Genomic DNA, 115,343 nt, shown 5'->3' on the forward strand with positions numbered 1-115,343 from the left:
TGATTTTATTTCTTAACTCCCTGATAACACAATTTTTACAGCACAAACTTTTTTTACCATTTGTCAGGTTTTTCTGCACTGCATTGTACTTTTGATAGTTTGCCGGGCTTTTTCCGCACCGTTTTTATCAGGTTTTCAATCCCTGAGGCCCTTTTCTAAACAAATAAACCGTTTTTCAAAACTCAGTTTTATCGCTTTGTTATCGAAAAAACTCTTAAAAACAACTCCACTAGCCCCGATAGAAGCGGAAGTCCTTTTATTTTGGGGTTCAAAATAAAAGATTGGAGCGAATAGCGGGAAAAAGCTCCTTATTATTGGTTTCGAATTCAATCAGCCTCACAAACTTTTATTCTTATATAATAATAGTGAATTACACTGTGAATAAGAAGCACTGCGGTGCGTCTCTACCGAAAATTGGATTCGATCAGGATTTTATACATATATATATGTATAAAAATAAACCCGACAGATTTTAGAGAACTGTCGGGTTATTTATACTATATAAGGTATATTATTTTTTGAGTTCTTTTGCTTTTGTTTCCCAATGCTGCATTAGATTGTTATAATTTACCGGATTTGCAGGAGTTTGATTTAAAAGTCTGCCAGACTCAAATCCCCGAACCAAAATTGTTTCGATTAAATAATCTTCATTTATCGTATACGGTTTATATTCTTCCTTTAAACTTATATCAAATAAATTGGCAGTTGTGTTTGATACAAAGGCCTTAAAACCGCTTTTTAAATTCTTTATTAATTCGTAGGTTGTTTTTCCGGTTTGTCGGTGAACCAGTTTTACAAGAATCTGTCCTTGTTTACGGGATAATTTTTTTAGACGGTCTTCGAATTCATTATTAAGGTAATCTTCGACAATTTTAAAATATTTCTTTTTTTCGCGATTAGTTTTCAATCTTGCCATTCCATTATTCAGAGCTGTCAAACGTTCGGCTGCCAATCTTGCGTAAGGATATACTTTGTAGACTCTGTTTTGGAGAATCTGGAACTGCTTCATTTCTTCGGCACTCATCTTCTCTCCTTTTGAAATAATTATCTCAGGCAGCTGAATTGTATCATTCAGAATAGAATCCTGTTCTGTTAATATGTAACCCATTTCCTGATTTTCTTTTGGAGTAACCTGGGCCTGACCTGTAAATGCAATTAATAGTAAAAACAAAATACTTGTAAATCTCATAGAGTCTTAATTTAAATGTAAAATTATATATTTATACGCAACTCTAATACCAAATTTATAATTTAGCGAAAAAATTTTTTATGAGTACAAAATCTATCTTAAATGACACTTCTATCGCTTTTCTGGAAAGCTATCTAAATAATGCTTCGCCAACAGGTTATGAAAGCGAAGGACAAAAACTTTGGATGAATTATTTACAGCCTTATGTTGACACTTTTATTACAGACACATACGGGACAGCCGTTGGAGTGATTAATCCGGAGGCACCATTTAAAGTTGTAATTGAAGGTCACGCCGATGAAATTTCATGGTATGTAAATTATATTACTGATGACGGTTTGTTGTATGTAATTAGAAATGGTGGTTCAGATCATCAGATTGCACCTTCTAAGCGAGTTAATATTCATACTAAAAAAGGGATTGTAAAAGGTGTTTTTGGATGGCCGGCGATTCATACCCGCTTAAGAGATAAAGAGGAGATTCCAAAACTAAGCAATATATTTATTGATCTGGGCTGCGAAACCAAAGAACAGGTTGAAGCAATGGGAGTTCATGTAGGCTGTGTAATTACATATCCTGATGAATTTATGATTTTAAACGGCAATAAATTTGTTTGTCGCGCTATTGATAACAGAATGGGTGGTTTTATGATTGCCGAAGTTGCTCGTTTACTGCACGAAAATAAGCAATCACTGCCTTTTGGTCTATATATTGTAAACTCGGTTCAGGAAGAAATTGGTCTTCGTGGTGCAGAAATGATTGCCCATACCATTAAACCAAATGTCGCTATTGTAACTGATGTCTGCCACGATACCACTACTCCAATGATTGATAAAAAAGTAGAAGGTGATTTAAAAATGGGAAGAGGTCCTGTTATTGCCTATTCACCGGCAATTCAAAATAAACTTCGTGATTTAATTATTGATACTGCCCAAGAAAAGAAAATTCCGTTTCAGCGACATGCAACATCCAGAGCTACAGGAACAGATACTGATGCTTTTGCTTACAGTAACGGCGGCGTGGCATCGGCATTGATTTCGTTACCTTTGAGATATATGCATACTACCGTAGAAATGGTTCACAGGGAAGATGTTGAAAATGTGATTCAGCTTATTTATGAATCTTTGCTGAAAATTGAAAACAATCAGACGTTCTCTTATTTTAAATAACAAAGCATAAATTCGGTTGTTTTGACGGCCGAATTTATAAAAAAACAATCCATGAAAATTTTACTGCTCGAAGACGATTTTACTTTATCCAAAGAAATTTCCGCATTCTTTAAAAACAAAGAATTCGAGTGTATACCTTATTATGATGGTTCATTATTATTAAAAAAATACATTCCATACTATTACGATTTAATTATTCTTGACATTAATGTTCCTGGTAAAAATGGAATTGAGGTTTGCAAAGGTATTCGGGAAACCGACAAAAAAACGCCAATAATTATGCTGACGGCTTTTAGCGAAATTGAAGATAAACTTGCTTCTTTTGATAATGGTGCCGATGATTACCTGATTAAACCTTTTCATTTTGACGAATTATTTGCCCGAATTTTATCCTTATTAAGGAGAAAAGAAATTCCGCAGCAAACAGAAAAGAAAATTGTCATTGAAGATCTCGAAATTCTGGAAGAAGAAATGAAGGTTTTTCGCTCTGGCGGAGAAATCAAACTTACTCCAAAAGAGTTTAAACTGATTTTAATTTTGGCACATGCCAAAGGAAAAGTTTTATCTAAACAATTTATTGCCGAGAAACTTTGGGATTATCATATTGAAACTAATCAGAATACGATTGAAGTTTACATTAATTTCCTTCGAAAAAAAATTGATAAAGACCATGAAATAAAGCTTATTCGTACCAAAATTGGTTATGGATATTATTTAAGCAGTGAAGAATGACTTTAAAAAACAGAATATCACTTTTGGTAAGTTTACTTTTTACAATCCTTTTCGGATTGGCTTCTACTGTGATATTTGTTTTATATTCTAATTTTAGAAAAGAAGAATTTCGTGATCGATTAGAGATAAAAGCACTTTCGAACATTAAACTTTTAGTCAATGTTAAAGAAGTTGACGATCAGCTTCTGAAAATGATCGATCAAAATTCCATCAATAAATTGTATGATGAAAAGACTTTGGTTTTTGATTCTCATTTTAAACTCATCTACAGCAGTATAGATGATGCTAAAATTAATTGGTCTGTCGAAGATTTAAAATACCTTAAAAAGCATAAAACATTTTTTAAACAACAAGGCGATTATGAAGTTTATGGCGTTTTCTATGATACAAAAGACAAAGATTTTTATGCCTTAATTTCTGCAACTGATGATTACGGAAAAAGAAAACTGCTCTTTTTACGATATACTTTAATTGTATCCTATATTTTATTTACCTGTATCTGCTGGGTTTTAACTTCGTTTATGGTTAAAAAAGCAATGAATCCGCTGCGTTTGTTCCACCAAAAAATAAAAAACATAAACGAAAATAATCTTGATACCCGGATTGCTTCAAAAAGCAATAAGGATGAAATTGATCTGATTGCAAATGAATTTAATTTCATGATGGATCGAATCGAGATTTCCTATCAAAAACAAAAAGAGTTTACGGCTCACGCTTCACACGAACTTCGAACACCTTTATCAAGAATAACTTCTCAAATCGAGAATACGATTACAGACTCTTCTACTTCTGCTAAAGAAAAAACGTTCTTAACCACTATTCTATCAGATGTAAATCATTTAACGGAACTAATTAATTCGCTGCTAATATTATCCAAAATAGATAATAAAAATACAGAAGACAATGAGATTCAGAGAATGGATGAAGTTCTGTTTTCTGCTATTGAAAATTTAAAGAAGAGCTTTCCTGAATTTGTTATTTTATTTGAAATTGAAGAAAGTGACAATTTAGATACGGCATTAGAAGTAAAAGGTAACAAAAACCTTTTGGAAATCGCTTTAGTAAATGTTTTAAAAAATGCCTGCATTTATTCAGACAATAAACAAGCATTGGTAAAAATAAGCACGCTGAAAAATCAACTCGTAATTTCTGTTTTGAATACAGGAAAAACATTAAGCGAAGCTGAACAAAAGAATCTTTTTCAGCCTTTTATGCGAGGAAAAAATTCTAAAGGAAAATCTGGCTTTGGTTTAGGATTACGTATTGTACACCGAATTTTAACTCTTCATAAATCTTCCATAACTTACAGTATACCAAGTGATAAGGAAAATTTATTCCAAATATTCTTTCATTAATATTTTATTTTAAGCTAATTTTAAGGTAGATTTTAAGCACTCTTAAAGTCTGTTGATAGCATATTTGTACAAAATAAAATAGATACAATGAGAAAACTATTTGCATTCTTACTACTTGTACTGCTTAATCAGGTAGTTTTGGCTCAAAAAACAGTTACCCTTCAAGATTGTGAGAGCCAGTTTCTTAAAAACAATCTTTTTTTGCTCGCCTCTCATTATAATATTGATGCCGCAAAAGCAATGACCATTCAGGCTCGAATATGGGATAATCCGATGCTTACCTCAGAATTAAATGCTTACAACTCCGACAGGAATAAATTCCTTGATATTGGAAAAGAAGGACAAAAATCATTTGGCATCGAACAATTAATTTATTTGGGCGGCAAAAAACGTAATGAGGTAAAACTGGCTCAGACCAATGAGCAGCTAGCCGAACTTCAATTTAATGATTTACTGAGGACACTAAAATTACAATTGCGTCAGAGTTTTTATACGGTTTACTACAACACAAAAAGTTTAGAAATAACAGACAAACAGCTGGTTCATATTGAAGACTTAATTAACTCGTATACGATCCAGGTTCAAAAAGGAAATATTCCGTTAAGAGATGCCGTACGTCTGCAATCTTTATATCTGAATTTTAAAAATGAACGCATGGAAGTCGTGAACAGCAGTATTGAAGAACAAGCCAATTTAAAATTATTGCTGAATTCAACGGAAACTATTATTCCTGATGTTTCTAAAGATGATTTCAATAAATACTTAAAAATTATTCCTTTTGATTTAAAATCTTTTGAAGATGATGCCATCGCCAATCGTCCGGATTATTTGGCAAAACAAAAAGAAATTGAAGCAAATGAACTGAATCTAAAATGGCAGAAATCACTTTCTGTTCCAGATCTTACTTTGGGTGCAAACTACGATCAGCGAGGTGGTGCTTTTAATAAGGAATCGAATTTAACAATTGGAATTCCGCTTCCTCTCTGGAACAAAAATAAGGGAAACATTAAAAATGCCCAAGCTGTTTTAGCGCAATCCAAAATAGAAAAGCAAAATTTTGGTCTCCAGCTCGAAACAGAAATTACAGCTGCATGGAATAAATGGGAAGAATCCCGAAAAAACTATGCGGTTATTAAACCAACCGTAAATTCTGATTTTGAAGCTGTTTATAATGGAATCTTAACCAATTTTCAAAAGAGAAATATTAGTTTATTAGAATTTACAGATTTTATGGAAAGCTATAATCAGGCTAATATTCAGGTTAATGAATTGAAGAAAAAATTAGCCCTGTCAGGCGAAGAATTAAACAGCACCATCAACAAGGATTTATTTTAAAACTAAATAAAAATGAAACATACACTAATTATAGGAATTGCTGTTGTGAGTTTATCGCTTACAAGCTGCAAAAAAGAAGTAGAAAATCCTCAAACAAATACTTCTTTCGCCTTAAGCGATAGTATGCTAAAAACTACGACTACAGCTGCTGCCGAAAAACAAACTGTAAAAAACGAATTGAGTTTTTACGGAAAAATCACAGCTGATAATAATAAACTAATTGATGTATATCCTCTTGTTGGCGGAAATGTTATCAAAGTAAATGTCGAACTGGGAGATTATGTACATAAAGGACAGGTTTTAGCTACTATTAAAAGTACCGATGTTGCAGATTTTGAAAAACAATCCATTGATGCTAAAAGTGATTTGTTAGTGGCAAAAAACAATCTAAAAGTTGCTCAGGAATTATTTGACGGAAAATTAAATTCTGAAAGTGATGTTCTGCAGGCAAAATCGGAGGTTAATAAAGCACAATCGCAATTGAGCAAAATTCAGGAAACGTATAAAATCTATAATATTAAAGCGGGTTCTATTTACGAAGTAACGGCTCCTATAAGCGGTTTTATCATTCAAAAGAGTATTAATCAGGATATGCTTCTGCGTTCTGATCGTTCTGAAAACATTTTTGACATTGCTGAAATAAGTGAAGTCTGGGCAATGGCGAATATTAACGAAATTGATATTAATAAAATTAAACTTGGAATAGATGCCAGCGTAACCACACTAAGTTATCCTGATAAGGTTTTTAAAGGAAAAGTAGATAAAATCTTTAACGTGATTGATCCCGAAACCAAAGCGATGCAGGCGCGTATTAAACTTCAAAATCCCGGATTTTTATTAAAACCGGATATGAATGCCAATATAAAATTATCGTATGATGAAAACGAATCGATGATTGCCATACCAAGCAATGCCATTGTTTTTGATAAAAGTAAAAATTTCGTCATGATATTTAAAGATCGTCATAACATCGAAACCAGACAGGTTGAAGTTTACAGGGTTGTTGGCGAAACGACTTATATTTCAGGCGGTTTAAAGGAAAATGAAAAAGTCATTACCAATAATCAACTATTTATTTATCGCGCTTTAAACGATTAAGACATGAACAAATTCATACGAAATATAATTGCTTTTTCGCTTAAGAATAAAGCATTTACCTTTTTTTGGGTGGGAATATTGGCTGTTGCCGGTTTCATTTCCTTCAAAAATATGCCCATTGATGCTTTTCCGGACGTAACCAATACGCAAATCATTATCATTACACAATGGAACGGTAAAAGTGCTGAAGAAGTAGAACGTTTTGTGACCACTCCTATTGAGATCTCTATGAACTCGGTACAGAAAAAAACAAGCGTGCGCAGTATTACCATGTTTGGTTTATCTGTAATCAAAATTATTTTTGATGATGGTGTAGACGATACTTTTGCTCGTTTTCAGGTAAACAATTTACTTAAAAACGTTACACTTCCTGATGATGTCGAGCCAGATGTTCAGCCGCCTTACGGGCCAACAGGAGAAATTTTCAGATATATTGTAAAAAGTAACAGCCGCGACAGTCGTGAATTGTTAACTTACCAAAACTGGGTTATTGACAAACAATTGCGCGCCGTTCCCGGAGTTGCGGATTTGAACGTTTTTGGAGGGCAAACTAAAACTTATGAAGTTGGGGTTGATCCTGTAAAACTGGCCAAATACAATATTACGCCGCTGCAGGTCTATAATGCTATTGATGCAGGAAACTTAAATGTGGGCGGTGATATTATTGAAAAAAATGGCCAGGCATTCGTTGTTCGTGGAGTTGGGCTTTTAAAATCGATTCAGGATATTGAAAATATTATTGTAGATGATGCCGGCGGAAATCCAATTTTGGTAAAAAATGTCGCTTCTGTATATGAGAGTTCGATGCCAAGAGTGGGTCAAACCGGAATTGGAAAGAATGATGATGCCGTTGAAGGTATTGTGGTAATGCGTAAAGGCGAAAATGCTCAGGAAACTTTAGCATTGATTAAGGATAAAATAAAGGATTTAAATGAAAATGTACTTCCAAAAGACATTAAAATTGAAACCTTTTACGATCGGGATAATCTGATGAATTTTACTACCGAAACGGTAATGCATAATTTATTTGAAGGTATAATTCTGGTTACGTGTGTAGTATTTCTTTTCATGGCCGACTGGAGAACGACTTTTACGGTTTCAATCGTAATTCCGCTTTCTTTATTATTTGCATTTTTATGTTTGAAAATGATGGGAATGAGCGCCAACTTGTTAAGCTTAGGTGCAGTCGATTTTGGAATTATCATTGATGGTGCAGTTGTAATGGTGGAAGGATTATTTGTAGTACTTGATCACAGGGCGCATCAATTAGGAATGGCGGCTTATAATAAAATTGCGAAAGGGAGCATAATTAAAAAAACAGGAACAGAAATGGGTAAAGCTATTTTCTTCTCCAAATTAATTATAATTACAGCCTTACTGCCTATATTTTCATTTCAAAAAGTAGAAGGAAAAATGTTCTCGCCTTTGGCTTACACATTAGGTTTTGCTTTAATGGGAGCGTTAATATTTACTCTGACCCTGGTTCCCGTTTTATCACATATTCTGCTGAATAAAAACGTAAAAGAAAAAAATAATCCGTTTGTAAATTTCTGGGACAGAAATGTTGAAAAAGGTTTTGCGTGGACATTTAAGCATAAAGTAAAAACATTAGTTATTTCCGTAATTGTAATTGCGGCGACTTTTTTCTCAGCTTCATTTTTAGGAACTGAGTTTTTACCACAGTTAAATGAAGGTGCTTTGTGGGTTACGGCAGAATTACCAATGAGTACTTCGCTGCCGGAAAGTGTAAAAACTGCTGCAATGATCAGAAAAGATCTGGAAACTTTTCCCGAAGTAAAAAATGTGCTTTCGCAGACAGGACGAAGCAATGACGGAACAGATCCTAATGGTTTTGGATTTATTCAGCTTCAGGTTGACTTAAAACCTAAAGAGGAATGGAAACGAAAGATCAGCATGGATGAGCTAATTAATGAAATGGATGACAAATTAAAAGTCCATCAGGGAATTACCTATAATTATTCTCAGCCGGTAATTGATAATGTTGCCGAATCTGTAGCAGGATTTAAAGCTTCAAATGCCGTTAAAATTTATGGCGATGATTTAGATAAATTAGATGAATTATCGAATGAGGTTTTAGCAAAAATTAAAAATATTCCCGGTATTAAAGATGTCGGCATTCTTAGAAATGTTGGCCAGCCGGAAATAAGCGTAATTCTTGATCGGGAAAAAATGGCCGCTTACGGTGTAACTCTAAGTGATGCACAAGCCGTTTTAGAATTAGCATTTGGAGGAAAAACAGCTACTCAAAAATATGAAGATGAAAAGAAATTTGATGTCCGTGTACGTTTTTCAAAAGAATATCGTAAAGATGAAGAAGATTTAGCAGAACTGAAAGTGCCAACAATAAGCGGGGCAAAAATTCCGCTAAAAGAAATCTGTGATATTAAAACCATAACTGGTCCGGCATTTATATACAGAGATAATACAAAGCGTTTTATTGGAGTAAAATTCTCTGTCCGTGACCGTGATTTGGGAAGTACTATTGCAGAAGCACAATCAAAAGTTGCAGAAGTAAAAATGCCTCCGGGATATACAACAGGCTGGACCGGGGAATTTGAAAATCAGGTTCGTGCCAGCGCGCGTCTTGCTCAGGTTGTTCCTATCAGTTTAATTGGAATATTTGTGCTGTTATTTATTTTATTCGGAAATTTTAAAGATTCTCTGCTTGTTTTGGCAAACGTTCCTTTTGCAGTTATTGGCGGCATTATCGCTTTACATATAACAGGAATGAATTTCGGGATTTCTGCTGGAGTTGGTTTTATTGCACTACTCGGAATTTGTATTCAGAATGGAGTAATTCTGATTTCAGAGTTTCATCATAATCTCAAGGCAAAATTCTCACTCGAACAGTCTATTTTAATGGGAGTAAAAGCCAGAACACGTGCTGTAATCATGACTGCTTTGATGGCATCAATAGGTTTAATGCCGGCAGCAATTTCAACAGGAATTGGATCTGAGTCACAAAAACCTCTTGCGATTGTAATTATTGGAGGTTTAGTAACTGCAACCATTTTAACGCTATTGGTTTTTCCGATTCTATTTTGGATTTTCAATCGAAAAAATCATGTGCCGATAGAATAATTGGTTTTACAATAAAATTGATTTGGTTAGATTAATTTGGTTTAAAAAGAAAAAGCATCATTATTTAATGGTGCTTTTTTTGATTTTGAATAATACTAAATAAAAAACAGCCTTCCCGCTCAAAGAAGACTGTTTGTATACTAACTCAAACTTTTTAAAACTATTATTTTAAATCTTTCAAAAGAGCAATAGCTTCTGTTGCATTTGATAATTGTGCAAATTTTAAAGCTGTATATCCTTTTTCGTTTTTATCTGCCGGACGAGCACCTGCTGCCAATAAAACTTTAATAATTTCTGTTTTGTTGTAACGAGCAGCTGTCATTAATGGCGACATATCATCTGCTTTTTCGTTTACATTAACACCGTATTCAATAAATTTCTTAACTGTTTCGATATCTCCTTTACTTACTGCTACTACTAGAGGTGTTCCGTCATCATATACAGCTGATACTGCAACCTGATTTTTAACAACTGATGCGTTGTTTGCCATTGATACATTAGTAAATGCTACTAAAGCTAATCCTAAACAAATAATTGAATTTTTCATAATGATTGGGTTTGTTAAATTGATTGATAAATATTTGATTGATAATGATTTGAATTTAAATTCCTGACAAATGTAATCTAATTTCGGTACATTGTATTACAAAGTACCTTGTTTTAACTAATTCTTAACATTTACTTAATGAATTCTAAATATTGCCTTTCGAAAAATTAAAATTCTATACAAAAGACGCTGCAAATGTAGAAATGTTACACGAATTCAAATATTTTTTCAATTTAGACTGTAGATTTTTTACGAAAAATTAAAACCAATACCCTACCATTTTAACGATACAATATTATTATCTATAAAAAAGGCAGAAATTTTTCATTAAAACAAAATTTTTTGGCAAGATTCTGTAGATTTATCATTAAAATAAAAAACTTTTATGTTCGCAATAAAAAGAAAGAATAATCTTAAAATATAACGAAATAGTTTTTGCTTTTTAACATATCTAAAACATGATTTTATAATTTTTTCTTATAAATATCATTAAAATCATTTTCAAATAATGTAAACGGATCTTCAAAAAACTTAAGAAAATCAGGAACGCTAATTTGTCCCGGAAACGGTGCGTAGTAATGTGTTGGGCTTTTGGGATCATTACGCCATACTAATACGTAACAAAGTTCAATTCTTTCGCGTCGTAATGATTTTAATAAAATTTTTGTCCACCAATCAGGATTGGGAATAGATTCTAAACCGGTTTCTGTAAATGCGGCCAGTTTTTTCTTTTTAATAGCTGTATCCGAAATAATTTTGAGTTTCTTTATTCCTGCTTCTAAGTCATATTTTCCTTCACGTCCAAAATCTCCGTAATCATCCATTCCAAATAAATCGACACAATTATCTCCGGGATAACGTTCCAGATATTCTGATTCAGAATTGAATCGATTATCTGGCGAATAGGCATAAATAAAATTATGAACACCTAAAGTATCCCGTAAATAAGACACCGTAAACTGCCAGACATCAATAAAATCTTCTCTTGAAGTGTATTTTTTCCCCCACCAGAACCAGTCTCCGTCAAATTCATGAAATGGCCTGAAGATCATTGGAACTAATTTTCCATCTTTTGCTTTGACAGAATGAGCAAAATCGGCAATGGTTTTTAAAATTTCTTTATACTGTTCATGATGAGAACCGCCTTTTTTTATTAAAGCGACTGCCGGAGCAGAAATGGAGTCTTTCCAATAAAATCCACCGCCGGAAGCAGGATTATTAAAATGCCACGAAACAGTTGTGATGCCGCCGCGTTCATAAGTATCGATTACGTTTTTTCTGAGTGTTTCTTTTGTTTTTTGAATTTCTTCTTTGGGGTACCCAGAAAAACCACTAAAATCTATCCCTACAACTGCAGGATGTGAACCGGTTACCAGTTTTACATCAGATTTATTTTTTTCATTGGCCCATCCGTGTCCATATTCTAAAGCATGCTGATGTCCAAACAATATGTGTTTTTTGGAAATAGCTTTTAAATTATGGTATAAGATTTTCGTTTCCTTTGTTGCTTTTTTATCAATTTGTGCAAAAAGAAACTGCCCTGTCATCAGCAATAGAGATAACAAGGCAGTTTTTTTATTTGTAAAAATGTTCATGGTTTAAATAGTTAGTTTAAACCCGAAAATTACTATTTAGAAGCAAGGTATTGTAATACGTTTTTTTCAATACGTTGGTCAATATTGTCAATATCTGCTTTTACGAATTTTTCTCCTAAAATATTTTCATACAATTCAATATATCTTTCAGAAACTGATTCGATATAAGCATCTGTCATATCCGGAATCTGTTGTCCTTCTTGTCCCTGAAAGCCATTTTCGATCAGCCAGCGGCGAACAAATTCTTTAGAAAGCTGTTTTTGCTCCTCGCCTCTTTCTTGTCTTTCTGCATAACCGTCAGCGTAAAAATAACGGGAAGAATCCGGTGTATGAATTTCATCGATTAAAACTATAACACCATCTTTTGTTTTACCAAATTCGTATTTTGTATCTACTAAAATCAATCCGCGGGAAGCAGCGATTTCAGTACCTCTTTGAAATAAAGCGCGAGTATATTTTTCTAAAACCAAATAATCTTCTTCAGAAACAATTCCTTTAGATAAAATAGCTTCACGAGAAATATCTTCGTCATGAGAACCGTTATCTGCTTTTGTAGTTGGTGTAATAATAGGCTCCGGAAATTTATCATTTTCTTTTAAACCTTCTGCCATGGCTACGCCGCAAATTTCTTTTCTTCCTGCAGCATATTCTCGTGCAGCATGTCCTGAAAGATAACCACGAATAACCATTTCTACTTTAAAAGGCTCGCATAAATGTCCAACAGCAACGTTAGGATCTGGAGTTGCAATCAGCCAATTCGGAACAATATCTTCCGTTAATTCCATAAATTTTGTTGCAATCTGATTCAAAATCTGACCTTTATACGGAATTCCTTTTGGTAAAACCACATCAAATGCCGAAAGCCTGTCGGTTGCCACCATTACTAAAAGTTCGTCGTTAATATTGTAAACTTCTCTAACTTTTCCGCGGTAAACTGATTTCTGATTCGGGAAATTAAAATTTGTGGTTGTGATTGTATTACTCATTATTTTGTTGTGTTGTTTTTATGAATGCAAATTTAAAATTATTTCACAGAGTTTCATCATCAAAAGAAAGAGATAAATGAGAAATAAGATAAATTGTATTTCGTTTGCTAATAATTGCACGAATTTCCACAAATTTTTTGTTGACTCATGTAAACCTGATCTAACTAATAAATTTGTGGAAATTCATGAAATTCTCGGCAAAAAAAAATCTAAACTAATTCTTTGTCTAATATTTTTGAAGCAATATATCTTGCTACGCCATCTTCGGCATTTGTTTTAATAACTTCTAAATCGGGTAAAGTTTCTTTTAAAATTGCAGGAGCATTTCCCATAATTAAACCTTTTCCAGATGCAGATAACATTTGAACATCATTGAATCCATCTCCAAATGAAACTGCTTCTGATAATGTAAATCCTTCTTTTTCAAGAACTCTTTCAATTGCAACAGCTTTATCTATCGATTTATCCATAAATTCCAGACATGTTGGCAAACTGAAAGCGTGGTGTAAATGCTCTGAAGAATTAGCCAGAATATCATCTTTCAGTTTTACTAATTTTTCATGATTTTCGCATGAAAAGAAAATTTTAATAGCTCCAAAATCTTCCAGAGTTTTATAATCCACTAATTCCGGACGGTATTTTAATTCGGCCTGAAAAGCATTCAGTTTTTCGTTAATTCTGTTTGTCTGCCAAACATTTTCTTTAAATAAAACTACAGTAATTTCCGGATCAATCTCAACGTTTAAAGCCGCTTTTACAACGTCACTGTCCAGATTAAAAGAGAATAATTCTTCTTTTTGAGGAGAATGAATCCTGGCTCCGTTTGAACTCACTAAATAAACCGGAACTTCGAGCGTCTCAATAATTGCCATGGCATCAAGATGATGACGGCCTGTTGCTACAACTATAAGGTAATTTTGATTGTGAAGTTCCTGAAAAATTGATTTGGTATAATCTGAAATTCTGTGTGCAGTGTTGAGTAAAGTTCCATCAAGGTCACTTACTACAACTTTTATATTTTTAAGTTTTGTCATATTAATAATCAAATATTTATGATATGCAAATTTAAGGTTTTAAACTCGGAAGACCAAGGTTGTACATACCAAATCAAGTTTATTAAAGATATTTTTAAAGATTAGTGCATTTGAGAATATTATTTTAAAATACATTAAATAAAAACTAGCTATTATTATCAAATAAAAATCTTTTTAAATTTTAAAAAGTGTAACTTTATAAAATAAAAGAATTTTTCTATTCTTTTTCCACTAGATACTTCCAAAAACATTTTTCATCCTCTTTTTCAGCTGTTTAAAGCGACATCGAATATTTTCAAAACTTACTTCTTCTAAAATCTTCTGCAAGTAATTCTGTAATATTTAAACTAATAACTAAAAAAAGAAAACATGAAAAAAGTAATCATTTTAATCGCTGTAATTTTTGTCTTGATTCAGTTCTTCCGTCCAGAGAAAAACATTTCTGAAAAGGAAAATTTTAATTCCATCGAAAAACAACACGCAGTTCCCAAAAATGTTAGTCTGATCTTGAAAACAAGTTGTTATGATTGTCATTCCAATAATACTCATTATCCTTGGTATAACAATATTCAACCTTTAGCCTGGTGGTTAAATAAACATGTTGTTGAAGGAAAAAGAGAGCTGAATTTTGACGAGTTTAATAGATATTCTTCAGAAAAGAAAAAGAAAAAACTTACTGAAATAATCGATGAAATTGAAAAAAAAGATATGCCTCTTTATTCCTATACGATAATACACTCAAATGCCAAAATCTCGCTGGAACAACAAAAAGAAGTAAATAATTGGGCAAAAAAACTAAAAGACAGTTTGGATTTTAAGTAAAAAAAAAACTTTCTTTATAAAAATATTCGTTTTGTATCTGAAAAGATACAAAACGAATATAATAATGTCAAAACACATTTTACGATTTACATTTGACATTTCACAAAAATTAAACTTAATCGTGATTTTCAATTTGCTTATAAGCATCGATTACCTTTTTAACCAATCTGTGGCGTACAATATCTTTATCATCAAGATAAATAATTCCAATGCCTTCAATGTCTTTCAAAACCAAAATAGCTTCTTTAAGACCAGAAATAGTGCGTCGTGGTAAATCGACCTGACCAGGATCTCCCGTAATCATAAATTTGGCATTTTTTCCCATACGGGTCAAAAACATCTTCATTTGTGAATGCGTTGTATTCTGCGCTTCATCCAGGATTACAAAGGCGTTATCAAGAGTTCGTCCGCGCATAAATGCCAAAGGAGCGATCTGAATGATTCCTTTTAAAATATAATCTTCGAGTTTTTCGTTGGGTAACATATCTCGTAAAGCATCATAAAGCGGCTGCATGTAAGGATCCAGTTTTTCTTTCATATCTCCGGGCAAAAAACCAAGGTTCTCCCCTGCTTCAACTGCCGGACGTGTTAAAATAATCCTTTTTACTTCTTTGTCTTTAAGTGCTTTAACCGCCATTGCAACACCGGTATAAGTTTTTCCGGTTCCGGCTGGTCCAATTGCAAATACCATATCATTTTTTCTGATGGTATCTACCAGCAGCTGCTGGTTTGGTGTCATGGCTTTAATAATCTTACCGCCAACTCCGTGAACTAATATTTTATCATGATCGTAAGATTTTCTTTCTTCCTGACCATCACTCATAATTACACGTTCAATTACATTATCGTCAATGTTGTTGTATCTGGTAAAATGAAGCATAAGCCTCTGAAATCTCTTTTCGAATTCATCTAAAACTTCTTTTTCGCCAAAGGCTTTTAAAGTTGTCCCTCGCGCTACGATTTTAAGCTTCGGGTAATACTTTTTAATTATTTCAAGATGAGAATCCTGCGCGCCCCAAAAGTCTTTTGGAGCGATGTCTATTAGCTCGATAATTCTTTCGTTCAAATGAGATAAATTTAAATTAAAACTAAATTTGTTTTGTAAATCTATTGTTGTCGGGTATCTTTTTGAGTTTACAGTTTACAGTCGCAGTATACAGCAGCAGCTTATTTTAAGTCAAAAATTTATTCATTTATAAAAGTCTGAAAACAGAAACTGATAACTGAGACTATTAGAACAGTCACTTTATTTAAAAAACGCAAATTGTCTTTTCTTTCTTTCAATTTGCATTTACTATTACTAGATTTGCATTTCTCAAATTTAATAAAAATTCGAGTTAAATACTATCAATAGTTATAAACAAAATGATGTCAATAATTACCCTTACTACAGACTACGGCTTAAAAGACCACTTTGTTGGTTCGCTGAAGGGTAAAATCATTTCTGAACTTCCGGATGTAAAAATTATTGATATTTCGCATGATATTGATCCATTTAACACTGCCGAAGCAAGTTACATCATTGGAGCATCGTATTTGAGCTTTCCAAAAGGTACTGTTCACTTAATTGGAGTCGATATTGAACGCAATAAAGAAAACCAGCACATTGCCATGCAGTGGAACGATCATTTCTTTATTTGTGCCGATAACGGAATTTTAAGTATGCTTACGCAGAAGATTGTTCCGCAGAAAATTGTCGAAATCAATATTCACGATCGTTTTCCTGTAGAATTTACCGATTTGGATATTTTTATTCAGGTAGCCTGTCATATTGCAAAAGGCGGTTTGCTGAATGTTATTGGCAGAGAAATTCCTGCGATTAAAGAAGTAACAGAATTAAAGGCGGTCGTTGCTGCCGATGGAAATTCGTTAAAAGGCTACGTAATTTATATTGATCATTTTGGAAACGTTGTAACTAATATTTCTAAAAAACAATTCTTGGAAGTTTCGCGCGGACGCCCGTACGAAATCGTGATGCAGCCAAAAAGCATCAAAACGATTCTTCCTAATTATTCGGCTATTGCGACTTCAGATAAATATCCGATTAAAACCTATGAAGGCGAAAAACTGGCCATTTTTAATGATGCCGGATTTCTTGAAATCGCTATTTTCAGGAGTAATCCTTCAAAAGTGGGTTCTGCAAATAGTTTATTGGGATTGAATTATCGCGATGTGATTACGATTAAGTTTTTGTAGAAAAATAGCTCGCAGATTTTACAGATTAAACAGATTTACAATGATATTTATTTGTTTTTTAATTATATCCCAGAAAATTATTATCCAATTGTAAACATAGCTCGTGGTTTCAACCACGGGAACATAATGAATATAACAATGCGTATAACCATCCTTTTCCCACGGTTAAAACCGTGGGCTATATTTGAATTCCTTTACGACATCAAAATGAGAAAAAACATATATCTAGAATAATTAATTTTTTCTCAAAAAGAATAATCCTTTTTGGTATTTTTGCGCGCATATTGAGGTTTTTTAAATCTAAAATCAACAATCTAAAATACAAAATAAGAATATGTTTGTCCGAATTGTAAAAATGAGTTTTCATGAAGAAAAGATTCCTGATTTTCTTGAGAATTTTGAATCTGTAAAAGAGAAAATACGAAATGCAGAAGGAAACCGTTTTTTAGAATTGTATCAGGATAAAAATGACAAATGCATCTTTTTCACTTACAGTTATTGGGAAACCGAAGCGGATTTGGAAAATTACAGAAATTCTGAACTTTTTGATTCTGTCTGGACTTTCACAAAAAAGCTATTCAATGCAAAACCAGAAGCCTGGAGCGTGAATAAGCTGGTTTCTTTAGTTTAAAGTTTCAGGTTTCAAGTTATTGCTGAGACTGGAAATTGAAATTAATAAATCACTAATGACAGAAAAAATTAAATTATAAAAAAATTAAAAAAGTACAATGTTCCGCAAAGTAAAGTAACTTGAAACGTGAAACTTGAAACAATAAAAACAAAAAACTAAATGAAATCAATCATTTTAAGAGAAATAAAATCTTTTTTTGGTTCGCCAATCGGTTATTTGGTCATTGCGATATTCCTGATCAGCAACGGACTTTTTTTATGGGTTTTTAAAGGAGATTACAATATATTAGATACTGGTTATGCAGATTTAACTCCGTTTTTCACATTGGCACCCTGGATTTTGATTTTCCTGATTCCGGCTGTAACCATGAGAAGTTTCTCTGACGAAAGAAAACAAGGAACTCTTGAATTACTTTTAACCAAACCATTATCAGTCTGGCAGATTGTAAACGGGAAATTCTTTGGATCATTCTTACTGATCATTTTGGCAATTATTCCCACTTTTATTTATGTATGGGTAATTTCGGGCTTAGGATCACCGGAAGGTAATATTGATATGGGAAGCACAATTGGTTCTTATTTCGGATTATTGTTTTTAATTGCTTCTTATTCTGCCATTGGCATCTTCACTTCTACTCTGTCAGAAAATCAAATCGTTGCGTTTATTATTGCAGTATTTTTATGCTTCTTTTTTTATTTTGGTTTTGAAGGACTGGCTTCTTTAATTCCCGGAGAATCTAATATAATTTCAGCATTTGGAATGCAGGACCATTTTAAAAGTATGAGCCGAGGCGTAATTGATACCCGCGATGTAATTTACTTTTTAAGTATCAGCGTTTTGTTTTTATCTTTTACCGTTTATCAATTAAAATCTTTTAAAGCGTAATGAAAGCATCTAATAAATTAAATTTTAAAGCATTAGGCATTACAATTTTTATTTTAATTGTTTTAAATGTACTCGGAAGCTTATTTTTTCATCGTTTTGATTTAACGAAAGATAAACGCTATACTTTATCTGAAACCTCTTTACAAATCGTAAAACAGGTTAAAAATCCGTTATCGATCAAAATTTATATGCAGGGCGATCTTCCTGCAGATTTTAGACGTTTACAGCAGGAAACCAAACAATTACTGGAAGAATTTCAGGCGTATAACAGCAATATCGTTTTTGAATTCGTAAACCCGATGGAAAACGAAGATGAAAGCATGGAAATGGTAAAATCCCTTTATCAAAAAGGACTTACGCCGATAAACATAACAGTTGACGACAAAGGAAAACAATCTCAGGCAATGGTTTTTCCCTGGGCAGTTGCGGTTTATAACAATAAAGAGGTTAATATCCCTTTGTTGAAAAACATTATGGGGGCTTCGACTACGCAAAAAGTAATTGGTTCTATTCAGCATTTAGAATATTCGATTGCCGATGCTATTAATAAAGTTACAAAAGACAGACAAAAGAAAGTCGCTATCATTAAAGGAAATGGCGAATTGTCTGAAATTCATATTGGTAAGCTTTTAAGACAAATAAAAGAAAGCTATTACATAGGACCTTTTACTTTGGATTCTGTTGCCAAAGATCCAAATGGTACTCTGGATGCGCTAAAAAAATATGATTTAGCCATAATCTCAAAACCAACTGAAAAATTTTCAGATGAAGAAAAACAAGTTTTAGATCAGTTTATCATGAACGGAGGTAAAACTTTATGGCTTATTGATCAGGTAGCGGCAGATATGGACAGCTTATACAATCAGGCGGGTGCGACATTAGCTTATCCAAGAGATTTAAATTTAAACGATATGTTCTTCAAATACGGATTCAGAATTAATCCTGATTTAGTTAAAGATGAACAAGGAAGTCCAATAAAACTGGCAACCGGAGAACAAGGAAGTGCAACTCAATATCAGGATTTTATCTGGAAATTTGCGCCGCAGGTTTATCCTTCGAGCCAGCATCCGATTGTAAAAAATTTGGGCGGAATCAAATTTGATTTTGCAAGTCCGATTGATACTTTGAAAAACGGAATCAAAAACACGGTTTTACTGCAATCTTCTCAATATTCTAAACAAATTGGAACACCTTCTGAAGTTAATCTGAATATCGTAACCGAAAAAACTTCACCGCAGGATTATGTCAATAAAGGAAATTTAAATCTTTCTGTTTTACTGGAAGGAAGTTTTCATTCGGCATTTGAGAACCGCGTTCTGCCTTTTAAAGAAAGTTCTTTTGCAGCAAAAGGAAAACCAACCAAAATGATTGTTGTGGCTGATGGAGATATTGCAAGAAATCAATTAGATAAAAACATGATGCCTGTTGAACTGGGTTACGATCAAAGAACCGGAAACCTTTACGACAATAAAGATTTTATGATGAATTGTGTCAATTATCTTCTGGATGACACAGGACTTATTAACATTAGAAGCAAAGATGTTGAACTGCCTTTATTAGATAAAGAAAAAGTTTACGAAAATTATACCACAACGCAATTCATAACTATCGGGCTTCCAATTCTTATTTTATTGGTTTTTGGCTTAGTATTTACCTTTATCAGAAAAAGGAAATACAGCAGATAGATGTTAATAAAAAAATTGCGAAACTAAGAATGTTTACGATATATTTGTAATCCGTATGCTCAGCGCCTAAATGCTGAGGAATGCTTCAAAAAATAAAACAAAAGAGATGAAATTTATAGTATCGAGTTCGTACTTATTAAAACAATTACAAGTTTTAGGTAGTGTAATTAACAGTAACAATACGTTGCCAATTTTAGACAACTTTTTATTTGAACTAAACAATAATGAGTTAACTGTTTCGGCTTCAGATCTTGAAACGACAATGTCTGCTACATTATCAATCGATTCTAAAAGTAAAGGAAGTGTTGCTGTACCTGCAAAACTTTTACTGGAAATTCTTAAAACATTTCCGGAACAGCCTTTAACTTTTACAGTTGAGGACAACAATACTGTTGAAATAAGCTCTAATTCAGGAAAATATGCATTGGCTTATGCTGCCGGAGAAGAATTTCCAAAATCTGTAAATCTTGAAGATCCTTCTGTAACTCTTGTTCCTGCAGATGTTTTGGCAACTGCTGTAAGTAAAACTATTTTTGCTGCCGGAAACGATGATTTACGTCCGGTAATGTCTGGAGTTTTCTTCCAGTTCTCTCCGGAAGGTTTAACTTTTGTTGCTACAGATGCTCATAAACTGGTAAAATATGCACGTGCAGATGTAAAAGCATCTCAGGTTGCTGATTTTATTATGCCAAAGAAACCTTTAAATATTTTGAAAAGTATTTTAGGAAGTTCTGATGCTGAAGTAAAAATTGAATACAACGATTCAAATGCGACTTTCTCATTTGACAATTATATCTTAATGTGTCGTTTAATTGATGGAAAATACCCTAATTACGAAGCGGTAATTCCAAAAGAAAATCCAAACAAATTACTAATAGACCGTTCTTTATTTTTAAGTTCTGTTCGTCGTGTTGCGATTTTCTCAAACAAAACTACACACCAAATTCGTTTGAAAATTGCAGGGGCTGAATTAAATGTTTCTGCAGAAGATATTGATTACTCCAACAAAGCAGAAGAAAGATTGACTTGTGATTATCAGGGTGATGATTTACAAATTGGTTTTAACTCTCGTTTCCTGATCGAAATGCTTACAAACCTTCAGTCAGATGTAATCATGTTAGAAATGTCATTACCAAACAGAGCAGGGATTTTAACGCCTGCTGATGGTTTAGAAGAAGGTGAAACAGTAACAATGTTGGTAATGCCCGTAATGTTAAATAGTTAACATCAAAACTTCTTTTTGTTACAGGGATTTTTTTTAATTTCAAATTAAAGACATATCATTGTAAAAAAAAAAATATCGCTATTAACCAACCATTTTTTATACCTAGAAACCGCAATTCTTTTTTAAGAGTTGCGGTTTTTTAGTTTATAAAATTTGTTTCTGGTTTTCTTTGTTTCAAGTTTCAAACTTCAAACCTGAAACAAATTTCCGTAACTTTACAAAATGAAAATAGAAATTTGGTCGGACATCATGTGTCCGTTTTGTTATATCGGAAAAAGGCAATTGGAAGCGGCCTTAGAACAGTTTCCAAATAACGATTTTGAAATTGAGTGGAAAAGTTTTCAACTTGATCCAACCATTACACCACAATCAGGAAAAGACGTTTATACGTTCTTAGCCGAAAGAAAAGGCATGTCTCTTGAACAATCAAAAGAAATGCATAAGGGCGTTACAGAACGTGCTAAGAGTGTTGGTTTAGATTATAATTTTGACAAAACTGTTATTTCAAATTCTTTAGAAGCGCATAGAATTATTCAGCTGGCCAAGACTAAAAAATTAGGAGACCAAATGGAAGAAATCTTCTTCAAGGCTTATTTCACCGAAGGAAGAGATTTGAATGATGGACCAACGTTAATAGAATTAGCAGAGAAAGCCGGATTAAACAAAAACGATGTTATAGAAGTACTTGAAAGTGATCATTTATATCTGAAAGAAGTTCAAAATGATATTACCGAAGCACAGCAAATTGGTGTGCAGGGAGTTCCGTTTTTTGTTTTTGACCGAAAATATGCTGTTTCAGGAGCACAGCCTGTAGAAGCTTTTGTACAAACAATTCAGGAAGTTCAAAAATAATTTTAGCTTAAATAAATAAAAAAACGGATGAGCAATTTACTCATCCATTTTTTTAGTGCATTCAACAGCATTCTTCCTTTGAAGCTGAATAATAAAATCGATTATTTTGGCAGTTTAGAGAAGGAACAGAGCTTACTTATTATTCCTTCTCTTCAGAACCTATTTTTTCGTTATTAACTCAAAAAATAACTAAAAATATTTTCCTAACCACTGCCTTATAACTTATTTGAATTCATGTAGTTTGTTCTCCGTTTATCAGCAAAGAAATTTAAAAATAAGCCGGGCATGCTCAGTACCCGACTTATTTTAACTAACCAACCAATTTAAAAATTATTTGTCCCACCAGATTCTGGTTGTCATTAAATCTAAACCCTGACGCTGAATTGCCTCTTTATAATTAGCCGCATTTGTTAAAAGTTCCGACTGATCATAAATTAATCTTCGCGGAATAGTTCCCTGAGTTTCACCAGATGGATCATTTACCGGAACTAAAACCGGATAACCTGTTCTTCTGTATTCTGAAAAAGCCTCAAAACCGTTAAATAACAATACAATCCATTTTTGAGTAATGATCTGCTCAATTTTTTGTGCCTCAGTACCCGCAGATTTAAAAGGATAAGTTGTAATATAAGTGTTGTATTCTGCTGTTGTAACCGCCGGAACTTTATCTCCAAAAATCGTTAAAATATTCATCGCCGCTTTTACACCATTTTCATAATACATTTGCGCAGATCCGCCAACATTCCACCCTCTTACAGAAGCTTCTGCCAATAAAAACTGTACTTCTGCATATGACATAATTAATGTAGGAGCATCCAAACGTAAAACCGTTGAAGTATTTGGATCTGAGAAAAGTTTTTTATCTCCTCCCGGAAATTCTTTAGCATCATTAGCCAGACCTTGCTGATTTGCCGGATTATTATCTCCTGTCGCTTCTAATTTTGCATAAATCCTTAAACGGGGATCATTTGTATTTTTTAGCAGATCGATAAACGTTTTACTGAATTTTATATTCGATTCTCCTCCGTTCAAATCATTTCTAACCCATGAAGAAGTAATTGGATTTGTTTTTACACCCACAGGTCCTGCATCATGTTTTAATACAAGACTATCATCATTGGAGGCAAAAACACCTTTTGAATATGCTTTTTCTACAAACTCTTTTGCCTTAGCAGGATTTACTTTAGACAAACGCATTGCTACTCTCAACATTACCGAATTGGCCAATTTTTTCCATTTTGCCACATCACTTTGGTAATATAAATCGGCATTTCCTGCAAATGGTTTAGAAGCATCCAAAGCCGTTCCTGCTTCATCAAGTTCCTTTAAAAGATCATTGTAAATAGCTTCCTGAGTATCATATTTGGGAGAAAAAATATTTCCGTTATACCCTTTTACGGCTTCAAAATATGGTACTTCACCATACGTGTCTGTCAATTTCTGAAACATTAAAACTTTCATGATTCTGAGTGCCTGAATCATGTTTGAATTTTCAGGGGTATTATCCAGAACAGACAATAATTGATAAATTTGATTTAATCCTTTTCCGTATGATTCTCCAAAAAGAGCGGCAGAATATTCAGATGAATAAGTATATTTTGAACCAGAACCTCCTAAAGAAGAAAAATGCTGTACAATCTGGGCTGCATAAATGTTATTCCCTCTTGTATTGGAGAAATCCTGCCCGTCAACATAGATTTCAGCCAGCGTAAACATAGATTTTACAGCCGGATCTGTCAAAGCATTTGGATTCGTATTCATTTCTTCGAATCCTTTGTCGCACGAAGCCAGTGTCATTGCACTAACAATTGCGACACACAGTATTTTTATATATTTATTTTCCATTTTTTAAGATATTAGAATTTTACATTTAGCGCTACACCATAGTTTCTTGTCAAAGGCATAGAAGCTCTTTCCATTCCCTGTGCATTGCTGTTTGAGTAATTAGATTCCGGATCAATATTGGGCACTTTGTCATAAATTGTCCATAAGTTATGAGCAGAAAAAGCTAAACTAATGGATTGAAATGGCGTTTTTTCGATATAAGCTTTTGGAAAATTATAACTAAAAGAAATTGCTCTTAATTTCACAAAATCAGCATCATACACAAAGTTTGATGTTACATCACTATAACTTCTCCAATAATTGTATGCAGATACAGTAGTGTTTACAGGTGCACCGTTTACATCTGTACCACTTACCTTTATTCCGCCTTCACGACCAGGAAGTGTAATTTCTGATAATCCGTAACGGGTTCCTAACTGGTTTGTAGCAGAATAAATCTCGCCTCCAAATTTAGCATCGACGAAAACCGAAAGTGTGAAATTTTTATATGAAAAATCATTTGAAAGTCCCATCGAAGTTGGCGCAACACCTTGTCCTGCAATAATTAAATCTCCTCTCTGGAATCTTCCGTCTGAGCTTAACACGATATTTCCGTTTGCATCTCTAAGGTAATCGTAAGCTTTGATTACTCCAAAAGGCTGCCCCTTTTCCAAAACTACAGAAGCTCTTGCGTCTCTGTTTCCTTCGATTGATTTGGTATTAATTTTATCAGAAAGACTAACCACTTCACTTTCATTATAAGCAAAATTATAACCTATATTCCATGAAAATTTTTCTGTTTTTATTGCTTTCAGATTTATTGCGAACTCAATCCCTTTATTTAGTATTTCCCCAACATTAATTTTTGTTGTTTTAAATCCAGAGCCAATAGAAATATCCGCATCGGTAATATCCTTGGTTGTTTTTTTGCTGTAGAAAGTTAAATCAGTACTCAGTCTGTTATTAAAAAATGTGTTTTCAAAACCAAACTCAATAGTACTTACGTTATAAGGTTTTAAAAATTTGTTAGGAACCGTATCTCCGTTAATCCCCAAAATAGGCTGTCCCTGAGATTCTGTTTGTCCATCTGGAGCTATATAAGTCAGTATTAAGGCATAAGCTTCCGGCAATGCACCTCCTACGTTACCCCAGCCTGCTCTAATTTTTCCGTAAGACATCCATTCCGGTAATTTTATTATTTCAGAATAAACAAAACTTGTATTTACTGATGGATAAAAAGTTGTATTATCATCTACATATAAAGTTGAAAACCAATCCTGACGACCTGTTAAACTCAAAAACAAGAAATCTTTATATCCTAAATCGGCAGAATAAAAAAGAGAATTTACCTCACTTTTAGAGTATAATTTTTCTGTCTTGTCAGGCTGTGTATTGGCATAAAAATATTTGAACGGAACTATAAAATTGGTTCCTCTCATTTTTATACCACTATATCTGTTATCCTGACGGTTTGCTCCGATAAAAGCATCCAGAGTAAGATTTTTAACGATATCTCCTTTGTATCCTAAATAACCGGATGCATTAAATTCTGAACGGTTTTCTACTCTGTTTTCATAACTTCCTCCCGGAGAGTAGTTGATTCCGGTAGGTTCAATTTCAGTATATTCATAATTAATATCATCAACACCTACGACACCTTTTGCGTAAATTTTATCTGTAATATTATAAGTCACTTTTGCAGAACCAATAAAACGTTTTCTAAGATCACTATTTAACGGCTGGTCTGTCGCAAAGTAAGGATTGGTATGATAAACGTTTGAAGCAAAATAATCTTCTTCGCCGCCGTTTGCATCATACGGATTACTGATCCATCTTATGTCATTACTCGGAACCATAAAAGTGGTTGGAAAAGACGGATTTCGGGGTGAATCATTTAAATAAGGCCTGTTTTTACTTTTCTCAGAAATGTATTGAGCATTTGTCTCAATATTTATTTTTTTGTTTGGAGAAGAGTTTAAACTCAAATTGACATTATTTCTTCCGAAATTTGTTCCCGGCAAAATAGATTCATCTTTAGTATTTCCAAAAGACAATCTGAAATTTGTTGTTTCATTTCCACCAGAAATTGCCAGAGTGTTACTAAAAGAATATCCGGTTCTGTAGAAATTCTCAACATTGTTTTTTCCATAGGCTTTATACGGTCTTGTTACTCCGTCAATTGAGATAGCAGGCGTTCCGTCATATTTGTCACCCCATGCAAAATAGTAAGAATCCCTAAGTTCCTGCAGGTTTGTAAATCTTGTTGGCACATTTGTATTTACATCCGGAGCTCCTGCTCCATACTGATCCTGCCAGTGCAAAAGGCTTGCTGGTGTATTAAAAGTAGAATTTGTACTAAAATCTACGCCAATTCCTGTTCCGTTTTTACCTTTTTTCGTAGTAATTAAAATAACACCGTTTGATCCTCTGTATCCATAAAGAGCAGAAGCAGAACTCCCTTTTAAAACCGAAATTGAAGCAATGTCATCCGGATTAAAAGACGACATTCCGTCACCTTTATCGGCTCCTCCATACATTCCGGCATTTCCCTGCTGAGTGTTGTCAATCGGAATTCCGTCTACAACATACAACGGCTGGTTAAGTCCCGAAGCAGAAGTTGCACCACGAATTACAACACGGCTCGAACCGGATGGTCCTGTAACAGGTGCAGAAACGTTTACACCGGCAATTTTTCCCTGAAGTGCATTTCCTAAGTTAATTTCTTTATTTTTTGTCAGGTCCTCCCCTTTCAATTCTCCAACTGCATATCCTAAACTTTTCTTTTGTTTTTTAACTCCAAATGAAGTTACGACAACATCTTTTAATTCTTGTGTAGTTTCATTTAATACGGCTGAAACTCTGTTTTCATTTTCCTGAACAACTACTGATTTTGATTCAAATCCCATAGAAGAAATGTTCAAAGTCACTCTGCCTTCCGGAACATTCATTTTAAATCGCCCTTCGGCATCTGTAATTGCGCTAAATGGTTTTCCCTGAACTTCAACCGATGCGCCAACAATAGCTTTGTTTTCTGCATCTGCCACTATTCCTGTTATTAGTCGGTTTTGCGCCGCCGCACTCAGGCCGCATAACAATACCATTCCTAAAACTGCTAATATTCGTTTCATAAGCATTCTTTTTGGTTATTTGTTTTGATTTGATTTGTTTACTTGTTTTCTGTGTTAATTATTAATAAAAATTTGAACTATATAGTAATATGAGCTTTTCAATATTACATATTTTTATGTTAAAAACCTTATTATAATGATTACTCAAAGTCAGTAAAATAAGGGAATATTTAACTAAATCGTTTTAGTGATACAGATAAAAAAAACGTTGTTTAGTATCACGTTGTCATTCTAAAATTGATCTGCTTTAAACCGATTCTCTTATAATAAGCTTTCCTTTTTGCAGCACTTTTTGTATTTTACAATTCTCCAGATTTGTCATTTGATCCATTAATAGCTGAATAGATTTAACGGCAATCTCTTCTATTGGCTGTGCAATAACCGAAATTGTGGGCGTATGCAGTTTAAAACTATCATGGTCGTCAAAACTTATTACTGCAATATCGTCTGGAATTATATATTTTAAACTTCTAAAAGCCTGAAGCCCGGCAAGACCTAAATAATTGGCCAGAAAGAGAACTGCGTCAATATTTCGGTTTTCTGAAAAGAATTTAATAATAGAATCAATTCTGCTTTCTTCATTAGTATTATAATCCAGATATAACGAATATTCGTTGTTATAAATTCCGGCTTCTTTCAGTGCATCAGCATATCCTTTTTCCCGTAACTTCATCTGGATCATTCCGGATTTATTATTGACAACTGCTATATTTCTGCGCCCTTTGCTAATTAAAAACTGAGTAGCAGCATATGATCCCTCATAGTTATCCATAACAACATGACTCACTTTTTGATTAGCAAAATGCCTGTCGATTAAAACTACAGGTTTTTGCATTTTTAAAAGCATTGTGATTGTTTTTTCTAAATTTTTGGTTGGAGTTATAATAAAACCTTCAACGTTTGCCTGCAAAAGACTCTGCACCAGTTCTTCAGAGCGGTCATTGTTATCACTGGTACTGCAGTAAAAAACCCTGTAATCGATATTCCTGGCTTCGTCTTCAATAACACGCGCTAAATCAGCAAAGAACTGATTTGAAATATCTTCTACAATAAGTCCAATCGAGCGCGTTTTTCCGGTTCTCAGGCTGCTGGCAATCATACTGGGTTTGTATTGAAGCTTTTGAGCAACCTGCTGCACTTTTTTTATCACAGCCGGACTAATTGCCATTTTTTCACCTTTCCCATTAATTACAAAAGACACTGTAGAAATAGACACTTCTGCCTGGTTAGCAATATCTCTTATTGTAATCTTTTTCATCGGGCGTGTAAATTATTGTGGCATATTTTTATTACATCACAAATATATACAAATGAAACTTACAAAATCGTTTTAGTAAAATTTATTTTTAATAAATCGTTAATTTATTCCCAAAATAAAAAGAAATAATCAGCACATACAGGTTTTTTATCAGTTATTGTTATTTTGACTTTATTGCTATTTCTAGTTGTATCTGCTGATTTGATAAGTTTTTGATGTAGTAATTTGAGATTTGTAATGGTGATTTTTAAGAAAAATATCTCGTTCATACATTACAAAATGAAGTAAAAAGTGCCTAAAGAATAAATATTCCTCAGACACTTTTTTATTGAAACTTTATGTGAAAGTTTGAAGTTTAGATTGTGGAGTTTATTGCGAAGATTTCTCGTTCCTCTAAATGAAGATTGTGTCGAAAATATTGAGTAGTAAATTTGTAAAAGTTTTAAACTTTAACAAGATGTCAAAATCTACATTCTAAAATCTAAAATCCTAAATAACCCCCATTTTCTGCATCAAAAAAGTGGCGCTTTTGTTTTTACAAATTCCGCTGCGGAGTTTATAATCAAAATGAAGTTCGTTGTTTTGAATCTCAACTTCAAAACACTGATTCGTTAAAACATCCGGATATTCATTTGTTGTTAAACACACTTCAATATCATGTGTGGCAATCGCTCCAATAGCTTTTTTACTAATGACTTTTTTAACCACTTCGATAGTTCCGTTCCGCTTGTCATCAGAATTTGTTCCGCGTAAAATTTCATCCAATAAAACAAAAGCCGGACGTTCTTCTAAAGCATCCATAATCTGTTTTAACCTTTTAATTTCGGCAAAGAAATACGATTCACTATCCGCAAGCGAATCTGACAATCGCATTGAAACCAATACTTGAAGTGGATGAATAGTAGCTTTTGAAGCACAAACAGCTGAACCAATTCCGCCTAAAACCATATTGATTCCTAAACTTCTTAAAAAAGTACTTTTTCCGGACATATTTGATCCCGTCAAAATCATAAAAGATTGAGGATAAAAATGAGTGTCATTACCTACTCTGGTTTCGGGATTCAGCAATGGATGGCTTAAATTTTCGAAACTTATCTTATATCCTGAGTTGATTTCCGGAAAAACAAAATCAGGGTTATTATAACTCAGATTTGCCAAACTATTTAAAGCTTCAAATTCGCCAATTATATTTATCCAGTTTTCCAGTTCATCAGAATAATCATTTTTCCATTTTAAAAGCGCCCTTAAAACATGCAGATTAAACAGAAAGGTACCATTAAACAGAATTGCTGTTACAAAGTTGCTCACCGTATCCATTCTCGAAAACAATTCAGATAACTGCTTTAAATGAGAACTTGCAGCTGCATTTTTAAAAACTAACTGACTTTGCAATTCTGTTAACTTCTTAGATTCAAAGTTTTCAGTTTCGATCTTTTTAATCAGTAAACTATAATATTTAATGGTTTTATCAATATTATCAGCTTTTGCAATTTCAGATTGAATTCGTTTTAATGCTCTTCCTAAAACTATTAAATTAAAAATAAAAATATAGGTTGCGTACGATAAAAGAATCGCTTTTGAAGTTATAAAATAACCAATAATAAAACCGAAAAATAGAATTGGAAGAATAATTGAGAAGGAAACTAAAACTTTAGATAAAGAATTATTTTTAAATGAAATCCAATGAATTAATGAATCATACGAATTTTTACTATCATTACTGACAGCAGCAAGGGATTCAAAAGACTGACGCCAGTCTATTTTGTTTTTTAATTCTTCTACGGCTTCCTGATTTTCAAGAATGGTTTCGTTAGAAAAAAGAGTAAGCAGTTTATGTGCTAATGTTTTTTTGCCAATAAAAGTAGCAGTTCTGTTTAAATTCTGAAATAAAGAATGCTCTCCAAAAATATCTAAATCGTAAGCATAAGGATGATGAAAATCGTTAAATTCTATTCCATTTTCAAAAAAAAGCTTTTCTCTTTTTAAGTATGATATTTCATCTTCATTAATCTTTAAAACCGCTTTGGTTAATTCTCTTTCAAAAGACAATTTTGAATGGATTCGCATTAAAAAAAGAAAACCGGCAAAAGATAAAAAAGCAGGCAGCATATATATTGTTTCGCTGGTTTTGATGTAATAAAACAACATAAACAAACAAAAAAATATGCTCAAAAGCCTTAGCAGACTTATACTATTATATCTTTTGCTGATTTTATTAAAAATTTTTGAATAGTGTCCGACCTTACTTAAATATATTTCCATTTCAAAATTTACTGAAATACAAATATAGGTTTTACACTTTCAAAATTTAAGGTGTCAAAGTAGAATTTATTTTTCATGCATGATCAAAACTGGAATAGAAACTTCTTTAGTGATTTTTTTGCTAAATCCGGAATCGAAAATACTTTCAAAAAAAGATCTTTTGTGTGTAATTGTGGTCAAAATATCAATGTCTTTATAGAGAATAAAATCCAGAATTGTTTCTTTGACATCGTCACTTGGCAAAACCAGGAATTCTACATTTTCGCCTGCAAATTCAACTTCCCATTCTCTAATAGTAGCGTCAGGAACATCAGAGCTTGAAGTTTTCACGTACAGGCTTTTCACTTTTGCTTCTGTTTTTTTGGCTATTTTGAGCACTTTTTTAAGAACACTTTTGTCTTTTTCGCGATATCTTGTCGTAAAAGCAATCGTTTTGATTTTCTTAAATTTAGCATCGGTAGGAACACATAAAACCGGAACATTGACTTCTGAAATTACAGAATTTGTGTTAGAACCGGTAAAGAATTTTGTCCAGTCAGAACTTCCTGTTGTTCCCATAATTACAAAATCAATCTCGTCTTCTTCTACTGCATTTTTTAAGTTATAAATCAAATCACCATCCATTAAACGGTGTTTTATTACAATATCATCAAGTTTTCGTTCTGCTGCAATGGCCCTTAATTTTGGAATTTCATCTTTAAACATTTCAAATTTGGCCAATTCGATAGAACTGTATATAGAAGCATAATTCTCCGGAAAAAACTGGCTGTCATAAACCGGAATCTCAAACGTATGTAATAAAATAAGTTCTGCTTTGACAATTTTAGCAAATTCTAAAGCGTGAACAAATGCGTTCGTTGCTGCTTCAGAAAAATCTGTTGGGAATAATATCTTTTTCATTTTACTTCAGATTATAGGTTTGTTACTCAAATTTAATCATTCTAAACCCAAAACAACCTGATAATTATCAGTAATTTAACACTTAATAATTTCTTAATAAGTCTTTAATTTCAACCCCAAATTAACCTATTCTGCTAATCATTAAGACTTTAGAATTTTCTGCTTTTTTCTTACCTTTGCAACATGATAAATCAAGATTCTATAGTTGCATTAGCGACTCCGTCAGGAGCCGGGGCTATTGCTGTAATTCGAATTTCCGGAGCCGGGGCTATTTCGATTGGAAATTCTGTTTTTAAATCTATTAAAAATAAAGACCTGACGAAGCAAAAAACACATACGCTGCATTTAGGTCATATTGTCGACAGTGAAAAAACACTGGACGAAGTTTTGGTTTCTGTTTTTAAAGGACCTAATTCTTATACAGGCGAAGATACCATCGAAATATCCTGTCACGGTTCTACTTATATACAACAGCAGATTATTCAGTTATTACTGAGAAAAGGCTGCAGAATGGCCGATGCGGGAGAATTTACCCTGAGAGCTTTCCTTAACGGAAAACTGGATTTGTCGCAGGCAGAAGCTGTTGCCGATTTAATTTCATCGGATAACGAAGCATCGCACCAAATTGCAATGAAGCAAATGCGCGGTGGTTTTAGTAATGAAATTGCCAAACTGCGGGAGGAACTTTTGAATTTTGCTTCTTTAATTGAACTTGAATTAGATTTTGCAGAAGAAGATGTAGAATTTGCAGACAGAACGCAGTTTTATGAATTATTAAACCGTATTGAATTTGTTTTAAAACGTTTAATCGACTCTTTTGCAGTTGGAAATGTTATTAAAAATGGTATTCCGGTTGCGATTGTTGGCGAACCAAATGTTGGAAAATCAACGTTGTTGAATGCTTTATTAAATGAAGAACGCGCTATTGTTTCTGACATTGCCGGAACAACACGCGATACAATTGAAGATGAATTAGTGATTGGCGGAATTGGTTTCAGATTTATTGATACAGCCGGAATTCGTGAAACTAAAGATGTTGTAGAAAGTATTGGAATCAAAAAAACTTTTGAAAAAATCGATCAGGCACAAGTGGTTATTTATTTATTTGATGGTTTAAAGTTTAAAGCATCGAGTTCAGAATTTGTATCAGAAATTGAACAAATCAAAAATAAATATCCGTTAAAACCTCTAATCATTGTGGTAAACAAAAAAGATATTTTATCTGAAGGTGAAGTTTTAAATATTACCAGCAAGCTTGAAAATTTAAACGCAAAACTTTTATTAATTTCTGCGAAACAAAAAATTGGTGTTGAAGAATTAAAGAATGAATTACTTTCATTTGTAAATACAGGAGCATTGCGAAATAATGAAACAATTGTAACTAACACAAGACATTATGATTCCTTGTTAAAAGCTTTAGATGAAATTCAGAAAGTAAAATTTGGCCTCGAGACAAATCTTTCCAGCGACTTAATTGCACTGGATATTCGTGAAGCTTTATATCAATTTGGTCTTATCACAGGTCAGGTTTCAAATGATGAATTACTGGGTAATATTTTTGCTAATTTCTGCATCGGAAAATAATCCAGCAATTATACAGACAAAAAACAAATCGTAAACTTATAATTTCTCTTCCATAAATTAATGACTGTACAAGATTTAGCCGGCGATTATTCTATTTCAGGAAGCAATCAGGATGAAGGCAATCAAGTAACTTATAAAGGCATTTTGAGTCTTTCCCTGGATCAAAATAACCGAATTATTGCCCGATGGGTAATTAACAATTCACAAATACAAAAAGGCCATGGCTTTTTTAAAGATAATATTCTGGTAATTAATTTTAGTTACAAAGGAGACGATCATAAAACCTATAAAGGCGTTGTGGTATATAAATGCATTACCAAAGATATTTTGGACGGTTTTTGGTCAGAAAAACACGGAAATCCTCTTTATTTAGGAACCGAGCATTGTTTGAGACTTCAAAGTACAGAAAAGTTAAATTAATCTTTTAGAAAAAAGTTCAGAAGATGTCGAAGCTAATTTTTTAATCAGCTTTTTAAATTTCTTACCGGAGACTTTCTCTGCCTTCGTTTATAATATCCTCAACATTTCTCAGAACATAGTAAAACTATTTCAAGTTTGTTTTTAAAATCTTCATATAAAAACAACTTGAAAATCAGCCGAATAAATTTAAATCTCATTGATATTATATAAAATTCTACGTATTAACTATAAAATCATAAGCCGAGAAGATTATAAATTTGATAAAAAGCTAAGCAGGTAAATTAGGGATGAAAATAATACCTTATTTACTGTATAAACTGAAGTAATTTTTAAAATTGAATTATATAACAGTGTGTTTTATTTTAATTTTCTAAATAATAAGAAAAATGTAATGAACTGTGAATTATGTAATTATAAAACTTTTAAATATAAAATTATTACAGGATAACGGACATAAATTTACATCCCGTTTAATTTTCGTACAATCACAGAACAACGGAGCCTAAATACACAAACAAACTTAAACTACTATACTATGAATTATGATGAAAGAGAAAATTTTCCATTCAACGAAGTGGATTTTCAAAATGACGAATTAAAATTTAGCAGACAAGAATCTCATTACTCTTCCTTGTATGATTCAATTACTGTATGCAGCGATCATGAAATCGGCCGTTATTTTAGAGGCCAGTGCAACGCTACCGCTTGGGATGATGAAGATTTAGATGATAACCTGGAAGAAGAAAACGCTTATTATGAAGAAGATGATTCATTAGAAAGTATGGATCGTCCTTTATAAATCCTTATATTAAATAATAAAAAAAGCTATCCGATTTAGATAGCTTTTTTTATTTTTCTGGTTTAGTTTGGTTTTTATTTAAAGACAGTAACTGCGTGAGTAAGATTTTCATTAGAAATAAAAGCGGCAATAAAATCTTTAACTTCATTTCTGCTTTCAACCGGAGTTTCAAAAGAGTTTATATGATACTCATCATCCTGATCTAATATGTGTATGATCTCCGTATAGCCTTTGGAAATTAAACTGCCTTTTAACTTAATTACATTAAACTGCTCGCGTCCGTCTAATTCTTTACGTACTTTTAGTTTTATAGCTCTTTCCATATATTAATATTTAAATTAATTCCTTAACTATTTCTTTATCAAATATAAACATTCAATTAAGAGATCAGTAGAAATTTAAATACTAGTTATCAACTGTTTATCAGCATATTATCAACAATTGATTTTTCATAAAGAAATCTATTTTTTAAGTTTTATGACTTTCGTTTTTATTTTAAGACGGATTAATCTGCACCATTCTGCTGTAATCTTTTAAATATTTATCAGGGTCTGATGCTGCGTATTCATTTTCCGGTTCCGGAATTAAATGAATCTGAGAATCGCTTATCGATATAATGGCAGAGCATACATAAATTCCTATTTTTCCTTCGCTGTATTTAAAATCTAACAAAGTCAGTTTTACAATTTCGTTTATCGAAAGTTCGTAGTAATTTCCATAACGGATAATCTTAAAATAAATTTGTTTGTCTTCTCCTATCTCAAATTGATTGGTTTGGATATTTTCAAAAATGAAATTATTCTTAACATCTTTTTCGTTAAAACCCCACGCTCTAAACTGCACAAAACCATTCATAAAATCAATCGAAATATAATATCCTGTTCCTTCTTTATCGCATTCAATAACAAATCCGGTTTTTCCCATACCTTCTACTGCAAGTGTTCCTTCCCAGACAAAATCTATAGAAGGTTTTTCAAAACAATAAATTTCGTAACCGCTTCGGCATCCAAAACGCCATTTGTTTTCATTTTCCTGAAGAAAATCTGCTGTTGGATTTCCTAAAATGGGCACCGGCTGAGGAAGATCCTTTTGCAAAATAGTTTTTTGATAGAGATTTTCCCAAAAATAATAGGTCTTTAATAAAAGTCTGCCGCTCTTATCAATATCAAGTTCTTTTGGAGGCGGAATAACGCGATGCGTATTTACATCGCCGTCGGCAAAATAAAAATTATACACTAAAAAATGACTGCCGTCTTTTACAACCCTTGCTGCATAATTTCCTTGTGGAAGCAGTACATTATTATGAAAAGCACAATATTCGCCTTTAAATTCCGAAGCCGACCAATAACGTACTTTAATGTCTTCGCGAATAGAACCAAGCAGATAATAAGTACCTTTAATTTCTATTACACAAGGACATTCAACATCATCATAAACATAAGGAAAATGCAAAGGTTTTTGAAGAACAAAACCTTCCTTTTCTCTTTTTGCAACTCCAATACAGCCACGTCTGTAAATTGGTCCCGAAGCACTTCGGGCACAAATTAAGAGATAATCTTCTCCTTCATAAGTATATTTAAACGGATCCCTGAAACTGATCCATTCGCGCGGATTATTTGAAAAACTTTCATAATGCGGTGCTTCACTTTTAAAAGGCAGACCCTCGAAATTCTCTTTTGTCCAATGAATTAAATCTGATGAAACGGCTCTTCCTATTTTCTGCTCAATTCCTTTATCCTGGCGTTTTAAGCCTGTATAATACATTTCATAGCCTTTCTTGTCAGATCTTTTGCTCACATGCATAGTCCAGAGCATATCATCATCCCATTCTCCCGGATCGCCGACAAAAATGGCATTTTTTACTCTTTTCCACGAAAGCCCGTCTTTTGATACTGCATGCGCAATATAATCGTGATTGGGAATAATCAAATGAAATAAATGATGTATTCCTTTTTCATCTATAAATACATCAACATCTCCAATTTCCCAATTGCTAAATCCTGAACCTGAATACATTTATTACTTATTTAATTTGTTAGTATGAATTTTTAAACACATAGAAACATTGATTTTTGAAGCTTAAAAAAGTGAGAAAATCTGTTTTCTTTTAATACTCTTTTATTTAGAATATAATCCTGTGTTTCTATGTGTTTAAATTTTAAGATTCTAAGTCAAAGTTTTGCACTTAAACAAAGTTGACCTCTTATTTAATTATTTTATAATATTTTAATCCTTCTAAAATTCCTTCAGAAGCAGATGTTTTGGCAACATAAATACTTTTTGTTGTTTCATATTCTGCTAGTTCTGCACTACGGTTTCCAACAATAATTCCTTTTACAGGACCCCGGAACATATCGATATCATTACCTGAATCTCCTGCCGCAATAACATTTGATAAAGAAATATTCCATTTGCGGCATAAAAATTTTATGGCATTTCCCTTTGAAGCTCTCTTCGGAATAAAATCTAAAAACTGACCGTGACTCGGAATAATATTTACTTTATACCATCCACTGCCCAAAACCCGGATTAATTCTTCATGATTATAATCTTCCTTTTTATAGTAATAAGATATTTTATAAGGATTCTGCGCCTCATCTTCTTGTAATGTAATCCATTTGACTTCTTTCAAACGTTCTGTAATTTCTTCTCTTTTCCATCTTCCCGAAAGAAATTTTGCCCAGCCTTTATCTAAAATATAATCGTTACCATTTGTATAATAAATCTCAGTTCCAACAGAACAAATGATAAAATCCGGAAGCGGAAACTGTTCTTCATTTATTACTTTTTTAACCAAAGCTAAATTCCTTCCGGATGCCATTGCAAAGGCCATTTTATCTGTGCGATTGGTTAAATGCGTTTTTAGCTGCTTTAATCCCGGATTATTCAATTTTGGTTCGATGAGCGTGCCATCAATATCGGAAACCAGGAGATTTTCGATTTTTCTTTTTAAACGGTCAATATTGATATTAGGATAATGTTGTTTTTTAATTCCAGCCCCGGAGGATAAAGATAAATTTTCATTGACCAGCTCTACATAATGATTGACGTGGCTTAACCAGCTGTAATGTTTTTGAATGTTGATGGCACCATTATTAGAATAATATTTCCACTGATTTTCATCTGTCAGGATATTTCGCAAAGCTTTTTTAATTTGATTTTCATCCTGAGGATCTACCAATTCTCCGTTCTGGCAAACCGGAATTATTTCTGAAGGACCGCCATTTTTAGTAACCACAACCGGCAGTCCTGAGCTCGCTGATTCTATAACCGTTAAACCAAAATTTTCATGAAGTGCGAGATTTACAAAAACACCCCTTTTTTCTGCTGCATAACGGTAAATAATAGAAACTTCGTTTTCTACATCGTGTTTTTTCGGGATTGCCATTTTTCCGTACAAATCATATTTATCCATTTGCAATAGCAAATCGGTCAGAACATCTTTTTCAGATTCCGGCATTTTGGCAATATCTTTTCTGATTCCGGCAAAAATGACCAGATTGGCGATACTTTGTAATTCTTTATCTTTTCCATAAACATCAATAAGTGTATGGAGATTTTTATGACGATCCGGCCTGGAAAGTGCTAGAATAAAAGGTTTATGCGGATTAGTAAGGAATTTAGAAATAGTTTCTGAAACCCAGTATTTACGCTGTGTTTCTTCTAAATGTTTTTCATTATCCGATTCCTGAAAATAATAAGGAACAAATTTTCTGGTATCGATTCCGGGTGAAATGGCGTGGTATTTTCCAAGCTCAAAATTTTTATAGGCTTTATAAGTTTCGATTTCCTGCTCTGTTGAAGTAACGATAAACTCTGAAAGTTCTAATGTTTTTTCTTCAGCAGCAATTCTCGCTTTAAATTTAAATTTCTTTTCAAGTTCTTCTTCAGAAAAACCACTTTCGAGTAATTTTTTCTTTTTGTAAAATCCCAAAGAATGTCCTGTATGCGCAAAAGGGATATTCAGGATTGATGACAGCTCTGCGGCAGCATAACCGGCATCTCCGTAATGAGAGTGAATCCAGTCCGGAAAAATATTGTGCTGTTTGATATGCTGTACTACACCATTGACAAAAGTGTCCAGACCTTCCCACAACTGCTCTTTTGATTTGTATTTTTTTCCTAAAAAGGGAATTCTTCGTATATCTAATTTATCATTTATAACTTCAACCGGAACAGCATATTCCGGCGAAAGAGACGGATCATCAATTAATCTGGTAAATAAATGAACATGTTCTACATCTTTATGCTGCGATAAAAACTCTGCAAGTTCATAAACGTATTTTGTTTGTCCGCCATTATCAGCATCCCGGCCAATTTCCAGACCGGAACCTTTTAAAAGTCCGTGAATATTTATAATTGAAATTCGTAATTTTTTCATCATCAAGCATTATTATTTTGAAAGTTCAAGATACCATGCCCCTACAGATTTTGAAGAAATAATTCCAGTTTTAATTTACATATTTCCCACATTTACAAGCCTTCAATTGTTAAAGCGAACAGTTACAAAACCAGGATTTATCTAATTTCTTCATTTTTATAAATCTGGCAGAAACTTTCAACATGAGAATTATACAACAATATCTTAAAATTATGTAATTCGATTTTATTGCATACTCCTACTTTTCAGATAAAATACCTAATCAACAAATGTTTCACCAAGACATAAACCATGAAAATAATTTTACCAGTTTCCCAGCGGGTTATATTAAATTTAACTCTAAACGACAGCCGAGCCCCGCACTGCTATCATACAGATCGTAAACGTCATCAGAACGAAATTTTAATTTAAAAAGACATTATTAACGCTATAAGCGAATAATCATTTTTTTATGAATTTAAGTGAATTTCTTTTAGACAAGGAAGTAAAATACATTTTATTTAGCCATATTTTTTTTACATTTGAGTAGAAAAATTCACAATATTCATTTTAAACGGCTCTCATTTCTTTATTCTAACACCTAAATATTTATAATGAATTATAAAAATATATTGCAGATTGACGATGATGTTGATGATTGCGAATTTTTTATGGAGGCTTTACAGGCAGTTTCTAATGCTGATTATACAGCAATTCAGAATCCTGTTGAAGCACTCAATAAATTAATCCAGAAAGAAATTAATCCTGATGTTATTTTTCTGGATTTGAATATGCCTATAATGTCCGGTTTTGAATTTTTAATAGAAATTAAAAAACAAGAAGCTATTAAAAATATCCCTGTAATAATTTTTTCGACGTCACAATTTGAAGAAATTAAACTCAAGGCAAGAAATTATGGAGCTAACGAATATATTTCGAAACCAAGTGATTTCAATGAATTAAAAAAAATACTTAGCCATTATATCGTATAATGTTTACTGTAATATGTAATTCTGTCGACAATTTCATTTCGAATATTTTTTCGTTTTTTATTTTTTTTATTGTTAAACCATCGTGCCTTTGGTATTCTTAACAGAAAAACAATGAAATTATCAACTCAAATACTTTTGGCATTTACGCTTATTATTTTGCTTTCTGTTGCAGACTCGTATACCAATTACAGATTGTCACAAAAGGTGCATCTAAACTCACAATTTCTTTCAAAATCTGAAGCTGTAATTCGAAATTCAAACAAAACACACCGCGCCATTCTTGAAATGCAAAGCGCCGTGAGAGGTTATTTTTTGACTAATGACACAACATTTTTAAGCGAATATTATTCCGGAATAAAAAAAGTCCCTGAATTTTTAAAAGAACAGCGGTCACTTGTAGGCATCAACAATACACAGCGTTACATTGTAGACTCGATTAGTGAGCTCCATAATCAATGGCTTGATTATACTTCTGATTTAATTAAATCCAGAAATAGCAATCCTGTTGTGTATCAGACTCTTTTAGACAATAAGCTCAAAAAACACGTTGGTAAAAACATTAATGATGCCATTACAAAGAAGTTCAAGAGATTTGATAAAATCGAATATAAAACACGAAAATACCACAGTGAAATGCTTCTGCAGTCTTTACATAAAACCAGGACTTATTCACTTATATTTTTATCGCTGACAATTCTTGTCGGCATAGCGAGTACGTCCTATATTGTAATTATGATTACAAACAGGATCAACTCTATGGTTCGTGTGGCAGATACAATTTCAAAAGGAAAATTTACCATAGTTGAAGATTACAGAAATGACGAACTCAGTGCACTGGCCTCCTCTTTAAACATAATGTCCCGACGGCTGGAAAAGAACATTCAGGAACTGGAAAACAAAAATGAGGAACTCAACAAATTTGCTTATGTGGTTTCTCACGATTTAAAAGCTCCATTACGCGGAATTTACAATGTTATAAGCTGGATTGAAGAAGATTTATCAAATGAACTTTCTCCAGTCCTTAAAAATTATCTTAGTATCATTCCGAAAAGGACACAACGTATGGAAGCCTTAATTAACGGGCTTTTGGATTACGCCAGAATAAACAGAAAAACACCTTCGGAATTGGTTGATACAAATGCTTTGGTTCATGAAATTTCACAATCTATTGTTCCGAGGAAATTCAAATTAGATTTTATTAATCTTCCTGAAATTTTTACAGAACGTTTAAAACTGGAGCAGGTTTTTTCTAATCTGATCAGTAATGCTGTAAAATATTCAAAAGCAGAAAATCCGAGGATAGAAATCAGGTGCGAAAAAATAATGAACGTTTATGAGTTTTCTGTAAAGGATAACGGCATTGGTATTGACCCTGAATATCATCAAAAAATATTTGAAATATTTCAGACGCTTCGCGAAAAAAATGAAATGGAAAGCACGGGAGTCGGTCTTGCTATAGTAAAGAAAATAATTGACGAACAGGGAGAAACGATCAATGTACAATCAAAACTGGAACAAGGGGCACAATTTACCTTTACCTGGAGGAACAATAAAGCATCATGAGAAAACCAAACATTTTATTAATTGAAGATGACGAACTGGACACAATTTCAGTACAGCGGTCATTAAAAAAATTAGAAATTAAATATGTGCTTCATACTGCCTATAACGGACTTGAAGCATTAAAACTATTAAGGGATCCGGAAAATCCGCTTATTCCAGATGTAATTCTTCTCGATATTAACATGCCAAGAATGAACGGTATTGAATTTCTTGAAATCATAAGAGCAGATGAAAATCTAAAAAATCTAAACGTATTTATAATGACAACATCCTCCGAAAATAATGACAGGATTACAGCCGAAAAACTCGGAATTTCAGGATATATTATAAAGCCGTTAAATTATAACGACAACACAAAAAGACCCGATTCTATGGATGCCTTTGTGCAGTTTCATCTTAGAAAAATATTATTAAATGAAAATACATAAAGTTTAAATTTTAAATTCAAAATATCCAATCTCAAAACATAACCTCACACCAACTTCAACCTAATTATGAAAAAAGCAAAACATATCGATAAGAGACCGGAAAACGAGGTACTTATCGCACTGCCAATCATAACAGATGAAAAAACATCTAAAAGCAAAAAAATAGAACCTGAAGAAGCTGTCCTTACTGATGCAGAATTTTTAAAGATTTTATTGAAAGTAAAAAACGGTAACTTTTCCCAGCGTTTCCCTACCGATCAAAACGGAATAAAAAGATCGATTTGCGATACGCTGAATGAAATTATTGACCTGAATGAACGAATGGTTTTTGAGTTTCAAAAAGTTGGTAAAAGCATTGGTAAACAAGGAAAACTAACCAATCGGGTAGTTCTGGACGGAGCACGCGGTTCATGGAGTTCCTGCGTTGATTCTGTAAATACACTGATTTCAGATCTGGTTCACCCAACAATTGAAATTGCACACGTAATTACGTCTGTTGCAAAAGGAAACTTATCTCAGGAAATGCCCTTATCTATTGAAGGAAATCCGCTTCAGGGGGAATTCCTCAGAATTGCCAAAGAGGTAAACGGAATGGTAAAACAGCTGAACCTTTTCTCGATGGAGGTAACCCGTGTAGCACGTGAGGTAGGTACAGAAGGTAAACTGGGAGGTCAGGCAAAAGTTCGTGGTGTGGGTGGTGTATGGAAAGATTTGACCGACTCTGTAAATAAAATGGCAAGTAACCTTACAGGCCAGGTACGTAATATTGCCGATGTAACAACTGCCGTGGCAAAAGGAGATTTGTCTAAAAAAATTACGGTTGACGTAAAAGGGGAAATCTTGGAATTAAAAAATACCATCAACACCATGGTGGATCAGCTGAACTCTTTCTCTTCTGAGGTAACCCGTGTGGCACGTGAGGTAGGTACAGAAGGAAAACTGGGAGGACAAGCGCAGGTAAAAGGTGTTGGTGGAACATGGAAAGATTTAACGGATTCGGTTAACCAGATGGCATCCAACTTAACCGGTCAGGTGCGTAACATTGCCGATGTAACCACAGCCGTGGCAAGAGGAGATTTATCTAAAAAAATTACGGTTGACGTAAAAGGAGAAATCTTAGAGCTGAAAGATACCATTAATACCATGGTGGATCAGCTGAACTCCTTCTCTTCTGAGGTAACGCGTGTGGCGCGTGAAGTAGGTTCTGAAGGAAAACTGGGAGGTCAGGCAAAAGTACGAGGTGTTGGTGGTGTTTGGAAAGATTTAACAGATTCCGTTAACCAGATGGCTTCTAACTTAACCGGTCAGGTACGTAATATTGCCGAAGTAACAACAGCAGTAGCAAAAGGAGATTTATCTAAAAAAATTACCGTAAATGTAGAGGGGGAAATCCTCGAATTAAAAAATACCATCAATACCATGGTGGATCAGCTGAACTCATTTGGTGCCGAGGTAACCCGTGTGGCACGTGAGGTAGGTTCTGAAGGAAAACTGGGAGGTCAGGCAAAAGTAAAAGGTGTTGGTGGAACGTGGAAAGATTTAACCGATTCGGTTAACCAGATGGCTTCTAACTTAACCGGTCAGGTACGTAACATTGCCGAGGTAACAACCGCTGTAGCCAATGGTGACCTTTCGAAAAAAATTACGGCTGTTGCCGAAGGGGAAATCCTGGAGCTTAAAAAAACCATTAATACCATGGTGGATCAGCTGAACTCCTTCTCTTCTGAGGTAACGCGTGTGGCACTTGAGGTTGGTACCGAAGGAAAATTGGGAGGTCAGGCAAAAGTAAAAGGTGTCGGCGGAACATGGAAAGATTTAACGGATTCGGTTAACCAGATGGCCTCTAACTTAACAGGTCAGGTACGTAATATCGCAGAGGTAACAACAGCCGTGGCAAAAGGAGATTTATCCCGTCAAATTACCGTTGATACCAAAGGAGAAATCTTAGAATTAAAAAACACCATTAACACGATGGTGGGGCAGCTGAATTCATTTGCATCTGAGGTAACCCGTGTGGCACGTGAGGTAGGAACTGAAGGAAAACTGGGCGGACAGGCACAGGTGGAAGGTGTCGGCGGAACATGGAAAGATTTGACCGATTCGGTAAACCAGATGGCTTCTAACTTAACCGGTCAGGTACGTAATATTGCCGAAGTAACGACGGCCGTAGCAAAAGGAGATTTATCGCTCCAGATTACGGTTGACGTAAAAGGAGAAATCTTAGAGTTAAAAAATACAATTAATACCATGGTGGATCAGCTTCGAGGCTTTGCTTCGGAGGTAACAAGGGTGTCACGAGAGGTAGGAACAGAAGGAAAACTGGGAGGACAGGCCAATGTGCCCGGAGTTGCAGGAACATGGAAAGATTTAACAGACTCTGTGAATCAAATGGCAGGAAACCTTACCGCTCAGGTACGTAATATTGCCGATGTGGCGATTGCCGTGGCAAATGGAGATATGTCCCGAAAAATTACCGTTGACGTTCGTGGGGAAATTCTTCAGCTGAAAGAAACCTTAAACACGATGGTGGACCAGCTGCGTGAATTTGCCTCTGAAGTAACCCGTGTGGCGCGTGAGGTAGGTACCGAAGGAAAACTGGGCGGACAGGCCAATGTGCCGGGTGTTGCCGGAACATGGAAAGATTTGACAGATTCGGTGAACCAAATGGCTGGTAACTTAACGACTCAGGTACGTAATATTGCCGAGGTAACGATTGCCGTGGCAAATGGAGATATGTCGAAAAAAATTACAGCCGACGTACGTGGAGAGATTCTCCAATTGAAAGAAACCGTAAATACCATGGTGGATCAGCTTCGTGCCTTTGCCTCTGAGGTAACCCGTGTGGCGCGTGAGGTAGGAACTGACGGAAAATTAGGTGGACAGGCTTTTGTACCGGGTGTTGCCGGAACATGGAAAGATTTAACAGATTCGGTTAACCAAATGGCCTCTAACTTAACAGGACAGGTGCGTAATATTGCAGATGTAACCAAAGCCGTGGCAAATGGTGACCTTTCCAAACAAATTACCGTTGACGTAAAAGGAGAAATCCTAGACCTGAAAAACACTTTTAATACGATGGTGGAACAGTTAAATTCGTTTGCCTCTGAGGTAACGCGTGTGGCGCGTGAGGTAGGAACCGAAGGAAAACTGGGAGGACAATCTGAGGTAAAAGGGGTTGCGGGAACATGGAAAGATTTAACGGATTCTGTTAACGTAATGGCATCTAACTTGACGGGACAGGTTCGTGGAATTGCCAAAGTTGTAACTTCTGTAGCAAAAGGAAACTTAAAACAAAAATTATCGATTGACGCAAAAGGTGAAGTAGCACAGCTTACCGATACGATCAACGAAATGATCGATACACTGGCTACCTTCTCAGATCAGGTAACAACTGTGGCACGTGAGGTTGGAGCTGAAGGAAAACTGGGAGGGCAGGCAAACGTTCCGGGAGCTTCGGGAACATGGAAAAACTTAACGGAAAACGTTAACCAGCTGGCAGCAAATCTTACCACGCAGGTACGTGCAATTTCTGAGGTTGCATCGGCGGTAACGCAGGGAGATTTAACGCGAACAATTGGTGTTGAAGCAAAAGGTGAGGTTGAAGCACTTAAAGATACTATCAATCAAATGATTTCTAATCTTAAAGCTACAACTTTACGTAATCAGGAACAAGACTGGCTGAAATCGAATTTGGCTAAATTTACCCAAATGCTTCAGGGGCAAAAAGAGCTTAAATCGGTTACGATGAAAATCCTTTCAGAGCTTGCAGCCGTTGTAACTGCGCAGCACGGACTTTTCTATATCCTGGAAGAAGGCGAGGAATTCATGGATTCGAAGCTGAATTTAATTGCCTCTTACGCTTACATTAAACGAAAAAATTCACCTACCTCCTACGCTATGGGTGAAGGACTTATAGGTCAGGTTGCCGTAGAAAAAGAACGAATTATTTTAAGTAATGTTCCAAAAGATTATATCAGAATCAATTCTGGTTTAGGGGATGCTAAGCCAAAAGACGTGATTATTCTTCCGGTTCTTTTTGAAGGAAGACTTAAAGCTGTTATTGAATTAGCTTCACTTGATACCTTTAGCCAGACTCACTTAGATTTCCTTGAAGGCCTTACTGAAAGTATTGGTATCGTATTAAATACTATCGAATCGAACTCCAGAACAGAAGAACTTCTTGTACAGTCACAATCATTAGCAAGTGAGCTGAAAAGCCAGCAGGAAGTATTGAAAAATACCAACGAAGAGCTGGAAGAAAAAGCAATCTTATTGGCTAATCAAAAAGAAGAAGTGGAGTTGAAAAACCAGGAGGTTGAGGTGGCACGTAAAGCTTTGGAAGAAAAAGCAGATCAGCTTACTTTGACATCCAAATATAAATCGGAATTCCTGGCAAATATGTCGCACGAGTTACGAACGCCGCTAAACAGTTTACAAATCTTAGCCAACGAATTAATCGCCAACCGCGATGGAAATCTATCCGAAAAACAAATTCAGTTTGCTAAAACTATCAACTCTTGCGGTGATGACTTAATTCAGTTAATTAACGACATTCTGGATCTTTCTAAAATTGAATCTGGTTATATTTCTGTAGATTATAACCCAATTAGTTTTGCAGAAATCAGCAGGTTTGTTGAGTCCACCTTCAACCCTATTTCTCAGGCAAAACATCTTCATTTTGAAATTATAATGGATAACAATCTTCCGGAAGTTATGGAAACCGACTCTCAAAGATTGAATCAGATTTTGAAAAACCTTCTTTCGAATTCATTCAAATTCACAGAAAAAGGTGAAGTAAGATTACATATTTACAAAGCAGATAATAACTGGAAAACCAAAAATAATAGTCTGGACAATGCAGAAGCTGTTGTTGCTTTTGAAATTTCAGACACGGGAATCGGAATTTCAAAAGAAAAACAAAACATTATTTTTGAAGCATTCCAGCAGGCAGAAGGTTCTACAAGCCGTAAATACGGAGGAACTGGTTTAGGATTATCGATCAGCCGCGGACTTTCTGATTTATTAGGCGGAAGCATCGAACTGGAAAGTGATACCAATATTGGAAGTAAATTTACCTTGTTTTTACCATTGAAATTTGTTCATATTCCTGAATTGGAAGATATTACCGTAAATGAAGAAACAAATGTAATTCACGCAGGGAAAAGTCGTTTAAAATCACTTCCTTCTTCAAGTTTCAAGAAATCGGATATGGATTTGTACTTTGTAGATGAGGTTGGTGATGACCGTGCCGATATCAAGCCGGAAGATAAAATCCTTTTAATTGCCGAAGATAATCTGACATTTGCAAGGATTTTGTTAGACAGAGCGCATCAGCATGGAATTAAAGCAATTGTAACCACACGCGGTAATGATGTTGTTGATTATATCAATCAGTTTCAGCCTCATGCAATTACAATGGATTTAAATATGCCGGATACCAGCGGCTGGAAAATTTTGGACCGATTAAAAACCGATTTTACGCTTCGTCATATTCCGGTTTACATTATCTCAGGAGAAGATGAACGAAATAAAGGCTTAAAGCGCGGTGCGAGAAACTTTTTCCTTAAGCCTGTCAAAAATGAATTGTTGACTTCTTTATTTAATGATATTCAGGATTTTAAAGATAAGAAAGAAAAAAACCTGCTGGTTGTCGATGATAATCAATTTGAATTAGATCGAATTGTTGAAGCGGTTAAAGGAGACGATATTATAATTTCTACTGCATTGACGGCTCAGGAAGCGGTAAAACTTATAGAGAAAAAATCATTTGATTGTATTATATTAGATTTAATTCTTCCCGATGCTGACGGTTTAGATTTAATAAGCGATCTGGAAAATAATATCAGCGGTCAGGAAACGGCGATAATAGTTCATTCTGCCGGTGATGTCAATAAAAAACAACGCAGTAAACTCAGCAGGTTTGCACACAGTATTATTACAAAAAGCGCAACCTCAATGGATGAATTAGTTGATCAGGCTGCACTGTTCCTGCATCGTGTACATAAGGACCTGCCGGAAAGTATGAAAGACAGAATTGAAACTTATTATTTAAAAGAAGATGTTCTAATCAATAAAAAAGTACTTTTGGTAGATGACGATGTACGAAACCTGTTTGCGCTTACAACAGCTCTGGAGCGATTTGGTCTGGAAGTTATCAGCGCAGAAAGCGGTCATGAAGCCATTGATATTTTAAGTCAGAATATAAAAATTGATATTGTTTTGATGGATATCATGATGCCGGAATTAGACGGATACGAAACCATGAAAATTATTAGAAAAAATATAAAACATAAAGATTTAACTATCATTGCCGTAACAGCAAAAGCAATGAAAGGAGACAGACAGCGTTGTATTGAATCTGGTGCATCAGATTATATTACTAAACCGGTTAATGTTGAACAATTATCCTCTTTAATGAGAGTATGGTTAAAATAATTCCCTTATTATGAAGAGCCAAAGCCCCATAGAAGAAAATTCCGTGAAGATATTAATTGTTGATGACAAGAAGGAAAACCTACTTTCGCTTCAGGTCATACTTGCAGATCAGGGGTATGAGTTTGTCGAAGCAACTTCCGGAAAAGATGCTTTACGAATTCTTCTTAAAAGCCAGGATTTTGCTATTATTCTGATGGATGTTCAGATGCCGCTTATGGATGGGTTTGAAACTGCCGAGCTTATTCGCCAGAGCGACAAACTTAAACATGTGCCTATTATTTTCTTAACTGCTAATATGAACACCACAGATTATATTTTTAAAGGATATCAGTCTGGTGCTGTCGATTATATGATTAAACCTTTGTCTGCAGAAATTCTGCAGGCAAAGGTAATGGTGTTTACAGAATTGTATAAGAAAAACAGGGAATTGCGCCTTAAAGAAGAAGAAGCTACTGCGCTTAATGCAAAAATTACCAAAGCAAATGATGAATTGGCAGCGCAGTATATTGCGATAGAAAAATATGCAACAGAATTAAAAAAGAAAAACACGGAGCTTGACGCTTTTACGCATATTTCAAGTCACGACTTACAGGAACCGCTTCGTAAAATTCAAACCTTTACCAACATTATTCTCGCAAAAGAATATCCCAATCTGAGTCCGGATGGAAAGGCTAAGTTTGAGCGCATTTTGTATTCTACAAACCGAATGCGCGAACTTATCAATGACCTTTTGACTTTTTCACGAACTAATATTACAGACCGCGTTTATGAAAACACCGATCTTAATATTATTATTGAAAATGTAAAGGAAGCGCTTCGGGAAAATATCAAAGAAAAAAATGCTGTAATTGTCACAGAACTTCATGGAAAGATTAATATTATTCCGTTTTTATTTATTCAGCTAATCGAAAATCTGGTCAACAATGCATTAAAATTTTCGAAGAAAGAAATTCCACTTGAAATCGAAATCAAAAGCAGAATAGTTCGTGGCGAAGAATTATTATATGATAAAATATCATCAGCTGAAAATTACTGTCATATTAGTTTTAGAGATAACGGAATTGGTTTTGAACCGGAACACAGCGAAAAAATATTCGGCGTTTTTCAACGATTACACAGCAGGGATGTTTATGACGGAACCGGAATTGGCCTGGCTATTGTAAAAAAAATTGTAGAAAACCACAATGGCTTTATCAATGCTACGGCTAAACCAATGGAAGGTGCAACATTTAATATTTATATTCCGCAGGAGTAGTTTTTTAAGGATATTCGCTAAGATTTAAGTTTTTTTATCATCAGGAAATTTAAATATCTTTGACAAAATATGCAGGAAAAACTTCGGGAACATATTGAAAAAATAATACAACTGACAGATGAAGAGTTTTCATTTGTCAGTCAGCATTTTATCCCTAAAAAGTTCAAAAAACATCAATTTCTGATTCAGGAAGACGATGAAGTTAAATATGCTTATTTTGTGGTTTCAGGACTTTTGAAATTGGTTTACACCGATGAATCGCTAAAACAACATATTGTGTCTTTTGCAATGGAAGACTGGTGGGAAAGTGATTATTATGCCTATTTTACGCAGACAAAAGCTACGATGTCATTAGAATGTCTTGAAGATACGGAAGTCCTTTGTTTTACACTTGACGATTATAAAAATTTATGCGATAATCTTCCAAAAATGCAGCGCTTTTTTCTGGAAAAAGCCAACTTTGGTTTCCTGGCCTCACAGCGCCGTATTATTTCCTGGATGACCTCTAATCCAAAAGAGCGATATGAACAGCTTTTAAAGCAGTATCCTTTGCTTTTTCAGCGTGTTCCTAAAAACCTTATTGCATCTTATCTGGGCGTTTCCCGCGAAACTTTAAGTCGTTTATCTTCCTAAAATGTGACATTTCGCACTTCAAATTCGTGACAAATGTCAAGTTAGGTTTACATTTCTTATTTCGAATTTTGCTTTATAATTTTAATAAAGAAAAGAAATGGAAAAGAGAATAATTAATCCGTGGAAATGGCAGGACGAACGCAGTTATGCACAAGCAGTTGAAGTAAAAAATCCGCAGGGAACGTTATATGTTTCCGGACAGACTGCTATAAATGCCGAAGGAATTTCAAGTGACGAAAATATGGAATCCCAGCTTAAACTGGCCATCCAAAATCTCGAGCAGGTAATTACCGAAGCGGGTTACGAATGCAGCGGAATTGTTAGATTAAATATCTACACGACTGCAACATCAGAACTTTGGCCGCACTTTAATATTCTGCAGGAATGGATTGCAAAACACAATATTCAACAAGCCACAACACTAATGGAAGTAAAAAGTCTTTTTGAAACCGTAAAAGTAGAACTCGAAGCTACTGTTGTTAAGTGAGTTTTTCAGTTTTCAGTCGCAGTTTTCAGTCGCAGTTTTCAGTTTACAAGACTTAACTAGTACTTTATCTTTGTCAAAGTTTAAAACTTTGACAAAGATTCTAAACTTAGAAACTTAGCATCTCAGTACCTTAGAAACTCAGCATCTTAGAACCTTAGTATCTTAGAATCTCATCACCTTAAACATACTCCCCATCCTTTACTTTAAAAGCCCATGCTGCCATAGCTTCAATAACCGGCAGTAAACCTACACCGGCATTACTGAGTTTATAAGTTACAAAAGGAGGCACAACAGGTTTAGCTTCTCTGATAATAAGAGCATCTGCCTCTAATTGTTTTAAATGCTGAATAAGTACTTTTTCTGTTATGGCAGGAATTTCTCTTTTTAATTCGCTGTAGCGTTTCATTCCGCTAGATAAATGCCACAGAATTATAGGTTTCCAGTACCCTCCTATTTTTTCCATTACAAAAGTAACAGGGCATTTTTCGAGTGCATACTGCTTGTTTTCCTGAATTGTCGATGATTCTTTAATTGCGGTCATAATACATACTTTAGGGTAAGTACTTGTATAAAAGTAAGTACAAATATACCTTTGTAACTGTAATAAAAAAATTATTTAACATGAAAATTATAATCTCAGGTTCTTTAGGAAATATTGGAAAAACCCTCACTACAAAACTTGTTGGTGCAGGGCACGACGTTACCGTAATAAGCAGTAATGCCGACAGAAAAACAGAAATAGAAAAATTAGGCGCAAAAGCAGCGGTTGGATCCGTAAGCGATTCTGATTTTTTAATTGAAGCTTTAACTAATGCCGATGCCGTTTTTGCCATGACACCGCCAAATTTAGGAGGAGCAGATGTAATTGCAAATACAACTGAAGCCGGAAAATCCTTTGCAAAAGCAATTGAAAAAACAGGTGTAAAACGTGTTGTAATGCTAAGTAGTATTGGAGCCGATTTGCCAAACGGAAACGGACCGATCGCGGGACTTCATAATATTGAAAAAATATATAACGAACTAAATACTTCTGTCACTTTTTTAAGAGCCGGGTTCTTTTATACCAACTTTTATAATGATGTTCCAATGATTAAAGGAGCCGGAATTATAGGATCTAATTATCCTTCTGATATTAAAATTCCGTTTGTTCATCCGCAGGATATTGCACAGGCTGCTGCCGAAGAATTACTGCAAACTCCGACCGGAAAAAATATTCGATATATCATCAGCGATGTTCGTACTCCAGGTGAAGCAGCAAAAATTTTCGGAAATGCGATTGCAAAACCAGACTTGCCATGGATTGAATTTACAGACGAACAAGCTTTTGAAGGAATGACTCAGGCCGGAATACCCCAAGAAATTGCCCAATTATACACCGAAATGGGAACTGGTTTAAGAAGCGGAAAAATTCCTGAACATTTTAATAACAGTAAAGCTTTGGTTGACGGAAAAATAAAACTGGAAGATTTTGCACTGGAATTTGCTTCAAAATTCTAATATAAATAAAAAAGCAGCAAAATATTTTTGCTGCTTTTTTTGTTTTAGGAAATGTAAATTAATCCGGGTTTGCCAGAATTTTATACAATTCTGCATTTGAAATATAAAACTGATTTTCAATTCCAATTTGAGATAATCTGGCACTGACCAAATTATTTTCTCTGGAATTAATAAGGAATATGGAACTTTCGCCAAAAGAGAACAATTTCTCCTCTGAGTTCAGCATAGTTGTATAATCTTTTACCAGATTGTCAATTACATTCTTTTGTCTTTTTAATGATGCAATTTCCGTTTGCTGGGCTTTTATCTTGTTTTTTAGCTCTAATCGTTGTTGTTCAATATCAAACTTTAAATCCTGAATTTTAAGCTTAGCCAATTTCAGGCCTCCTCTCTCCTTTCTTAAAAAAATCGGAATACTGAAATCAATATTAAATTTATAATCATCAGCATTAAAAGAATCAAAATATGATGGTTCTGAAATATAATTGTAACCAACATTTAATTTTGGAAGCAAAGAATTTGCCTTTAATTGTCTGTTTATTTCCAGTATTGACATTTTAGTTTCTAACGCCTGAATTTTAGGATGCGAATCCAGCGTTTCAACATTTACCATCATCGCTGCTGTTTTTAATGTTTCTTCTAATGTCAGAATTAAATTTTCTTCCGGTTTAACCATATCTCCCAATTCCACAGGAACATTTTCAAGCCATAAATAATTAGAAAGATACAATTTAGCTTTAGCTAATTTCAGGTTTCCATTTTCTACATTCAATTCTCTGTTTCTAACTGTAATTCCGGCTTCAACGCTATCAATTGAAGGCGCATCGCCAAGTTCAATTAGTTTTTTTACACCCTGAAAACGCGTGCTTGCAAAACCAAGATATCTTTTATAAAGTTCTGCTTCATTATAACTCTTTCGCCATTCAAAATAAGCTTCACTTGCTTTATACAAAACTTCTATCGCTCTTAGTTTTCGCTGTGCATCACTCAGCTTTAACTGCAGTTTACCTTCCCTCACGTCAGCCATACGCTGATTTATAAACATTCCCTGTCCTAAGGCAACACTTATTCCTAAAGAAGTCAAACCGTTATCCGGTGTACGATTCTGCGGATTATAATATTGACCGTCAGTATCGTCGAAACCGGCCTTGATTTCAATTCCGTACCATGTTGGTATCTTAAAACTGCTGTTTAATAACGAATAATATTCTGTTCCTTTAAATTCTTTCTTGTTGTAATCGACTTCAATTTTTGGGTCAAAACCGCCGCGCGCCATCATCAATGCAGCCTCAGCGTTTGTAATTTCCAGATTTGCCTGTTTTACCAGCGGATGATATTTTTTTACATATCCTAAAAACTCGCTGTAACTCAATTCTTCTTTATTAAAATCCTGACCATAAAGTGTTGAAAAGCCCAATAAAAACAAAAAAGAAAACAGCTTTACAGCCTCTGTAATTCTATTTTTTGTCTTTTCCATTTTTTACCTCCTTTTCATCTGACTTATAATAATTTGGCGGAAAACCGTTTAAGTTTCGCCATATTTCATACCAAACTGAAACTGTTTCTAACAAAGCAATACTTTGCGCTCCAGCCCCAATGCTTAGTTCTTTAGGCCATTTAGCATCTTTTCCGTCCGGCGAAATTAAAACCCTGTATTTTCCGTTTGCACTTATAAAATTTTCAATAGCCACTACACGGCCTCCAAAAGTTCCGTATGACAATCCCGGCCAGCCCGAAAATACAATTCTGGGCCATCCGTCAAACCAGACACGCACTTTTGCACCGCGATGCACCAACGGAAGATCGATTGGGTCAACATACGTTTCTACCGCAATATCATAACTTGACGGCATGATACTGACAATTGGCGTTCCTTCTTTAATTGTCTCTCCAAGACCTGCCAGTAAAGCACGGTTTACATAACCGCTCTGTGGAGCCAGAATGTAATATAAACCATTTCTAATACTGTAGTTTACATATTGATTCTGCAATTTATTGACCTGCGCTTTTGTATCGTACTGCGTACTTAAGGCAGTAAATTTTTCACTTCTGGATTTTGATATTTTTTCAGAATATTCAGCCGTGATGCGATTAATTTCAACCCTTGCATTTATCAGTTCATTTTTACTGCTCAAAAGTTTGTTTTGCTGCGTAATAATGTACGCTTCAGATTCCTGAAGTTTTAATCGTTTCTGTTCTACATCCGTAAGAGGTTTCAAACCTTCTTTATTAAGTGCTGTAGAACGGTCAAATTGTGTTTTTGCAATTCTCAACTGCGTTTTTACCGCTTCAAGATCCATGCTGTCACTTTTAATTTTCAGCTGAGCCTGCTTAATTTTATTTTGCGCCTGCTGTAATTTTAATTCTTTTTCTGTATCCAGGGATTTTGCCTGAACATCCAGTGAATTAACTTTATCTCCATAAGATTCTACAGCCATTTTCTTGGCATCAACCTGATCTTTTGTATTGCCAACCAAATTAGGGTCCAGATAATCTTCTTTTGTTTCAGAAATAAACAAAATTGTATCTCCTTTTTTCACATAATCCCCTTCCTGAACATACCATTTTTCAATTCTACCCGCAATGGCATTATGTACAGTCTGCGGTCTTTGGTCCGGTTTTAAAGTTGTTACAGAACCACTTCCTGAAATATTTTGTGTCCACGGAAGAAAAAGGCATGCAACAGCAAAAATCAAAAAGCCAACTATTACTCTGTTTAAAATTTTATAATGCGGCCTGCGGGCAACACTGGTAATCGATTTATATTTTCCGGGTGTTATAAGTACGTTATTATCTTTTGATATATTAAGCATGATTAAAGCTTTATGTCGTTAATAATTTTTCCATCATCTATCGTTATCATTCGGCTGCATTTGTTCTTCCAGATATCATTTTTAGAAGTTACAATTACTGTCCAGTCATTTTCTTCGGAAAGTAAAAAATCAACAATTTTGCCCGAAGTCAGTTCATCCATTTTATCAACTGGATCTTCAAGGAATAATATATTCGGTTTGTTTACAATACTTCTTGCCAAAAGAATTTTTTGAACATCTGAAGCAGAAAGTTCGCGTCCGCCCGGGTGAATCTGATGCTCAAGTCCATTTGGAAAAGTTTTAATAAAAGGCGTTAAATAGACATTATCCAGCGCCCATTTTAAATCGTCATTTGTGATAGCTTCATTTCCAAAAAGAATATTTTCTTTAATTGTACCAGCAAAAAGTGTATCGCCCTGTAAAAAAGTACCGGCCTGCGCTCTGTAACTGTCTTCATCCAGACGATTCATAAAATTATCTGTTACGTACATTGCACCGCTTTCCGGCTCCAGTAATCCGGCAAGTAAGCGCAATAAAGTGCTTTTTCCGGCACCGTTTGTTCCTCTCAAAATTATTTTTTCACCCTGAGATATTTTCAGGTTAATATTTTTAAGTGATTTTTTACTATGTTCCGGATAACTATAGGCAATACTTTCTGTTTCAATTGTAATTCCGGTTTCTGCAATTACAGATGTTTGTGGAATACATGAAATTTCCATATCAGTTACCTGACCAATTTTTTCTACAGATGTCAAAACATCATAAAAAGATTCTAATCCGAAGATGATTTTTTCTACCGAATTGATTAACAATACAATTACAATTTCAGCTGCCACAAACTGCCCAATATTCATTTGATGGTGAATTACCAGAAAACCACCAATCGATAACAGAGCAGCTGTAACAATTACTTTAAAAATAGTAAGCTGAATATATTGTTTTTTCATTACCTGAAAGTGTTTTTCGCGGTAATTTATATATTGAGATACATAGCCGTCATTTCGGTCTAATGCATAATCAAAACCGCCTTTTCTGCGAAAACTTTCGCGATTACGAGCTATTTCCTGAATCCAGGCCGCAACTTTATATTTGAATTTTGATTCGTTAAGACTTGTTTCAAGACCATCCTTATAAGAAAATTTAAATATGATATACAAAATGGCAATAAACAAAAGCCCGATTACCATAAAAAAGGAATGGTATAAAACCAGCAAAATGATTCCAAGACCAACCTGAAGAAAGGCTGTACAAAAATCCAGCAGTAATTTTGCTGTTCCTTTCTGAACCATAAGTGTATCAAAAAAACGGTTGGCTTTTTCGGGTGCATACTCAGAATACATTTCTTTAAATTTGATTAAAGGCATTCTGTAAGCAAACTCAAACGATGATCGTACAAAAATTCGCTGCTGAAGATTTTCGACAATCCTTAATTGCAAAATGATTAGGACTCCGCCAAAACCAACGCCAATTGTAACCAGAAAAACCAGCACAATCCAGGAAACACTAAGCTGCCCGCTTTGAATAAAATTAATAATAGCCTGAATCCCCAAAGGAAGAGAAAGGTTGACCAAACCGGCAAAAGCGGCATAAAATATAATTTGGTATACGTCGCGCTTGTCCAGTGCGAGTAAGTTATAAAAACGTTTTAAAGGTGTCATGAATTTATATATAAATACAAGATTAATAGATAGATTGATATACGGAAAATGCCGTATTAAGGATTACAAAAATTATTGTAATCCTATAAAAATTAAACTCTTATACAGTAATTCGAGGAGGCGGTAAATGAATTTTACCATGAAAGCCAAATGAAAAAATCGGGTTGTCTATATAATTTTTTCCTTTAAAGTCAATTTGAAAATACAATCCCGGCACAGAAGCGTCTAAAGGAACAAGATATTCCAATAACGGAATGCCTTTTGCCAGTTTTGTTGTTTTGGTATCTTTTGCTTCATAATCATCCAGTTCTTCGGGAATTCCGTCGCATTTAAAGATTTTTTTTAAGAAATTACAAGTCATTCCTTTAACAGAATGCGTTTCGTGATTATCTTTTATAATACGGCTGAAAGTACTGGAGACATTAATACTGCTCAGTAAAAAATAGCCAATTAGTAACGCCTGAAGGCATTTACATAAAAGACTATTTTTAATTCTGTTCAGCATTGCAAAAAAATAAATTTCGGGGTGCAAGTTAAAACTAAATTTTTATCGCAACATTAGAATAACATTAGAATTCAAATTATTATTTCCCTTGACTTTACTGGCTTTCCTACTAATAAAATCATAAAAAAAGCGGCACAATAGCCGCTTTATATTTTAATATTTTAATTGTATTTTAATCCCAATTATTAGTTTTTGAAGCACTATATCTTCCTCCTCCTGTAAAATACAAAGCAAGCGATGTGAAGAAATATAACCCCAGAAGTTCCAGTTCCCAGCCTCCGTGATCACTTATTTTAAAAATATCCTGACTGTGTACCATTAATACAGCAACTAAACAGTTGAATGCATAAATCAAAGCAGCAATTCTGGTTCTAAAACCGATTATAATTAAGATTGGTGCTAAAATCTCGCCTATCAAAACTCCGTAAGCAAAGAAACCCGGAAGCCCTTTTTGAACAAGCATACCGCTTATAAATTCTAAACCTCCACTTAATTTTGAAATACCATGCAAAAGCATTAAAAATCCAATTGTAATACGAAGTATTAACAAACCAAAATCGTTGTTTTTTCTCATTTTAAAATAATTAGGTTACTATTAAAATTCAGTATTTCATACCAAAATACTCATTAGTATGATAGCTGCTAAAAGTAAAAATAGTAAAATTAAATTTAGCATCACTTACAGATTTTTGATTTTCGTTTTAGAAAAAAAACATCATAACTAAATAAACATTCATTTATTATTATATATTTGCACAGTCAATTCAATTTAAAATCCTTTTCATTTGAGAACAAGAGACATTAATAAGGAAGAATTAGTTAAAGAAAAAACTATAGAAATGATTGTAAAGTATGGCATCGAAGGCTTTACAATGAATAAACTTGCCAAAGAATGCGGTATTTCTGTAGCGACACTTTACATTTATTATGCTGACAAAGAAGATCTGATTAAGAAAATTGGAACTGAAATGGGCACTTACTTCTTTAAAAGTTCGCTTAAAGATTTTTCGCCGGATATGCCTTTTGCAGAAGGATTGGCCAAACAATGGGAAAACAGATCAGAGTTTATGCTGAAAAACACTGATAAAATTGCCTGTTGGGAAATTCTTCAAAACTCCAATTACGGTGAACATATCGTAAACGAGAGTTTAATTGAATTAAAAGAAATCATGATGCAGTTTTTACATGGTGCAATTAAGAGAAAGGAAATTGTACCTGTATCTAAAGAAGTATTCTGGAGCATTGCCTACGGGCCTTTATATAATTTGCTTCGTTTTCATGAGAAAGGAAAAGGACTGGGGGGTACTACTCCATTTCAATTAACAAAGGATATTCAACAAGAGGCTTTTAGACTAGTGATAAAAGCATTAACACCTTAAATTTTATGTTATGAATGTATTGATTTTTGCCACTAATATAAAAACAGAATCAAGTAAAAACAAAATAGCAACATTCTTAAACGCAAACAAATCTATTGTACAATGGAGCATTGATCAGGAAGATATTGATTGTGTTTTAAGAGTTATAAGCGAAAAACTAAATGCAGCCCAAATAATTGATTTATTAAATTTTCACAATTTTGACTGCAAAGAACTACAATAATATATGAACGAAAAACAAACTCTCGCACCCGGTTTTAATGGCTATCAAAAACTGGTAATATTTCTTTTAGCCATGACACAATTTACTGTTGTGCTGGATTTTATGGTAATGTCGCCGCTTGGTGATATTATGATGAAAACCTTAAAAATTACGGCATCGCAGTTTGGTATTGCCGTATCTGCTTATGCCTTCAGCGCCGGAATTTCGGGATTGCTTACAGCAGGTTTTGCAGATAAATTTGACCGAAAAAAATTGCTTCTTTTCTTTTATATCGGATTTACAATCGGGACTTTATTCTGCGCACTGGCACCAAACTTTTTTCTTTTGGTTGCGGCGCGTATTTTTACCGGATTATTTGGCGGTGTAATTGGTTCCATTTCACTGGCTATTGTTGCTGATTTGTTCAGTCTTCAACAGCGGGGAAAAGTAATGGGATTTATCCAGATGGGATTCGGCGTAAGCCAGGTTCTCGGTATTCCGATTGGTTTATACATTGCAAACCAATGGGGCTGGCATGTTCCGTTTTTATGGATCGCTGCTATGGCTGCCATTATCACGATTATCCTGTACATTAGATTAAAACCTGTTAACGAGCATTTAAAACTAAAACAGGAAAAAACAGCGTTACTGCATTTACTCCATACGATTTCGAAAAAAAATTATCAGGTTGGGTTTTTAGCTACTGCGCTGCTTTCTATTGGCGGTTTTATGATGATGCCTTTTGGAAGTGCGTTTGCCATTAACAACCTTAAAGTAACAAATGAACAACTGCCTTTGTTATTCATGATTACCGGAATTGCAACTTTAATTACAATGCCTTTCATTGGTAAACTGAGTGATAAAGTAAACAAATTTAAAATTTTTGCATTTGCTACTGTATCTGCGGTGATTTTAATTAATATTTATTCGCATTTTGGTCCAACTCCATTTTACATAGTGCTGCTGATTAATGTATTTATGATGGCCACAATTATGAGCAGAATGGTTCCGGCAACAACATTGACCTCTGCAATTCCGGATCCTCATGATCGTGGTGCATTTATGAGTATTAACTCTTCTTTACAGCAGATGGCAGGAGGCTTTGGTGCTGTAATTGCCGGGTTAATCATTTATCAAAAAGACAGTTATGCTCCGCTGGAACATTATGATATTTTAGCAATGGTGGCTTCCGGAATTATGTTACTTACTATATTTTTAGTATTCAGAGTAAGTAAAATTGTAGATCAGAAAACATCAAAATTATAAAGAGATTCTAAGTAAGAATTAATTTTTAAAGGAACTCCCGTCGTAATGGCGGGAGTTTTTTTATGGATAAAACCTCACAATGAACTATTAATATCACAAATACAGACTTTTAACAATTACATTGCTTTTATAGAATTATTCGTGACAAAATTTATTGCTTTTATGACATAAAATCTTACTCCTGTATCAATTTATCAATTGCCGCTATAGATCTGCAGTAATTTTAGTAAAAAAACAAGCTCAATATAAAAACTAATACTACTGTATCGAAGTAAAGTACCGCTATTACTGCTTATACTTCAAAACTTGCAAAATAAATCAAAGGGTTAAGCCAGACTTAATTTTTAGAAAAAACACTGCATCAATACGTGGCGTACTTATGTTAGCATATTGGTCTTAAACATGTTATATCAAAAAAAATCTAATCAATAACAACAATGTTTAACCTTTAAAATCCCAAAAACTAACATTATGGAACCCAATTCCCACATCAAACTCTTTTTAGAGGTTTCAGCACTTCTGACAGGTTTCAGTAAAATGGAACTCAAATCTACCGGAATGCTCGAAACTTACTACAACACCATTCAAAAAAACATGGACAAACAAGACATCGATTATTTTTTTCTCGATGTTCATGTACTTCTAAACGATCAGTCTCATCAGGATATTGAAGATGCTCTGGCTTCTCAGTTTATGGCCGCTTCATCGTACAATGGTCTTGCAGCAAATATCATCATCCTTTGGTATACCGGAAACTGGGGAATCGAAGTAGTATCATCTGCTTCGTACGTTCAGGGACTTATGTGGAATGCGGCGCACTCACATCCGCCGGGAGCAAAACAACCTGGCTACGGCTCATGGGCAGAACGTCCTCTTACAGTTAAAAATTCATAACAAAAACGGTATTCAAATGGAAAATAATTATGATGTAGTAATAGTTGGTTCTGGAATTGCAGGATCAATAATAGCTAAAGTTCTTACCAATGCAGGTAAGAAAGTTTTAATGCTCGAGGCTGGCCTTTCGGCAGGAATGGCACTGGATCAGGATGCTAATTACAGAAACTATCAGGACTATATAAATACATTTTATACCGCTTCTGCAAAAGTTCCAAATTCGCCTTATCCGAATATAAAAGATGCACCTTCCATCAATGTTCTCGATATTGAGAAGATACCAAAAAACAGACCCGCAACAAAAGGTTATCTGGTACAAATGGGTCCGCTTCCTTTTGCAAGTGATAACACAAGAGCTCCCGGCGGAACTACTTTACACTGGCTTGGAACAACACTCAGAATGCTTCCAAACGATTTTGTGATGAAATCTAAATACGGAGTTGGTGTCGACTGGCCAATTAAGTACGAAGATATGTCGCGTTATTATCAAATGGCCGAAAACGAAATTGGCGTTTCAGGAAATGTTGACGATCAGCATTATCCTATCGAACAAAAAAACATTTTTGGTCCGGATTATGTTTTTCCAATGAAGGCAATTCCAACGAGTTACCTTGACGGCGTAATGAAAAAGGTAATCGACGAAAACAGCAAAATTATACTTAATGATAAAGCATATCAATTGTATACCATTAGTACGCCGCAGGGACGAAATTCAATTCCGAATCCTGATTACAATATCAGAGGTGTAGAATGGAATCGTGCTTCAAAAACATTAGATCTGATCAAAAGTGAATTTGGAGATTATGATCCTGTTGGTTCAAACTGGGATCAGTATAGGGGTCAGCGCTGCGAAGGAAATGCGAGCTGCGTACCAATTTGTCCGGTTCAGGCTAAATACAACGCCATAAAAACATTCAAAAAATCTGATATGGGAAATCTTGTTGTAAAAACACAAGCCGTAGCTTCCCGACTGCTGATCAACGAAACTTCAAACTGGATAAACGGCGTTGAATATAAAACATATATTAAAGGTTCTTCTTCTGAATATGAAACACATACTGCAAAAGGAACTTTGTATGTAATGGCCTGCAGCGCAATCGAAAATGCTAAATTATTATTGGCTTCCGGAGCAGCAAACAGCAGCGATCAGGTTGGTCGTAATTTAATGGACCACATGACAGTTTTAAGATGGGGATTAGCAAAAGAGCGTATTTATCCTTATCGCGGCCCGGGTTCTACCTCAAACATTCCAACTTTTAGAGACGGGGAATTTCGTAAAGACCACGCTGCCTGGATTCTCCCGTTAGACAACTGGGGCTGGGCATGGCCGACAGGATCACCTGCTACTGATGTCATTAATGCGGTAAATGAAGGCATTATAGGAAAAAAACTTCGTGCCAAAATTGAAAATACGGTAACGCGTCAATTCTTTACCCATTTCGAATGCGAACAAGCGCCGGATCCCGATAATCGTGTCACAATCGATCCTCAATACAAAGATAATATTGGTAATTACAGACCAGTAATTCATTATAAAGCAACAGAATATATGCTAAAAGCATTTGAAGCCACAGGAATTGTTTCTGAGCAGATGTTCAGTCAGTGCGGTATCGAAGATTTTACATCTTATAATCCTGCTACTGATGCTGATTATGTGACTTACAAAGGCAAAGGATACACTTTTGCAGGTGCAGGACACATTGTAGGTACACACAGAATGGGATTTTCAAAGGAAGATTCTGTTGTAGATGCCAATATGCGCACCTGGGACCACGAAAATCTTTATCTGGTTGGCTGCGGAAATATGCCCACGCTTGGTACTTCAAACCCAACTCTAACCATGTCTGCTTTAACTTTTAAAGCGGCAGAAGCTATTCTTAAACAACTTGAACAATAACTCATTATGGAAAATAAATTATTTCAAAAGAACAACCCAAATCGTCAAAAGCTAATTAAACCAATTGCAGATTTGGATATAAACGAAGAGGTTTACTCAGTTGCGACAGATAATACCTTTCTGGCCGATAATGAACTTAGTGTCGCACCGGCAATAACGGCTAAAAGTGCAAAAGGGATTTCGTTGAAAATGTCAAAAAGAGATGTAAAAAATTACATCAAAGATCTTAAACATCTTCAGGACTGTCTTAGGACTGCTTTACAGCTGGAACTTTCTACAATTCCACCTTATTTATGCGGACTTTATACGATTAAGGAAGGAAGCAATGTTGAAGCCGCAGCACTTATCAGGAGTGTTGTGGTTGAGGAAATGCTTCACATGGTTTTGGTTTCAAATATTCTGAACGCCATTACAGATCCGGAAACGATTAAAAAAGGAGAAAAACTTTTTAATGTAAAAGATATTATTCCGGTATACCCTACTCCGCTTCCGGGCGGCATTGTTCCTGAAGTTCCTAAAGGATCACCGCCGTTTGAAGTCCATCTTTTAAAATTCTCCAGAGAAGCATTGGAAGAATTTTCTACAATCGAAAGACCATCAGATCCTAAGGCTCCAATTACGGGACATTTTGATAGTATCGGCCAGTTTTATGAAGCGATTCGTTACGGTTTACTTCGTTTAAATGAGTCTACACCCGGAGGAATTTTCAAAGGTGATCCAAGCCGTCAGATTACTGCTGAGCATTATTACGGAAGCGGTGGTAAAATTACCAAAGTCGTAAACTATGAAGATGCCGAAGAAGCAATTGGAGAAATTGTAGGTCAGGGCGAAGGAATCGACGGAACGATTGCTACAGAACAGGTTTTGTTTGGAGAAGATATTGAATATGCACATTATTTCAAATTTCAGGAAATCTCTTACGGAAGAATGTACAGCGCAAATGACACCAATTTTCAGATGCCTGTAAAAAGTATCCCGACAGGAAAACCATTTACAGTGAGCTGGTCTTCAGTATATAACATGAAAGCCAATCCAAAAATGACTGATTATGAACATAATCCTGAATTACTGGAAAAAGCCAAAGACTTCAATAAAGTGTATGTACAGCTCTTAAACGGAATAAACGATGCCGTAAGCGGTGAACCTGAGCTTCTTATAAAAGGAATCACAGTTATGTACGAGTTAAAATACAAAGCATTGGAATTATTAAACATTCCGCTTGAAAATGGCGAATGTGCAGGTCCAACATTTGAATATGTAGAAGTATAAATAATGACTAAGATATGTCTTTCGTCACAAAATATCGACAGCTATACAATGCAATTGTCTATAGCGTACTACGGCACGCCGAATTTATTCTCAATTATATTTTCTACCGATATTTTGTGCCTAACGGCACTCATAAACCATAACTAATAAAACAAAAAACTATGTATTATCCACTTGAAGCAAAATGGACCATTCTGCCGGGAAATGAAGAAAAAGCAAAAGCTGCTTTAATTCAACTGGCAAAAGATGTTCAGGAAAATGAACCGGAAACCTTATTGTATATGGTTCACGTTCCGGATTTCAACCAAAAAAGTCTTCCGACTCCGCCACAGGGTCAGGTTATTTTTTGGGAAGTTTATGAAAACCAGGACGCATTCTTTAAACATGTAAACGGTCCAATATTTACAGAATTTGTAAAAACGTACGGCGACTTATTTTTAAGTGACTTTAGCACTCCGCCAAATGTTTTCATGACCACTGAAGTATTATTTCAGATTCAGGGATTTAGCCGAAAAGCACTTTAAAATCCTGAAAAACCAATAAACCCTATCCAAAACAAATCAATAAAAAAAATAAAATGGCATTAGAACAAAATAATCCGTTAGCAAATCTGAACCTGTCAGGTTTAAACAAGCTAGAAGCAAAAACAGAAAACAAGGGGCTTAAATCAAAATTTAAGGCCGCCGCTGTCGAAACAGCACCAGTAGATCTTGGTGTTTTAGAATCATTAGTTGGTACCTGGGTTGGCCCGGGTTTCAACATAATTGAAGTTCCAAATATGAATCAGGCAAAACCGGGTCCGCCTCCGGCAGATAAATTCAAAATCATATTAAACTCAACTGCAGAAACTTTTACTTTTTCTTCTATTGGAGGTGATATTATCAATCGTGGAAATGCGCAGTCTGATATCGCTTTTCAAGGCTTACATTATTTACAACAGGTAGATGATGTGAATCTTCCAAGCGGACAAAACGGAATTCATTTAGAAACGGGATTATTTTTAAATCTTCCAAGCGGAACTGATCCGGCGGTACAGCCAAGTATCGCCAGATTAGGTTCAATTCCGCATGGAGATTCGATTTTAGCCCAAGGGACTTTTTTTACTGTTAATGGAGGGCCTCAGTTTGATGTAGCCGATCCTACTCCGTTTTTTATCATCAACGGAAAAAGGGTTAATGATACGAGCGAAACTTATTTATCACAATTGGTAAATGCTGTTCCTCCTCCGGGAATTCCAAAAGAAGTAATTATGAACCCAAATATTCTTTTGGAAAATGCCATTAAAGGTCAAAATATCATCAAAACAGTTGTAATCTTTTTAGATGCAAATCCTATTGACGGTGTGGCAACGCCGGGTGCTACAAGTCCGGTTGGCGGAATTACAAACATTCCGTTTGTAAATGTAAACGCTAATGCTAACAGTTTATCTGCGGTATTTTGGATAGAAACTGTTCAAAATGCAGACGGATCTACTTTCCTTCAATTGCAATATACACAAACCGTAATCCTTGATTTCCCCGTTTTTGCCCCAGATGGAAGCGTTGTCGAAATTAAATGGCCTCACATTTCAGTAGCAACACTTCGTCTTCAGGAAACAGCATAAAATTCTGAAGAAAAATCACTAAAACATTTAAAAGAGATTAAAATGGAAAATAATAACAACGCACCCATGTTACTGCACAGCACGTACTTTAACCTGGGAACAAGTAATACTCCGGGTATTATAGAAGCTTATATGTCTGAAGCCAGACAATATCTTTCTGAATCTGTGGGAATGATTTCTTTCTGGATAGGCGTTAAAACAGATGATATGGTCCGCCCGGAAAATGATCTGAATTATGACATTGCCATGCACCAGCTTTTTGAAAATGAAGCCGCTTTTAATGTATATAATGGAAACGATCAGGCACACAATCAGTTTGTTATAGATGTAAACAGATGGGTTCCGGGCACAACAAGACGTGTTATGGATGCTTATGTTACCAATCTTATTATTGGCGGCAATTCTTCAGAACCACAGACTATCGGTACTGACGGGAATTTTCCGCAGAGTTTGTTTCATAATTTGTATTTCTCTTTAAAAGACAAATCAGCAGAAAACATTAAAAAGTTTACAGACATCTGTGTCGAATATTTATCCGGACATCCGGGAATTCAGCAGTTCACAACCGGAGGACTTACTGATATTAAAAGAAATGTTTCTGTACGAAATTTTGAGGTTGCGGTTTCTATTATTTACGAAAGTAAAAAAGCGTACGACGAATATCTGAAAAGCAAAAAACACGACGAATTTTTTCCTGCAACTGCCGGAATGATCGACAACACGTACATTTTTGATTCTTATTTAAAATATCAGTCAAAAGTGTATTCGCTTACCAGATAATCATCAAAAATTAAATTAACCCAAAAACTAAAAAATCATGATAGAAACAGCAATTCAGGAATTAGTCCGGGAGCTGAGCGGTTATGTGCTTCAGCCGGGAGATTCAGAATATGAAGATGTTATAAAAATTGACAACGGACGAATTCAATTCAGACCACGCCTGATTATTTTTCCGGCAGTAGTTGAAGATGTCAGGTTAGGACTAAAATTTGCTATCACAAACGATCTTCAATTTTCAATAAAAGGCGGCGGACACAGTGCTGCCGGATATTGTCTTAACGAAGGCGGTGTCGTTATTGCCATGAAAAATTTAAACAGAATTACATTCGATCCTAAAAAAGAAACCGTTACGGCAGAAATGGGCGTAATATGGTATGATGTTTACAAATTCATGCAGGCGACTAACACGGGATTAATTCCTGTTGGCGGCGGATGTCCTACGGTTGCTCCTCCCGGTTTCATGCTGGGCGGGGGATATAGTTTTGTTTCCCGTTCGTACGGAATGAGCATTGATAATCTTGAAAGTCTAAAAATCGTTACGCCATACGGAGAATTAAGACATATAGGTATTCACAGTACTGCTGCAGAAGATATTGATCTTTTCTGGGCTTGCTCCGGAGGGGGCGGCGGAAACTTTGGAATTGTAGTCGAAATGGAAATGAGAGTTCGTAAACCATTAAGCAAAAAAATGCTGGTAGGACAAATTCGTTATCCTTTAGAAATGGCTGAAGACGTTTTAGGTTATTACAACGACTGGGTTGAGAACGTGCCAAATGCAATGGCCGTTTATGGTTTTATGGGAAATCAAAAAGATTTGATAGACAAAACAACCAATGTAAAAGTACTGGGTTTAACTCCGGTTTTTAACGGTGATGGCGCAGAAGGAATTGATTTACTTCAGGGCCTTTTAAAACTAAAACCAATTAATGCCGATTTGTTTAACATGACGCTTCCTGACTGGGAATTTTACAACGGTTACACCACAAGAGTTGCCGGAAGAAGTTCGTATATAAGGTCTACAGTACTTCCGAAAGGCGGAATGAATAACAAAGTTGCAAAAGTTATTGTTGAATCGATGAGTAAAGCTCCTTCTCCGGAAAGTTTTGCAGTCTGGACACATGCCGGCGGAGCAATCGAAAATGTTGCTGCAGATGCTACTGCTTATGTACACAGAAACAGTCGTTTTGTTCCGGAAATTAAATCAATCTGGGATTTAGACAAACCCGGTGATACTTTAAAAAATGTAGAATGGGCATATGAATTTTTCGAAAGATTATCTGATGCCGGAAATGCTACAGGTGCTTACGTTAATTATATTGACCCATTGCAGCACAATTGGACCGAACAATATTACGGAAGCAATTACAAACGTTTAGTAGAAATTAAAAAGAAAGTAGATCCAAACAACTATTTTAATTTTCAGCAAAGCATTGGTTCGTCATTTAACCCAACTAAAGAACTTACAGATATCAGCCCGATAAACCGAACCAGAGTATAATACCTTACTAACCCAATCCCCGAAGTTTTATTTAATCTTCGGGGATTTACTATTCAAATCCATAACCTATTAACCTATAAGTCATGTCTCCAGCATCAGAAATCATTAAATTACTTAACTTACAGCTAAATAATACAGAAGGCGGTTATTTTGCCAATACATATCCAATATCAAATATTGAAAATCCGCCATGCAGTGCTATTTATTATTTTCTGGATAATTCCCGCTGCTCGATCATGCATAAAGTTACAGGAGATATGCTGTATCATTTTTATGCAGGAAAACCGGTAGAAATGCTTCTATTATATCCTGAAGGTCATACACCAAAATCTGAAGTATGCATTTTTAGCAATGAAATTGATAGAGGCGGAAAACCAATGAAAGTCATTCCGGGAGGAACTTGGATTGGTTCCAGAATTAAAAGTAAAGATTCCTGGAGTCTTATGGGAGTATCTATGGCGCCGCCTTTCAACCCAAAAGATTATTTTTTAGGAGACAGAAATACGCTTATTGCACAATATCCAGAACAGGAAAAATTAATCACTGCACTTACCAATCCCTCATAAACAGGCGTATTTTAATATATTTAAAAAAATAATCATGATTTTATTTGCAAATATGACCAATCGGTCATATCTTTGTTCCGTTAAATAAAAGCTATCATGGCAAAAGGTGAAGAAACCAGACAATTTATTATAGAAAAAGCCGCTCCTATTTTTAATACAAAGGGAATTGCAGCTACTTCTATGAGCGATATTATGGAAGCGACCAAATTGTCAAAAGGAAGCATGTACGTTCATTTTGAAAACAAAGAGGTTTTAGCCTGCGCAGCTGTCGATTACAATGTAAAGGTTTTAAGCTCAAAACTTCAGGCTGCATTGAGCAAAGCCAAAACTTCAAAAGAACAATTATTTGCTTATATAGATTTCTTTAGTGATCCGCTTCAGCCGCCGGTTATGGGAGGCTGTCCGTTATTAAATTTCGGAACAGAAGCAGATGATACAAATCCAATCGTAAAAGAAAAAGTAAACACGGCTATACGAGGCGGCCAGCAATTACTTTCAGGCATTATAGAAAACGGAATCAAAAATAAAGAATTTAAAAGCGATTTAGTTCCGGCAGATTTTGCAACAGCAATGTTTGCAATGTTAGAAGGCGGACATTTAATGGCCAGAATGTCGGGCAATAATGCTAAAATGCATATCATTTCTAAAACCCTTAAAAATTTAATAGACCAAAACAGCATCTAAATTTTTTTTATCAAAAAAATGACTGATCGGTCATTTTTAATATTATCAGTAACAATAACAATTAACAATTAAATTAAGAAATCATGTCAAAAACAATTTTAATTTCAGGAGCATCAAAAGGATTTGGAAAAGCCTGGACAGAAGCATTTTTAGCTAAAGGATATAAAGTAGCTGCAACAGCCCGAAATATCGAAACATTAAATGATTTAAAAGCAAAATACGGCGATGCTATTCTGCCTTTAAAACTAGACGTTAATAAACGTGAAGAATCTTTTGCTGTAGTAGAAAAAGTAAAAAATCATTTTGGAACAATTGATATCCTGATCAATAATGCAGGTTATGCCTTAAATGGTGCGGTTGAAGAAGCAAGTGAAACAGAAGCAAGAGCACAATTTGAAACCAATTTCTTTGGTACTTTATGGTTAACTCAGGCCGTTCTGCCAATTATGAGAAATCAAAAAAGCGGTCATATTATTCAGGTTTCTTCTATTTTAGGAATTGCAACTTTACCAGTAATCGGACTTTATAATGCTTCAAAATTTGCGGTTGAAGGTTTAAGCGAAACTTTAGCATCAGAAGTAAAACAATTCGGAATCAATGTTACTTTGGTTGAACCAAACGGTTATATTACAGATATTTGGGGCAACGAATTCCACAGCAAAAAAATTGATGCTTACGACGGACTTAAAAAAGCTCTTGCTGACGGTCACAATCCTGATAATTTCGGAAAAGTTGAGGCGACAGTACCGGCAATCGTGAAACTGGTAGAAGCTGAAAATCCTCCTTTGCGTTTATTTTTAGGAAAAATAGCTTTACCATTTGCAAAACAAACCTACGAACAAAAACTAAAAACCTGGGAAGAATGGGCCGATGTTTCTGTAGAAGCTCATGGCTAATCAATTCTCTTTATAATAAAAAAAGGCAGTTTAGAAACTGCCTTTTTTTATTATTATTTCTTTTTTATTTTTTAGGAAGGTAGATCCAAAAAGTAGTTCCTTTTCCAGGTGTGCTTGTAAAATTAATTATACCATTATGGTTTTCAATAATTCGTCGGCATAAGGCAAGTCCGATACCATTTCCTCCATATTGATCGCGTTCATGCAATCTTTGAAACATATTAAATATTCGCTCTGAATACTGACTTTCCATACCAATTCCGTTGTCGGCAATTGAAATTATATGATAATTTTCAGGTGAAGCCGCGGCAAATTCCGGAATAATTTCTGCAGATATTGATACAGAGGGCTGTGCCGTATTAAATTTGAGTGCATTATTAACCAAATTATAAAACAACTGACGAAGCTGAGTATCAAGACCTAAAACTGTTGGCAGAGATTTAATTTCAATTATGGCATTTTTTTCTTCAATAATTAAACTTAAATCACCCAATATTTCAGAGAGCGTTACATTAAGATCGACTTCTTCAAATAATTGAATTTTATTATCGATTCTAGAATAGTTAAGAACATCAGCTATCAGATTCGAAAGCCTACCCGCAGCAAGAGTAATCCGGTCAAAATAATATTGTTTTCGCTGGTCTTCACTTAAATGTTCACCCGCTCTGGAAAGCATAATCATAATTTTACGAAGCGGTTCCTGAAGGTCATGGCTGGCAATGTAAGCAAATTGTTCTAATTCTTTATTTTTAAAAACCAGTTTAGAGTTTACGCTTTCTAACTCACGCTGAATTACTTTTAATTCTGTATTATCTTTCAGCGTTTCAACGACCATTTTTTGAGCATTAATGTCTACAAAATAGACTAACCAGCTGCTAAAAGTACCATCTTCTGCCCGATTTGGCATAATCGAAATTAAATGCCAGATATAGTCTGATCCTTTTTTTAATCTGGTTTCAGCTAAAAAATCAGATCGGCTGGATTTTGCTTTGCTCCAGCCTTCTAATATTGCGTCAACATCATCAGGATGAATAAAATTACTGAGATTTTTTTTGTCGAAAACAGGCAGCGGAACTTTCAGGTAGCTTTCTAATGATTCGTTCGTTAAAAGGACGTTATTTCGTTCGTTAATAACACAAATTAAAATTGGAATTGTATTAGCGAGCTGTTTGTATTTATTTTCACTTTCGGCCAGTTTTTCTGAAAGGGCAATCAATTCTATATTCTTCTTTCTGATTTCATCATACGGCGATAAAGGAGGTTCGAATTTAAAATAATCAATAAGACCTTTTATCTTGGTATCTGAAAGAAGTCCCGGAGAAACAACCGGCTGGCTTATTTTTGTTGTAGATTGATTGTTATAGTAGCTGTATTCTATATTTCCTGATATTCTGGAGGCATAATTAAATGCTTCGGGACTGCAGCTCTTTAAATCTACTGTATCTGTAATAATAGCTACAATCTCTTTTTTAGTCGCTTTAATGATATTTATACCAATAATAAGCAGAGAATCTTTACCTTTTGCAATAGAGCATCTTGCGACTTCAGATACTGCTGTTGAAAACCTGGTTTGAAATGACGATGCCATGCCGCACATCTCTGCAATTTTCATGCATCGTTTATGGGCCAGTATCAAATCCATTTCGTTATCCAGATTTATTTGTATGATCTCTTTCATGGTACTAAATTATTTTGCCGACAAGAATGGTTGCGTCATCAGTTCCTCTAATGTTTTCTTTAAAAATTGCTGCTCCAATTATACCGGGATTTTGTTTTAATATAGAAGTTAAGTCATTAAGGTTCCATCTGGTTCGCAAACCATCGCTATGCATAATTATAATCTGATGCTTTTTATATGGAACGATTGTACTATTTAAAGTCCTCGGAATGTTATGTCCAATAATGCCGTTGTAAGGTGTATAGGTTTTATTTTCTAAACCATTATAAATGCGGGTATTAATATTTCCAATACCGCATATATTCCAAACCTCTGCATTATAATCTACTGATACGATTGTGGCTACAAGTCCTCTGCTCTTTTTTACTTTTGCATGAATTTCTCTCAGAAGTTCTGCAGGTTCAAATTCTATAGATTGTCTAAAAGCCTTTATTGCCATCTGTACAGCTTCGTATGCATTTTCTCCGTGTCCTAACCCATCTCCAACAAATATCTGAAAACCTTTTCGGGTTTGTTTTATATAATACCCATCTCCGCAAACTTTTTCACCCGGATAATTCAATGCGATTTCCATGTGGTTTAAACCACTTTGTAATGCCTGAGGCTGATAATCGGGTTTTTCGCAAATTTTAACATATTGCACACAACCCCAGTCTTTCATGGAATAAATTTGAAAATCATTACTGAGCCTTTTAATCGATCCTAATCCGTGACCCAAAGTATTGGAAGATGAATAACCATCATTCATAATTTTGGTCAAGTTTTCAAATCCATCTCCATTATCAAGACAGTAAATCTCGATGGCATTGTATTCTCCGTCTAAATGAGCACGGTACAATAGTTCGCCGCCATTTGCATATTTGATAAGGTTTGAAGTCAATTCGGCAACAATAATGTCTGTTTCGGCAGCCCGATGAGGAGTAAAACCCAATTGAAGTGCGAGATTGTGTATTTCTCTTTTTATAAAAGCTATAAGGCTGCGATCGTCAATTTTATAACTGGAAAAAGTATTATCCATTTTTCCATTTTATTATAGTAACAGTAGTACCGTTTCCAAGTTCTGACTGAATGTCAAATTCGTTAACTAATCTTTTAGTTCCGGGCAGTCCCAGCCCTAAACTTTTTCCTGTGCTGTATCCGTCTTTCATTGCTAATTCTAAATCTGCTATTCCGGGGCCATTATCAATAAAAGTCACACGCACGCCATTGTCGCGTCCGTTGCTTACAGATTCTATGACAACCCTTCCTCCTCCACCATATTTTAAAAGATTACGGACAAGTTCGCTGGTAGCTGTAATTAATTTGGTTTGGTTTAAAATACTCATACCAATCTTAACTCCATACTCTTTTACGCGGTTACGCAAAGGCACCACGTCTTGTTCTCTCACAATTAAGGCTTCTTCTCTATTGTTCGTTATCGTAGTCATCTTCTTCCTGCTCTTCGTTATCACTATTGTGCATTTTTGAACGCAGTAAATCCATGCCTTTTTCAACATTAAGGGCACTGATGACTCCATTTAGGGATAGACCTAATTCAACTAATGTAATAGCAACAGCAGGCTGCATACCTACAACAACGGTTTGTGCATCTAAAATTTTTGACATAACTGCAATGTTTCCAAGGATTCGTCCCATAAACGAATCTATGATAGAAACAGCAGATATATCAATTAATACACCTTTTGAACTATATTTACTAATTGAATTAATTAGATCTGATTCGAGGTTTTCTGCCAGCTGATCATACAAATCTACTTGTATAGTAACCAACAGGAAATCTCCCATCTTAAGTATAGGAATTCTTTCCATATCAATAATAAAATCTACTCTAAAGTTTTTCTTCTTTTAACGACAGTTAACTGCAGCATATCAAATGCTGTCTTAAGTGCACTTGCAAGTGATGCTTTTGTAATAATGCCGTTAAGGTCAATTCCTAAATGCACTACAGTCTGAGCGATCTCCGGACGAATTCCGCTGATAATACATTCTGCACCCATTAAGCGTGTTGCACTTACTGTTTTAATAAGATGCTGGGCAACAAGTGAATCTACAGCCGGAACACCAGAAATATCAAGAATAGCAATTGAGCTTCCTGTATCTACAATTTGCTGTAATAAATTTTCCATTACAACTTGTGTTCTGGAGCTGTCTAAAGTTCCAATAATCGGCAAAGCAACAATACCTTCCCAAACTGTAATTACCGGAGTAGAAATCTCGCTAATTTCGTCAACCTGTCTTGATATAATATCTTCTCTTCCTTTCATGAAAGATTCAAATGTCAGAATAGTCAAATTGTCCAAAATTGTATTAAGCTGCAGATTGGCATCATAAAGCTGTCCCGGATCTTTTACTAATTCAGACAAAATTTTTGAAGATGCTTCTTTAAATGACAGTAAGTATTGTGCATTTTCTCTAGGTGTAAACCCACGTTTTCCTCTTGAAGATGATATTCCAACAATAAGATCATTAACTTTTTCAAATTCTTCCGAATCCTCGTATTTTCCATCTGTCTTTGCCAGGGCATTTAAAAATAGAGATGCAAATTCTTTAGATTCTTCTTCTACTAATCCGTCTCCGGAACCATTGTTTGAGAGAATTTCAGACCATGTAGTCAATAATTTATTTTCATGCTCTTTCAAGCCTTTAAGTAAGTTGTTTTGCATTGGGATTATATTAGGTATTTGTTCTTTAACAAATATATAATTTTAATTTGTAACATCGGAAAAGAATTATTAAAACAAAAGGAAGAAATTTAAAGTATCAGGCAAAAAACATGAAAATCTGCAAAACCAGCTTCTAAATATGTTAAAGTTTAGAACTTTTAAAAAAAAAGAGGCTTTTTGTATAATCGCCTTTTTTTTAATTAAAAACTAAATATTAAAAGTCACGATAATTTCGGTGCCTTTACCAATTTGAGAATGAATCTCAAACTGCCCTTTTAGAGAATTTGTCCTTTCTTTTATATTAGATAAACCAATTCCTTTTTTAGCCGTATTGAGATCAAATCCAACACCATCGTCAATAATAGATAACTGCAAAACATTTTTATCAATCAATTCTATTTTTACATCGACTTTTAAGGCCTTCGCATATTTTTGAATATTTAAAAGTGCTTCCTGAATGATTCGGTAAAAATTTATTTTATAAAAATTCTGCACCTGCTCCCATTCAAACCTATCATCGACTGAATAATAAAATGCTGTTTTACTGATCTCGTTTTGGCTTTTAATTAAATTAGACAACAACGTATTAAAATCATTGCTTTCTAAAAATGAATCCTGGTTCAGATCGTGTGAAATTGATCTGATTTCATTTTCAATGTTTTGAAGTTCAAAAATATATTGTTTTCTTTTTTCTATGGTTTTTTCGTCTGTTTTAGAATTAAAAAAACCTAAATTCATTCGTACACCATACACTTTGTTCATTACTCCGTCATGAAGTTCCCTTGCAATTTTGTTTTTCTCTTCTTCTTTTGCCGCATTTATTTTATTCTGCTGTTCGCTTAAAAGCTGATAGATTTCATCGCTGTCACTTTGCTGCTGTTTTACAAATCGTAATTCTTTATTCTTGTATTTCAGATAAGTAAGTACCGAAATTGCGGAAAGAATTAAAAAAAGAGCAAAAGAAAAAATCAAAATATAAAAATTCTTTTTAGTCAAAACCTTATTTTCATCTTCCACCTTAACGGTTTCATATTCAATTCTGGCGTATTTATTTTTGGTCCTGCTTTGAATACTATTTATACTATCGCTTATTTGAATATATTGGTTTGCATAAAACAATCTTTTTTTGCTGTCAATCAGCGTGAGAAGTTTTAATGTATTTAAAGTTTCGTTGGTATTTTTTAATTTAATCGAAAAATCATAAGCTTCTTTTAAAATATTTAAAGATTTTAAAGAGTCTTTTTGAGTTAGATAAAATTCTCCTAAATGGATTTTTTTATACATAACATCAGAATGATATCCGAGACTGTCGACAATTTTTAATGACTCTAAAAACATCGATTCAACATTTTTATATTCCTTATTTTTCATTTTAGAATACGCCAGATTCGACAATACAATGGCATAAAATCGAGGCCAGTTTTTCCTTAAATTTTTGGTCAGTAAAGGTTTTAATTCATTAATTGATTTGGAATAATCTCCTTTTAAATCATACAAATTGCAAATATTAATTACAGATGATATGTTGAAATTATTGACTTCATCGCTATCTGTATTGTTTCTTTTCATTACTCTTAAATTCCGCAATGCCAGCTGATGGTATTTAAGAGCCTGATCGTACATAAACAGTTTTTCGAGACAATTTCCCATTAAGGTATTGCAGGAATACAGAAGTTTTATATTGTTTGAATTTTTTAAGCATTCAAGTCCTTTGGATAATTCTACTTCACATTCTACATAATTTCCGTCATAGAAAAGAACATATGCTTTGTTAAAATACATTTGCCCGAGTTTATCATAATCATGAATTTTAGAATAGATTTTTTGAGCCTGAAGATAATAATAGTAAGCGCTGTCTTTTTGTGAATTTTCATAACAATCGCCAATAAAATAAAGCGATTTTGCTATTCTCGTGCTGTCATTTTCTTCACGTGACAATTTTAAAGCCGTTAAACTCGATGAGTATGATTTTTTTAAATTATTGAGATAATAGTACTCTTCTCCAGCTTTTAAATATAAATTTCTAACAATCGAATCATTTTTTTGATGCTTTAAACTGCCAACTAGCGAATCTAAATAACGCTCTTTTGCTGTTCCCGAAATTCTACTGAAGTATTCTGTATCAAAAGTATGCTGTTTTTGATGATTCATTTTTAACCCAATTCCCCTATTATAAAGCAGTACTGCTATTACTACTGTTAACAGAATTATGGGTATATATATTTTCCACTTCAATCTCAAAATGAATACTTTATTAGTTATAGCTCAAATATATATTAAATAAAGAAGACTATAATACACATCCAGTATTATAGTCTTCAGAAAATAGGACAAAACATTTTTTATTTGATTTTTGGATTCAGCGGGTCTCCGTCGGGCTCAGCCATCCTCAGGTTAACACTAACTTTTAGAGTATCAGTTATTTTAGAATTTACTGCTTTAGATAAGCTGTTTTGATCTTCATTTATATTTTTTTTTTCGTTTGAATTAAAATCTTGATTTTCAAGATCATCAGTTGTACAAGATAAGTTCATCACTAAAATTGACGCAAAAAGAATACGAATTACTTTACTTTTCATGGTGTGCTTTTTTTTATGTTTTTGCAAAAAAACATTCAAAAAAGTTGCATATTTTACGGAAAATCCGTAAGATTGTTTAATTTTATATAAATTTTACCCCAATGCCTCTTACTATTTTAATTGTTGATGATCACCCTATGACAGTTGACAGTTATGTTAACCTTCTGTCTGATGATTGTTTTGATTCAATTGAACCTGTTTTTCTGAAAAAATACAATTGCGAGTCTGCGTACAAAAAAATAATGGTACTTGAAAAACAAAACACCAAACTTGATTTTGCGATTCTTGATGTCAATCTTCCTCCTTACGAAGAATTTAATATCACAGACGGAATTGATCTGGCATTAACAATTAGAAAGACGCATCCTTCGTGCAAAATTTTACTGTTAACCATGCACACCGAAGCTTTTATAGTAAACAGAATCATAAAAACAATTAAGCCGGACGGCTTTATATCAAAAAGTGAAGTTAATTTTGAATCCTTTCCTGCGATTTGCAAAAAGATTCTGCAGGGAGAAATGATTTATAGTGAGGAAATTATAAAATCTCAAAAAAAATTAACACACCGAAATTTAAACTGGGATGAATACGACAGCCAGATTTTAATTCTTTTATCTCAAGGTGTTAAAACAGTTAATATTCCTAATCACATTCCACTTTCAATGAGTTCAATTGAAAAGCGAAAAGCCAATATCAAAAGCCATTTATTATTAGAAAAAGGCGGCGATACCGAGCTTATTAATAAAGCCAGACAATTGGGGCTTATTTGATCGCTCCGAAAAAATTCAATCTGCAATCTTAAAAGAGCGTTACAAGCGGTAATACAGAAACTTATTATTTTGAATTAACTCCTTGGTGAAAACAAACTGAAAGGAAAGTTTGACATCCCATCGTTTCAGGTTGCAAAATAAAAAAGGCAGATGAAAAAAATCATCTGCCTTTCTAATATCTAAAACAGCTGCAAAAAAATCCTCCCGCAGCTCTTCAATAACTATTTTACCATCCTTTAACAGCACCGCCTTTAAATTCACGAATAGCAGCCTGCTCTACTTCCGCAGATTGAAAAGCCTGCAAAAACTGTTTTACTTTAACATCATTTTTATTGTCTTCACGGCTTACCACAAGATTTACATAAGGAGAATCTTTATCTTCTACAAACAAAGCATCACGTGCAGGAACTAATCCGGCCTGAGAAGCAAAAGTGTTATTAATAATTGCAATTGAAACATTGGCATCATCCAGTGCACGAGGCAGCTGCGGCGCTTCTAATTCTAATATTTTTAAGTTTTTAGGATTGCTTACTATATCTGTTACTTTAGGTAAAATACCCACGCCTTCTTTAAGTTTTAATAAACCGTTTTTCTGCAAAAGCAATAAAGAACGACCTCCATTTGTTGGATCATTTGGAATAATAACGGTACTTTCGTTTTGTAATTCTGAAAGGCTTTTTATTTTTTTTGAATAACCCGCAATCGGATAAACAAAAGTGTTTCCAATAATCGCCAGTTTATAACCGCGCTGTTTAGACTGCTCATCCAGATAAGGTTTATGCTGAAAAGCATTAGCATCAATATCGCCCTGGCTTAAAGCCTCATTTGGAATTACATAATCATTAAAAGAAACCAATTCAACCTCAAGTCCAAATTTTTCTTTGGCTACTTTTTTGGCTGCTTCAGCAACTTTTAATTCCGGTCCCGATGCCACACCAACTTTTATAAAATGCGGATCGTTATTTTTACTTTTTCCGCAATTTGCCAAAATCAATGATAAAGCTAAAATACAGGCTGTTTTCAAGAAATTTATTTTCATGACAATTCTATTTTTAATTTTTAATTTCTAATTTCTAATTTTTAATTTGATAATTACCTGTGGTCAAAATGTTTTGATAAAACATCACCCGCAAACTGAATCAGGAATACCAAAATCACCAATAATGCCAAAACCGAGTTCATCGTTACAGCATCATAACCAATATATCCGTATTGATATCCTACCTGACCCAAACCGCCTGCACCAACTGCTCCGCCCATTGCAGAATAACCAACCAGAGTGATTAAAGTAATCGAGGCTGCGTTTATTAAAGATGGAAGTGCTTCCGGAAGTAATACTTTATATACGATTTGTAAAGGCGTTGCGCCTAAAGCTCTTGCAGCTTCAACCAAACCTGACGGAAGACCTAATAAACTGTTTTCTACCAAACGCGCGATAAAAGGTGCCGCACCAATACTTAACGGAACCAAAGCAGCACTTACTCCAATAGAAGTCCCAACGATTGAACGTGTAAACGGTATCATCCAAACGATTAAAATAATGAACGGAATAGATCGAAAAACATTTACTATGACAGACAAAGTTCTGTTTAAAACGGGTTGTTCCAGTATTTGATTTTTTCTGGTAAGAAAAAGTAAAACTCCTGTTGGGAGTCCAATTAGAAAACCAAAAAAGCCGGACACAAAAGTCATAACAATGGTTTCCCAGGTTCCTTTTAATAATAAGTCAATAATTGAATCAGACATAACCTATGATTTCTGTTTTAATGTGTTTTGAAATAAAATATTGAATGGCAGTATCATAATTTTCTCGTTTTCCTGATAGTTCCACCAGCATAACGCCAAAATTTACTTCTCCAGCCTGATCCATTTGTGCGCTCACAATTTTAAAATTGGTATCAAATAACCTTGAAACTTCTGAGATGACAGGCTCATTTACCGATTTTCCGGTCATTTCAAGTTTTAATAACGGATTCAGACTTCCATCATCTTCTTTTTGTAATTTCTCCGCGTAAACACCAGGAATTTCAAGATGCAAAGAAGAAGAAATAAATTCTTTTGTCAATTCATGTTTTGGATCTGCGAAAATTTTGCCAACACTTCCCTGTTCTATTAATTTTCCGTGGCTGATTACCGCTACTTCATCACAAATTGATTTTACAACTTCCATTTGGTGTGTAATCAGTAAAATGGTAATATTTAATCGGCGGTTGATATCTTTGAGTAAATTCAAAATAGAACGCGTTGTTGCCGGATCCAATGCACTTGTAGCCTCATCGCACAATAAAACTTTTGGATTATTGGCCAGCGTTCTGGCTATAGCAACTCTTTGTTTTTGTCCTCCGGAAAGGCTTGCAGGATAATCATTTGCTTTTTCGGCTAAACCAACCAATTGCAGTAATTCTAAAACACGAGTTTTAATTTCATTTTTTGAAGTTCCGGCCAATTCAAGCGGAAAAGCCACATTATCAAAAACAGTTCTTGATGAAAGCAGGTTAAAGTGCTGAAAAATCATTCCGATTTGTCTTCTTTCAATGGCCAGTTCAGAATTTGACAATTGCATTAAAGCTTTGCCGTCTACGATAATTTCGCCCGAAGTCGGCCTTTCTAAAAGATTCACACATCGAATAAGAGTGCTTTTTCCGGCACCTGAAGTTCCAATAACACCAAAAATTTTCCCGGACGGAACGTTAAGCGATACATCTGATAAAGCAGAAACAATCCTGTCTTTTTGATGAAAAGTTTTGGTAACGTTTTTTAATTCAATCATTTGTTCAATTCAAGTTTAAAAACAAAAAAGCCTTTCAGATTTATTCGAAAGGCTTTTGAAATAAATAATTTTATTTTATAAAGAAGCCAGACCAACTATAACAACATCACAGCACATACGGCTGCAGCTATGATAATTCTTCATTTTCTGACTATAATTTCTCATTGTTGCTGTAAATTTAAACAGATAATTTTAATTTTAATACAAAAACAATCAAAACTTTTATTAACCTATCAAAATAGTAGATTACTATAACGATTGCTTTACGGGATTGCTTTTTCTCCCAGTCTGGCAAAGGTTTGAGAATTAGTTTCTTTTTATAATATTAAAATTTATTACTTTAATAAAATACGTTTAATCAAGCTTAAACCATTCATTTACTTCCCCTGCTATAGTTTCTTCTATTTCAGTATTTTCAAATTCATTTGTAACCGAATTATACTTATAATCTTTCTGCCATTTTTTATAATGCAGTGCAACTTGTTCTATGGCATCACAGATAAATGAAAGTTCATCATTTGTCATAGTTGGATGCAGGGACAAACGAACCCAGCCTGGTTTATTGGTTTGGTTTCTCTCCAAAAGTTGATTTGTAATTTCTGCCGATTTTTTTTCATTGATATTGAAAAGATAATGCGCATAAGTACTTGCACATGACCAGCCGCCCCGAACCTGAATTCCGAAACGGTCATTTAAAAGTCTCACAATCAGATTATAGTGAATATCTTCAATAACAAAAGAAACACAGCCAATGCGTTCGATTATTAAATCTCCCAAAATAGATAACCCTTTTATTTTTTGGAGTCTTGAAAAACAAATATCCAGCAGTTCTTTTTCTCGGTTTTTAATATTTGCAACTCCCATTTTTTCTTTTAATTCTAACGCTAAAGCCGCTCTTATTACTTGCAGAAAGCCTGGTGTTCCGCCGTCTTCCCTAACTTCAATGATATCGCTGTAACAATATCTGCCCAAAGGATTAGTCCATTTTACGTTTCCGCCGCCGGGATTATCCGGAAAATCTGCTTTGTATAATTTTTCATTAAAAACCAAAACACCGCAAGTTCCGGGTCCGCCTAAAAATTTATGAGGCGAAAAGAAAATTGCATCTAATTGCTGTTCAGGATCTTTTGGGTGCATATCAATTTCAACGTATGGTGCCGAAGCGGCAAAATCAACAAAACAAAGTCCGCCGTTTTGGTGCATAATCTTAGCCAATTCATGATATGGCGTAATAATTCCGGTAACATTGGAACAAGCCGTAAACGAACCTATTTTTAAGCTTCTGTTGGCATATTTTTTAATTTCGTTGGAAAGAATATCCGGATCGACCAAATTGTTTTCATCCGGAGGCAGAATTACAACATCGGCGTTAGATTCATACCATGAAACCTGATTAGAATGATGCTCCATGTGTGTTATAAAAACAACCGGTTTATCTTCAGCGTCATTTGTTCTTAAGCCAATTATTCGCTGTAATTTGGATAAGGCCGCTGTCATTCCGCTTCCTGTTGTTACCAAAACATCAGAAGTATTTGCATTTACTGATTTTTTAATAATATCCCTTGCATATTGATAAGCATGTGTAGAAGTTTTTCCTGTCTGACTGGAAAGTGAATGTGTATTGGCAATCATTGGACCAATTTTGTGGAGCATAATATCTTCAATTGGAGCATATAATCTTCCGCTGGCAACCCAATCTGCGTAAAGAAGGTTTTGTTTTCCGTAAACCGATTTAAAACGGTGATCTGCTCCTATTATATTTTCTCTAAACTTAGAAAAATAACACTCTAATTCAATTGTTTCTGTTGTTGTCTCAATAGCATTCATTTCCTTTATCATTTTAATTAACTAAATTTATTATTGATTGTTTTTTTAACACATAGAAACATAGATTTTATTCTAATAAAAGATGTTTGAAAAAATCTAGATTTTCACCCATAGGTATGTTTGTTTAAATAAGTGAAACGCCTCTGTAGATAAAAAACTATGCTTCTATTTGTTTAAAAATTAATTTGCCTGCCCTAAAAGCGATTTAAGTGTAGTTTGTAATTCTTCTCCGTGAAGGTTTTTCGCAACGATTATTCCTTTTGAATCCACTAAATAATTCCCAGGAATTGCCCTTACACCGTATAATTTGGCAGCTGCGCTGTTCCAGAAAAGTAAATCAGAAACATGAGTCCAAGTCAAATTATCATCCTGAATTCCTTTAATCCAGTTTTCTTTCTTTTTATCTAAAGAAACACCTATGATGTTAAATCCTCTGTCGTGATATTCTTTGTAAGCCGCCACAATATTTGGATTTTCTCTTCGGCAAGGTCCGCACCATGAAGCCCAGAAATCGACTAAAGTATAGCCTTTTAAATTTTCTGAAAGACGAACTGGTTTACCTTGCGGATCATTAGCAGTAAAATCCGGGGCTTTTTTACCAACATCTAATCCGTTTAAAACAGTAACCAGTTCTTTTAGTTCTTTCACGTAAGTGGTACTTTGCAGGCTTTTATCAAGCAAAGCAATGTTTTGAGTGATTTGTTCCGGTGTTAATCTGTACGACCAGTTTCTGTACAACACATAAGCCGAAACAATCGATTTAGGATTTTCTGTAATGAATTTACTGATTTCTACATCTTTCGTTTTTTTATAGGCATCAAATAAATTCTGAGATTCAGAACCTTCAACTACAGAACTTGTATAATATTTCTTTGGGCTTAATTTTACTGTAATTGGTGTTTTTTCAAGAAAAATATACAATGGAGAATCTTCTGTGTTGACACTTAATCCGTATAATTCCGGAGTTTTGACTTTGGTTGTAAAACTAAAATTCCCGTCTTTTACTTTTACCGAATCTATAGTGGTAAACATTTTATTGTGAAATTTTTGCAAATACACATATTGAGCAACTGTATCTACAACAGTTCCTTTTAATTGTAAATTATTTTCTTGTGCCTGAGTTTGTGCAACTCCAAGAAATAAGGCTAAACCTAATAGTATTTTTTTCATTTATATTGATTTTATGTATTGGGATTTTATAAATTAAGATTTGGCAAAAAAATTCCATAAGCCTATTCAGGCCTGAAGCAATTTCTATGTTAAATAAATTAGATAGGAATTTAATGTCTTTGCATTCGGAAACCAGCAAGACTATTTTCTTCAAAAATTGAATTCAGGATTTCGTAACCAGCGGATAAAAAATATAGTTTGCTTTTCATTTTAAAAAATAAATAATTTTTAACAATGATGATCTTATTCAGATTTTTGAGGAAATCTTTCTTATCTGTCCGTCAAAGCGGAAGGATTTAGCACCTTATTTTTAGAACAGGTTGCTAAGACGTCACTGGGCCTATTCCCTCAGTCTTTCTGGATAAGTATCATTCAGAATTTTTCTGCGTTACAAATATATACTAATTCTACCGAATTAGTATAATTTAAAATTATTTTTTTTAAATATAATTTTAAAAAACATTTTCGCACAATACAATTTATTGATAATAAACAAATTAAAACAGAATAGAAGTTCTGCTAATTCATTATTTTATAATGGAAATTCATACGTTTGACGGGATAAAATTCGGGAATTCTGTTTTTACTGTAGAAAAAGCATAAAAAAAACTCATTCCATTTTTGAAATGAGTTTGTATCAAAACTGAATTAACACACTGCTTATTCTTCGTTCCTTGAAATAACAAAAAATAATTAAATCTTTAAGCCATCAAAATGCGCCGTAGTTTCTTCAATCAACGACATCATTAATTCTTTTGCTTTTGTATGTTTTAAAATGGGTGAAATTTGTCCGCCCCAAAATAAAATCATGTCCCATTTTTGCTGATCGAGTGCAGCTTTTCGTAAGGGAGAAATAAAAGTAGTCTGCAGGGGAAAAGGCAGAATGTTCGATTCTTTTCCAATTATATCTTTTGCAATACGGCTTGTTATACCTCTTCCTAATCTTCCGGTATAAGCGCGGGAAAGCGTTGTATATTTTGCAGCATCTGAAAATAACATTTCTCTGTGAACAGGCAGTGCATTTGATTCGTCTGTAGCCAAAAAAGCAGTTCCAATTTGTGCTGCGTCTGCACCTAATGTCAAAGCTGCGGCAATTCCTTTTCCATCTGCAATTCCGCCCGCTGCAATGATTGGCGTTTTTATTTTTTCGCGCATTAACTGCAATAAAACAAAAGTTCCGGTTACAGACGCTTCGGCATTAGTCAGAAATGAAGGTCGGTGTCCGCCTGCTTCAAAACCAGATGCTATAATCATATCTACGCCTTTACTTTCCAGAAAAACAGCTTCGTCAAGCGTTGTAGCTGCTCCAACTGTCACAATTCCTAATCTTCGGCATTGTTCTAAAACATCATCGGAAGGAACGCCAAACATAAAGCTGAAAACTTTTGGTTTAACGTCTAAAATAACCTGCAGCTGATTTTCAAACCTGGACTGAAACGGAGCCGGTTTTTCCGGTAACGGAATCCCAACTTCCTCATAATACGGTTTAAAAAGCGTTTTTGTCTGCTCAAATAGTTCATCTGTCAAACCGGCTTCCGGAATATCATGATCTGAAACCCAAAGATTAATATTATACGGTTTATTCGTGGCTGCTTTTATTTGTTTATCAGCTTGGTAAATTTCCTGCGGACTTAATGTATAAGCTCCGTAACCGCCCAATCCGCCAAGATTAGAAACAGTCGCTGTTAATTCAACCGTTGATAAATTCCCGCCAAAAGGTCCCTGCAAAATTGGATATTCTATTCCTAATAAATCTTTAGCTCTTGTATTGTACCACATGATTTCAAAATTTAAATTATCTGCTTGTATCTGTCAGCATTTTATTTACGATAAGCCACTTTCCGTTAATCTTATGGAAAGATAAAAAATCCCTATAATTATAATCGTACATTTTAACATTTAATTCCGCTACAGCAATCGAATTGACAACGCTTATATTCAGAATTTCTCCTTTAAAAGGCTTGCCGGAATCTTTTGGACTTTGTCGGTTTTTAACTCCGTCCAAATACAAATCAACTGTTTTAAAATACGGCTGTCCGTTTATATCTCCGAAAAGTAATGTTCCGGGCTGAAAAATACTTCCTAACAATAATTCATCTCCTTCATAGATACCTTTAAAGTAATAGTTTTCTATTGCATGAGTAATGGCCTGAATTTCTATTTGATTTTCCATTTTGATAGTACTTTGAGCTTTTATGCCTTGAAAAGTCCAAAGCATAAAAGCAGTTAATAAAATAGTTTTCATTTTAATTTAAATTGTGCCCTGCACCTTTTCCTCCATCAACATTGATGATAGATCCGGTAATAAAATTGCTTTTGGCAACGGTGTAGACCATTTCAGAAACATCATCGATCTCTCCTACTCTGTTTAATAAATGCAAACCGGCATTTTGATCTGCGTTTTCGCCATGCATTGGCGTGCGAATAACACCCGGCGCAACGGTATTGAAACGAATATTTTGTTTTCCAAATTCGGCCGCTAACTGAATGGTCAATGCATGAATTGCTCCTTTACTGGCAATTGGAGCCGAAGCCGGCCATCCGCCTAAACCGTGATTTACTAATGGAGTTCCGATATTGATTACAACACCGCCATTTTGTTTCAGCATCTGCGGAATCACTGACTGTGTAGTAAAATAAGTTCCTTTTAAATTGGTTTTCAGAAATGTATCCAAATAATCTTCATCAACTTCTAAAAAAGGTTTACTGGCAAAAATTCCCGCATTATTAACCAATACATCTACAGAACCAAATTTTTCTAAAGCAATTTTCACCAATTGCTCTCCTGTTTTTTTGTCGCTTACATCTCCGGTAAACATTGCCAGATTTTCGCCTGCGCCAAATTCATTAAAAGTCTTTTCTAACGAAGCAGCTGTAACTGAATTTATAACCACGTTATCGCCTCTATCTAAAAAATATTTCGCGATTCCTTTTCCAATGCCGGAAGCTGCTCCGGTCACAATTATAGTTTGTTTTTTCATGATATTTATTTTTTATCGGCAGTAATGCCTTTTTCCCTTAATACTGAAACTTGTTCTCCCGCATAACCCCAATCGTCCAGCTCGATTTCCTGAATTACAACGTGAGTTAAATGCGGATCTTTGTGTAATACTTTTGTAATGAGATTGGTAATTCCCATGATTAATTCCTGTTTCTGTCCGCGGGTAACGCCCTCGCGGGTCAGCTCTAGTTTTACGTAAGGCATGATCTTAGTTTTGAGATTGTCCTGAAAAAACAGCTTCGGCATTAATTGTAAAATCAAGTTCAAAGTCATTGTAGATTAAAGTATCTCCCAGATCTTTAAAAAAGTTTCCAGATCTGAATCTGATATCATAAAGTGTTCGGTCAATTATCAATTTTCCTGAAAGTGAAATAACATTTGGATCTTTTTGCATTGAAACTTCAAACCCCGCAGGATGTGTAATATCTTTAATAGTTAGATTGCCTTCAAGATAAACATTCCCGTTTGAAAGTTCTTTTGCAGTCTGAATATCAAATGAAGCGGTTGGAAATTTTTCGGTTGAGAAAAAATCATCCGAAGCAAGATGTCCTGCAAATTGGGCATTTGCTGCAGCATCAGTAATGTCTAAGATTTTTATAGAGGTGACATCGATAATAACATTTCCTCCATTTATTTTTCCATCGCTTAGGATGAAATTACCATTTTTGATACCAATTGTACCATTGTGAGCACCGGTTACTTTTCTTCCGGTCCAATCGATTCTGCTTTTTGAGCTTACGATATTAAAATTTATTGTTTCCATTTTTATTGTATTTAAAAGTACAATACAAAGGAACGGCGGTTGTCAAAATTGGTTACGTGATGTAGATCACATTCTTTTTAAGGTGCAAATAAGCAAAGGTTCAAGGGACAAAGTTTTTTATATTGGCATAAAATTTAAAACATAGCCAGCGGTTTTAACCGCTGGAACGCAAATCCCTGTGGTTGAAACCACAGGCGATATTTTTCAGCAATACATAATCATCTCAATCAGCAAAATCTGCGGGAATCCAAATCTGTACAAAGCAAAAAAATAATCCGTAGAATCCGTGGGCTAAAAACTAAGAATTATAAAGTCGGCTAAGGGTTTCTCTGGAAACGCCTAAATAAGCAGCGATCAAATGCTTTGGAACTAAATTATAAAGTTGTGGATACAAAGCCAAAAGTTCTTCATAACGTGTTTTTACATTATTATTCATAAACGATAAAAGTCTTTTTTGGGAAGCGATATAACCTTTATTTGTTCTCCAGCGAAAAAAATGTTCAATCTGATGAAATTCGGAACACAGTTTTTCGCGGTCGGTGTTAGAAAGACAAAGAACTTCAGCATCTGTAATACAGTCTACATTTATAGCCGCCGGAGTTTGATTGTAAAGTGCATTATAATCAGATGTCCACCAGGTTGGCATAGCAAACTGAAGAATATACATTTTGATTTCATCATTAATATAAAAAGCTTTCAGGCATCCTGAGATTACAAAATATTCGCAATCGACACTATCGCCTTCGCTTATGATAGTCTGTCCTTTTTTAAAAGATAATCGTTTGAAATGCGAAAAGAAATAATCAAATTCTTCGTCTGTCAGCGAAACTGTTTTAGTTATATGCTCTTGTAAAAGTGTTTTGGCTTCCATTTTAAATGAGACTATTATGATTTAAAAGTCTTTTGTAAAGTTATAAAATCAAATGAACTTATGGATTGTCTATTTCAGATTTGAATTTGTCCGTTTCGCCAAAATAGCAATATGAAATCAATCGGAACTGCCGCAATTTTGTCCTGTTTAACAACTTAAAATTTAAAATCATGAATGCAAAAACAACAAAAATTATTTATTGGACAGGAATTGTTTTAACTTCTTTATGGTTTGGTGCCAGCGGTTTTTTTGAATTGACAACAAACAAATTAGTTTGGGAAATTACGCAGTTATTGGGTTATCCGGCACATTTTATTTACATTCTTGGTGTAATGAAAGTTTCAGGAGTCATTACATTATTGATTCCGAATAAATTACTAAGATTAAAAGAATGGGTATTTGCCGGAATATTTTTCGACATCATTTTCGCTTTCTTTTCCAAATTGGTTGTATTAGGTTTCCCTGCAACTATCGATGCCATTATTGCTTTTGTTATGGTAAGTGTTACTTATCTAATGTTTAGAAAATTATATTCTGCCAGTTATACAGTAAGAGTTTCTGAAGAAAACTTCTAAAATATACTTCAATCTTGCAAAGTCATTAAGGCACAAAGTTTAACTTTATTCATAAGCCTCCGGCAAAGCTGGAGGCTTTATCATTTATATGGAATTGGCTGCAGGCGAATCAATAATATTAAAACTTTTGCAGCTGAAAATTAAACCTTTAAAATTACAATGAGCGTTAAAACAAATAATTTTGAGCTTTTCAACAAAACAACAACCTTTATTCCCGCCGTAAATTTGTAATGAATTTAAAACACAATTACAATGAATAAAATATGGTTTATCACAGGAAGTTCTCGAGGATTAGGACGTAATCTTACTGAAGCAGTATTAAATAGCGGTGACAAAGTCGCTGCAACTGCACGAGACATTAATCAGTTAAATGATTTAAAAGAAAAATTTCAGGATCAGATTCTGCCTTTGAAATTAGATGTAAACAATTACGATGAAATTCATCAGGCTGTAAACAAAGCTGTTGAACATTTTGGAAGAATTGACGTATTGGTTAACAATGCCGGATTCGGAATAATTGGTGCAGCAGAAGCATATACAGGTGAGCAGGTTCGCAGTCAGTTAGAAACCAATTTATTTGCGCCAATCGAAATTACCCGCGCCGTTTTGCCTTTTATGCGTAAACAAGCTTCTGGTCGAATTTTGCAAATCAGTTCTATTGGAGGACGTGTTGGAAATCCGGGCTTGACCATGTATCAGGCCGCAAAATTTGGTTTAAGCGGATTTACCGAAGCCTTAGCCAAAGAAGTTGCTCCGCTTGGAATTTTAGTAACCAGCGTTGAACCGGGAGGATTCCGTACGGATTGGGCGGGCGCATCGATGAGTTATGCTGAAGAAATTGAAGGTTATGATATGGTAAAACAACGTACGGATTTCTTTAAAGGAGGAAATTTTGTTCCAGTTGGTGACCCTGAAAAAGCCGCTAAAGCTATGGTTGATCTGGCCATACATCCAAACCCGCCTGTGCATCTTGTTTTGGGAAGTGAAGCTATTGGGATTTTACAAGACGCCGATCAGAAAAGAACCGAAGAAATGCAAAAATGGATGGATGTGAGTTTATCAACAGATCATGAAGAATCCGGAAGCTTTTTTGATTCAGCTCAGGGAAAATGGTATACGGGTAAAAAATAACAGTTATTGTAAAACTAAACAATCAAATCCAGATCAGGCAGTATTCAAATTATGGGTACTGCTTGATTTTTTTATAAATTTGTGATATGAACGATTCTAAAATTAATCAGAAAACCTCGCCGATTGCCTATTCGTGTTATTACACGCAAAATCGTGAAGGAGAACAATTTGCTGCAGAACATGTATTGAGTTTTCAGATTTCGGGAGTTCTGGCTTTAAATAACGGAAATAAAGAGTATGTTTTTAATCCGGGCGATTTTAGATTTATCAGAAGAAATCAGCTTATTAAATTCATCAAACAACCTGATCCGAATACCGCTTTTCAGTCTATTTCGATTTATCTGAATCAGGAAGCTCTTCGTGATTATTCTATACAATACAATCAAAAAACCAGCCTGATTAAAAGTCCGGAAACTGAAACGGTTTTTCGATTAAAAGAAGTTCCTTTATTGCAAAGTTTCATGAATTCACTCATACCATATATCAATGAAGATCAATTGATAACCGAAGAACTTCAGGCTTTAAAAGTAAATGAAGCCATTACTATTTTACTGCAATGCCATCCGGAATTAAAAGATATTTTATTCGATTTTAACGAACCCGGAAAAATTGACCTGGAGGCTTTTATGAAAAAGAATTTTCATTTTAATGTGCAATTAGATCGTTTTGCATATTTAACCGGAAGAAGTCTGGCTACTTTTAAAAGGGATTTTCAGCGTATTTTTGAGATTTCGCCAAGCCGATGGCTCATCCAGAAAAGATTGCAGGAAGCATATTATCAAATTAAAGAAAAAGGAAAAACACCGTCTGAAGTTTATTTAGAAGTAGGTTTTGAAGATTTATCACATTTTTCATTTGCTTTTAAAAAGCAGTTTGGAATGCCGCCGTCTAAGGTTTAGTTTTTTAGTTTGCAGTTTTCAGTTTTCAGTCGCAGTTTTCAGTCGCAGTTTTCAGTCTCAGCTGACATACTTTGCTCCTCTAATGACGAAACTAAATTTAGAAACTGAGACTCGGATTGAAAACTGAGACTGAAAACTGCAAACTAAAAAAACTACCTATTCTCCAGCCAGCTTAAAAAAGCTGTCGCTTTTTCTTTTCCGACTAATAATTTTTCTTCCGTAGGAATAGTAAGTTTAAGAATCAGCTTTCTTGAAAAATAATGTTCGGCTTCTCTTATGGCTGAAAAATTGACCAGATATTGCCTGTTGATTCTGAAAAACTGAATGGGCGATAACAACTTATGAACCTCATCAAGAGATTGCGTAATTTGATATTCGGTTTTATCGAAAGTGACGATTGTAGGCGTTTCATTTTTGATATAGAAAAAGGCAATATTTTCGGTTTGGATTGTTTGGTATTTATTGTTTTTAAAAACCAGAAAGCTGCTTTTCCCTTTATTTTCGCCTGTTCTTGTTAAAAGATAATCAAAATCAGGCATCATTTTTTTGTTTCTTTGAAAGAAGTTTTTCAGCTCGCCTGCTTTTTTAATGGCCTGCGAAATACTTTCTCGTGAAAAAGGTTTTAAAACATAATCGATTCCGTTTGATTTGAAAGCATCAATGGCATAATCATCAAAAGCGGTACAGAAAATAACGGGTGACAAGACCTCCACATTTTTAAAGATTTCAAAACTTAAACCGTCTGCAAGCTGAATATCCATAAAAATCAAATCGGGCTGATCATTTTCTAAAAGATAACTCACAGCGCCATCAATACTTTGGATATACGACAAAATTTGAGCATCAGGCCTGATACTCAAAATAAGCTGACCAAGTGCTTTGGCCGTTTTTACTTCATCTTCAATTATTATGATAGTCATAAATTAGTGGAATTTTAACTTTAAATAATGTTTCAGTTTTATCAATTTCTATTTCTCTGTGAACCAAATGCATAAAGCGCTGATTAATATTATTCAGTCCAACGCCGGTTGATACGGTACCACGTTTCAGCTGAATCAGATTTTCTATTACCAGAAAATCATTTTCAGTATACAATTTAATTTTCAGCGGTTTATCAAGCGAAACGATATTATGTTTGATGCAGTTTTCGATTAACAGCTGCAAGGAAAAAGGCGGAATTGCGCAATCAAATTGTTTTTGATCTATTTCTTTCAAAACTTCAAATCCGTCTTCAAAACGGGCTTTCAGCAAATATACATACGAGTCTAAAATTTGTAGTTCTTCCCGTAACGGAATTAAATCCATCTTTCTGCTTTCGAGAGTAAATCTGTAAAAGTCAGATAATTTCAGGATAAAATCAGAACTCTGCGGATCCTGCATATCGACCATCGATTTTAAGGTATTCAGGCTATTGAACAAAAAATGCGGATTTACCTGCTGTTTCAATAATTCGTACTGCGCTCCCAGATGTACCGCTTTTGTTCGCTCGAGTTCTAATCCTATTTGCTGGGTCTGGTAATTCTGAAAAAGAAGATGCAGAAACATATATACAATCAAATTGATCAAAACTCCGCGGAGTTCAAACATAATGGGTGCATCCATTTTTGAAACCTGAAATAGTTCCTGATGTGCAATTACCAGAATTACCATCAGTAAAATCCCCATTACAACGCTTAGCAGAAGTTTCCAGTTAAAGAGACTTTTATTTGTTCGCTGTGAAGAAAATTTAGGCAAACTATAAATGTTGTAATACCAGATAAAAAGGGAAAAAAGCAATGTAATCGAAGAGTTTATAATAAGATCTCCGGGCGTAGAACCGGCATCAAATAATTTTGGTATGGAAGCCATAATTGCCAGTGCAGCCGAACTTCCCCAAATTACTTTAAGTGAAACCTGAAAACGTTTTGCTTTTTCCATAATTATAGTTGTTGGTTATCCTAAACTGTCAAAGATAGGTTTATTTTGAAAAATTAAAATCTAATTTCTTTCGCAGATTAGGCAGATTTTTTAATTGATGTACTCAGTCTGCATAATCTGCGAAAGCTAAAAAATATTCTTTCTGTAATATTTGAAACAAAAACTTAAGTACGTTTTATTCCTAAAATGGCACCCGAATTCATATCCTGCACAAAACCAATAATTTCAAAATCCTGTGTATTGAAATTCTTAGGCAGACGAACCGATGCAGTTCCTTTTTTATTTTTATTTAAATCAACCGACTGAAGCTGACGAACGATCTGATAATGAGATAAAACACGGTTTGCATTTTCGCCTCTTTTTACATTGCTTTTCGCTTCTTTCTGAACAACAGCAATAAACAAACGGCTGTTTTTTGAAGTTCCTTCAACACTATAATTTACAGAAAGATTATTGTCATTTTGATTCGTTTCTAAACTTACACTTGCCAAAGCAGGTTTTGAAACTGCCGGCTTAATTCCGTTTCGCAGGCTTGTTTCCTGAGAACCTACATAATCGATTTTTCCGTTAATGATTACTTGCGGCGTATAGATTGGATCTTTGTCCATGTATTTGGCATAATCGTATTGTCTTTTAGTAAAATCGGCATTGCTAAAAATATCTTTCCAGCCTTGTTTGTCCCAATAATCAACATGATATGCCAATACGTAAACATTTTTGTCTTTTAATTCATTCTGAATTTTTCCAAGTAATTCATCTGCCGGCGGACAGCTTGAACAGCCTTCGGAAGTATATAATTCTAAAAGGGCAAAACCTTTTTTATCCTGATTGCTTTGACTGAAAATGGTGTTTCCTGTTAAGAAAAACAACATTGCAAAAGCACTTATTATTTTTATCTTTTTCATGATTCTTATTTTATTCCTGCAAGGATTTTAAAACTTTGCAGGTGTTTTTTATTTATAAAGTATACAATTAAACCTGCAAGGTTTTAAATCCTTGCAGGTTGGAAATTACAGAATATTAATTTCAACGTTTATATTTCCTCTTGTTGCTTTTGAGTAAGGACAAGTCTGATGTGCCTGCGCTGCCAAAGATCGTGCTGTATCGTATTCAATTCCCGGAAGGCTGATGTTCAAGCGTGCCTGCAAAGAATATTCTCCTTCTGTTACACACAAATCTACTTCTGCATCTACAGCAGTTTCTGCCGGAAGTTTCACTCCTAGTTTTGAAGCGGCAATTCCCAAAGCTCCAATAAAACATGCTGACCATCCCGCAGCAAACAACTGCTCCGGATTTGTTCCCGGACGTGATGATCCCGGAGCACTTAATTTGATATTCAACTGCTCATCTGAACTTTGTGAAGCTCCTTCACGTCCGCCTGTTGTATGTGTTTTTCCTGTGTATAAGATTTTTGTTTCCATGTTTAAAAATTTTAGATTGTTGATTTTAGATTATTTGAATTTTGTAATTGAAATTTATTTTTGAATTGGAATTTGGAATTTAAAAATTGAAATTTATTTTAGTTGATCTACATCAATTATCGCTTGTGCAAATGATTTTGGGTCTTCCTGCGGAACGTTATGCCCTATTCCTTTTAAAATTCTGTGTTCGTATTTTCCTGTAAATTTGTTTGCATAAGCTTTTCCATCCGCGAAAGCGCCGTCAAAATCACTTCCTATCGTAATCGTTGGTACTTTAATTTCAGGTTTTGCTGCAAGGCGTTTTTCTAAGTTATCGTATTTAGCTTCTCCTGCTTCCAGAGATTGTCTCCATCTGTAATTGTGAATTACGATTGCGACGTGATCCGGATTCTCAAAAGACTGTGCCGTTTGATCGTAAGTTGCTTTATCGAAATTCCATAACGGAGAAGCGATCTGCCAGATTTGTTTGTTAAATTCGTAGGTATTTTGGCTGTAGCCTAATTTTCCTCTTTCGGTTGCAAAATAATACTGGTACCACCATCCTAATTCAGCTTTTGGAGGAAGCGGTTTTAAATTGGCTTCTAAATTCACAACCAGATAACCGCTTACAGAAACCAGACCTTTTACACGTTCCGGCCAAAGTGCAGCCGTAACGACTGCGGTTCTGGCTCCCCAGTCAAATCCGCCAATAACGGCTTTATCTATTTTTAATGCATCCATAAAAGCAATAATATCAGTTGCTAATGCTGCCTGCTGTCCGTTTCTGAAAGTGTCTTTAGAAAGAAAAGTTGTAGTGCCGAATCCTCTCAAATAAGGTGTAAATACATGATAACCTTTTGAAACTAAAATAGGAACCACTTCGTTATAGCTGTGTATATCATACGGCCATCCGTGAAGTAAGATTACAGGCGTTCCGTTTGAAGGACCTGCTTCGGTATAACCTACATTCAATAATCCGGCGTTGATTTGTTTTAAAGTTCCCAGTGAACTGTTTTGTGCATTTATAGCTGCTGTATTTACTAAAAGAAAGACAATTAAAAGAAAGGTTTTGTTTTTGATTTTTATTATAGTTTTCATAATTTTTGATTTTTTATTATTTGATTATCAGTTAATTTCTTCGTCAAAGATATCTTGGTAATCCTCGTTTTGAAAGGAGAAAAAAGGTGAAGTGGACAAAGTAAAAGGTAAAATGGACAGGGTAATTGTGAATTATTAATTGTGAATTGTAGTTTAACCGTAAAGGGCGCTATGGTTTATGCAATCGCTATAGTTATCGGGATTGCGGTTAAACTTCCCACATTTCAACCTGAAATATAAACTTGAAACTATTTTTTCATAACTAAAACCGGTTTTCCTTTTTCAACAATATAAGTGGCCAGTTCTGAAGCCTTTGCATTAGTATTATTTTTAGCGGAATGAACAACCCCGGCGGGAATAAAAAGTACTTCTCCGGCTTTTAAAGTAATAGGCGCCTGCCCTTCTACTTCATATTCAAGTGAACCTTCTAATACATAAATAATTTCTTCGCCCGGATGAGAATGTTTTCCGAAAGCGGTATGTCCGTCAAAATCAATTCGGGCCTGAACTGTTTCTCTTCCCGGAATACTTAAATCGTGTTTTTGTAAATCAGTTCTTTTTATTCCGGTTTGTGCTGCAATTTGATTGGGAATTAAAAAAGCAATTATTCCTAAAATGATAATAGCTATTATAACCCACGTTTTTTGTTTTTTAGTTTCCATAACTTTTGATTTAAATTATTTGTTTGTGTTAATTTCTATGTCAAAAGTAGAGCGGTAACCTTTCTTATGAAACGATAAAAAAGTCGAAACGGGCAAACTTTAGGGCGAAGCGGACAGGGTGAATTGTGAATGAAATGAGTTGTGACCCAATCTCAAAGCATGCTATGATTATTTACTTTTAAGAATCTTTAACCGTACAAAGGCCGCAAAGCTATTGGTTGAATAACTTTGCGGCCTTTGTGTAACCTAAACTCTTTGCGGTTAAACTATTTCATACATATAATTAAGCCAGCACCATTCCGCCGTCTATTATAAAATCGGAGCCGGTTATGAATTTGGCTGCATCACTGCTTAGATACGAAACCATTTTAGCAACATCTTCTGATTTTCCCATTTGTTTTAAAGGAACCTTCTCTACCACCACATTCATAATACTATTTACAGCTGCTTCATCTAAACCTACTTTCTTCATTACTTCGGTTTCTGTTGGTCCCGGGCTAACAGAATTTACTCTGATTTTTCTTGGCGCTAATTCTAATGCCGCAGTTCTCATAACCGAATTCAGGGCAGTTTTACTTGCCGAATAAACCGATGATCCGGGGCCCGGCATACTGGCAGTATTGGAAGACAGAAAGACTACCGATGCCCCATCGTTCAAAATAGGAATAAAACGGCTTAAAGTAAAATAAGCGCCTTTTAAATTCACATTCATAATGCTGTCAAACTGTTCTTCTGATGCCTGTTCGATGGTACCTAAACCGGCAATTCCGGCATTGATAAATAATATGTCTATTTTGCCAAAATCTTGTTTAACTTTTAATGCCAGGCTGTCAATGTCTGCAACACTCGACTGATCGGCAGTTATGTCTGTAACGCCCAATTCCAGTGCTGCTTTTTCAATTGCCTCTTTTCTTCTTCCGGTAATAACAACCTTTACCCCTTCTAATTTTAACTGTTTGGCCGCTGCATAGCCTATACCGCTGTTTCCGCCTGTAATAACTGCTATTTTATCTTTTAAATTTTCCATTTTTTTATATTAAAAATTATCGGCACAAATTTAAATTGTAAAACACATTGCTTTTTTAAAGGTATCACAGAGTATACTAAAAGTAAAAATTAACATTTTAATATTATCAAAATCCAGTTTTAACCAAATCGAAAAAATTACTGTTAAAAATTAATCCGTTTTTCTTATATATTTGGTTAAATTTATTCGATAAACGTAGTTTTAAAGGCAATTTATCTTAATTTACTTTTAAAACTTCATTAAACAGCTGTTAAAAGTTAACAAGACTGCATTGTAAATCCTGTAAGAAAATGTATATTTGAGTAATACTGAATTTATATTATTGTGCAGGAAAAAATTAGAACAAATCATTTTATATTCCCAAAAACTCCAACCGGGGTTGACGGATTAGACGAAATTACTGAGGGTGGTTTCCCTCAGGGACGTCCAACATTAATCTGCGGGGGTGCCGGATGTGGAAAAACTTTACTATCCATGCAGTTCATTATTAAAGGGATTACGCAGTATAACGAACCCGGCGTTTTTATGTCTTTTGAAGAGCCTTCAGATGATCTTACTTTAAATGTAAAATCATTGGGTTTTGACCTTGACCAGCTTAAAAAAGATAAAAAACTTATAGTGGATCATGTACGTGTAGAACGATCAGAGATTGAAGAAGCCGGAGAATATGATCTTGACGGACTGTTTATTCGGTTAGGACACGCAATCGATTCTATTAAAGCCAAACGGGTTGTATTAGATACTATTGAATCTTTATTTGCAGGTCTTGACAATCAGGCAATTTTGAGAGCCGAATTAAGAAGATTGTTTCACTGGCTTAAAACAAAAGGAGTTACAGCAATTATTACCGGAGAGCGCGGCGAAGCAACCTTAACCCGTCAGGGATTAGAAGAGTATGTTTCAGATTGTGTTATTGTACTCGATCATCGTGTTATCGAACAGGTTTCGACAAGAAGACTCCGAATTGTAAAATACAGAGGTTCTACTCACGGAACAAATGAATATCCGTTTTTAATCGATGAAGATGGTATTTCGGTACTTCCTATTACATCGTTAAAACTGGACAACGAAGTTTCTTCTGAGATTATTTCCACAGGAGTTCCCGGACTGAACGAAATGTTTAACAGCGGCGGATTTTACCGCGGAAGCAACATTTTAATATCTGGAACTGCCGGAACAGCCAAGACTACTGTTGCTTGTTATTTTGCGAATGAACAATGCAAGAAGAACGAAAAAACCATTTATTTTGCTTTTGAAGAATCGCCTCAGCAATTGGTTCGCAATATGAAATCAATTGGAATTGATCTTAACAAACACATCAAGAAAGGCATTTTGCAGATTCATTCTGCACGTCCATCCTTAAACGGTCTTGAACTGCATTTACTGACACTCAGAAAATTAATTAAAGAGTATAAACCTACGACCATAATTATTGATCCTATAAGTAATCTTATTTCAGTAGGAAGCGAACACGAAGTACGCTCTATGCTGGTAAGGTTAATTGATATGCTCAAGGCCAATAATATTACGGCGATGTTTACCTCTTTAAATAAACAGACTGATAATTTCAGGCCAGATCTGGCAGAAGAATCTGTATCTTCTTTAGTAGATACATGGATTACGGTTCGTGATATGGAAGGTGTTGGCGAAAGAAACCGCGGTATTTTTATTATCAAAGCCAGAGGAATGGGACATTCTAATCAGGTTAGGGAATTTGTGATTACAAGCAAAGGAATTGAATTACTTGATGTAGAATTAGGTCCGCAGGGAATATTAACCGGAGCCGCAAGAAAATCGCATCAGTTAAAGAAAACTATTTCTGATATCAAGCTTCAAAACGAAATCAGCCGTAAAGACCGCGAAATTGAACGTAAGCGTAAAGTACTTGAAGCTAATGTTGAAGCCCTGAGAACCGAATTTGAATCGGCTGAAGAAGAATTAAGCATTCTGAAAGCAACAGAAGAATTACACGCTAAATTATCTTCTAAGAAAAAATAACAGCAAAATGAAAAAAGAAGTAGCCGAATGGCAATTATTGCTCTATATAGCAGGTCAGACGCCAAAATCGATCAAGGCGCTTGAGAATATAAAAAAGTACGCCGAGGAACATTTAAAAGGAAAATACAGCATCGAAATTATCGATTTGCTGAAGAATCCGCAATTGGCAGAAGGCGACCAAATTTTGGCTGTACCAACCTTGGTAAGGAAATTTCCAGAACCTATTCGTAAAATAATTGGAGATCTTTCTAACGAGGAAAGAGTGCTTGTAGGACTAAATATCAAACCTATAAACGCATAAATTATGGAAGATTCATCTGATGGCACAAGTACAACCAAACATAAGTTTAAACTTTTTGTTTCAGGTATGTCTGTTAAATCAGGGCATGCAATCGAAAATTTACGCAGTATATGCGATACTTATCTCAATGGAAATTACGAAATTGAAATCGTAGACATCAGCCGGGATAAAGAACAAGCCCTGATTTATCAGATTGTAGCAATTCCTACGTTATTAAAGATCAGTCCTGAGCCCAAAAGAATCATTTTAGGTGATTTATCAGATAAAGACAAAGTACTAAAAATATTAAATATTAGTTAGAATTTGGAGGTTACCGATAAAAATATAGAATCGTTATTGACGCAGATCGCGTCATTAAAAGAACGGCTTTTTGAAGCCAACAGTATAGTCGAAGCCATTAAAGAAGGAGATGTAGACGCACTGGTAGTAAACACCAACGGAGTTCCGCAGCTTTATTCTCTTGAAACGGCCGATTATACGTACAGGCTTCTTATTGAAAAGTTCCGACAGGGTGCGCTCAGTATTTCGCGTAACGGACTCATTTTATACTGTAATGATTACTTTTCAGAACTCGTTGGCATTCCCACAGAGCAGATTGTCGGGACTTATTTAAATGAATATTTTAATAATCCCAGCCAGTTTGTACAGCTTATCCAGGCGCTGCGGTACGGAATTGCAACTCATGAAATCCTTATTAAATCAAACAATGACAAAATAACTTTTCCTGCTTATATCGCTTTAACCGATCTGGAACCCGCCGTAGAAGCAATTGGAATCGTTATAACCGATTTAACAGAGAAGAAAAAACACGAAGAAGCCCTTATACGTCATCAGGAAGAATTAGAAGAAAAAATCAGGGAATTAAACCGCATCAATACTAATCTGGAAGAATTTATTCATGTTATTTCGCACGATTTAAAAGAGCCGCTCCGAAAAATTGTAATGCATAATGACAGAATCGACGGAAGTTACCTTTCTGAAACGGATGCCAAATCAATGAACGTTTTAAAATCGTCGGCACTGCGTCTTAATTCACTTGTAGATGATTTAGTAAAATATTCGTCGCACACTGCACAGGAAGAACGAACCGAAGTTAATCTGAAAGCTATAATTTCTGAAGTTATCGAAGATCTGGAAATTATAATTGCAGACAAAAAAGCTAAAATTATAATAGGACAGCTTCCTCCTATAAAAGCTTCGAAAGTACAGATTCGCCAGCTATTTGGGAATCTGATAACAAATGCTATAAAATACAGTAAAGATGCAGTGGCGCCTTTAATAGAAATTTATCAGGCGGAAAATTTAAATGCCGAAATGCCAAATCAAAATACTAAATTTGTAAAGATTCAGATTAAAGACAACGGAATTGGCATGGAGTCGAGCCATCTTCTTAAAATCTTTACTATTTTTCAGCGCCTGCATGCCCGAAACGAATATTCAGGAAACGGTATTGGCCTTGCGATATGTAAAAAGATTATGGAAAATCACTCCGGAAACATTACCGTAGAAAGTAAACTGAATGAAGGAACGACATTTAATCTCTACTTTCCAATTTTATAAAATGCCACACAAAAATAATTTACATATCATAATTGCCGAAGATGACAATGATGATGCTGATGTAATCTGCGAAACCTTTAGTAAAAACCCCAATTTTGGTAAAGTGAGCCTTGTAACCAATGGTGAAGAACTGCTTAATTACCTAAAAGACAAATCAAACGAAAACCCCGATGTAATCCTGACCGATATCAACATGCCAATTGTCGACGGTATCGAAGCTTTACAGCAAATCCTGAACAACTCCGATTTAAAAGACATTCCCTGCTTTGTCTATTCAACCAGCATAAATCCGTCGTACAAAGAAAAATGCGACGATCTTGGTGTAAAAGCCTATCTTATAAAACCTTATTCTTTTGAGGCTTTCGCCGAAATTCCAAAGACTATTTTGAGTTTTATTGAGGCTTAAGGACATTTTTATTTGAAAATTTTAAAACCCTTGATCATTTTTATGATTGAGGGTTTGTTTTTTTATTGGGTTTTGAAAATACCGTAGAAATACTCGTTGTTTTGAATTTGGATTATTGATATACTTGTTGTAAATATTTTTTTAGTGAATTACGGCTTACCGTAAAATTTAAAAAATTAAAATACAATATTTGTGGACTATACAATTTGATATCTAAATTCATAAACATCAATAAATATGAGCACTCTAAATGAAATTTTAAACTTGAATGCATCGTATCAAATTAATACTTGGTCTGAAATTTCTAATGAGCCAACAATTCAAACAGTATTACAAGAAATAAAATCTGAAAAACATAAAACACAAATTACTATACTAAGAAAGAAACTAGAAGAAGGTAATAAAGAGTACTATGACAATTATAAAAAACATTTACCAGCAGTAACATTTAGTGCAACTTTTGATTCAAAAAGAACAAATGAAAAATTAAAAATTTATAATTCAATCATCGTAATAGATATTGATAAACTCCAATCAGAACAAATAATTGAGGTTTATAATCATTTATCAAATGATGAGCATGTAGTTACGTTTTGGAAATCTCCTTCAAATAAAGGCTTTAAAGGTTTGGTTTCTATTGAATATATTATCGATGACAATGAATCTGATTTAGATAAATTACATAAAAGTGCATTTAAAAAATTATCAGAATACTTTTTAGATAAATATAATATAGAACTTGATAAAAGTGGGAATGACATTACAAGACTTTGCTTTCTTTCATATGACATGGAATTGATTGTCAAATCAGAATTCAACAAATTTAATATTACTGATCAGGATTTAATTGTATTAACAAAATCCAAAGGCAATCCAAAAACAGAATTAAACTATTTAACCACTAAAGATAAACTATATAACCCATATGGAAGAAACAACCAATCGAATAGAAAAATAATGTCTGACATTATAAGACATTTAAAAAATAAAAAAGCGAGTATAACCTATTCTTATGATGACTGGTGTAAAGTAGCAATGGCAATTGCTAATTCCTTTACTTATGATATTGGTTTAAATTATTTTTTAAAATTAAGTTCACTAGATGGAACTAAATACAATGAAACTAATTCTACAAATTTTTTAAATAATTGCTATGAGACAAAAAAAGGAGATATAAATTTTAACAGTATAGTTTATTTAGCAAATCAAAAAGGTTATCAAACAAAAAATCAAAGAAATGCGGTGCCGAAGGCGGAGGATTAATTCCATCGCAAGTATCATTCTCATCAACGGAATTGCAGTGCCCGAGAACTTAAAAGACTCTAGACAAAATATGTATCACATCAGTATCAATAGTCACACGTGAGTATTCACGTTACAGGAAACCCTTTCTTTAATTTATGAAACAGTTTGAAGATTTTTTTACCGAAAACGAAATTTTACGACAAATCTGCAAAATTCGTGTTAAACTTGCTAAAAGTAAATCTAAAAAGCATTTATTACATCTATTGACTTCGGATGCTAAATATAATTATCATTTAAAGGCTAATAAAACCCCAAGTAATGAATTCGATCAATATCAACATGATTTGACAATATTTCTTAGGACAATATTACCTCCACGGAAAAGATGGATTAAGTTAGGTGAAAATTCTAGAAGAAAACAAAATTGTAGAAATGAATTTTTAACATCTAATGATAAAAACTTTTATTCTTTACTGAAAACTATAAAGGCGCAAGGCAAAAAAGAAACAAAAGAACAGTGGTTTTTAAATTTGCAAGATTTTATAGTTGAGATTAAAGAACTCTCGAAGAATCAATCATATTCTCTAAAAAAACCAATAATTTTTCCAAAATTGAAAGAAAAATTAAAGGAAAATTAAAGGAAAATGAATTTAATGAATGCAGACCGATTTGTATATTTAGCCTCAAAGACAGAATTATTCTAAGTGCGACAAATAAATTCTTAACACAGTTATTTGATGAGCATTTTCAAGATAGTTCGTATGCTTTTAGATCAAAAAAAAATGATCTAGGCACAATATTATCTCATCACGATTGCATTAATGATATTTTAAAATACAAAAATGAAAATAAGGAATCTAACTTATATGTTGCTGAATGCGACATGAAAAAGTTCTATGATACCGTAAATCATTCAATTGCAAAAAAACTCTTTTACAAATTAATTGAAAAATCACAAAAGCTCCATAATAATTTAGACCTTAGTATTCCTATAAATATTTTTGAAAGCTATCTTAATTGTTTTGCATTTAACATAGATATGCCTAAATCTTCTGATTCAAAATATTGGTTATCATATAAAATACCTAATGGTGAATTTTCTTGGGTTGCTAATATTATTTCTATTCACTATCCAGACATCAATCATGAAAGAATTGGTGTTCCTCAAGGTGGAGCCCTATCTGGTCTTATTGCGAACATTTATCTTAATGAAGCTGATGTTGCATTAAGTAATAATAATTTTTTATACCAAAGATTTTGCGATGATATGATAATAATTTCAGATAATATGGAAGATTGCGCAAATGCGAAAAATATTTATGAGGGTGTTTTATATGATTTAAAACTCTTTCCTCATCCATTTAAAGATGAAAATAATTTAACAACAATTACTGAAAAAGGCATAAATTATAAAAACTTTTGGGATGGAAAATCTAAGGGACCTTATAAATGGGGAGAAGTAGGGGAAAAATCTTTTCCCTGGATTGGTTTTGTCGGTTATGAAATTAATTATTTAGGAGAAATAAGAGTTCGGAAAAGATCTTTAGAAAAAGAACTTAAAAAACAAAAAACAATAGTAAATGAAATAAGAAACGCAGTTAAAAATGGAATGCGGAAATCAAAAGGAAGCGTCACCGAATCTGCTATTAATAGACTTATTGGAATGTCTGTTGGTCGGATTGGCCTCAATAATTTTGATGAAGTTTCGACTGATATGTGTTGGAAAAATGGTTTTAAAATGCTAACCTTCAACAATCAATCAATCAGACAAATAAAACAATTAGATAGAAATCGTAGCAAACAATTTTATAGATTATTAAAAGAAACAAAGACTCCAGAATTATTGCCTAAAAAAGGGAAAAATAGAGAGATCATAAAATTTAATAAACCTTTTAGTTATTACTATCAAATATTAGAAAGACAAAATTAATGAATAATCTAAATCAATATTGATTCATAAAAAAAATTAACTATGCTAAATCTCCAAAATTTAGATACTGCTAAAACTAATTTATTACGTTACGATCCAACTGTTTTCACTGGAACGGGAAATAGTTTTCGTTATTTTTTAAATAGATTAAAAATCAATGAATTCAGACATATTACTAATTTAGATATTAATTTTGATCATCCAATTACGATTATTTCTGGAACAAACAAAATTGGAAAAACTAGCTTATTATTATTAATCGCTTGTAGTCATAAAAATTTTCAAAAATACGACTCAACAAAACCTGAAACCATTTTAAGAAATCATTCATGGCGGGATGTACTATCTTTTACTGGATATGAAACTGCTACAAAAAGATATTCTTATGAATTATTTTGGAGAGTAGGCACAGCTAATAGGCAAGGCGAAGGCAAGAGAGCAATAGGTCGTCAATCTTGGACTGGACTAGGAAAATCAAGTAACATTTCGACACGAATTAATGCCAAAATACGCGATAAAGAAGTGCGTTTAATCGATTTAGAAAGGCTATTACCCGCAAGAAATTTTTCAAATAGTTTAATGAGAAAAATTTTCGCAACTCAACAAGTTAGATTAGATCAAGATATTGAGCATGCCTTTAATTATATTTTTGAAATACCAAATCCAGTTGAAATTTATAGAATAGGCTCACATATAAATAAAATTGCATATTTAATAACTCCAACTGGTGCTGGCTTAGATCCTTACTCAAGTTTTAATGCAGCATCTGGTGAAGAGTCATTAATAAATATTTTGGTAGATATTTTTGAAACTCCTTCTGATTCATTGATAATGATTGATGAATTAGAGGCTGGAATCCATCCAAACATACAGCGCAGATTAGCAGATATTATACAATATATATCATGGCATCATAAAAAGCAATTCATTATTACAACACATTCTCCTTCTCTTTTATCAGCATTTCCTCAAAAGTCTAGAAAGTTTATAGATAAAATACCTGCAGGATTATATGAAGTAATTTCTTCTATTCCTGTAAATACTGCATTTTCTAAAATGGATTCAAAGGCGTATCCATTAGTTCAATTATATTGTGAAGATACAGAAGCTGAATTTATTATTAGAAATATTCTAATTCAAATAAATAGAACAAGAAAGCATTTTGATAGATTAGTAAATATAATTATTTCTGGAGCAATACACGAAGTAAAAAATGATTATATCCGTCATAAAAGAAATTATCCACAAATGAGATTAAAAATGGGGTTTTGTTGTGTTTTTGATGGAGATTATAAAGATGATTCTAATTATTCTTCCTATCATAATAACCCTGATGAACACACTTTTTTTCTTTATCCATATGTAGCTCCAGAAAAGTTTTTAGTACATTCATATTTGATATCAAACCCTCATGAGCAATTAAACACTGCCCTAATTTATTCTGATCATCATGCCCTTTTTCAAGAAATGGCAAATCTTGGTTTAGCAGTAGATGAAGCTGATGCTAGAAATCTATGCTGGAATGCATTTATAGCCACTCCAGAATATCATAAACTGGAAAATGATTTATCTGATTTTTTATTAAGAACAATTGATTTTTTTTCAAGACAAAATGATTAGTCCGTATATTTTTGGAAAGCAAAATTCTTATTTCTTTAAATTATCATGAGCGAAATGCTCGAGGAAATGAAAAAGAAGAAAAAGCTTAAAGCAAAGAGACAGCATAAAACTGTCTCTTTTTTCTTGAAATCAAAATTCATTAATCCTTTGGCTTGTGATCATGTTCTTTTAAAGGCGGGTAATCTTTCTTTTTTTCAGGAGTCACACGCCTTCTTTCATCTAATGATCCATCATCTTTTTTCGGTTTTGGACCAGGTTTAATTGCTTCAATTGTTTCCATTAATGCATTTTTAAATTAAACATTTATATTAAAATAGAAGTTTAACTTTCTATTCTTGGAAACAAATAACATTAATAAATTCAGCATTGTATTATGGAAAACCATAACCAAAAGAATTATTTTCTAACAAAAAAATCAGGTCTGATACTACCAATACCATTCCTGATTTCTCCTATTTATAACTAACCTTGTAAATCTAATTTTATCTTCTTCCTCTAAAACCACCGCCGCCTCTAAGGCCTCCACCGCCAAAACCGCCTTGATGTTGGAAATTTTGAAAGTTTCGGGTTTGTGTTTCTCCCCTATCTCTGGACAAAGCCGAGCGATTGAGATCGTTTGTAATATCTGGACGACCCGCTTCACCAAGCGGTTTATTCGGCTGTCCGAGGGTTTGATTTTCTTTAGGGAAATTATCACGCTGGGTTCTGTCACCTAATCGGTTTTCGCCGCCCATGTTTTGTTCCGGTTTCGGCAGATTATCTCGCTGAATCCGCTCTCCTGCTCCATTTGCACCAAGTCCCTGATTGGGTTTATTACGCTGAATCGCTTCACCGGATTTTTTTGACGAACCTAAAGTTCCTGCTTGTGTCCAGCCGCCATTTCCGTTATTGTAATGACTCCAGTTTCCGTTTGCATCTCTTTTATACACATGTCCGTCGTGACCCGCATAAACATTATTGTTGGTATGAATTGTCGTTCCTCCGCCTCTGTGATGTGTAATTACACCTTTGTTTCCGCCGGAAGTTTCATAACCAATTGCTGTTCCGCGTCGGGTGGTAACATGTCCTGTCTGAACCCACTGATTGCCGTTTGTAGCCGCAGAATGTCCCCATTGAGCATAAGCATTATGTCCCTGATTGGTTCTGGCATAATTTCCCGTCCACGGATTATAGGTACTTGCAGCGGTACGTCCGCCGTACCAGCCCTGCACACTTGCAGAACGTCCGTATCTTCCCGTTGCCGGATTATACCAGGCCGAAGTTCCGGCAGCACCATATGGTCCGTAAACCCTTCTTCCGGCTGCCCATCCGCCAGTCCACGGATTATACACTGCTCCGCCTCCATACGTATACGGCCACGGACGGTAAATTGGATATAATCCTCCATAATAAACATACGGCGGATAATAGTATCCTGTTCCATACGTTAATATAGCGCCTACTGCAGCGCCAATAATAAAAGCTCCAAAATAACCGGCAGTTGTGTTGCTTTCAACCGTTGTATCGGTTGTGGTTTGCGTTACATAAGTCACATTATATACAGGAGAACTTGGCGGAATGGTATAAATTTCTTTCGGAACAGAGTCTGCTGTTTTCCACGGCCCATTCGGACTTGTAGACATGAACCAAACGGCCTGAAAACATAAATAATACAAATCGCCTACTTTTATAATCTTTTCCTGTGTATTACTTGCATATTGCATTTTTGTACCTTCAATAGGTTTAAACTGCGGCGTTCCGTCGTAAGTCACTTTTACTTTCGCTTCGGCATCAGATTTTTTTAAAATAGCCGTTGTCGGAACCTGCGACAGCATTACGGCATCATTGGCTTCCTGTGTTCCGGGTACAGATGCCAATACATTAGCGCGCGGTGAATCTTTAGGAATTTTAGCAAAATCAGCAGGAAGGTTATTTCCGGCATACATCCACGGTCCGGTTAATTCTTTAGATTTAAACCATCTTCCGGAAAGTAAAACATAATATTCTCCGTTGGTTTCATCGGCAAAAACATCATTTTCGGTATTGTCAATGTACATCAATTGAGTTCCGGCTATTTTAATGAATTTCGGACTTCCATTTATGGCAATCAATTCAGCGGGTTTATTACTGTAGAAAACTTCAGGTGCTTTTCCGGTTGAAGGCGGCGGAATCATTTTTTTAACCTCATCAAAATTTTGTCCTGAAGGAAGATTGATTAATCCCGAAGGAAGCTGAGTAGTTTTACTCCATTTGCCGTTAATTTTTTTTGAAGTCAGCCAGACATTATCAGCCAGTAAATAATAATCTTTTCCAGTTTTATCATAAAACAAATCCCAGTTTGTATTAACTACATATTGAATATCTGTTTTTTCTATGGGAACTAAAACCGGTTCTCCCTGCACTATCAGTAAAACTGCCGGATTGGTACTGTAAAAAATAACAGGCGGATCGTTTCTGGCCACAATTCCTTTTGCAGGGCTTTTGGTCTGACTTAAATCTGCCAGAATGCGATCTACAGAAACCGGATCTCCGCTTTTTGGCAGTGTTTCTTTAAACAATTTTTCCATTTCAGGAACTTTCTTTTTGTCGAGAGCCGGAAATCGTACATCCGTAACCTGAAGGTTTTTAATATAAGCGCTTCGGTTATCCTTATCTACCAGTGTTTCTGCTTTTAAAGAAGCTACGCCCAGCACTTGTTTCCCATCTTTTGGCGTTAAGGAAAAAGCCAGTCGGGCTGTAATTTCTTTAAAATCTTTCCAGTTATCTACCTGAGGCTGATAATAAACGAGTTTTGTACCGTTATTTTCAGCTTCACGCGGCCAGCCGTTATCAGCAAATGCAGAGTCGGCAGCAACAGACTCTGCTTCTTCCTTATTTACATGATTCGCATCTTTATCTTTTTTGCAGGAGAACAAAATTGAACTCAAACCAACTATGATTATTAGAAAAGCTTTTTTCATAACTTTAAAAGTTAGGTTATTCGTTAAAAATTTATTGAGGATATCTTTCAAATGGTGGGATAAAATTAATTTCACAGAAGATATAAAACTATTAATCAATACATTAGTTGGTTTCAAATTGTAACTTGAAACCAAAATTCAGGTAAATGAAACTTCTATTCTTATCATTTGCATGCAACCTGAAAAAAATTTCAGCATAAAATTTTTACCTCAGGCCAGTAAAACTTATAGTTATAAATTATTTTTATAAGTATAAAAAATTATTAATTTGATCAATAAGCATCATCGACATAACTTTGTCTCATCAAAATCAAAGAAATGATTTGATCATCTTAAAAAATAACTTTAAAAAATAGAAATCATGAAATTTACAAGAAGAGCAAACGCAAACTGGAAAGGTACAGGAATGGAAGGAAAAGGAACCATTAGTACACAAAGCACAACTTTAGATAATGCACAATTATCATTTAAAACCCGTTTTGAGCAAGGTGTTGGAACAAACCCTGAAGAATTAATCGCAGCGGCACACTCAGGATGTTTTACAATGCAGTTAAGCTTTTTACTTTCTGAAGCAGGATTTGTACCTGAAGATTTGGATACTACAGCAAAAGTAACTTTTGAAGACGGTACCATTACTTTAATTCAGTTAGAGCTTACCGGAAAAGTTCCCGGAATCTCTGAAGAAGATTTTCAGCAAAAAGCACAAAAAGCAAAACAAATTTGTCCTATTTCAAAATTATTAAATACCGAAATTACTTTATCTGTAACGCTTAATTAATTATACGAAAAAATCCAAATTCCAATTCTATAAGGAAAACTGGAATTTGGAATTTCAAAATTAAATTTTTCAACAAACAATCAATAATCTAAAATTAAAATAAAATGAAAACAATATTTAAAAGCTATTTAGCATTCGCAGCAATAATTTTAAGTTTGATATTTACATCCGCAAATGTAAATGCACAAACAGCGCCACAAATTAAAAACGTAGTATTAGTTCACGGAGCTTTTGCAGACGGTTCCGGATGGAAAGGTTTGTACCAGATTTTAACTAAAAAAGGGTATAATGTAACAATTGTTCAGAATCCTTTAAGCTCTTTAGAAGATGATGTTAAAGCAACAAATTTAGCATTAGACAAACAAGACGGGCCAACAATTCTGGTTGGACATTCATGGGGCGGAACTGTAATTACAGAAGCCGGAAATCATCCAAAAGTTGCGGCTTTGGTTTATGTTGCGGCTTTACAGCCTGATAATGGCGAAAACTCTGTTCAATGGTTGCAAACAGCTCCTCCAGCTCCTGAAAACGGTGTATTGCCTCCAGATGACAAAGGAATTGCTTATTATGATAAAGCTAAATTTCACGCTGGTTTTGCAGGTGATTTAAGCAAAGAAGACGCTGATTTTATGTTTGCTTCGCAAGGTGCTTTTTATGCACAAGGTTTTGGAACGCCAATTACAAAAGCAGCATGGAGAACTAAACCATCTTACGGAATCGTAGCTACTGAAGATAAAAGTATTACACCAAGTATACAATATGCAATGTACAAACGTTCTAACACAAAAATTACTGAAATAAAAGGAAGCCATGTGGTTTTTATTTCTCAGCCTCAAAAAGTTGCCAATGTAATTATTGAAGCTTCTAAAAAATAATTAATTATTAGCTCATTATAATCTTGTCATTTCGATGTAAGTCGAAATGACAAAACTCCACATAAATTCCAAAAACCGGGATTAAAATTAAGTCATAAAAAATTCCAAATCCCAAGTCTTAACAAGATATGGAATTTGGAATTTTTATTTATTAGAATTTAATTTTAAGAAACCTTACTAATCGCTTTTACAAAATAAGGCGAATCGTTCCAGCGTATTTTTCTGTAGGCAAAGTCTTTTTTTAGTGCTTCGGGAAGACAGTTCCAGATGGCTTCATTCATTTTTTCCAATAATAGTTTTTTTGAAAAAGAATCTGAAACAACTAAGCTGATTTCACGGACAGGAACCGGTTCTTTAAAAGGTTTAAAAAGTCCTGATTGTGCTTCATTTAAAATAGAAAGCTGTGGAATAATCGCAAATCCTAAATGCGCACGAACAAGGTTTTTTAAAGTCTCTATCGAATTGATATCATACGTAAACTGTTCTTTAATTTTATCTGATGTTTTTAATCCGCAGATATCGAGAAGCTGTGCATTGTAACAATATTCATGATGAAGTAATAACAATTCTGTTTTATCTCCGGGCTGAAGTTCATAAAACTCTTCCCCAGCCAATGGATGTCCCTGATTTAAATAAGCTACAAACGGCTCTTTAAAAATAACATGTTCAATCAAATTAGGGTTTCCGGTGGGTGTAGCCATAATCGCAACATCTATCGCCCCAATTTCTAAATCCCTCATTAAATGTCCCGTGTAGCCTTCTTTAATTGTAAAATGTACTTTTGGAGCGGCTTCTTTCATTGCATTAATAAACAATGGAATAAGATACGGTGACAGAGTGGAAATAATTCCTAATTTCAATTCTCCTTCCAGAAGATTTTTTTCATTTACCACAAAATCCCGAATTTCATCTGCTTCACGGAGAATTTTTCTGGCTTTATTGATAATCTCAGTTCCGAGAATGGTTGGCGTTAAAGGCACTTTATTACGATCAAAAATCTTAATCCCGATTTCTTCTTCGAGGTTTTTTAACTGAATTGTCAATCCAGGCTGTGTTACCATACAGACTTCGGCTGCTCTTGCAAAATGCCTTTCGTCGTCTAAGGCCACTATATATTTTAACTGCTGAATAGTCATTGATGTCGTTTCTGAAATACTGAGACGCTAAGGTACTAAGTTTTTTTCCTTTTACAGATGGTTCGTTTTTGTGTGATTGAAAAATAATATAATCTAATGAATTAAAACCACTATGTTAAAGTTTTACAAAAGCTCTTAATTCTAAAACCAGAAATATACAATTTATCGTACATATATAAAATGGTATCTGGGAGTGAGGTAAATTCAAATGGTATTTGTTTTTGGAGCATATTGGGTTTATCATTCTTAAAATATCATTTTGATGTTCCACTTAATATTTAATCAAAAAGCGATCTGAATCAGATCGCTTTTCTTTTTATTATTTTAAAAATTTACTTCTTCTCTTCGCTTTTTAGCTGCAAAGCACGCTGTAAAAAACTCTGATGCATGATTTTATTTTCGGCTTCATTAATGGCCTGAAACAGATTATTTTGATTATCCGCAATATCACTCAGCACTTTTTTCATTACATCCCAAACCGGCTTCATTTGTTCAATTAGCTCCTGCCCTTTTGATGTCAGCTGAATAAGTCTTTTGCGTTCGTCAATTTTATCTTTTTTAGACCGGATCAGTTTTTGTTTTTCGAGTTCCTTCAATAAACTTATGGTTGAAGGATGCGTGTAACCAATTTCATTAGCGATTTCAACAACGCTCAAAACATCTTTATAATATAAAGTATAAATAACAGGAAACCATTTGGGTTCAAAATCAATTCCGTATGATTTATAAAATAAAGCACCGTCTTTCCGCAATTGTTCACTTAGTCGCTGAAGCCTGGTCGAAATGGCCAATATTCCTGATTCGTCTATAATATTCATAGTTATTTCTTTAAAGTTAAATGACAAAATACATTGTCTGGTGCCATTAAAGGAAATGCTTTTGGAAGTTCTTCTTTATTGATCCGTACAAAATTATTCTTCTCATAAAAACGCAATGCCGCTTCTAATATCGAAACAGTTCCCAAATATAAATCATTGATTTTGTTTTCCTGACTATAAGCAATCAAAGTCTCTAATAATTTCTGCGCTATTGAAAATTCTTTTCCGCGAAATTCTTTTTTCACAAACATCTTTCTAATTGCTGCGGCATTATCCGCAAATTTTACCAAAGCAATAGTTCCCACTAATTCATCATTTATAAAAGCTCCCCAAAAACCTCCTCCTCCAGCATAATAAAAGCTGTCTATATGGAATAAATCCGGCTGGTCTTCGATAGTAATGGGAACGTTAAACTCTTTTTGCTGAATGTTTAATATCAAATCAACAATGGCATTTGAATATTCGTTTTCGATAGGTTTAATAACTGGATACATAACTTTAAAATTTTATATTACAAAACTACGTAGTTAAATACATAAATAAAAATTTTTATTCAATTTTATGATTTTTAATACTTTTGTCAGGATGAAGACAGGAATGGATTTAAACAAAAATGACTCTTCGCAAAAGATAAAAAATAATTAAAAGAACTACTTATATTTATTAGAATTTAAAATCATGGCAAGAAATCAAAAAGAAGAGTTTCAGGCGCTTCAGGATACTTTATATGTTTTGGGAGGAAAATGGAAACTTCCTATTATAAATTCAATTTGTAACGGAAATAATCGCTTTAAGGAAATTAAAGAAAGTATTCCCGGAATTACTGCCAGAATGTTATCAAAGGAATTGAAAGATATGGAAATGAATAATCTGGTAAAAAGAACTGAAGACCGTGATGCAAAAATTTCGATTCTATATGAGTCTACATCCTATTGCCAGTCTTTTGGGCCTATTATTTCAGAAATGATTAAATGGGGAATTTCTCATCGGGATCATATCAAAAACAGAGGAACAAAGATTTAAAACATCTTCTTACCAGTCTGGAAGGAAAATCAAAAAATACTGAAATTTTATTTTTACCTAAATAAAAGATTCTCAAAACGTTAAAGCATTTTCAATTACAATATTTTAAAACTCTGGAAAATTGTTAAAACTGAATTATCAATTTACTCGTAAGTACGAAGGATTAGATATTTAGTTAATCATTTATTTCTATTAATTTTAAAAGATTTGATTGTGGATAAATTGTGTGTTCAGAGATTAAAAAAAACCTTAACCTATCTGGAAAGTAAACAACGTGAACTAAAAAGACAAAATGATAACGACACAAGAAGTATCGAATCCATGATTAAATATTTAAAAAAAGATATGCTGGAACAATTTAATCTATCTGATTACGATATCTACATAAAAGAAGAAGCAAAAAACACTGATATCTTTATTCGCAGTGTTAAAAATATAATCGACGAAAATTCGTCCTGCTAAAAACAAATATCTTTTTAGATATTCCAAAAAACTGTCATGAACTTTTACCAGCCTTTACAGGTATGAAAATAGTTCTTGACAGTTTTTTTTATGCTATAAATCAATATATTATACAATAATATTTTTTATTTACCTCAAAAAATTCTGATAAATATTTCGTTTTTATTTGTAAGCTTTTATTTATCTTTATTTTATCCTTGCTTATAAGGAGACTTATACACCATGTTTTTTTAAGTTAAATTGAATATGATATAACTTGATTTACGCAAAAAATCTTAAAAATTACCTTACAAGCCTTTATACTTAAATCTGTTTCATGACAAGAAAAACCTGTTTTGTGACATATTTTTCCTTGTTAAACTGTTTGAGATTTAATTTTAAACCTGATTAAAAAAGCATTTTTTTCGCATGAGCTAACTGCAGTCATGTTTTTACAAAAATGAAGATTGGAATTGTTATTTAATTTTTGATCAAAAACACGTAAAAACACCTGTTTTTAAAATGCTTACAAACAGTAATTTAGCTTTTTTAGAAATAAAAATCAGATTTAATGATTTATCTGATCATTAATTTAAATATTCAAAACTAACATTAACCAATTAAATTAAAAAATTATGAATGAAGTTTTCTTAGGATCAATTATGGCTTTTGGATTTACCTTTAACCCAAGAGGCTGGCAAACTTGTAGTGGCCAATTTATATCAATATCTCAAAACAGTGCTCTTTTTGCATTACTTGGCACTACTTATGGTGGAAATGGCCAAACTACTTTTGCCTTACCAGATTTAAGAGGCCGAAGCATGGTGGGTGTTGGTAACGGACCTGGCTTAACCCCTATTGTTTATGGACAAGTTGGTGGAACTGAAAACATGACACTGACATTAAACAATATGCCAATGCACAATCACCAACTTCTTCCGGGAACTGGTGCTGGTCAGGTAAATGTAGCTACTAATGCACTTGCTGCTACAGGAGGAGCAATTACTAACGATACTGATGGTGGGGCAAACTCTTTTGCAGCAGGTGGCTCAACACCAAATATTTACAGTGAGCCAGGTACAGGTACTGCTAAAATTGGAGGTATAACTACTGCTATCTCTGGTTCTACAGGTATTGCTGGAGCCTCACAGGCATTTAGTATTAGAGACCCATACTTGGGTATTAATTTATGCATTGCTATGGAAGGAATTTTCCCTTCCCGTAACTAATATCAAATTATAAAAACAGAGGTATTCCTGCCTCTGTTTTTTTTTAATATAATTTTATGGATAACGACAT

Annotated in this window: 106 protein-coding genes, 1 pseudogene and 1 riboswitch (1 of these 108 running past the window's edge); of the genes and pseudogenes, 57 read left to right on the top strand and 50 right to left on the bottom strand. The window is 34.3% G+C overall.

The annotated features are described in order from the left end of the window. Positions 1-511: 511 nt before the first annotated feature. Positions 512-1,189: a DUF4294 domain-containing protein gene (locus ASE21_RS13480; protein WP_057123208.1), complete on the bottom strand. Its 678-nt coding sequence runs from the start codon at positions 1,187-1,189 to the stop codon at positions 512-514. A gap of 80 nt (positions 1,190-1,269) precedes the next feature. Between ASE21_RS13480 and ASE21_RS13485 the strand changes: the two genes are divergently transcribed. The 6 genes from ASE21_RS13485 to ASE21_RS13510 all read left to right on the top strand — a co-directional run bounded on the left by ASE21_RS13485 (position 1,270) and on the right by ASE21_RS13510 (position 9,980). Then, entirely contained in the window at positions 1,270-2,358 is a 1,089-nt protein-coding gene (locus ASE21_RS13485; protein ID WP_057123209.1) for a M42 family metallopeptidase, read from the top strand. Between the two features lie 51 nt (positions 2,359-2,409). Beyond that, positions 2,410-3,090, top strand: coding sequence for a response regulator transcription factor (locus ASE21_RS13490; RefSeq protein WP_057123210.1), 681 nt, complete (start codon positions 2,410-2,412; stop codon positions 3,088-3,090). After that, positions 3,087-4,445, top strand: a complete 1,359-nt coding sequence (locus ASE21_RS13495) for a sensor histidine kinase (protein WP_057123211.1) — start codon at positions 3,087-3,089, stop codon at positions 4,443-4,445. Before ASE21_RS13490 ends, ASE21_RS13495 begins: the two co-directional genes overlap by 4 nt. An 87-nt stretch (positions 4,446-4,532) precedes the next feature. Then, positions 4,533-5,780, top strand: a complete 1,248-nt coding sequence (locus ASE21_RS13500) for a TolC family protein (protein WP_057123212.1) — start codon at positions 4,533-4,535, stop codon at positions 5,778-5,780. 12 nt (positions 5,781-5,792) lie between these two features. After that, positions 5,793-6,878 carry an efflux RND transporter periplasmic adaptor subunit gene (locus tag ASE21_RS13505; RefSeq protein ID WP_057123213.1) on the top strand — a complete coding sequence of 362 codons (1,086 nt, stop codon included), beginning with the start codon at positions 5,793-5,795 and terminating at the stop codon, positions 6,876-6,878. 3 nt (positions 6,879-6,881) lie between these two features. Beyond that, entirely contained in the window at positions 6,882-9,980 is a 3,099-nt protein-coding gene (locus ASE21_RS13510) for an efflux RND transporter permease subunit (protein ID WP_057123214.1), read from the top strand. Positions 9,981-10,143: 163 nt separating this feature from the next. On the opposite strand, the gene ASE21_RS13515 is transcribed toward ASE21_RS13510, so the two are convergent. The 4 genes from ASE21_RS13515 to ASE21_RS13530 all read right to left on the bottom strand — a co-directional run bounded on the left by ASE21_RS13515 (position 10,144) and on the right by ASE21_RS13530 (position 14,142). Beyond that, complete coding sequence (locus ASE21_RS13515) at positions 10,144-10,527, bottom strand: ankyrin repeat domain-containing protein (RefSeq protein WP_057123215.1); 384 nt, start codon at positions 10,525-10,527, stop codon at positions 10,144-10,146. Positions 10,528-10,991: 464 nt separating this feature from the next. Further along, positions 10,992-12,122 (bottom strand): glycoside hydrolase family 26 protein, encoded by a 1,131-nt coding sequence (locus ASE21_RS13520; protein ID WP_057123216.1) that lies wholly within the window; start codon positions 12,120-12,122, stop codon positions 10,992-10,994. Between the two features lie 32 nt (positions 12,123-12,154). Continuing rightward, a complete protein-coding gene (locus tag ASE21_RS13525) occupies positions 12,155-13,108 on the bottom strand; it encodes a phosphoribosylaminoimidazolesuccinocarboxamide synthase (RefSeq protein ID WP_057123217.1) in 954 nt (317 codons plus the stop codon). A gap of 209 nt (positions 13,109-13,317) precedes the next feature. Next, positions 13,318-14,142, bottom strand: coding sequence for a Cof-type HAD-IIB family hydrolase (locus ASE21_RS13530; protein ID WP_057123218.1), 825 nt, complete (start codon positions 14,140-14,142; stop codon positions 13,318-13,320). A 369-nt stretch (positions 14,143-14,511) separates the two neighbouring features. On the opposite strand from ASE21_RS13530, the gene ASE21_RS13535 reads away from it, so the two are divergent. After that, complete coding sequence (locus ASE21_RS13535; protein ID WP_057123219.1) at positions 14,512-14,964, top strand: heme-binding domain-containing protein; 453 nt, start codon at positions 14,512-14,514, stop codon at positions 14,962-14,964. Positions 14,965-15,079: 115 nt separating this feature from the next. Here ASE21_RS13535 and ASE21_RS13540 read toward each other — a convergent pair whose 3' ends face one another. Then, complete coding sequence (locus ASE21_RS13540; RefSeq protein WP_057123220.1) at positions 15,080-16,030, bottom strand: PhoH family protein; 951 nt, start codon at positions 16,028-16,030, stop codon at positions 15,080-15,082. 302 nt (positions 16,031-16,332) lie between these two features. Between ASE21_RS13540 and ASE21_RS13545 the strand changes: the two genes are divergently transcribed. From ASE21_RS13545 to ASE21_RS13570, 6 genes are all read left to right on the top strand, one after another. Further along, positions 16,333-17,160 (top strand): S-adenosyl-l-methionine hydroxide adenosyltransferase family protein, encoded by an 828-nt coding sequence (locus tag ASE21_RS13545; RefSeq protein WP_057123221.1) that lies wholly within the window; start codon positions 16,333-16,335, stop codon positions 17,158-17,160. Positions 17,161-17,494: 334 nt separating this feature from the next. Beyond that, positions 17,495-17,791: a putative quinol monooxygenase gene (locus ASE21_RS13550; RefSeq protein WP_057123222.1), complete on the top strand. Its 297-nt coding sequence runs from the start codon at positions 17,495-17,497 to the stop codon at positions 17,789-17,791. A 159-nt stretch (positions 17,792-17,950) separates the two neighbouring features. Further along, positions 17,951-18,676 carry a gliding motility-associated ABC transporter permease subunit GldF gene (gene gldF, locus ASE21_RS13555; RefSeq protein WP_057123223.1) on the top strand — a complete coding sequence of 242 codons (726 nt, stop codon included), beginning with the start codon at positions 17,951-17,953 and terminating at the stop codon, positions 18,674-18,676. Continuing rightward, the gene (gldG, locus tag ASE21_RS13560; RefSeq protein WP_057123224.1) at positions 18,676-20,361 is read left to right on the top strand and encodes a gliding motility-associated ABC transporter substrate-binding protein GldG; all 1,686 of its coding nucleotides are present in this window, start codon (positions 18,676-18,678) and stop codon (positions 20,359-20,361) included. Before gldF ends, gldG begins: the two co-directional genes overlap by 1 nt. A gap of 106 nt (positions 20,362-20,467) precedes the next feature. Further along, positions 20,468-21,586, top strand: a complete 1,119-nt coding sequence (gene dnaN, locus ASE21_RS13565) for a DNA polymerase III subunit beta (RefSeq protein ID WP_057123588.1) — start codon at positions 20,468-20,470, stop codon at positions 21,584-21,586. 222 nt (positions 21,587-21,808) lie between these two features. Beyond that, on the top strand, positions 21,809-22,438 hold the full coding sequence (locus tag ASE21_RS13570) for a DsbA family protein (protein ID WP_057123225.1): 630 nt from the start codon (positions 21,809-21,811) through the stop codon (positions 22,436-22,438). Between the two features lie 330 nt (positions 22,439-22,768). On the opposite strand, the gene ASE21_RS13575 is transcribed toward ASE21_RS13570, so the two are convergent. The 5 genes from ASE21_RS13575 to ASE21_RS13595 all read right to left on the bottom strand — a co-directional run bounded on the left by ASE21_RS13575 (position 22,769) and on the right by ASE21_RS13595 (position 31,810). Then, positions 22,769-24,283, bottom strand: coding sequence for a SusD/RagB family nutrient-binding outer membrane lipoprotein (locus ASE21_RS13575; protein ID WP_057123226.1), 1,515 nt, complete (start codon positions 24,281-24,283; stop codon positions 22,769-22,771). 11 nt (positions 24,284-24,294) lie between these two features. Further along, positions 24,295-27,390 carry a SusC/RagA family TonB-linked outer membrane protein gene (locus ASE21_RS13580; protein WP_242410272.1) on the bottom strand — a complete coding sequence of 1,032 codons (3,096 nt, stop codon included), beginning with the start codon at positions 27,388-27,390 and terminating at the stop codon, positions 24,295-24,297. 247 nt (positions 27,391-27,637) lie between these two features. Beyond that, the gene (locus tag ASE21_RS13585) at positions 27,638-28,648 is read right to left on the bottom strand and encodes a LacI family DNA-binding transcriptional regulator (RefSeq protein WP_057123228.1); all 1,011 of its coding nucleotides are present in this window, start codon (positions 28,646-28,648) and stop codon (positions 27,638-27,640) included. A gap of 489 nt (positions 28,649-29,137) precedes the next feature. Beyond that, entirely contained in the window at positions 29,138-30,910 is a 1,773-nt protein-coding gene (locus tag ASE21_RS13590) for a MutS-related protein (protein ID WP_057123229.1), read from the bottom strand. A gap of 66 nt (positions 30,911-30,976) precedes the next feature. Then, the gene (locus ASE21_RS13595) at positions 30,977-31,810 is read right to left on the bottom strand and encodes a universal stress protein (RefSeq protein WP_057123230.1); all 834 of its coding nucleotides are present in this window, start codon (positions 31,808-31,810) and stop codon (positions 30,977-30,979) included. Positions 31,811-31,993: 183 nt separating this feature from the next. Between ASE21_RS13595 and mnmE the strand changes: the two genes are divergently transcribed. From mnmE to ASE21_RS13610, 3 genes are all read left to right on the top strand, one after another. Further along, complete coding sequence (gene mnmE, locus ASE21_RS13600; protein ID WP_057123231.1) at positions 31,994-33,394, top strand: tRNA uridine-5-carboxymethylaminomethyl(34) synthesis GTPase MnmE; 1,401 nt, start codon at positions 31,994-31,996, stop codon at positions 33,392-33,394. Between the two features lie 60 nt (positions 33,395-33,454). After that, positions 33,455-33,814: a hypothetical protein gene (locus ASE21_RS13605; RefSeq protein ID WP_057123232.1), complete on the top strand. Its 360-nt coding sequence runs from the start codon at positions 33,455-33,457 to the stop codon at positions 33,812-33,814. Positions 33,815-34,349: 535 nt separating this feature from the next. Continuing rightward, positions 34,350-34,613 (top strand): hypothetical protein, encoded by a 264-nt coding sequence (locus ASE21_RS13610; RefSeq protein WP_057123233.1) that lies wholly within the window; start codon positions 34,350-34,352, stop codon positions 34,611-34,613. Between the two features lie 74 nt (positions 34,614-34,687). Here the strand turns inward: ASE21_RS13610 and ASE21_RS13615 are convergent, their stop codons facing one another. From ASE21_RS13615 to ASE21_RS13625, 3 genes are all read right to left on the bottom strand, one after another. Then, positions 34,688-34,936, bottom strand: coding sequence for a hypothetical protein (locus ASE21_RS13615; RefSeq protein WP_057123234.1), 249 nt, complete (start codon positions 34,934-34,936; stop codon positions 34,688-34,690). A 172-nt stretch (positions 34,937-35,108) separates the two neighbouring features. Continuing rightward, positions 35,109-36,629, bottom strand: a complete 1,521-nt coding sequence (locus tag ASE21_RS13620) for a glycosyl hydrolase family 32 (protein ID WP_057123235.1) — start codon at positions 36,627-36,629, stop codon at positions 35,109-35,111. Between the two features lie 187 nt (positions 36,630-36,816). After that, complete coding sequence (locus ASE21_RS13625; RefSeq protein WP_057123236.1) at positions 36,817-38,997, bottom strand: HAD-IIB family hydrolase; 2,181 nt, start codon at positions 38,995-38,997, stop codon at positions 36,817-36,819. Between the two features lie 590 nt (positions 38,998-39,587). Here ASE21_RS13625 and ASE21_RS13630 point away from each other — a divergent pair. From ASE21_RS13630 to ASE21_RS13660, 7 genes are all read left to right on the top strand, one after another. Further along, positions 39,588-39,965 carry a response regulator gene (locus tag ASE21_RS13630; RefSeq protein WP_057123237.1) on the top strand — a complete coding sequence of 126 codons (378 nt, stop codon included), beginning with the start codon at positions 39,588-39,590 and terminating at the stop codon, positions 39,963-39,965. Positions 39,966-40,076: 111 nt separating this feature from the next. Beyond that, entirely contained in the window at positions 40,077-41,528 is a 1,452-nt protein-coding gene (locus tag ASE21_RS13635; RefSeq protein ID WP_057123238.1) for an ATP-binding protein, read from the top strand. Next, positions 41,525-41,956 carry a response regulator gene (locus ASE21_RS13640; RefSeq protein ID WP_057123239.1) on the top strand — a complete coding sequence of 144 codons (432 nt, stop codon included), beginning with the start codon at positions 41,525-41,527 and terminating at the stop codon, positions 41,954-41,956. The genes ASE21_RS13635 and ASE21_RS13640 overlap by 4 nt, the downstream gene beginning before the upstream one ends. Positions 41,957-42,022: 66 nt before the next feature. Then, the gene (locus ASE21_RS13645) at positions 42,023-48,391 is read left to right on the top strand and encodes a HAMP domain-containing protein (protein ID WP_082603479.1); all 6,369 of its coding nucleotides are present in this window, start codon (positions 42,023-42,025) and stop codon (positions 48,389-48,391) included. Between the two features lie 10 nt (positions 48,392-48,401). Then, positions 48,402-49,646 carry a sensor histidine kinase gene (locus tag ASE21_RS13650; RefSeq protein WP_057123240.1) on the top strand — a complete coding sequence of 415 codons (1,245 nt, stop codon included), beginning with the start codon at positions 48,402-48,404 and terminating at the stop codon, positions 49,644-49,646. A 69-nt stretch (positions 49,647-49,715) separates the two neighbouring features. Then, positions 49,716-50,279, top strand: a complete 564-nt coding sequence (locus ASE21_RS13655; RefSeq protein ID WP_057123241.1) for a Crp/Fnr family transcriptional regulator — start codon at positions 49,716-49,718, stop codon at positions 50,277-50,279. Positions 50,280-50,376: 97 nt separating this feature from the next. Next, complete coding sequence (locus ASE21_RS13660; protein WP_057123242.1) at positions 50,377-50,766, top strand: RidA family protein; 390 nt, start codon at positions 50,377-50,379, stop codon at positions 50,764-50,766. Between the two features lie 178 nt (positions 50,767-50,944). On the opposite strand, the gene ASE21_RS13665 is transcribed toward ASE21_RS13660, so the two are convergent. After that, the gene (locus ASE21_RS13665) at positions 50,945-51,307 is read right to left on the bottom strand and encodes a winged helix-turn-helix transcriptional regulator (protein ID WP_057123243.1); all 363 of its coding nucleotides are present in this window, start codon (positions 51,305-51,307) and stop codon (positions 50,945-50,947) included. Between the two features lie 80 nt (positions 51,308-51,387). Between ASE21_RS13665 and ASE21_RS13670 the strand changes: the two genes are divergently transcribed. After that, a complete protein-coding gene (locus ASE21_RS13670) occupies positions 51,388-52,263 on the top strand; it encodes an NAD(P)H-binding protein (protein ID WP_057123244.1) in 876 nt (291 codons plus the stop codon). Between the two features lie 58 nt (positions 52,264-52,321). Here ASE21_RS13670 and ASE21_RS13675 read toward each other — a convergent pair whose 3' ends face one another. The 5 genes from ASE21_RS13675 to ASE21_RS13695 all read right to left on the bottom strand — a co-directional run bounded on the left by ASE21_RS13675 (position 52,322) and on the right by ASE21_RS13695 (position 57,813). Further along, entirely contained in the window at positions 52,322-53,740 is a 1,419-nt protein-coding gene (locus ASE21_RS13675) for a TolC family protein (protein ID WP_057123245.1), read from the bottom strand. Continuing rightward, positions 53,721-55,076 carry an HlyD family secretion protein gene (locus tag ASE21_RS13680; protein ID WP_057123246.1) on the bottom strand — a complete coding sequence of 452 codons (1,356 nt, stop codon included), beginning with the start codon at positions 55,074-55,076 and terminating at the stop codon, positions 53,721-53,723. Before ASE21_RS13680 ends, ASE21_RS13675 begins: the two co-directional genes overlap by 20 nt. Positions 55,077-55,078: 2 nt before the next feature. Next, positions 55,079-56,734, bottom strand: a complete 1,656-nt coding sequence (locus ASE21_RS13685; protein ID WP_057123247.1) for a peptidase domain-containing ABC transporter — start codon at positions 56,732-56,734, stop codon at positions 55,079-55,081. 100 nt (positions 56,735-56,834) lie between these two features. Then, positions 56,835-57,239, bottom strand: coding sequence for a hypothetical protein (locus ASE21_RS13690; RefSeq protein WP_057123248.1), 405 nt, complete (start codon positions 57,237-57,239; stop codon positions 56,835-56,837). A 172-nt stretch (positions 57,240-57,411) separates the two neighbouring features. Further along, a complete protein-coding gene (locus tag ASE21_RS13695; RefSeq protein ID WP_057123249.1) occupies positions 57,412-57,813 on the bottom strand; it encodes a DoxX family protein in 402 nt (133 codons plus the stop codon). A gap of 211 nt (positions 57,814-58,024) precedes the next feature. On the opposite strand from ASE21_RS13695, the gene ASE21_RS13700 reads away from it, so the two are divergent. The 13 genes from ASE21_RS13700 to ASE21_RS13760 all read left to right on the top strand — a co-directional run bounded on the left by ASE21_RS13700 (position 58,025) and on the right by ASE21_RS13760 (position 70,173). Continuing rightward, complete coding sequence (locus tag ASE21_RS13700; RefSeq protein WP_057123250.1) at positions 58,025-58,618, top strand: TetR/AcrR family transcriptional regulator; 594 nt, start codon at positions 58,025-58,027, stop codon at positions 58,616-58,618. Positions 58,619-58,628: 10 nt separating this feature from the next. Next, positions 58,629-58,841: a hypothetical protein gene (locus tag ASE21_RS13705; protein WP_057123251.1), complete on the top strand. Its 213-nt coding sequence runs from the start codon at positions 58,629-58,631 to the stop codon at positions 58,839-58,841. A gap of 3 nt (positions 58,842-58,844) precedes the next feature. Beyond that, entirely contained in the window at positions 58,845-60,086 is a 1,242-nt protein-coding gene (locus ASE21_RS13710; RefSeq protein WP_057123252.1) for an MFS transporter, read from the top strand. Positions 60,087-60,557: 471 nt separating this feature from the next. After that, complete coding sequence (locus ASE21_RS13715) at positions 60,558-60,980, top strand: sugar dehydrogenase complex small subunit (protein ID WP_057123253.1); 423 nt, start codon at positions 60,558-60,560, stop codon at positions 60,978-60,980. A gap of 16 nt (positions 60,981-60,996) precedes the next feature. Beyond that, a complete protein-coding gene (locus tag ASE21_RS13720; RefSeq protein ID WP_057123254.1) occupies positions 60,997-62,877 on the top strand; it encodes a GMC family oxidoreductase in 1,881 nt (626 codons plus the stop codon). A gap of 6 nt (positions 62,878-62,883) precedes the next feature. After that, entirely contained in the window at positions 62,884-64,146 is a 1,263-nt protein-coding gene (locus ASE21_RS13725) for a ferritin-like domain-containing protein (protein WP_057123255.1), read from the top strand. Between the two features lie 161 nt (positions 64,147-64,307). After that, the gene (locus ASE21_RS13730; RefSeq protein WP_057123256.1) at positions 64,308-64,670 is read left to right on the top strand and encodes a putative quinol monooxygenase; all 363 of its coding nucleotides are present in this window, start codon (positions 64,308-64,310) and stop codon (positions 64,668-64,670) included. Between the two features lie 53 nt (positions 64,671-64,723). Next, the gene (locus tag ASE21_RS13735) at positions 64,724-65,749 is read left to right on the top strand and encodes a heme-binding protein (RefSeq protein WP_057123257.1); all 1,026 of its coding nucleotides are present in this window, start codon (positions 64,724-64,726) and stop codon (positions 65,747-65,749) included. 42 nt (positions 65,750-65,791) lie between these two features. Continuing rightward, positions 65,792-66,529: a Dabb family protein gene (locus ASE21_RS13740; RefSeq protein WP_057123258.1), complete on the top strand. Its 738-nt coding sequence runs from the start codon at positions 65,792-65,794 to the stop codon at positions 66,527-66,529. Positions 66,530-66,566: 37 nt separating this feature from the next. Beyond that, positions 66,567-68,027 carry an FAD-binding oxidoreductase gene (locus ASE21_RS13745; RefSeq protein ID WP_057123259.1) on the top strand — a complete coding sequence of 487 codons (1,461 nt, stop codon included), beginning with the start codon at positions 66,567-66,569 and terminating at the stop codon, positions 68,025-68,027. 83 nt (positions 68,028-68,110) lie between these two features. Beyond that, positions 68,111-68,593 carry a cupin domain-containing protein gene (locus ASE21_RS13750; protein WP_057123260.1) on the top strand — a complete coding sequence of 161 codons (483 nt, stop codon included), beginning with the start codon at positions 68,111-68,113 and terminating at the stop codon, positions 68,591-68,593. 96 nt (positions 68,594-68,689) lie between these two features. Further along, positions 68,690-69,277, top strand: coding sequence for a TetR/AcrR family transcriptional regulator (locus tag ASE21_RS13755; RefSeq protein ID WP_057123261.1), 588 nt, complete (start codon positions 68,690-68,692; stop codon positions 69,275-69,277). Between the two features lie 83 nt (positions 69,278-69,360). Then, positions 69,361-70,173 (top strand): SDR family NAD(P)-dependent oxidoreductase, encoded by an 813-nt coding sequence (locus tag ASE21_RS13760; RefSeq protein WP_057123262.1) that lies wholly within the window; start codon positions 69,361-69,363, stop codon positions 70,171-70,173. Between the two features lie 64 nt (positions 70,174-70,237). Here ASE21_RS13760 and ASE21_RS13765 read toward each other — a convergent pair whose 3' ends face one another. From ASE21_RS13765 to ASE21_RS13795, 7 genes are all read right to left on the bottom strand, one after another. Continuing rightward, a complete protein-coding gene (locus ASE21_RS13765; protein ID WP_057123263.1) occupies positions 70,238-71,851 on the bottom strand; it encodes a sensor histidine kinase in 1,614 nt (537 codons plus the stop codon). Between the two features lie 4 nt (positions 71,852-71,855). Beyond that, positions 71,856-72,869 carry a SpoIIE family protein phosphatase gene (locus ASE21_RS13770; protein WP_057123264.1) on the bottom strand — a complete coding sequence of 338 codons (1,014 nt, stop codon included), beginning with the start codon at positions 72,867-72,869 and terminating at the stop codon, positions 71,856-71,858. Continuing rightward, positions 72,862-73,278 carry an anti-sigma regulatory factor gene (locus ASE21_RS13775; RefSeq protein WP_057123265.1) on the bottom strand — a complete coding sequence of 139 codons (417 nt, stop codon included), beginning with the start codon at positions 73,276-73,278 and terminating at the stop codon, positions 72,862-72,864. The genes ASE21_RS13770 and ASE21_RS13775 overlap by 8 nt, the downstream gene beginning before the upstream one ends. Further along, on the bottom strand, positions 73,256-73,660 hold the full coding sequence (locus ASE21_RS13780) for an STAS domain-containing protein (protein ID WP_057123266.1): 405 nt from the start codon (positions 73,658-73,660) through the stop codon (positions 73,256-73,258). The genes ASE21_RS13775 and ASE21_RS13780 overlap by 23 nt, the downstream gene beginning before the upstream one ends. A gap of 14 nt (positions 73,661-73,674) precedes the next feature. Next, complete coding sequence (locus tag ASE21_RS13785; RefSeq protein ID WP_057123267.1) at positions 73,675-74,514, bottom strand: STAS domain-containing protein; 840 nt, start codon at positions 74,512-74,514, stop codon at positions 73,675-73,677. Positions 74,515-74,721: 207 nt separating this feature from the next. After that, the gene (locus ASE21_RS13790; RefSeq protein WP_057123268.1) at positions 74,722-76,665 is read right to left on the bottom strand and encodes an ATP-binding protein; all 1,944 of its coding nucleotides are present in this window, start codon (positions 76,663-76,665) and stop codon (positions 74,722-74,724) included. A 191-nt stretch (positions 76,666-76,856) separates the two neighbouring features. Beyond that, positions 76,857-77,093: a hypothetical protein gene (locus ASE21_RS13795; RefSeq protein ID WP_057123269.1), complete on the bottom strand. Its 237-nt coding sequence runs from the start codon at positions 77,091-77,093 to the stop codon at positions 76,857-76,859. 101 nt (positions 77,094-77,194) lie between these two features. On the opposite strand from ASE21_RS13795, the gene ASE21_RS13800 reads away from it, so the two are divergent. Continuing rightward, entirely contained in the window at positions 77,195-77,863 is a 669-nt protein-coding gene (locus ASE21_RS13800) for a response regulator transcription factor (RefSeq protein WP_057123270.1), read from the top strand. Positions 77,864-78,089: 226 nt separating this feature from the next. On the opposite strand, the gene metQ is transcribed toward ASE21_RS13800, so the two are convergent. From metQ to ASE21_RS13855, 11 genes are all read right to left on the bottom strand, one after another. After that, the gene (metQ, locus tag ASE21_RS13805) at positions 78,090-78,902 is read right to left on the bottom strand and encodes a methionine ABC transporter substrate-binding lipoprotein MetQ (RefSeq protein WP_057123271.1); all 813 of its coding nucleotides are present in this window, start codon (positions 78,900-78,902) and stop codon (positions 78,090-78,092) included. Positions 78,903-78,955: 53 nt separating this feature from the next. Further along, a complete protein-coding gene (locus ASE21_RS13810; RefSeq protein ID WP_057123272.1) occupies positions 78,956-79,609 on the bottom strand; it encodes a methionine ABC transporter permease MetI in 654 nt (217 codons plus the stop codon). Next, complete coding sequence (gene metN, locus ASE21_RS13815) at positions 79,602-80,633, bottom strand: methionine ABC transporter ATP-binding protein MetN (protein WP_057123273.1); 1,032 nt, start codon at positions 80,631-80,633, stop codon at positions 79,602-79,604. The genes ASE21_RS13810 and metN overlap by 8 nt, the downstream gene beginning before the upstream one ends. A 354-nt stretch (positions 80,634-80,987) precedes the next feature. Next, positions 80,988-82,460, bottom strand: a complete 1,473-nt coding sequence (locus ASE21_RS13820; RefSeq protein ID WP_242410273.1) for an aminotransferase class V-fold PLP-dependent enzyme — start codon at positions 82,458-82,460, stop codon at positions 80,988-80,990. A gap of 180 nt (positions 82,461-82,640) precedes the next feature. After that, positions 82,641-83,630: a TlpA disulfide reductase family protein gene (locus ASE21_RS13825; RefSeq protein WP_057123275.1), complete on the bottom strand. Its 990-nt coding sequence runs from the start codon at positions 83,628-83,630 to the stop codon at positions 82,641-82,643. A gap of 267 nt (positions 83,631-83,897) precedes the next feature. After that, positions 83,898-83,998: riboswitch (SAM riboswitch) on the bottom strand. A 325-nt stretch (positions 83,999-84,323) separates the two neighbouring features. Then, positions 84,324-85,409, bottom strand: coding sequence for an NAD(P)H-dependent flavin oxidoreductase (locus ASE21_RS13830; protein ID WP_057123276.1), 1,086 nt, complete (start codon positions 85,407-85,409; stop codon positions 84,324-84,326). Positions 85,410-85,425: 16 nt separating this feature from the next. Continuing rightward, positions 85,426-85,875 carry a nuclear transport factor 2 family protein gene (locus ASE21_RS13835; RefSeq protein ID WP_057123277.1) on the bottom strand — a complete coding sequence of 150 codons (450 nt, stop codon included), beginning with the start codon at positions 85,873-85,875 and terminating at the stop codon, positions 85,426-85,428. A 1-nt stretch (position 85,876) separates the two neighbouring features. Next, entirely contained in the window at positions 85,877-86,611 is a 735-nt protein-coding gene (locus tag ASE21_RS13840) for an SDR family NAD(P)-dependent oxidoreductase (RefSeq protein ID WP_057123278.1), read from the bottom strand. Between the two features lie 5 nt (positions 86,612-86,616). Beyond that, positions 86,617-86,835: a tautomerase family protein gene (locus tag ASE21_RS13845; protein ID WP_057123279.1), complete on the bottom strand. Its 219-nt coding sequence runs from the start codon at positions 86,833-86,835 to the stop codon at positions 86,617-86,619. 4 nt (positions 86,836-86,839) lie between these two features. Then, a complete protein-coding gene (locus tag ASE21_RS13850; protein WP_057123280.1) occupies positions 86,840-87,394 on the bottom strand; it encodes a YceI family protein in 555 nt (184 codons plus the stop codon). 298 nt (positions 87,395-87,692) lie between these two features. Next, a complete protein-coding gene (locus ASE21_RS13855; RefSeq protein ID WP_057123281.1) occupies positions 87,693-88,265 on the bottom strand; it encodes a Crp/Fnr family transcriptional regulator in 573 nt (190 codons plus the stop codon). Between the two features lie 170 nt (positions 88,266-88,435). Between ASE21_RS13855 and ASE21_RS13860 the strand changes: the two genes are divergently transcribed. The 3 genes from ASE21_RS13860 to ASE21_RS13870 all read left to right on the top strand — a co-directional run bounded on the left by ASE21_RS13860 (position 88,436) and on the right by ASE21_RS13870 (position 90,870). Then, positions 88,436-88,840 (top strand): DoxX family protein, encoded by a 405-nt coding sequence (locus tag ASE21_RS13860; RefSeq protein WP_057123282.1) that lies wholly within the window; start codon positions 88,436-88,438, stop codon positions 88,838-88,840. A 252-nt stretch (positions 88,841-89,092) separates the two neighbouring features. Then, positions 89,093-89,971 (top strand): oxidoreductase, encoded by an 879-nt coding sequence (locus ASE21_RS13865; protein ID WP_057123283.1) that lies wholly within the window; start codon positions 89,093-89,095, stop codon positions 89,969-89,971. Between the two features lie 86 nt (positions 89,972-90,057). Beyond that, a complete protein-coding gene (locus tag ASE21_RS13870) occupies positions 90,058-90,870 on the top strand; it encodes a helix-turn-helix domain-containing protein (RefSeq protein WP_057123284.1) in 813 nt (270 codons plus the stop codon). Positions 90,871-91,022: 152 nt separating this feature from the next. Here ASE21_RS13870 and ASE21_RS13875 read toward each other — a convergent pair whose 3' ends face one another. The 7 genes from ASE21_RS13875 to ASE21_RS13905 form a co-directional block, all read right to left on the bottom strand. After that, positions 91,023-91,790, bottom strand: a complete 768-nt coding sequence (locus ASE21_RS13875; protein WP_057123285.1) for a LytR/AlgR family response regulator transcription factor — start codon at positions 91,788-91,790, stop codon at positions 91,023-91,025. Then, a complete protein-coding gene (locus ASE21_RS13880; protein WP_057123286.1) occupies positions 91,771-92,787 on the bottom strand; it encodes a sensor histidine kinase in 1,017 nt (338 codons plus the stop codon). Before ASE21_RS13880 ends, ASE21_RS13875 begins: the two co-directional genes overlap by 20 nt. 164 nt (positions 92,788-92,951) lie before the next feature. Then, positions 92,952-93,692, bottom strand: a complete 741-nt coding sequence (locus tag ASE21_RS13885) for a DUF1223 domain-containing protein (RefSeq protein WP_057123287.1) — start codon at positions 93,690-93,692, stop codon at positions 92,952-92,954. A gap of 105 nt (positions 93,693-93,797) precedes the next feature. Beyond that, complete coding sequence (locus ASE21_RS13890) at positions 93,798-94,208, bottom strand: organic hydroperoxide resistance protein (RefSeq protein WP_057123288.1); 411 nt, start codon at positions 94,206-94,208, stop codon at positions 93,798-93,800. A 93-nt stretch (positions 94,209-94,301) separates the two neighbouring features. Further along, positions 94,302-95,285 carry an alpha/beta fold hydrolase gene (locus tag ASE21_RS13895; protein ID WP_242410274.1) on the bottom strand — a complete coding sequence of 328 codons (984 nt, stop codon included), beginning with the start codon at positions 95,283-95,285 and terminating at the stop codon, positions 94,302-94,304. 248 nt (positions 95,286-95,533) lie between these two features. Continuing rightward, on the bottom strand, positions 95,534-95,947 hold the full coding sequence (locus tag ASE21_RS13900) for a cupin domain-containing protein (protein ID WP_057123289.1): 414 nt from the start codon (positions 95,945-95,947) through the stop codon (positions 95,534-95,536). Between the two features lie 283 nt (positions 95,948-96,230). After that, the gene (locus ASE21_RS13905; RefSeq protein WP_057123290.1) at positions 96,231-96,974 is read right to left on the bottom strand and encodes an SDR family oxidoreductase; all 744 of its coding nucleotides are present in this window, start codon (positions 96,972-96,974) and stop codon (positions 96,231-96,233) included. A gap of 324 nt (positions 96,975-97,298) precedes the next feature. Here ASE21_RS13905 and kaiC point away from each other — a divergent pair, with 324 nt between their 5' ends. From kaiC to ASE21_RS13950, 9 genes are all read left to right on the top strand, one after another. Further along, on the top strand, positions 97,299-98,972 hold the full coding sequence (kaiC, locus tag ASE21_RS13910; protein WP_057123291.1) for a circadian clock protein KaiC: 1,674 nt from the start codon (positions 97,299-97,301) through the stop codon (positions 98,970-98,972). A gap of 7 nt (positions 98,973-98,979) precedes the next feature. Continuing rightward, positions 98,980-99,273 carry a circadian clock KaiB family protein gene (locus ASE21_RS13915; protein WP_053474503.1) on the top strand — a complete coding sequence of 98 codons (294 nt, stop codon included), beginning with the start codon at positions 98,980-98,982 and terminating at the stop codon, positions 99,271-99,273. Positions 99,274-99,276: 3 nt separating this feature from the next. Further along, a complete protein-coding gene (locus tag ASE21_RS13920) occupies positions 99,277-99,573 on the top strand; it encodes a circadian clock KaiB family protein (RefSeq protein WP_057123292.1) in 297 nt (98 codons plus the stop codon). 3 nt (positions 99,574-99,576) lie between these two features. After that, on the top strand, positions 99,577-100,833 hold the full coding sequence (locus ASE21_RS13925; protein ID WP_057123293.1) for a sensor histidine kinase: 1,257 nt from the start codon (positions 99,577-99,579) through the stop codon (positions 100,831-100,833). 1 nt (position 100,834) lies between these two features. Then, on the top strand, positions 100,835-101,239 hold the full coding sequence (locus ASE21_RS13930; RefSeq protein ID WP_057123294.1) for a response regulator: 405 nt from the start codon (positions 100,835-100,837) through the stop codon (positions 101,237-101,239). Positions 101,240-101,476: 237 nt separating this feature from the next. Beyond that, positions 101,477-102,502, top strand: a complete 1,026-nt coding sequence (locus ASE21_RS13935; protein WP_057123295.1) for a BT4734/BF3469 family protein — start codon at positions 101,477-101,479, stop codon at positions 102,500-102,502. A gap of 137 nt (positions 102,503-102,639) precedes the next feature. Further along, a complete protein-coding gene (locus ASE21_RS13940) occupies positions 102,640-103,122 on the top strand; it encodes a hypothetical protein (protein WP_057123296.1) in 483 nt (160 codons plus the stop codon). After that, on the top strand, positions 103,107-104,414 hold the full coding sequence (locus ASE21_RS13945) for a reverse transcriptase/maturase family protein (protein ID WP_262487412.1): 1,308 nt from the start codon (positions 103,107-103,109) through the stop codon (positions 104,412-104,414). Before ASE21_RS13940 ends, ASE21_RS13945 begins: the two co-directional genes overlap by 16 nt. Positions 104,415-104,456: 42 nt before the next feature. Further along, entirely contained in the window at positions 104,457-106,034 is a 1,578-nt protein-coding gene (locus tag ASE21_RS13950) for an AAA family ATPase (RefSeq protein WP_057123298.1), read from the top strand. Positions 106,035-106,173: 139 nt separating this feature from the next. Here the strand turns inward: ASE21_RS13950 and ASE21_RS21970 are convergent, their stop codons facing one another. Next, positions 106,174-106,314, bottom strand: coding sequence for a hypothetical protein (locus tag ASE21_RS21970; protein WP_199858510.1), 141 nt, complete (start codon positions 106,312-106,314; stop codon positions 106,174-106,176). A gap of 202 nt (positions 106,315-106,516) precedes the next feature. Beyond that, complete coding sequence (locus ASE21_RS13955; RefSeq protein WP_057123299.1) at positions 106,517-108,973, bottom strand: hypothetical protein; 2,457 nt, start codon at positions 108,971-108,973, stop codon at positions 106,517-106,519. A gap of 361 nt (positions 108,974-109,334) precedes the next feature. Here ASE21_RS13955 and ASE21_RS13960 point away from each other — a divergent pair, with 361 nt between their 5' ends. After that, positions 109,335-109,751: an OsmC family protein gene (locus ASE21_RS13960; RefSeq protein WP_057123300.1), complete on the top strand. Its 417-nt coding sequence runs from the start codon at positions 109,335-109,337 to the stop codon at positions 109,749-109,751. Between the two features lie 104 nt (positions 109,752-109,855). Then, positions 109,856-110,626, top strand: coding sequence for an alpha/beta hydrolase (locus ASE21_RS13965; RefSeq protein ID WP_057123301.1), 771 nt, complete (start codon positions 109,856-109,858; stop codon positions 110,624-110,626). Between the two features lie 164 nt (positions 110,627-110,790). Here ASE21_RS13965 and ASE21_RS13970 read toward each other — a convergent pair whose 3' ends face one another. The 3 genes from ASE21_RS13970 to ASE21_RS13980 form a co-directional block, all read right to left on the bottom strand. After that, positions 110,791-111,762 carry a hydrogen peroxide-inducible genes activator gene (locus ASE21_RS13970; protein WP_057123302.1) on the bottom strand — a complete coding sequence of 324 codons (972 nt, stop codon included), beginning with the start codon at positions 111,760-111,762 and terminating at the stop codon, positions 110,791-110,793. Between the two features lie 332 nt (positions 111,763-112,094). Beyond that, positions 112,095-112,580: a MarR family winged helix-turn-helix transcriptional regulator gene (locus ASE21_RS13975; RefSeq protein WP_057123303.1), complete on the bottom strand. Its 486-nt coding sequence runs from the start codon at positions 112,578-112,580 to the stop codon at positions 112,095-112,097. Positions 112,581-112,582: 2 nt separating this feature from the next. After that, the gene (locus tag ASE21_RS13980; RefSeq protein WP_057123304.1) at positions 112,583-113,074 is read right to left on the bottom strand and encodes a GNAT family N-acetyltransferase; all 492 of its coding nucleotides are present in this window, start codon (positions 113,072-113,074) and stop codon (positions 112,583-112,585) included. 184 nt (positions 113,075-113,258) lie between these two features. Between ASE21_RS13980 and ASE21_RS13985 the strand changes: the two genes are divergently transcribed. The 5 genes and pseudogenes from ASE21_RS13985 to ASE21_RS14000 form a co-directional block, all read left to right on the top strand. Beyond that, positions 113,259-113,603 carry a winged helix-turn-helix transcriptional regulator gene (locus ASE21_RS13985; RefSeq protein WP_057123305.1) on the top strand — a complete coding sequence of 115 codons (345 nt, stop codon included), beginning with the start codon at positions 113,259-113,261 and terminating at the stop codon, positions 113,601-113,603. A 213-nt stretch (positions 113,604-113,816) separates the two neighbouring features. Further along, entirely contained in the window at positions 113,817-114,065 is a 249-nt protein-coding gene (locus ASE21_RS13990) for a hypothetical protein (protein ID WP_057123306.1), read from the top strand. A 641-nt stretch (positions 114,066-114,706) separates the two neighbouring features. Further along, positions 114,707-114,853 (top strand): annotated as a pseudogene (locus tag ASE21_RS22320) (phage tail protein); the annotation flags it as partial. Between the two features lie 12 nt (positions 114,854-114,865). Then, positions 114,866-115,273 (top strand): phage tail protein, encoded by a 408-nt coding sequence (locus ASE21_RS13995; protein ID WP_242410288.1) that lies wholly within the window; start codon positions 114,866-114,868, stop codon positions 115,271-115,273. Positions 115,274-115,329: 56 nt separating this feature from the next. Continuing rightward, on the top strand, positions 115,330-115,343 hold the 5' portion of the coding sequence (locus ASE21_RS14000) for an ABC transporter substrate-binding protein (RefSeq protein ID WP_057123308.1). It continues 1,123 nt past the right edge of the window; only the first 14 of its 1,137 coding nucleotides appear in the window; the start codon lies at positions 115,330-115,332; its stop codon lies beyond the right edge, outside the window.

Source organism: Flavobacterium sp. Root901 (assembly GCF_001429765.1).
In the GTDB taxonomy this organism is placed as follows: Bacteria; Bacteroidota; Bacteroidia; order Flavobacteriales; family Flavobacteriaceae; genus Flavobacterium.

Bases quoted from the DNA above. Each gene is read 5' to 3' on its own strand.
- ASE21_RS13480 (WP_057123208.1), bottom strand. From the start codon at position 1,189: ATGAGATTTACAAGTATTTTGTTTTTACTATTAATTGCATTTACAGGT.
- ASE21_RS13485 (WP_057123209.1), top strand. From the start codon at position 1,270: ATGAGTACAAAATCTATCTTAAATGACACTTCTATCGCTTTTCTGGAA.
- ASE21_RS13490 (WP_057123210.1), top strand. From the start codon at position 2,410: ATGAAAATTTTACTGCTCGAAGACGATTTTACTTTATCCAAAGAAATT.
- ASE21_RS13495 (WP_057123211.1), top strand. From the start codon at position 3,087: ATGACTTTAAAAAACAGAATATCACTTTTGGTAAGTTTACTTTTTACA.
- ASE21_RS13500 (WP_057123212.1), top strand. From the start codon at position 4,533: ATGAGAAAACTATTTGCATTCTTACTACTTGTACTGCTTAATCAGGTA.
- ASE21_RS13505 (WP_057123213.1), top strand. From the start codon at position 5,793: ATGAAACATACACTAATTATAGGAATTGCTGTTGTGAGTTTATCGCTT.
- ASE21_RS13510 (WP_057123214.1), top strand. From the start codon at position 6,882: ATGAACAAATTCATACGAAATATAATTGCTTTTTCGCTTAAGAATAAA.
- ASE21_RS13515 (WP_057123215.1), bottom strand. From the start codon at position 10,527: ATGAAAAATTCAATTATTTGTTTAGGATTAGCTTTAGTAGCATTTACT.
- ASE21_RS13520 (WP_057123216.1), bottom strand. From the start codon at position 12,122: ATGAACATTTTTACAAATAAAAAAACTGCCTTGTTATCTCTATTGCTG.
- ASE21_RS13525 (WP_057123217.1), bottom strand. From the start codon at position 13,108: ATGAGTAATACAATCACAACCACAAATTTTAATTTCCCGAATCAGAAA.
- ASE21_RS13530 (WP_057123218.1), bottom strand. From the start codon at position 14,142: ATGACAAAACTTAAAAATATAAAAGTTGTAGTAAGTGACCTTGATGGA.
- ASE21_RS13535 (WP_057123219.1), top strand. From the start codon at position 14,512: ATGAAAAAAGTAATCATTTTAATCGCTGTAATTTTTGTCTTGATTCAG.
- ASE21_RS13545 (WP_057123221.1), top strand. From the start codon at position 16,333: ATGTCAATAATTACCCTTACTACAGACTACGGCTTAAAAGACCACTTT.
- ASE21_RS13550 (WP_057123222.1), top strand. From the start codon at position 17,495: ATGTTTGTCCGAATTGTAAAAATGAGTTTTCATGAAGAAAAGATTCCT.
- gldF (WP_057123223.1), top strand. From the start codon at position 17,951: ATGAAATCAATCATTTTAAGAGAAATAAAATCTTTTTTTGGTTCGCCA.
- gldG (WP_057123224.1), top strand. From the start codon at position 18,676: ATGAAAGCATCTAATAAATTAAATTTTAAAGCATTAGGCATTACAATT.
- dnaN (WP_057123588.1), top strand. From the start codon at position 20,468: ATGAAATTTATAGTATCGAGTTCGTACTTATTAAAACAATTACAAGTT.
- ASE21_RS13570 (WP_057123225.1), top strand. From the start codon at position 21,809: ATGAAAATAGAAATTTGGTCGGACATCATGTGTCCGTTTTGTTATATC.
- ASE21_RS13575 (WP_057123226.1), bottom strand. From the start codon at position 24,283: ATGGAAAATAAATATATAAAAATACTGTGTGTCGCAATTGTTAGTGCA.
- ASE21_RS13580 (WP_242410272.1), bottom strand. From the start codon at position 27,390: ATGAAACGAATATTAGCAGTTTTAGGAATGGTATTGTTATGCGGCCTG.
- ASE21_RS13585 (WP_057123228.1), bottom strand. From the start codon at position 28,648: ATGAAAAAGATTACAATAAGAGATATTGCTAACCAGGCAGAAGTGTCT.
- ASE21_RS13590 (WP_057123229.1), bottom strand. From the start codon at position 30,910: ATGGAAATATATTTAAGTAAGGTCGGACACTATTCAAAAATTTTTAAT.
- ASE21_RS13595 (WP_057123230.1), bottom strand. From the start codon at position 31,810: ATGAAAAAGATATTATTCCCAACAGATTTTTCTGAAGCAGCAACGAAC.
- mnmE (WP_057123231.1), top strand. From the start codon at position 31,994: ATGATAAATCAAGATTCTATAGTTGCATTAGCGACTCCGTCAGGAGCC.
- ASE21_RS13605 (WP_057123232.1), top strand. From the start codon at position 33,455: ATGACTGTACAAGATTTAGCCGGCGATTATTCTATTTCAGGAAGCAAT.
- ASE21_RS13610 (WP_057123233.1), top strand. From the start codon at position 34,350: ATGAATTATGATGAAAGAGAAAATTTTCCATTCAACGAAGTGGATTTT.
- ASE21_RS13615 (WP_057123234.1), bottom strand. From the start codon at position 34,936: ATGGAAAGAGCTATAAAACTAAAAGTACGTAAAGAATTAGACGGACGC.
- ASE21_RS13620 (WP_057123235.1), bottom strand. From the start codon at position 36,629: ATGTATTCAGGTTCAGGATTTAGCAATTGGGAAATTGGAGATGTTGAT.
- ASE21_RS13625 (WP_057123236.1), bottom strand. From the start codon at position 38,997: ATGATGAAAAAATTACGAATTTCAATTATAAATATTCACGGACTTTTA.
- ASE21_RS13630 (WP_057123237.1), top strand. From the start codon at position 39,588: ATGAATTATAAAAATATATTGCAGATTGACGATGATGTTGATGATTGC.
- ASE21_RS13635 (WP_057123238.1), top strand. From the start codon at position 40,077: ATGAAATTATCAACTCAAATACTTTTGGCATTTACGCTTATTATTTTG.
- ASE21_RS13640 (WP_057123239.1), top strand. From the start codon at position 41,525: ATGAGAAAACCAAACATTTTATTAATTGAAGATGACGAACTGGACACA.
- ASE21_RS13645 (WP_082603479.1), top strand. From the start codon at position 42,023: ATGAAAAAAGCAAAACATATCGATAAGAGACCGGAAAACGAGGTACTT.
- ASE21_RS13650 (WP_057123240.1), top strand. From the start codon at position 48,402: ATGAAGAGCCAAAGCCCCATAGAAGAAAATTCCGTGAAGATATTAATT.
- ASE21_RS13655 (WP_057123241.1), top strand. From the start codon at position 49,716: ATGCAGGAAAAACTTCGGGAACATATTGAAAAAATAATACAACTGACA.
- ASE21_RS13660 (WP_057123242.1), top strand. From the start codon at position 50,377: ATGGAAAAGAGAATAATTAATCCGTGGAAATGGCAGGACGAACGCAGT.
- ASE21_RS13665 (WP_057123243.1), bottom strand. From the start codon at position 51,307: ATGACCGCAATTAAAGAATCATCGACAATTCAGGAAAACAAGCAGTAT.
- ASE21_RS13670 (WP_057123244.1), top strand. From the start codon at position 51,388: ATGAAAATTATAATCTCAGGTTCTTTAGGAAATATTGGAAAAACCCTC.
- ASE21_RS13675 (WP_057123245.1), bottom strand. From the start codon at position 53,740: ATGGAAAAGACAAAAAATAGAATTACAGAGGCTGTAAAGCTGTTTTCT.
- ASE21_RS13680 (WP_057123246.1), bottom strand. From the start codon at position 55,076: ATGCTTAATATATCAAAAGATAATAACGTACTTATAACACCCGGAAAA.
- ASE21_RS13685 (WP_057123247.1), bottom strand. From the start codon at position 56,734: ATGACACCTTTAAAACGTTTTTATAACTTACTCGCACTGGACAAGCGC.
- ASE21_RS13690 (WP_057123248.1), bottom strand. From the start codon at position 57,239: ATGCTGAACAGAATTAAAAATAGTCTTTTATGTAAATGCCTTCAGGCG.
- ASE21_RS13695 (WP_057123249.1), bottom strand. From the start codon at position 57,813: ATGAGAAAAAACAACGATTTTGGTTTGTTAATACTTCGTATTACAATT.
- ASE21_RS13705 (WP_057123251.1), top strand. From the start codon at position 58,629: ATGAATGTATTGATTTTTGCCACTAATATAAAAACAGAATCAAGTAAA.
- ASE21_RS13710 (WP_057123252.1), top strand. From the start codon at position 58,845: ATGAACGAAAAACAAACTCTCGCACCCGGTTTTAATGGCTATCAAAAA.
- ASE21_RS13715 (WP_057123253.1), top strand. From the start codon at position 60,558: ATGGAACCCAATTCCCACATCAAACTCTTTTTAGAGGTTTCAGCACTT.
- ASE21_RS13720 (WP_057123254.1), top strand. From the start codon at position 60,997: ATGGAAAATAATTATGATGTAGTAATAGTTGGTTCTGGAATTGCAGGA.
- ASE21_RS13725 (WP_057123255.1), top strand. From the start codon at position 62,884: ATGGAAAATAAATTATTTCAAAAGAACAACCCAAATCGTCAAAAGCTA.
- ASE21_RS13730 (WP_057123256.1), top strand. From the start codon at position 64,308: ATGTATTATCCACTTGAAGCAAAATGGACCATTCTGCCGGGAAATGAA.
- ASE21_RS13735 (WP_057123257.1), top strand. From the start codon at position 64,724: ATGGCATTAGAACAAAATAATCCGTTAGCAAATCTGAACCTGTCAGGT.
- ASE21_RS13740 (WP_057123258.1), top strand. From the start codon at position 65,792: ATGGAAAATAATAACAACGCACCCATGTTACTGCACAGCACGTACTTT.
- ASE21_RS13745 (WP_057123259.1), top strand. From the start codon at position 66,567: ATGATAGAAACAGCAATTCAGGAATTAGTCCGGGAGCTGAGCGGTTAT.
- ASE21_RS13750 (WP_057123260.1), top strand. From the start codon at position 68,111: ATGTCTCCAGCATCAGAAATCATTAAATTACTTAACTTACAGCTAAAT.
- ASE21_RS13755 (WP_057123261.1), top strand. From the start codon at position 68,690: ATGGCAAAAGGTGAAGAAACCAGACAATTTATTATAGAAAAAGCCGCT.
- ASE21_RS13760 (WP_057123262.1), top strand. From the start codon at position 69,361: ATGTCAAAAACAATTTTAATTTCAGGAGCATCAAAAGGATTTGGAAAA.
- ASE21_RS13765 (WP_057123263.1), bottom strand. From the start codon at position 71,851: ATGAAAGAGATCATACAAATAAATCTGGATAACGAAATGGATTTGATA.
- ASE21_RS13770 (WP_057123264.1), bottom strand. From the start codon at position 72,869: ATGGATAATACTTTTTCCAGTTATAAAATTGACGATCGCAGCCTTATA.
- ASE21_RS13775 (WP_057123265.1), bottom strand. From the start codon at position 73,278: ATGACTACGATAACGAACAATAGAGAAGAAGCCTTAATTGTGAGAGAA.
- ASE21_RS13780 (WP_057123266.1), bottom strand. From the start codon at position 73,660: ATGGAAAGAATTCCTATACTTAAGATGGGAGATTTCCTGTTGGTTACT.
- ASE21_RS13785 (WP_057123267.1), bottom strand. From the start codon at position 74,514: ATGCAAAACAACTTACTTAAAGGCTTGAAAGAGCATGAAAATAAATTA.
- ASE21_RS13790 (WP_057123268.1), bottom strand. From the start codon at position 76,665: ATGAATCATCAAAAACAGCATACTTTTGATACAGAATACTTCAGTAGA.
- ASE21_RS13795 (WP_057123269.1), bottom strand. From the start codon at position 77,093: ATGAAAAGTAAAGTAATTCGTATTCTTTTTGCGTCAATTTTAGTGATG.
- ASE21_RS13800 (WP_057123270.1), top strand. From the start codon at position 77,195: ATGCCTCTTACTATTTTAATTGTTGATGATCACCCTATGACAGTTGAC.
- metQ (WP_057123271.1), bottom strand. From the start codon at position 78,902: ATGAAAATAAATTTCTTGAAAACAGCCTGTATTTTAGCTTTATCATTG.
- ASE21_RS13810 (WP_057123272.1), bottom strand. From the start codon at position 79,609: ATGTCTGATTCAATTATTGACTTATTATTAAAAGGAACCTGGGAAACC.
- metN (WP_057123273.1), bottom strand. From the start codon at position 80,633: ATGATTGAATTAAAAAACGTTACCAAAACTTTTCATCAAAAAGACAGG.
- ASE21_RS13820 (WP_242410273.1), bottom strand. From the start codon at position 82,460: ATGAATGCTATTGAGACAACAACAGAAACAATTGAATTAGAGTGTTAT.
- ASE21_RS13825 (WP_057123275.1), bottom strand. From the start codon at position 83,630: ATGAAAAAAATACTATTAGGTTTAGCCTTATTTCTTGGAGTTGCACAA.
- ASE21_RS13830 (WP_057123276.1), bottom strand. From the start codon at position 85,409: ATGTGGTACAATACAAGAGCTAAAGATTTATTAGGAATAGAATATCCA.
- ASE21_RS13835 (WP_057123277.1), bottom strand. From the start codon at position 85,875: ATGAAAACTATTTTATTAACTGCTTTTATGCTTTGGACTTTTCAAGGC.
- ASE21_RS13840 (WP_057123278.1), bottom strand. From the start codon at position 86,611: ATGAAAAAACAAACTATAATTGTGACCGGAGCAGCTTCCGGCATTGGA.
- ASE21_RS13845 (WP_057123279.1), bottom strand. From the start codon at position 86,835: ATGCCTTACGTAAAACTAGAGCTGACCCGCGAGGGCGTTACCCGCGGA.
- ASE21_RS13850 (WP_057123280.1), bottom strand. From the start codon at position 87,394: ATGGAAACAATAAATTTTAATATCGTAAGCTCAAAAAGCAGAATCGAT.
- ASE21_RS13855 (WP_057123281.1), bottom strand. From the start codon at position 88,265: ATGGAAGCCAAAACACTTTTACAAGAGCATATAACTAAAACAGTTTCG.
- ASE21_RS13860 (WP_057123282.1), top strand. From the start codon at position 88,436: ATGAATGCAAAAACAACAAAAATTATTTATTGGACAGGAATTGTTTTA.
- ASE21_RS13865 (WP_057123283.1), top strand. From the start codon at position 89,093: ATGAATAAAATATGGTTTATCACAGGAAGTTCTCGAGGATTAGGACGT.
- ASE21_RS13870 (WP_057123284.1), top strand. From the start codon at position 90,058: ATGAACGATTCTAAAATTAATCAGAAAACCTCGCCGATTGCCTATTCG.
- ASE21_RS13875 (WP_057123285.1), bottom strand. From the start codon at position 91,790: ATGACTATCATAATAATTGAAGATGAAGTAAAAACGGCCAAAGCACTT.
- ASE21_RS13880 (WP_057123286.1), bottom strand. From the start codon at position 92,787: ATGGAAAAAGCAAAACGTTTTCAGGTTTCACTTAAAGTAATTTGGGGA.
- ASE21_RS13885 (WP_057123287.1), bottom strand. From the start codon at position 93,692: ATGAAAAAGATAAAAATAATAAGTGCTTTTGCAATGTTGTTTTTCTTA.
- ASE21_RS13890 (WP_057123288.1), bottom strand. From the start codon at position 94,208: ATGGAAACAAAAATCTTATACACAGGAAAAACACATACAACAGGCGGA.
- ASE21_RS13895 (WP_242410274.1), bottom strand. From the start codon at position 95,285: ATGAAAACTATAATAAAAATCAAAAACAAAACCTTTCTTTTAATTGTC.
- ASE21_RS13900 (WP_057123289.1), bottom strand. From the start codon at position 95,947: ATGGAAACTAAAAAACAAAAAACGTGGGTTATAATAGCTATTATCATT.
- ASE21_RS13905 (WP_057123290.1), bottom strand. From the start codon at position 96,974: ATGGAAAATTTAAAAGATAAAATAGCAGTTATTACAGGCGGAAACAGC.
- ASE21_RS13915 (WP_053474503.1), top strand. From the start codon at position 98,980: ATGAAAAAAGAAGTAGCCGAATGGCAATTATTGCTCTATATAGCAGGT.
- ASE21_RS13920 (WP_057123292.1), top strand. From the start codon at position 99,277: ATGGAAGATTCATCTGATGGCACAAGTACAACCAAACATAAGTTTAAA.
- ASE21_RS13930 (WP_057123294.1), top strand. From the start codon at position 100,835: ATGCCACACAAAAATAATTTACATATCATAATTGCCGAAGATGACAAT.
- ASE21_RS13935 (WP_057123295.1), top strand. From the start codon at position 101,477: ATGAGCACTCTAAATGAAATTTTAAACTTGAATGCATCGTATCAAATT.
- ASE21_RS13940 (WP_057123296.1), top strand. From the start codon at position 102,640: ATGAAACAGTTTGAAGATTTTTTTACCGAAAACGAAATTTTACGACAA.
- ASE21_RS13950 (WP_057123298.1), top strand. From the start codon at position 104,457: ATGCTAAATCTCCAAAATTTAGATACTGCTAAAACTAATTTATTACGT.
- ASE21_RS21970 (WP_199858510.1), bottom strand. From the start codon at position 106,314: ATGGAAACAATTGAAGCAATTAAACCTGGTCCAAAACCGAAAAAAGAT.
- ASE21_RS13955 (WP_057123299.1), bottom strand. From the start codon at position 108,973: ATGAAAAAAGCTTTTCTAATAATCATAGTTGGTTTGAGTTCAATTTTG.
- ASE21_RS13960 (WP_057123300.1), top strand. From the start codon at position 109,335: ATGAAATTTACAAGAAGAGCAAACGCAAACTGGAAAGGTACAGGAATG.
- ASE21_RS13965 (WP_057123301.1), top strand. From the start codon at position 109,856: ATGAAAACAATATTTAAAAGCTATTTAGCATTCGCAGCAATAATTTTA.
- ASE21_RS13970 (WP_057123302.1), bottom strand. From the start codon at position 111,762: ATGACTATTCAGCAGTTAAAATATATAGTGGCCTTAGACGACGAAAGG.
- ASE21_RS13975 (WP_057123303.1), bottom strand. From the start codon at position 112,580: ATGAATATTATAGACGAATCAGGAATATTGGCCATTTCGACCAGGCTT.
- ASE21_RS13980 (WP_057123304.1), bottom strand. From the start codon at position 113,074: ATGTATCCAGTTATTAAACCTATCGAAAACGAATATTCAAATGCCATT.
- ASE21_RS13985 (WP_057123305.1), top strand. From the start codon at position 113,259: ATGGCAAGAAATCAAAAAGAAGAGTTTCAGGCGCTTCAGGATACTTTA.
- ASE21_RS13995 (WP_242410288.1), top strand. From the start codon at position 114,866: ATGGTGGGTGTTGGTAACGGACCTGGCTTAACCCCTATTGTTTATGGA.